Annotated in this window: 71 protein-coding genes; 28 read left to right on the forward strand and 43 right to left on the reverse strand. The window is 43.0% G+C overall.

Going from position 1 to position 82735, the window contains the following annotated elements:
- Window positions 1-315 precede the first annotated feature (315 nt).
- Window positions 316-786 (forward strand): DUF6265 family protein, encoded by a 471-nt coding sequence (locus tag C900_RS01000; protein WP_009577654.1) that lies wholly within the window; start codon window positions 316-318, stop codon window positions 784-786.
- A 39-nt stretch (window positions 787-825) separates the two neighbouring features.
- Here C900_RS01000 and C900_RS01005 read toward each other — a convergent pair whose 3' ends face one another.
- The 6 genes from C900_RS01005 to treZ form a co-directional block, all read right to left on the reverse strand.
- On the reverse strand, window positions 826-2175 hold the full coding sequence (locus C900_RS01005) for an SPFH domain-containing protein (protein WP_083867403.1): 1350 nt from the start codon (window positions 2173-2175) through the stop codon (window positions 826-828).
- Window positions 2176-2777: 602 nt separating this feature from the next.
- Window positions 2778-4235, reverse strand: a complete 1458-nt coding sequence (locus C900_RS01010; protein WP_009577657.1) for a type III PLP-dependent enzyme domain-containing protein — start codon at window positions 4233-4235, stop codon at window positions 2778-2780.
- 1050 nt (window positions 4236-5285) lie between these two features.
- Complete coding sequence (gene malQ, locus C900_RS01015) at window positions 5286-6794, reverse strand: 4-alpha-glucanotransferase (protein WP_009577660.1); 1509 nt, start codon at window positions 6792-6794, stop codon at window positions 5286-5288.
- Window positions 6791-9493, reverse strand: coding sequence for a malto-oligosyltrehalose synthase (gene treY, locus C900_RS01020; protein ID WP_009577661.1), 2703 nt, complete (start codon window positions 9491-9493; stop codon window positions 6791-6793). Before treY ends, malQ begins: the two co-directional genes overlap by 4 nt.
- Before the next feature lie 3 nt (window positions 9494-9496).
- Entirely contained in the window at window positions 9497-11917 is a 2421-nt protein-coding gene (locus tag C900_RS01025; protein ID WP_040495151.1) for a DUF3536 domain-containing protein, read from the reverse strand.
- A gap of 6 nt (window positions 11918-11923) precedes the next feature.
- The gene (gene treZ / locus C900_RS01030) at window positions 11924-13744 is read right to left on the reverse strand and encodes a malto-oligosyltrehalose trehalohydrolase (protein ID WP_009577663.1); all 1821 of its coding nucleotides are present in this window, start codon (window positions 13742-13744) and stop codon (window positions 11924-11926) included.
- A 307-nt stretch (window positions 13745-14051) separates the two neighbouring features.
- Between treZ and C900_RS01035 the strand changes: the two genes are divergently transcribed.
- Genes C900_RS01035 through glgB form a run of 3 tightly spaced genes read left to right on the forward strand, consistent with a single transcriptional unit; the run spans window position 14052 to window position 21410 of the window.
- Window positions 14052-16040 carry an alpha-1,4-glucan--maltose-1-phosphate maltosyltransferase gene (locus tag C900_RS01035; protein WP_009577664.1) on the forward strand — a complete coding sequence of 663 codons (1989 nt, stop codon included), beginning with the start codon at window positions 14052-14054 and terminating at the stop codon, window positions 16038-16040.
- Between the two features lie 32 nt (window positions 16041-16072).
- The gene (treS, locus tag C900_RS01040) at window positions 16073-19396 is read left to right on the forward strand and encodes a maltose alpha-D-glucosyltransferase (RefSeq protein ID WP_009577665.1); all 3324 of its coding nucleotides are present in this window, start codon (window positions 16073-16075) and stop codon (window positions 19394-19396) included.
- On the forward strand, window positions 19386-21410 hold the full coding sequence (glgB, locus tag C900_RS01045; RefSeq protein ID WP_009577666.1) for a 1,4-alpha-glucan branching protein GlgB: 2025 nt from the start codon (window positions 19386-19388) through the stop codon (window positions 21408-21410). Before treS ends, glgB begins: the two co-directional genes overlap by 11 nt.
- Before the next feature lie 11 nt (window positions 21411-21421).
- Here the strand turns inward: glgB and C900_RS01050 are convergent, their stop codons facing one another.
- From C900_RS01050 to C900_RS01065, 5 genes are all read right to left on the reverse strand, one after another.
- Window positions 21422-22003, reverse strand: a complete 582-nt coding sequence (locus tag C900_RS01050) for a hypothetical protein (RefSeq protein WP_040495131.1) — start codon at window positions 22001-22003, stop codon at window positions 21422-21424.
- Window positions 22004-22237: 234 nt separating this feature from the next.
- Complete coding sequence (locus C900_RS29655; RefSeq protein ID WP_185113945.1) at window positions 22238-22486, reverse strand: hypothetical protein; 249 nt, start codon at window positions 22484-22486, stop codon at window positions 22238-22240.
- Window positions 22487-22697: 211 nt separating this feature from the next.
- Entirely contained in the window at window positions 22698-23369 is a 672-nt protein-coding gene (locus C900_RS01055; RefSeq protein ID WP_009577669.1) for an energy transducer TonB, read from the reverse strand.
- Window positions 23356-23670 (reverse strand): hypothetical protein, encoded by a 315-nt coding sequence (locus C900_RS01060; protein ID WP_040495133.1) that lies wholly within the window; start codon window positions 23668-23670, stop codon window positions 23356-23358. Before C900_RS01060 ends, C900_RS01055 begins: the two co-directional genes overlap by 14 nt.
- Window positions 23670-24269: an RNA polymerase sigma factor gene (locus C900_RS01065; protein WP_009577671.1), complete on the reverse strand. Its 600-nt coding sequence runs from the start codon at window positions 24267-24269 to the stop codon at window positions 23670-23672. The genes C900_RS01060 and C900_RS01065 overlap by 1 nt, the downstream gene beginning before the upstream one ends.
- A gap of 140 nt (window positions 24270-24409) precedes the next feature.
- On the opposite strand from C900_RS01065, the gene C900_RS01070 reads away from it, so the two are divergent.
- On the forward strand, window positions 24410-26866 hold the full coding sequence (locus C900_RS01070; protein ID WP_051052746.1) for a zinc-dependent metalloprotease: 2457 nt from the start codon (window positions 24410-24412) through the stop codon (window positions 26864-26866).
- 447 nt (window positions 26867-27313) lie between these two features.
- A complete protein-coding gene (locus C900_RS01075) occupies window positions 27314-28339 on the forward strand; it encodes an RluA family pseudouridine synthase (RefSeq protein WP_009577676.1) in 1026 nt (341 codons plus the stop codon).
- Here C900_RS01075 and C900_RS01080 read toward each other — a convergent pair.
- The 3 genes from C900_RS01080 to C900_RS01090 form a co-directional block, all read right to left on the reverse strand.
- Window positions 28336-28539, reverse strand: a complete 204-nt coding sequence (locus C900_RS01080; RefSeq protein ID WP_009577677.1) for a hypothetical protein — start codon at window positions 28537-28539, stop codon at window positions 28336-28338. The two genes, C900_RS01075 and C900_RS01080, sit on opposite strands and share 4 nt — an antisense overlap.
- A gap of 790 nt (window positions 28540-29329) precedes the next feature.
- A complete protein-coding gene (locus C900_RS01085; RefSeq protein WP_009577679.1) occupies window positions 29330-29788 on the reverse strand; it encodes a DUF4199 domain-containing protein in 459 nt (152 codons plus the stop codon).
- A gap of 60 nt (window positions 29789-29848) precedes the next feature.
- Window positions 29849-30358, reverse strand: coding sequence for a hypothetical protein (locus C900_RS01090; protein WP_009577680.1), 510 nt, complete (start codon window positions 30356-30358; stop codon window positions 29849-29851).
- Window positions 30359-30474: 116 nt separating this feature from the next.
- On the opposite strand from C900_RS01090, the gene C900_RS01095 reads away from it, so the two are divergent.
- Window positions 30475-30747 (forward strand): 2TM domain-containing protein, encoded by a 273-nt coding sequence (locus C900_RS01095; RefSeq protein ID WP_040495135.1) that lies wholly within the window; start codon window positions 30475-30477, stop codon window positions 30745-30747.
- On the opposite strand, the gene C900_RS01100 is transcribed toward C900_RS01095, so the two are convergent.
- Entirely contained in the window at window positions 30737-33118 is a 2382-nt protein-coding gene (locus C900_RS01100; protein ID WP_009577682.1) for a GAF domain-containing protein, read from the reverse strand. The two genes, C900_RS01095 and C900_RS01100, sit on opposite strands and share 11 nt — an antisense overlap.
- A 505-nt stretch (window positions 33119-33623) precedes the next feature.
- Here C900_RS01100 and C900_RS01105 point away from each other — a divergent pair.
- Window positions 33624-34223, forward strand: a complete 600-nt coding sequence (locus tag C900_RS01105; RefSeq protein WP_009577684.1) for a hypothetical protein — start codon at window positions 33624-33626, stop codon at window positions 34221-34223.
- Between the two features lie 37 nt (window positions 34224-34260).
- Here C900_RS01105 and C900_RS01110 read toward each other — a convergent pair whose 3' ends face one another.
- Complete coding sequence (locus C900_RS01110) at window positions 34261-35721, reverse strand: pyridoxal phosphate-dependent decarboxylase family protein (RefSeq protein ID WP_009577685.1); 1461 nt, start codon at window positions 35719-35721, stop codon at window positions 34261-34263.
- A gap of 41 nt (window positions 35722-35762) precedes the next feature.
- Here C900_RS01110 and C900_RS01115 point away from each other — a divergent pair, with 41 nt between their 5' ends.
- From C900_RS01115 to C900_RS01125, 3 genes are read left to right on the forward strand one after another with little or no spacing between them, the layout of a single operon-like run.
- Window positions 35763-35978 carry a hypothetical protein gene (locus C900_RS01115; RefSeq protein WP_009577686.1) on the forward strand — a complete coding sequence of 72 codons (216 nt, stop codon included), beginning with the start codon at window positions 35763-35765 and terminating at the stop codon, window positions 35976-35978.
- Between the two features lie 50 nt (window positions 35979-36028).
- Window positions 36029-36631 carry a hypothetical protein gene (locus tag C900_RS01120; RefSeq protein ID WP_009577687.1) on the forward strand — a complete coding sequence of 201 codons (603 nt, stop codon included), beginning with the start codon at window positions 36029-36031 and terminating at the stop codon, window positions 36629-36631.
- 1 nt (window position 36632) lies between these two features.
- On the forward strand, window positions 36633-37382 hold the full coding sequence (locus C900_RS01125; RefSeq protein WP_009577688.1) for a type III pantothenate kinase: 750 nt from the start codon (window positions 36633-36635) through the stop codon (window positions 37380-37382).
- A 59-nt stretch (window positions 37383-37441) separates the two neighbouring features.
- On the opposite strand, the gene C900_RS01130 is transcribed toward C900_RS01125, so the two are convergent.
- Window positions 37442-38035 carry a YkgJ family cysteine cluster protein gene (locus C900_RS01130; protein WP_009577689.1) on the reverse strand — a complete coding sequence of 198 codons (594 nt, stop codon included), beginning with the start codon at window positions 38033-38035 and terminating at the stop codon, window positions 37442-37444.
- Window positions 38036-38361: 326 nt separating this feature from the next.
- Window positions 38362-38826 (reverse strand): MaoC family dehydratase, encoded by a 465-nt coding sequence (locus C900_RS01135; RefSeq protein ID WP_009577690.1) that lies wholly within the window; start codon window positions 38824-38826, stop codon window positions 38362-38364.
- Between the two features lie 150 nt (window positions 38827-38976).
- Between C900_RS01135 and C900_RS01140 the strand changes: the two genes are divergently transcribed.
- Together C900_RS01140 and C900_RS01145 are read left to right on the forward strand one after the other, a co-directional pair.
- Window positions 38977-39234, forward strand: coding sequence for a pinensin family lanthipeptide (locus tag C900_RS01140; RefSeq protein ID WP_009577691.1), 258 nt, complete (start codon window positions 38977-38979; stop codon window positions 39232-39234).
- Between the two features lie 204 nt (window positions 39235-39438).
- On the forward strand, window positions 39439-39999 hold the full coding sequence (locus C900_RS01145) for a ferritin (protein ID WP_009577692.1): 561 nt from the start codon (window positions 39439-39441) through the stop codon (window positions 39997-39999).
- Between the two features lie 17 nt (window positions 40000-40016).
- On the opposite strand, the gene C900_RS01150 is transcribed toward C900_RS01145, so the two are convergent.
- The 6 genes from C900_RS01150 to C900_RS01175 form a co-directional block, all read right to left on the reverse strand.
- Entirely contained in the window at window positions 40017-40268 is a 252-nt protein-coding gene (locus C900_RS01150; RefSeq protein WP_009577693.1) for a (2Fe-2S) ferredoxin domain-containing protein, read from the reverse strand.
- A gap of 606 nt (window positions 40269-40874) precedes the next feature.
- Window positions 40875-41411 (reverse strand): DsrE family protein, encoded by a 537-nt coding sequence (locus C900_RS01155; RefSeq protein WP_009577695.1) that lies wholly within the window; start codon window positions 41409-41411, stop codon window positions 40875-40877.
- A 577-nt stretch (window positions 41412-41988) separates the two neighbouring features.
- Window positions 41989-42636, reverse strand: a complete 648-nt coding sequence (locus C900_RS01160) for a response regulator transcription factor (protein ID WP_009577698.1) — start codon at window positions 42634-42636, stop codon at window positions 41989-41991.
- Complete coding sequence (locus C900_RS01165) at window positions 42620-43423, reverse strand: sensor histidine kinase (RefSeq protein WP_009577699.1); 804 nt, start codon at window positions 43421-43423, stop codon at window positions 42620-42622. The genes C900_RS01160 and C900_RS01165 overlap by 17 nt, the downstream gene beginning before the upstream one ends.
- Entirely contained in the window at window positions 43420-44022 is a 603-nt protein-coding gene (locus tag C900_RS01170; RefSeq protein WP_040495139.1) for a hypothetical protein, read from the reverse strand. Before C900_RS01170 ends, C900_RS01165 begins: the two co-directional genes overlap by 4 nt.
- Window positions 44023-44088: 66 nt before the next feature.
- Window positions 44089-44565, reverse strand: a complete 477-nt coding sequence (locus tag C900_RS01175; RefSeq protein WP_009577702.1) for a hypothetical protein — start codon at window positions 44563-44565, stop codon at window positions 44089-44091.
- A 186-nt stretch (window positions 44566-44751) separates the two neighbouring features.
- Here C900_RS01175 and C900_RS01180 point away from each other — a divergent pair, with 186 nt between their 5' ends.
- Together C900_RS01180 and C900_RS01185 are read left to right on the forward strand one after the other, a co-directional pair.
- Window positions 44752-45456, forward strand: a complete 705-nt coding sequence (locus tag C900_RS01180; RefSeq protein ID WP_157493839.1) for a hypothetical protein — start codon at window positions 44752-44754, stop codon at window positions 45454-45456.
- Window positions 45457-45598: 142 nt separating this feature from the next.
- A complete protein-coding gene (locus C900_RS01185; RefSeq protein WP_040495140.1) occupies window positions 45599-47494 on the forward strand; it encodes a hypothetical protein in 1896 nt (631 codons plus the stop codon).
- A gap of 736 nt (window positions 47495-48230) precedes the next feature.
- Here C900_RS01185 and C900_RS01190 read toward each other — a convergent pair.
- From C900_RS01190 to C900_RS29100, 4 genes are all read right to left on the reverse strand, one after another.
- Window positions 48231-48656, reverse strand: coding sequence for a DUF6326 family protein (locus C900_RS01190; RefSeq protein ID WP_009577707.1), 426 nt, complete (start codon window positions 48654-48656; stop codon window positions 48231-48233).
- Window positions 48657-48833: 177 nt separating this feature from the next.
- Window positions 48834-50120 carry an eCIS core domain-containing protein gene (locus C900_RS29095; protein ID WP_083867405.1) on the reverse strand — a complete coding sequence of 429 codons (1287 nt, stop codon included), beginning with the start codon at window positions 50118-50120 and terminating at the stop codon, window positions 48834-48836.
- Between the two features lie 362 nt (window positions 50121-50482).
- Window positions 50483-50908, reverse strand: a complete 426-nt coding sequence (locus C900_RS01200) for a hypothetical protein (RefSeq protein ID WP_009577709.1) — start codon at window positions 50906-50908, stop codon at window positions 50483-50485.
- A 507-nt stretch (window positions 50909-51415) separates the two neighbouring features.
- On the reverse strand, window positions 51416-53329 hold the full coding sequence (locus C900_RS29100; RefSeq protein WP_009577710.1) for an eCIS core domain-containing protein: 1914 nt from the start codon (window positions 53327-53329) through the stop codon (window positions 51416-51418).
- A gap of 267 nt (window positions 53330-53596) precedes the next feature.
- On the opposite strand from C900_RS29100, the gene C900_RS01210 reads away from it, so the two are divergent.
- Window positions 53597-54487 carry a hypothetical protein gene (locus C900_RS01210; protein ID WP_009577711.1) on the forward strand — a complete coding sequence of 297 codons (891 nt, stop codon included), beginning with the start codon at window positions 53597-53599 and terminating at the stop codon, window positions 54485-54487.
- Between the two features lie 114 nt (window positions 54488-54601).
- On the opposite strand, the gene C900_RS01215 is transcribed toward C900_RS01210, so the two are convergent.
- On the reverse strand, window positions 54602-55357 hold the full coding sequence (locus tag C900_RS01215; protein ID WP_009577712.1) for a hypothetical protein: 756 nt from the start codon (window positions 55355-55357) through the stop codon (window positions 54602-54604).
- A gap of 465 nt (window positions 55358-55822) precedes the next feature.
- On the opposite strand from C900_RS01215, the gene C900_RS30780 reads away from it, so the two are divergent.
- The 6 genes from C900_RS30780 (at window position 55823) to C900_RS01235 (ending at window position 64168) form a co-directional block, all read left to right on the forward strand.
- A complete protein-coding gene (locus C900_RS30780; RefSeq protein ID WP_009577714.1) occupies window positions 55823-55954 on the forward strand; it encodes a hypothetical protein in 132 nt (43 codons plus the stop codon).
- Window positions 55955-56166: 212 nt separating this feature from the next.
- Window positions 56167-56295 carry a hypothetical protein gene (locus tag C900_RS30785; protein WP_009577715.1) on the forward strand — a complete coding sequence of 43 codons (129 nt, stop codon included), beginning with the start codon at window positions 56167-56169 and terminating at the stop codon, window positions 56293-56295.
- Between the two features lie 154 nt (window positions 56296-56449).
- Window positions 56450-58423, forward strand: a complete 1974-nt coding sequence (locus C900_RS01220) for a prenyltransferase/squalene oxidase repeat-containing protein (RefSeq protein WP_009577716.1) — start codon at window positions 56450-56452, stop codon at window positions 58421-58423.
- Complete coding sequence (locus tag C900_RS27965) at window positions 58395-60479, forward strand: M50 family metallopeptidase (RefSeq protein WP_157493840.1); 2085 nt, start codon at window positions 58395-58397, stop codon at window positions 60477-60479. Before C900_RS01220 ends, C900_RS27965 begins: the two co-directional genes overlap by 29 nt.
- Before the next feature lie 420 nt (window positions 60480-60899).
- On the forward strand, window positions 60900-62174 hold the full coding sequence (locus C900_RS01230; protein ID WP_009577718.1) for a hypothetical protein: 1275 nt from the start codon (window positions 60900-60902) through the stop codon (window positions 62172-62174).
- Window positions 62175-62248: 74 nt separating this feature from the next.
- Entirely contained in the window at window positions 62249-64168 is a 1920-nt protein-coding gene (locus C900_RS01235) for a S9 family peptidase (RefSeq protein ID WP_009577719.1), read from the forward strand.
- A 206-nt stretch (window positions 64169-64374) separates the two neighbouring features.
- Here C900_RS01235 and C900_RS01240 read toward each other — a convergent pair whose 3' ends face one another.
- Window positions 64375-64806 (reverse strand): helix-turn-helix domain-containing protein, encoded by a 432-nt coding sequence (locus C900_RS01240; protein ID WP_009577720.1) that lies wholly within the window; start codon window positions 64804-64806, stop codon window positions 64375-64377.
- 191 nt (window positions 64807-64997) lie between these two features.
- On the opposite strand from C900_RS01240, the gene C900_RS01245 reads away from it, so the two are divergent.
- The gene (locus C900_RS01245; protein ID WP_009577721.1) at window positions 64998-65249 is read left to right on the forward strand and encodes a hypothetical protein; all 252 of its coding nucleotides are present in this window, start codon (window positions 64998-65000) and stop codon (window positions 65247-65249) included.
- Window positions 65250-65425: 176 nt separating this feature from the next.
- Window positions 65426-65674, forward strand: coding sequence for a Rho GTPase-activating protein (locus C900_RS30195; protein ID WP_185113946.1), 249 nt, complete (start codon window positions 65426-65428; stop codon window positions 65672-65674).
- Window positions 65675-65812: 138 nt separating this feature from the next.
- Here C900_RS30195 and C900_RS01255 read toward each other — a convergent pair whose 3' ends face one another.
- From C900_RS01255 to lipB, 6 genes are all read right to left on the reverse strand, one after another.
- Window positions 65813-67165, reverse strand: a complete 1353-nt coding sequence (locus C900_RS01255) for an alkaline phosphatase D family protein (RefSeq protein WP_009577724.1) — start codon at window positions 67163-67165, stop codon at window positions 65813-65815.
- Between the two features lie 10 nt (window positions 67166-67175).
- The gene (locus C900_RS01260; protein WP_009577725.1) at window positions 67176-68153 is read right to left on the reverse strand and encodes a polyprenyl synthetase family protein; all 978 of its coding nucleotides are present in this window, start codon (window positions 68151-68153) and stop codon (window positions 67176-67178) included.
- Window positions 68154-68174: 21 nt separating this feature from the next.
- Window positions 68175-70334 carry a ribonuclease R gene (rnr, locus tag C900_RS01265; protein WP_009577726.1) on the reverse strand — a complete coding sequence of 720 codons (2160 nt, stop codon included), beginning with the start codon at window positions 70332-70334 and terminating at the stop codon, window positions 68175-68177.
- Between the two features lie 259 nt (window positions 70335-70593).
- Window positions 70594-71310, reverse strand: coding sequence for a 3'-5' exonuclease (locus tag C900_RS01270; RefSeq protein ID WP_009577727.1), 717 nt, complete (start codon window positions 71308-71310; stop codon window positions 70594-70596).
- Window positions 71311-71715, reverse strand: a complete 405-nt coding sequence (locus C900_RS01275; protein WP_009577728.1) for a hypothetical protein — start codon at window positions 71713-71715, stop codon at window positions 71311-71313.
- A 2-nt stretch (window positions 71716-71717) separates the two neighbouring features.
- A complete protein-coding gene (gene lipB, locus C900_RS01280; RefSeq protein ID WP_009577729.1) occupies window positions 71718-72434 on the reverse strand; it encodes a lipoyl(octanoyl) transferase LipB in 717 nt (238 codons plus the stop codon).
- A gap of 119 nt (window positions 72435-72553) precedes the next feature.
- Between lipB and C900_RS01285 the strand changes: the two genes are divergently transcribed.
- Window positions 72554-72943: a YraN family protein gene (locus C900_RS01285; RefSeq protein WP_009577730.1), complete on the forward strand. Its 390-nt coding sequence runs from the start codon at window positions 72554-72556 to the stop codon at window positions 72941-72943.
- Window positions 72944-72960: 17 nt separating this feature from the next.
- Here C900_RS01285 and C900_RS01290 read toward each other — a convergent pair whose 3' ends face one another.
- Window positions 72961-73416 carry a DUF2267 domain-containing protein gene (locus C900_RS01290; protein WP_009577731.1) on the reverse strand — a complete coding sequence of 152 codons (456 nt, stop codon included), beginning with the start codon at window positions 73414-73416 and terminating at the stop codon, window positions 72961-72963.
- A 778-nt stretch (window positions 73417-74194) separates the two neighbouring features.
- Between C900_RS01290 and C900_RS01295 the strand changes: the two genes are divergently transcribed.
- From C900_RS01295 to C900_RS01300, 3 genes are all read left to right on the forward strand, one after another.
- Window positions 74195-75070 carry a hypothetical protein gene (locus C900_RS01295; RefSeq protein WP_009577732.1) on the forward strand — a complete coding sequence of 292 codons (876 nt, stop codon included), beginning with the start codon at window positions 74195-74197 and terminating at the stop codon, window positions 75068-75070.
- Window positions 75071-75406: 336 nt separating this feature from the next.
- Window positions 75407-75574 carry a hypothetical protein gene (locus C900_RS29665; RefSeq protein ID WP_157493841.1) on the forward strand — a complete coding sequence of 56 codons (168 nt, stop codon included), beginning with the start codon at window positions 75407-75409 and terminating at the stop codon, window positions 75572-75574.
- Between the two features lie 107 nt (window positions 75575-75681).
- Window positions 75682-76911: a tetratricopeptide repeat protein gene (locus tag C900_RS01300; RefSeq protein ID WP_009577734.1), complete on the forward strand. Its 1230-nt coding sequence runs from the start codon at window positions 75682-75684 to the stop codon at window positions 76909-76911.
- Window positions 76912-77112: 201 nt separating this feature from the next.
- Here the strand turns inward: C900_RS01300 and C900_RS01305 are convergent, their stop codons facing one another.
- The 6 genes from C900_RS01305 to C900_RS01330 form a co-directional block, all read right to left on the reverse strand.
- Window positions 77113-78102 carry a class 1 isoprenoid biosynthesis enzyme gene (locus C900_RS01305; protein WP_009577735.1) on the reverse strand — a complete coding sequence of 330 codons (990 nt, stop codon included), beginning with the start codon at window positions 78100-78102 and terminating at the stop codon, window positions 77113-77115.
- Between the two features lie 455 nt (window positions 78103-78557).
- A complete protein-coding gene (rsgA, locus tag C900_RS01310; RefSeq protein ID WP_009577736.1) occupies window positions 78558-79622 on the reverse strand; it encodes a ribosome small subunit-dependent GTPase A in 1065 nt (354 codons plus the stop codon).
- A 21-nt stretch (window positions 79623-79643) separates the two neighbouring features.
- On the reverse strand, window positions 79644-80498 hold the full coding sequence (locus C900_RS01315; RefSeq protein ID WP_009577737.1) for a CPBP family intramembrane glutamic endopeptidase: 855 nt from the start codon (window positions 80496-80498) through the stop codon (window positions 79644-79646).
- Window positions 80499-80838: 340 nt separating this feature from the next.
- Window positions 80839-81408, reverse strand: coding sequence for a hypothetical protein (locus C900_RS01320; protein WP_040495145.1), 570 nt, complete (start codon window positions 81406-81408; stop codon window positions 80839-80841).
- A 44-nt stretch (window positions 81409-81452) separates the two neighbouring features.
- Window positions 81453-81926 carry a hypothetical protein gene (locus C900_RS01325; RefSeq protein WP_157493842.1) on the reverse strand — a complete coding sequence of 158 codons (474 nt, stop codon included), beginning with the start codon at window positions 81924-81926 and terminating at the stop codon, window positions 81453-81455.
- Between the two features lie 97 nt (window positions 81927-82023).
- Window positions 82024-82563, reverse strand: coding sequence for a hypothetical protein (locus C900_RS01330; protein WP_040495149.1), 540 nt, complete (start codon window positions 82561-82563; stop codon window positions 82024-82026).
- Between the last annotated feature and the right edge of the window lie 172 nt (window positions 82564-82735).

Genomic DNA, 82735 nt, shown 5'->3' on the forward strand with positions numbered 1-82735 from the left:
AATGATAATCGCACCTTGTAGGGATTGAAACCAAGCTTAAGCCTGCGAAGGGGCTAATGCGGCTTGGTTCACGAGAGGTGGTACGGCATGCCTGCGGATGCGAGTAAATATATCGCGTGTAGTATTAATTCTGAGTGATAATCGTACCTTACAGGGATTTGAAATACGCGCTCAGCGCCCGGCGATGAGCTTCCTTGCAGGGATTGAAATACGCGTGCTTGGTACTTAGCCCTCAGCGCCTGCCTGACGCATGTCGGCTTTTTACAATACATAAGACTTCGCATTCTGTTACTTTGAATTTAAAAAGTAAACGCAATGAAAAAACTATTTCTAATTTTGATCACGGTATTTCTTCTTATCGATAAAGACTGCCTTTGTCAGTCCTCTGGCAAAAGCTATGAGTTAAGTGACCTCAACTGGCTTGCAGGCCAATGGGAAAGACAGGGAATGAAGCCCGGAAGAACCGGCCATGAACGGTGGCAACCTGCTTCGGGCAACGCGATGCATGGCTGGGGAGTATCATTCCATGGACAAGACACCTCGTTTGTGGAAAAGCTGCAAATCATAAAAAAGGATAAGGATATATATTATGTAGCGGATGTACCTGAAAACAAAACTCCCGTACTTTTTCTGATGACTGATATCTCCGCTGACGGATTCATATGTGAAAACCCTGATCATGATTTTCCAAAGAAGATCAGCTACAGAAGGGAGGGCGACTTGTTAACAGCGACCATTTCGGGAGATGGTAAAGAGATGAGCTTCAGGTTTATCAGGGAGTGGTGAAAGAAAAAAAGTTGGCTCATATGAGCCAACTAAAGACAGCTATTTTTTGGATTTAATTTTCACGTCCAGGTCTTTGGCCATATTGGCGGTGGCTATGTTGATGAAGTCCATGGCGCTCGGTGTCCCTTTCTGGTCGCTGCCCCCTATGTAGGTGGTAGGAACCAACTGAGTGCCTGCAATGGCCTGAGCATATGCGGAGTGCACTTTTTCGAAGGTTTGCAACTTCATTTCAAGCGCTCCATCCGCCTCCATTACTTTGTGCTTTTTGTAAGCCTCTGCATCCGCTAATACTTTCACCTCTTCTGCTTTCAACCGGGCCGATTGCAATTCTAGCTTGTGTTTCTCCACATTTACCTGCTCCCTTTTCTTCTCAGTTTCCATGGTGATCAGGGCAGTGATCTGCTCTTTCTCCATGTTTACCTTGATCTTAGCCTTCTCAGCCTCACCTTCTGCAATGATCCGCTGCTTTTCATACTCTGCCTGCTTGGCTCTTTCTTTTTCGATAGATGCCTGCGCTGCAGCGTCTCTTTGCTTACCCAGCATTTCTTTGAACCTTTGCTCGGGGTTCACATCCTCTACCGTGGCCTGAGAAACTATTATTCCATATTCAGCAATCGGATGTTTCTTTCTCATGATCGACCCATCGTCATTCCTCCTTTTATTCACGTCATAACGAATAAGTGTGCGGTTTTCAATTATTCGATTGCTTGCTAATGCTGATATCGAATCCGGCAACTCTGGCTTCATCTCTTGTGCATCCAGTATGTACATTCCTTTCTCCAGTTGATCCAGCACAGCGCTCTCCAGTTCGCCACCGCGGCCGGCAATATACTCCTGGGCAGATATCAGTCTGGCTGAGTTTTTGGCTATCTCCATGCAAGATGGAATGAGCGAACCATTGACCAGGTTTTCCTGATTTCGAAATTCCAGGGCCATTTTAAGAAACAGTTCCGGGTCTTCCGGCAATCTGAACCTGGCAGAAAGCGCCAGGTCGGCTTTCACTGCATCGTTGAATCTTACAGGTATGGTGGTGCGGTTACCACTATAGGTTTGGTTATCCTGCTGCTTTTCTTCACTGGATACAAACTTCACCGTTACCACCTTTTTCCATGGTACCACCTCTCCCCACCATTTTAAATGATAACCCGGTCGTAGCTCTGCAATCTGCTTACCGGTAGGGTATTGTACAAGGTAGCAATAACCAGCTTCAGAATAAAAGAACAGACCGTTAATGAATATCAAAAACATACCTCCCGCTATCATCATTACAGAATGCTTGGCTTTCCAGTTGCGGATGAACTGATAATTGATACTCGACCTGCGAAGAATGAGAGTCGCAATAGCTCCGATGATTAGGAGCAGACCGATCGTGATTGTAAGTGCTTTCATAATTGTAAAAATTTAAGGTTAACAAAAAATTATAAGAGTGCACTCTCTTTCCTGAGCAGAGAAACCTGTCGCAAATGTATGTGGTGGGAAGCCATCCCTACAGACCAACAGAAGACACCAAAAACCATAAGCTACCTGATTGCAGGTTCACTCATTGAATTCAGTTATTGCCTTGGTAGCTATTGGCCAATATGGGCACCTGGCCAGATAGGGTAGAAGTGAAATAACAGATCTGAGAAAATTGCATCACAACCCATAATGATTGCAAGCTCTCTTTTCTCAATGAGTCAAGGCTATTAATGATTGATCGCTTTCAATCATTTCTGCGTCAACTTATTTACTTATACGAGGGAGGTATATTTGATGTTGCGAATATTCGGAAAAATATTTTCTATTTAGTATTGTATAACCGTTTATACAAATATTAAAGACAGTTAGTGCTTGCAAGAAAACTCTAAGTGGCTTTAAAGGTTATCCCTTCGGGATTGGTTGGTCCGATGGAAACATCGAATGAAAACCTGAGTTGAAATCTTAAAAGGTAACAAAAATAGCAACTTTTGAGGTTTGTAGAAACAAAACCAGTAGCTATCAACGATGGTGCATTATAAACTTATACCAGATAGAGAATGGTTGATGAATTGGTGTTGTCCATTAGTGACATCACGGCCATTATACCCCAACAATCCGAGTACCTCTTTGTAATGCTGCTGGTTAGAAAAAAGCCGTGTAGTAAGCTGTCCATCATCATCTCGGTCAATGATCACCTTCTTTGGCTTCGGGATCAGGCAATGCTGAATGCCTCCATAGCCGCCAATTGCATCCTGATACGCTCCTGTATTAAAAAAGCCGATATGCAGTGGCTTGGAGCGAGCGAATTTGGGCAGATATATAGCATTATTATGCTGCTCGCAGTTATAGTAATCGTCACTGTCGCACGTGATACCACCCAGAAGCACCTTTTCATATTCTTCGTGCCAGTTGTTAATGGGGAGCATAAGGAACCGCTTTCTGATCGCCCATGTGTCGGGTAGCGTAGTGATAAACGAAGAATTGATCATGTACCACTTCTCTTTATCATTTTGCTGTTTTTGACGAAGTATGGAATATATTATCCCACTGCTTTCGCCCACAGTAAATGATCCGAATTCCGTAAAAATATGCGGCTCCGGTACATTTTCATTGTCACAGCCCGACTTTATCCGTGTCAATATTTCTTCAACTATGCCTTCATAGTCGTAGTCAAAAGCTAAAGAGTCCTTTATCGGAAAGCCTCCTCCTATATTAAGGCTGTCAAGCTCGGGGCATTCTTTACGAAGCGCTATATAGATATCAACGCATTTGGTGAGTTCATTCCAGTAATAAGCGCTATCTCTGATGCCGGTGTTTATAAAAAAGTGCAACATGCGTAGCTTAAACTTTTTATCTGGTTTCACCATTTGCCGGAAAAATGGTATAATATCTCCATGGCCAATACCCAGGCGACTGGTGTAGAAATCGACCTCGGGCACTTCTTCAGAGGCAATTCTCAGCCCCAGGTTCATTGGCTGGTCAATGGCCCGGTCCAGCAGGTCCAGTTCTTCGAAGCTATCGATTACCGGAATAGTATTGCTGTGCCCTTCCCGGATGAGCCGTGCTATATTTTTAACATATTCCTGCTCTTTTAACCCGTTGCAAATAATATAGTTGTCATCATCAATTTTACCCTTTGCTTTTAAATTTTCCACAATATTGATATCAAATGGTGAGGAGGTTTCCAGGTGTACTTTATTCCTGAGCACCTCGTTCAGCACATATGAAAAATGCGAGCTCTTGGTGCAATAGCAATAGTTATACGTTCCCTGATAGTTAAGCCTGTCCATTGCCCGGGCAAACCACCTTCTGGCTTTATTGATGTTGCTTGATATTTGAGGTAAATAGCAAAACTTTAAGGGCGATCCATACTCACCGATCAGTTGCATAAGATCAATATTGTGAAAGAACAATTTGTCTCCTTTGAGTTTAAATTCCTGCTGAGGAAAATCAAAAGTCTGATCAATAAGATCTATGTATCTTGTTTTCATCTATTTACATTTTTAGGATTGGGAGGTATTTTGAGGACCTGCAGGTAAAGCATCAGGTAATGTATGTTGGTTACATAATGCATCATAGTAGCCACTGGTTTTATTTGGCAAAAGCAGAGTTTATATAACAGGTTTTAGGGTGGGTTTTGTTATAAAAAAATACTTTATGCCGGAGGGAGTCCTTGAGAATTTCCACAGGTGATTTTTCATAGCCCAGGTTCTTCCTTTTTGTCTCTTAAGAAACAGGCACATAATTCTGCCAAAAAACAGAAAAGGCAATAGCTGAGGAGATTTCTCGAGGGTCATGCCATTAACTTAAAGTATTCCCTTTGAGTTTATCACCTCACCCCTGAACAGACCGAAGTTTAAGCACAGAAGAACCGGGAGCTGTCTCAAAAGACCAGTCATCCCGCCTGTCCCGAGTTTGACTCCATAGCCGTTAACTTAAGCATCCCGGTAGGGATGCAATATTGGTAGCCCGGGGTGAAGCCCCGGGATAGGATTAGATTTTTTTATGCGCCACATTCAAGCTTGGGAAGATGAGAAGGCTATTTTGGCGCATCCATGCTTACTAAGGTAAATGCTTCGAACTCATTCCTGCCATGTGTGCCAAGGAAGCCTGTGTTCCATGGTTGGGCCTTCCTATGGCACACTCAACTTCTCGTTTAAACCCGGGGCTTCACCCCGGGCTACAAAGATTTACCCCCTCTGGGGGCTCGTTTTTCTCTTAAGTTAACGGCTATGGAGTTTGACTCGGGGAGGTAACGAGGGATCTTACTAAGTTATAAGGCAGGTACTTTCGATCTTAGTAGGATTCTTCCTCCGTCAGAATGACTTTCAGTTTGGAGTTTGGTCTTTTTGAAACAGCCCCAAGCGCAGACTGTAGTAAAAGCACAGGCTGTGTGATGGGTGAGGTGTGAAACTCGAGGGCAACAGGAAAGCTAGAGAAAAAAAGTAACGATAGCCTATTAGAATTAGCGTAGAGCTACAGTGTCTGTGGCTGTATGTTTCCTTTAAAGGAAGCGGCTATTACTGGAATTGCATATATAATCAAGTATTCAGTCTGCCGTAGATATCATTTAATTCCTTCAGTTGACCGGCCAGGGCTTCAGTTAGTAACTCGGGGTTCAACCTCCAACTCCAGTTATCTGTGGAGGTGCCGGGGCGGTTCATAATGGCCTCTTCACCCAGCCCCAGCACATCCTGTACGGGTAAGATGGCAAGATCAGCAACGGAACTCAGCGCCATCCGCTGCATTATTTTGTGTACATTTTTGTAAGTAATTCGTTGATGGCCTGTGTATGATGCCAGCCGCTTCCGGTCATCTTTATCCATATTTCGATACCAGCCTACTACCGTATTATTGTCATGTGTGCCGGTATATACCAGGCTGTTGTGTGGATGATGATGCGGTATGTATTGATTGTTGCCCATACCTTCACCAAATGCAAAGAGCAAAATCTTCATCCCAGGAAGTTTAAATTTATCCCTCAGCCTGAATACGGCTTTGTCAATATCACCCAGATCTTCGGCTATAAACGGCATTGACGGAAATATTTCCCTGATCTTTTTAAAGAAGTCATGTCCCGGGCACTTTGTCCACTTACCATTAATGGCAGTATCTTCATCTGCAGGTACTTCCCAGAAAGCAGAAAAGGCACGAAAATGATCCAGCCTGACTACATCAAAAAGCAAAAGATTTTGTTTGATCCTATCTATCCACCAGCCAAACTGCTTTTCTTTAAGCAAGTCCCAGTCATACACCGGGGTCCCCCATAATTGACCCGTTTCACTAAAATAGTCAGGAGGTACCCCTGATACAACCACTGGCTTTTTTTCTTCATCGAGCTTGAAATACTCCACATTTGCCCAGCAGTCAGCACTGTCGTGGTTGACATAAAATGGGATATCCCCGATTAGCTGGATATTTTGCTGATGGCAATATGTTTTAAGCTCCTGCCACTGCTGAAAGAAGATAAACTGGAGGAATTTTTCCTTTTCCACCTGTTCTTTAAGTTCCTGGTTGGCTTTCTTCAAAGCCGCGGGCTTTCGGTCTCTCAAATCATTTGGCCAGTCTATCCAGCTTTTGTTGTCAAACCGGTCTTTCAGAGAGGTGAACAGGGCATAGTCATCCAGCCAGGCCTTGTTTTCCTGGCAAAAACTGCTAAATCCTTTTCCCGAGTGTTTCTTCTTTAAAAAATTCAGGAAGGCCTTTTCCAGGATAACTGTTTTAAACTCTACCACCTTGTCGAACAACACCTTATCTGTTTTAAATCTTGCGGTATGTCGTAGATCGGCTTTTTGCAAATAACCTTCCTCAGCTAACTTTTCAGGGCTTATCAACAAACTGTTTCCGGCAAATGCAGATGGGCTGCTATATGGGGAGTTGCCATAAAAGGTTTTAGTAGGAGTCAGGGGAAGTAGCTGCCAATATTTTTGACCGGCAAGGTGGAGAAAGTCAGCAAAATCAAAGGCTGAAGAACCCATATCACCAATACCATAGGGTGATGGCAGTGATGTGATATGTAGAAGTAAACCGCTGCTCCTTGAAAATATCATATCGCTACTCCTTTCAACAGGGCCACCGGAAAATGACGCAGTGCTTCCGAAAGGTAAAGCTTTGGGTCGCCCTGTATTTCTTCGTTGGTAAATACATTTACCCAGCGCTGCGGGAATTCGTCAGGAAGCGCTATTGACATATCTTTCCATATGACGTCTCCTACGGGCAACTGGTTATCATTACATATGGCAGTCAACAATTTGGGTACCATTATGATGTACCAGGCTTCATCATTCACTCTGGCATAGCAGAGGGCATTTTCTGCCGATTCCAGTGGAATGTATTCCCCCTCACGAAACACCTTCTCGTTGGCGCGTCTTTCCTGTAGCGCTTTAAAAATAGTGTACATTTTTATCCGTCCATCCTGAAGGTGATTGGTCAGCATATCAATGTATTTCCGGTTTCCTTCCTCCATCTGTTGTAGAAGGGAGGCCCTTAACCCATAATCCACTGGTCTTCTGTTATCCGGATCTACATAGCTAAGATCCCACAACTCTGTGCCCTGGTAAATATCAGGGATTCCGGGGGCTGTAATTTTCACCAGGCATTGTCCTAAAGAGTAAAGGGCACCGAAATGGATGGCTTTATTAACAAAAGGAAGAAAAGATTTAAGAAACGGATCATGCTTTAGAATCGCCTCTGCAAAACCAAGCACCTCTTGTTCATATTGTTCATCAGGCTCTGACCAGCTAGAATGTACTTTCGCCTCCCGCAAAACTTTCAGCAAGTAATCGCTGGTCCGCTCTGTGAACAACTCATCGAGGTCTATATTTGAAGGGATAGCGCCCAGTAAAGCCTGATACATAAAATACTCTTCATTGCTGTCCGGTACCTTCTCACTTTTCTTGAGGGAAGCATTGGTATTCATCCATTCATGAATTTTTGCAAACCATTGTTCCGGCATTTCGCTCACTACGTTTATACGCATGCGGGCATCTTCGCCTCGCTTGGTATCATGTGTGGAAGTGGCATTGATCGAGTGAGGGAAGTGCTTATTACGCAAGAGCATCCTTCTGTGGAAATCTTCGGCACGGATGCCAAATACATGTGGGGAGTCCCCCACTTCGTTATGAGAAATGAGCTGATTGAAAATATAGAAGGAGGTGTCTTCAACGCCCTTTGCCGCCAGGGGGCCGGTAAACTGCTGACATCTTTGTAGGAAATACTGCATGTCGGCAGCTCTCTTTCCCGCTTTACCAAGAAAAACTGAAAGCAGGAAATCAAGCGTCTTCTCATGAGCCGGTAAATTGTCCTTGGCTTTCTGATAAGCATGTTTGATCACCTCTGTTTGTCCGCTGGTTAGTGGATATTCCCGGGGATAGATTCGGTAAACAGGAAAGGCGGCCAAAAAACTACCAAGCGCCTCTTTCAATGGCTGTTTATGGGTTTTCTTATCTGGGACAAGCTGCAGATCCTCCATCAGTAGGAGTAAATTATCAAGCTCACCACTCATTCGTTCCTCAAGAATGAAACGCTTCTTTTCATATACCAGCTCTTCATAATCGGGCAGTTCAGGATATATTTCTCTATAATAGGTGTTAAATGCCTGCTCTTTCGTAAAGTCGGTAAAAAGATGGTTGACGGTAGCGAGAAATCCATAACCACTTGTACCTTGAATTGGCCAGCGGAGAGGTAGTGTCTCCTCCCATTCCAGTATCTTTTCTATGATCAGATATTGCTCCGGGCCTACTGCGGTCCTAAGCATTTGAAGATAACCTTCAGGGTCAAAAAGGCCGTCAATATGATCGATCCGCAAACCCTGCACGAGCCCATCATTGCACAGCCGTCTGATCATTTCGTGATAACGATCAAATACCTCCTGCTTCTCCATATTAAGGCAGATCAGGTCGTTGATTGTGAAAAAACGTCTGTAATTGATCTTGCTTTCTGTGGTTTTCCAGTGTACTAAACAAAAAAACTGCTCATCAAGCAATTCCAGCATCAATTCACGGCTTGTACTTATTGTTTCTGTGGCACTGGTTATAGCCCGATCAAGAGCCTCATCTTTCTGAAAAAGGTCATAGAATTTTTCTTTCAGCGTTTTCCAACGATCCTTATCTTGTTGCGCATTCTCGAATGCAGTAATATTTTCATCAAGTTGCTTAAGCCCTTCACTGTTTTTATCTACCCTCGCTTCCAGAAACTGTCTCACCAGCGATAAAATAAAAAGATATGACCTGCTGCTGGCGGGATATTTGTGGTCATAATATTTGAAATAAAAGCCACGTTTGCTGTAGCTAAGCACTAATTCATTTTTATCCAGTACATTGTTTAGCTCATCACCCAGAAAGGGAGCCATTACTTTTCCCCGGTAAGGGTCCTCGTGATATGTCCAGTTGATATCAAAGAACTGATAGAATTCTGAGGTTGGCCCATGCTCCAGTGCATCCCACAGCCACCGATTGTGGCCATCAAAGGCCATGTGGTTGGGCACAATGTCCTGTAGCCAGTTCATATTCCTTTCTTTCAAGGCGGCAACTACCTCTTCAAACTCCTCCAGAGTCCCGATTTCGGGATTGATGGTTAATGGATTGGTTACATCATAGCCATGTTCACTGCCGGGCCTGGCACTGAAAAACGGAGATGCATATATTGTTGACACTCCCAGCCGGTGCAGGTACGGAACAATACCCCTCAGATCTTTTAGGGTAAATGAGGCTGACAACTGTACCCGATATGTGCTGGCGGGAATGTGCATACTTTATATCACCAGTTTCAGGTTTTTATAAAGCTTATCAAAGAGTTGGCACCAGTTCTCGGCATTCGTATTTCCTATCTTACAACGACTCAGATACGAATCATATATCTCTGTCTTAATCAGAAAGGCTGTATTTTGCGCTGCCCAATATTCAGGTCGCATACGCCCCTTTTTAATCAATGTCAGCAAATTGACGAGATATTCAAGCATGGTGGGACTATGGGGGTCCAGGGCTAATTCCTTCATCAGTTCAGCTACACGTTCATCTGCTATATAGTTGAGTGTAACCAAATCCAGGTCTACTGATACAATTTCTACGGCATCCAATAGCTTGGTGAGTTCTTTCAGGTCTATATGATCACTACTGAGTATATTGATCAATTTTGTGTTGACAGCCAGATCCATAGGTAGCTTCAGTTGCTTCGGCACAGCCATGTTGATCTCGTGCAGTACCTGTAGGATAGGATAGTTGTTTTCATAGAGCTGATAGATCGTTCCCTCAGCGCTTTTCAGGGTGCTATCCATTACCAGCTCCATAATTTTTCGCTGTTCGTCACGGAAAAGGTGCCAGAAGGAGTAGTTATGGCTGCCAAAATATTTGTCCATCAGGTTGAAGATCTCATAGATGTTGCTCTTTCTAAAAGCCTTGGTGATCTCAGTATGCAGCTCCTCCAGCGCTTCGGTACCCATATAGGTTCTGACTCCTCCAAACAGGTTATGCTCGCCCAGATGGATAACTGCATAGGAAATATCGATTTCCTCCCAGGTAATACTTGACTTCAACTGCGTGTGCCCGACCACAAGCTTCTGCTTGCCGGCCTCGTGGTAGTCGCGTGACCTGGAGTTGGCGCTAAAGCTGTAAAGCACAGTTTCTTCCGGAAACTCTTCAAACAGTGACGACACGGCAAAATGTGCTCCAACCCTGATCATATCCACGATCATCGGCTTTACAAATTTGTGGTAAGCCTTAGCGGCATGGCCGAATTCTTCCAGGTTGCTGGGGACTTTCTCCAGCAATTGTACAAATTCACCTTCGTAGTCGTTTCCAGTGAGATTGTTTGCCAACTGAATGGCACGCGCTGCATAAAAAATGTCCTGCATAGACTCAATACCCGTCACCTCATCAAAAAACCACCCGCAACTGGTGTACATCAGCATAGCGTGATACTGCATCTCCAGCAGCTTTAAGAGCTTGATGTGTTGTTCGGTGGAAAGTCCCTCTTCGAAATACTTTTTAAGAAATTTCTCCACATTTTCTTCCGAACGATCAAGGATTACCTCTATATACTTATTTCTGATCTCCCAGGGGTCTACTCCAAAGGCTTTTATTTCCTTTTCATAGATAGCGGTTGTTTGCTCACGAACCCAGTCAAACGACCTCCTTAGCGGGCCGCGCCACTCCTGTGTCCAGCCCGGGCGCCCTCCGGTGTTACATCCGCAATTGCTGTTCCAGCGTTCCACACCATGCGCACAACTCCACGAGGTATTTTCTAATATCTCTACTTCGTGGGTAGGGGGAAATTTTTCCAGATATTCTCCATAGATAGACAGCTTAACCGTTTCATCTTTTTCAATGAAATTAAGTCCGTATGAAAGCGCCATTTCACCGAGGTTATGATGATGGCCATAGCTCTCACCGTCAGTAGCAATATGTACCAGTTGTGGTACATCTTTATTTTCAAATTGGCCTAAAAGCCGGGAGGCAAAAGCTTCCCCATTATTGAGGAGTCCCTCAAAAGCCACTGCCTGAGAGGCAGGAGCATCGTAAAAGAACAGTGTAATAGAATTACCGGATGGCAGGTTGCAGAGATAAGCTTTCCGAGGGTTGATCTTTGCACCGGTACCATCTTTCCATTCTGTATCACCGATCTTTCGGAAGCGCCTGGCCTGATAGGGTGATAAAATGGTAAACTTAATATCATATTTTGCCAGCACTTCCAGTGTTTCGGTATTTGCTGCGGTTTCTCCCAGCCACATCCCTTCCGGGTGTCGCCCAAACCGTGACTTAAAGTCTTCAATGCCCCAGATTACCTGTGTTTCCTTATCGTTTTTGTTAGCGAGGGGCATGATCATGTGGTTATAAACCTGCGCAAGCGCGGATCCATGCCCGGAGAAATGTTCCTGACTCTCCTTATCGGCTTGTAAAATGGCTGCATACGTATCAGGGGCCTCATTTTCCATCCAGGCCAGTAGTGTGGGGCCAATATTGAAGCTCATCCAGGCATAGTTGTTGATAATGTCTACTATTTTCCCTTCTTCATTAAGGATGCGGGATGCAGAATTTCTGGCGTAGCATTCAGCGTTTATCCGATGGTTCCAATCGTGGTATGGATAGGCCGAATCCTGAATTTCTACCTTGTTAAGCCAGGGGTTTTCGCGCGGAGGTTGGTAAAAATGACCGTGTATACACAAAAATTTCTTCATTGTCATCTATTTTTTGTAAAGAACGAAAGATTCGGGATATACCATAACATCCTCATTCTTAATTATTTCTTTAGCATCCGCAGGTCCAGCCCAGCACTGGTCCGATGATGCCATTATTTTGCACCATTGTTGATCACGTTTCGCAAGCTTTACACGGTGTTTCTTTTTGCTGAAATTGAGCACAGCACCAAGTTGCTTTTGATCCTTACTACCTCCGGAATAAATTACCAGCAGTTTATTCTTCTCGTCTATGTCAGTTTTTATGCCAGTATTTTTAAATAAACCGAAGGCGCCATTTTTTCTCAGGTTTATAAGCTGCCTGTAGTAGTTGAGTAGCCTTGTCTGGCGCTCATTTTCATGGTAGTTCCATTGCAGTTTTGACTGATTGTAAGTCTCTTCTGCCTGTGGATCGGGAACCGAGCCTTTCCACTTAAAATATCTGAACTCCCTTTTTCTTCCTTTGCGGACGGCAGCCACCAGGTTGGGGTCTCCATGACTCACAAAGTATAGAAAAGGGTGATCTTCACCATACTCCTCACCCATAAACAGCATGGGCACGAATGGAGCTATCAGCATCACGCCCGCAGCCAGCTTTTGCATCTCGAAAGAAACTAATTGTGACAGGCGTTCCCCCAGCATCCGGTTACCGACCTGATCGTGATTTTGAATACACGCTACAAACTGCTCCGAACGCTGCCCGGCAGGACTGTTTCCTATAGTTCTTTTACGAAATAGCGAGAAGGCGCCATCATATACAAATGCTTGCCTGAACGCCTTTGCCAGATCAGCTACACTCCCATAGTCGGAATAATACCCGTCATTTTCGCCAGTGGCCAGAGTGTGAACGGCATGGTGAAAATCATCCACCCATTGGGCATCCAGGTTGTAGCCCCCGTTGTTGTATGGCTGTATTATTTTCACATCATTCATGTCACTTTCAGCAATCAGGTAGTGCCTTCTGAGTGTTTTAAGTTGAAGTTCGTCAACATTTTGTCTCAACTCCTTTAAAAAATGGCGTGCGCTGTTATCCAGTATGGCGTGTATTGCATCTAGCCTCAGCCCATCGATATGAAACTCATCCAGCCACATGAGGGCATTTTGTAGAAAAAAACTCCTGACATGGTCGGAATAGGGATCATCAAAATTGATGGCTTTGCCCCAGGGGGTGGTATATTTATCTGTAAAAAAAGGGCCAAAATCGGAGAGGTAGTTCCCTTCCGGCCCCATATGATTATACACAACATCGAGTATTACAGCTATTCCTTTCTGGTGGCATACATCCACCAGGCTCTTTAACCCTTCAGGCCCTCCGTAGCTGTATTGAGCGGCATATGGATAAACGCCATCATACCCCCAGTTCCGGCTTCCGGGAAACTGTGAAATGGGCATGATCTCAATGGTATTAACCCCAAGGGCCAGCAAGTGATCAAGTTTATCAATAGCAGCGGTGAAAGTGCCCTCAGCGGTGAAAGTGCCTATGTGAAGTTCATAGATGATCATTTCACTCAAGGCAATGTTTTGCCATTCGGAATCATTCCAGCCAAAATCATGTGACGCCACTACCTCCGACCACTCATGTACGCCACAGGGCTGACAACGGGAGGCAGGGTCGGGCCGCCTGAGCTGACCGTCCAAAATAAATTTGTACCGGGTGCCGGGAGTGATATTCTCGAGAGTGGCAAACCAATAACCATATTGGTCGCTGTTCATGTCTACAGCCCTCTTCCAGCCTTGAATTTCAAGTTGCACTTTTTCAGGAAACGGAGCCCAGACTATAAAGTCACAAGTATTATCAGCCGATATTTTTGCTCCCACTCTCCTTATCATAGGTTGGTAATGCTTAGATAGTTATGTTACGATAATAAAGTCTTTAAAAAAGTTGATTTATTTGAAAAAACTCCGTAAATCAAGTTATCCCAATAACTATTCTGTCAGTGGGGCAGATCCGTTCTTGAATTAAACAATGGGGTGATGCGAATGTTTTGCAGGAGATCCCCACAGTGAGTTAGAATTATGAATAATTCTTTACTCATTACACCTTTCTTAATTCCGGTTGAGTAAACATTATAGTTTCTGGGCTGTTCTAATTTTCCATAGTAATACAACCTTAAAACTTAAAAAACACGACCCCTCTATGAAAGAACTGGAAGGTCAGAAACGAGTGACTATTGAGAATGTTCACCCGCAGATAGATTGTGGGAAATATCCAATTAAAAGAACAGTTGGTGAACGCATAACTGTAACGGCCGACATTTTTGTGGATGGCCATGACAAGGTCAGCGCGGCCTTGCTATACAGGAAAGGCAAGTCTGCCAAAGGCAAGCGTGGGGCGGAGAGCCGGTGGACGGAGATCCCAATGACTTTTCAAAATAATGACCGTTGGGAGGCCTCTTTTATACCGGATAGCCAGGGAGTCTATGAATATACGATCAAGGGATGGATCGACTACTATGGCACCTGGCTCGATGGACTGAAAAAGAAATTCGATGCCGGACAGGATGTGAGTGTTGAGCTGCTCATAGGAGCGGACCTAATGGAGAACTCCAGGGACCGGGTAACTACTGCTCAAAAGAAAAAGCTTAAGATCTGGATCAATGACTTTAGCAATGGCAATCCTGAAAAGGCGGTGTCTGAAGCCCTGAGTGAGGATGCACTCAAGGTAATGTACGATGCGCAGGAACACAGCCTTACCCGCACATATCACCGGACACTTCGTGTGGAGGTTGAAAGGGAAAGGGCGTTGTTCAGCGCCTGGTATGAATTTTTTCCCAGGTCCACTTCACGAGAGCAGGGGAGACATGGCACCTTCAAAGATTGTGAACAGATTATCCCTGAGATCAGCAAAATGGGCTTTGATGTAATATACCTGCCACCCATTCATCCCATAGGCGAAAAATTCCGCAAAGGAAGGAATAATGCCCTGAATGCCGCCAAAGATGATCCCGGATCACCATGGGCGATCGGTGGGAAAGAGGGCGGTCATAAAGCCATTCACCCGCAATTGGGTACCATGGATGACTTTGTTCAACTGGTGAAAACAGCCAACGGGCACGGCATAGAGGTGGCCCTGGATTTCGCCATCCAGTGCTCACCGGACCATCCGTATGTAAAAGATCATCCCGATTGGTTCAAATGGCGGCCGGATGGTACTATCCAATACGCTGAAAACCCTCCCAAAAAGTACCAGGATGTGCTTCCTGTTAATTTTGAAACTGAGGATTGGGAAAACCTGTGGCTGGAGTTAAAAAGTATAATAGAGTTCTGGATAGGTAAAGGAGTGACGATATTTCGTGTTGACAATCCTCACACAAAGCCTTTTTCTTTTTGGGAGTGGATGATTGCGGAGGTGCGGAAGAAATATCCTGACACCATATTTCTGGCTGAAGCTTTTACCAGGCCAAGAATTATGGAACAGTTGGCCAAGATCGGTTTTAACCAATCGTACACCTACTTCACGTGGAGGAATACCCTGGAGGAATTACAGGAATATATGGGGGAACTGACCAAGAGTGATATGCGGGAGTATTTCCGCCCCAATTTCTGGCCCAATACCCCGGACATCCTGCCCATCTCTCTGGAGCATAAAGAGGAGCCGGCCTTCATCACACGGATCGTTCTAGCCGCTACATTATCTTCAAATTATGGTATCTACGGGCCGGTGTTTGAATTTGGTGTCAATGAGCCATATCCTGGTAAAGAAGAGTATATCGACAATGAGAAATATGAGATTAAGCACTGGGACTGGGAGAAAACCACCAAAACAAAAGAGGTAATCACCAGGATCAATAAGATCAGAAAGGAAAATAAGGCGCTACAGAGCACCTGGCACATAGAATTTGCCGAGACGGACAATACGCAACTATTGTGCTATGCGAAAGCTGATCAGAACAAGGAAAGCAAAATGATCATTGTGGTCAATCTGGACCCCGTGTTCGCGCAGTCTGGGTGGGTACGAATACCTTTTGAATACCTTGAGCTCCCCTTGGGGCAGCCGTTTGAGCTTCATGATCTGCTTTCCGGCAGCAAGTATACCTGGCAAAACGAGTGGAACTATGTCGAGCTTCACCCATCATCTATGCCGGCACATGTTTTCCTGATAGAGCCTGGTTCGTCATCAGTTTAGAGCATTCAAAAAAAAATAGGAGGAATAGTAATATGGTCCCCGATAAAACTACAACCGACAATGAAAAGTACTGGTATAAAGATGCAATCATTTATGAACTGCACATCAAGGCTTTTTATGACAGCAATGGAGATGGAATAGGCGATTTTCAAGGATTACTCGAAAAGCTGGATTACCTTGAAAGCCTGGGAGTAACGGCCATATGGTTATTGCCATTTTACCCGTCACCCTTAAGAGATGATGGCTACGACATAGCGGATTATTACAGTATTAATCCATCGTATGGAGATATAAAAATATTTAAGCGTTTCATCAGGGAGGCCCATAAGCGTGGGTTGAAAGTAATTACGGAGCTGGTGATTAACCATACCTCTGATCAGCATCCCTGGTTTCAAAGAGCGCGAAAAGCCAAACCAGGCTCTTCCTATCGTAATTACTACGTCTGGAGCGATGATCCTAATAAGTATAAAGACGCACGGATCATATTTACAGATTATGAACCATCCAATTGGTCGTGGGACCCTGTAGCCAAGTCGTATTACTGGCACAGGTTCTTCTCGCATCAGCCCGATCTGAATTTTGATAACCCCCAGGTTCAAAAGGAGGTGTTTCGTATACTCGACTTCTGGTTTAATATGGGTGTGGACGGCTTTCGGCTTGATGCGGTGCCTTATCTTTTTGAGAGAGAAGGCACCAATTGTGAAAACTTGCCCGAAACACACGTATTCTTAAAGAAGCTAAGAGCACATGTTGATCAGAAGTTTAGCAATAAACTACTGCTAGCCGAAGCCAACATGTGGCCTGAAGATTCCGCTTCCTATTTTGGTGATGGCGATGAGTGTCATATGAACTATCACTTCCCCATTATGCCGCGTATGTTCATGGCGGTAAAAATGGAGGACCGGTACCCGGTAATCGACATCATAGATCAGACGCCTGATATACCCGAGTCGTGTCAATGGGCCATATTTTTAAGAAATCATGACGAATTGACTCTTGAAATGGTGACTGACGAGGAGCGTGATTACATGTACAAGGCCTACACCAAAGATACGCTCGCCAAGATCAACGTGGGCATCAGGCACAGGCTTGCTCCACTGTTAGAAAACAACAGGAGTAAAATAGAGCTGATGAACATCCTCCTTTTTTCACTACCGGGAACACCCGTGATCTACTACGGTGATGAAATAGGCATGGGAGACAATTTCTATCTTGGTGATCGTGATGGTGTACGTACACCTATGCAGTGGAGTGCAGATAGAAATGCCGGCTTCTCCTCAGCCAATCCACAAAGGTTATACCTCCCGGTGATCATCGACCCGGAATACAAATATGAATCGATCAATGTAGAAGCACAGCAAATGAACTCTTCTTCTCTGTTGTGGTGGATGAAGCGGATCATTGCTATGCGTAAGAAATATAAAGCTTTTGGCCGGGGAGATATTCAGTTCCTCTCTCCTGCCAATGCCAAGATCATCGCTTACACGCGTACATATGAAGACGAAACGATACTAGTACTGGCTAACCTTTCTCGGTTTCCCCAAGCGGCCGAACTGGATCTCGAGGAATTTGAAAATTATGTGCCGGTGGAGGTGTTTAGCCACAACAAATTTCCACAGATTTCAGGCGGCCCTTATTTATTCACGATAGGACCATATGGTTATTATTGGTTTCTGCTGGAGAAAGAAAAAGAACTTACTGAAGAGAAGGGGCAAATTCCAGGCTTTAAGATAAAGGAATGGGCGGAGCTGTTTGAAGGAAAGGAATTGCACAGACTGGAAAGCAGGGTACTACCGGTGTATATGCGTGAGTGTCGATGGTTTGGAGGTAAGGGCCGGTTGGTGCAAAACATGAGCATTGTGAAGAAGATCAATATTCCTGTGGACAGCATACCTGCCACTCTTGTAACAATAGAAGTGGTTTATAATGAGGGGCTTCCGGAAACCTACCAGTTGCCACTGGCTTTTATGCCTTACAACAATGAGGAAGATTTTAGAGAGATCAACAAAAAAGGTATTATCACCAACCTGATGATGAATGATAAGGAAGGAGTACTGTTTGATGCTGTTTATAATGAGGAATTCCGAAATGCATTATTTAGCTATATACAAAAAGGGCGTAAGCTGAAAGCGGATGCAGGCAACCTGGTATTCTATACAAGTGCAAAAAACGGATACCTGAAAAACGGAGAATTGCACTCAAAAGTGCTGAATGCCGAGCAAAGCAATACTTCTCTGACATACAACAATAATTATTTTTTAAAGCTGTACAGGAAGCTGGACAATACCATTAATCCTGACCTTGAAATTACCAGGTACCTGACGGAGCGTACCAATTATGCGAATGTGCCAAAATTCGTAGGAGGGATCCAGTATGATGAAGGGAGGAAAACATCTACCATACTGGGTATGATGCAGGAGTTGGTGCCTAATCAGGGTGACGCGTGGGACTATACCAAAGACGTATTGCACCGGTTTTTTGACAGAGTGCAGGTCAGACCAAACGGGCTTAAGGCTGAGGTTCCTGGCAAAGATCTTAGTATGCCGCTTAAATATGGCGAAATACCTGAAAATGTGCGTGAGCTTTTGGGCAGTATGTTTCCTGAGCGTGTAGTACTGCTTGGTAAACGCACCGGAGAAATGCATCTGGCGCTGGCAGCACATCCTGAGGATGTCGATTTTGAGCCTGAAGAATTTTCGTTACATTATCAGCGATCGGTGTATTCTTCATTGCAATCGTTGACCAGGAGCACTTACCAGAACCTCCAGAAGAATGTCGCCCTCCTGCCGAAAGACATCCAGAAAGAAGCTCAGGAAGTATTGCAGATCAAAGGTGATGTGCTCAATTGCTTCAAGAGAATATTTTCTCATAAAATAAACACCATGAAGATCAGGACACATGGAGATTATCATTTGGGGCAGGTGCTGTGGACAGGGAAAGATTTTGTGATCATCGACTTTGAAGGAGAGCCTGCCCGCGCTTATAGCGAAAGGCGGCTGAAACGCTCGCCACTGCGAGATGTGGCTGGTATGATCCGCTCTTTCCATTATGCATCATACAGTACCATTATGCAAGGGGAGTATGCCCAACAGCGAAAAGAGGGGAACCTGGAAAAATGGGCGGAAGTATGGTACCACTATATTACGCGCATGTACCTGCAGGGATATTTCGATACGGTAGGAAACAGTTCTTTCATCCCGGATAATCGAGAGGATATGAAGACGCTGCTGGAGGTGTTCTTGCTGGAGAAAGCAATTTATGAGTTAAACTACGAACTAAATAACCGTCCCGATTGGGTCGTAATACCACTTAGAGGAATAAAATCAATAGTAAGGAGGTCTTCCAATGGCAAATAAAGAAGAAAGTAAAACACCTGTTAAAACCAGGAAAAAGGCAACAACAAAAAAAGCTCCGGTGGAAAAAGCCTCACCGGCTAAAGTTAAAAAAGGGCAGGAAGAAGGTGTGGGTCATGCCACCCTCTTTTCGGAATATGACATTCATTTGTTCAAGGAGGGTAAACACTATCATTTATACAAAAAGCTTGGTTCACATCCTATGGAATATAAAGGTGTTCAAGGCACCTACTTTGCTCTATGGGCTCCCAACGCAGAAAGTGTATCGGTGATCGGTAATTTTAATGAATGGAATCGTGCCAATCATAAAATGGATGTGCGACATGATGGCTCCGGTATTTGGGAGTTGTTTATTCCTGAGGTGAAACAGGGAGCGCTATATAAATATTACATTAAGTCGCACCATGGACAATATGCCGTTGAAAAGGGCGACCCCTTTGCATTTAGATGGGAAACGCCCCCCAACACCGCTTCTATGGTGTGGAACATTGACCATACCTGGAAAGACAGCGGCTGGATGACTAAAAGAAAAAAGCAAGCTGGTAAACCACAGGCTTACTCAGTATACGAACTGCATATTGGCTCGTGGAGACGTGTTCCTGAAGATAATAACCGCTCTCTTACCTATCTCGAACTGGCCCAGCAACTGCCGGCTTATGTAAAGAACCTGGGGTTTACTCACGTGGAATTCATGCCGGTGATGGAGCATCCGTTTTATGGCTCATGGGGATATCAGATCACGGGTTATTTTGCGCCTTCTAGCCGCTATGGTACTCCACAGGAGTTTATGATGCTGATTGAGGCTTTGCATAACGAGGGCATAGGTGTTATCCTGGATTGGGTTCCGTCACATTTCCCTTCGGATCAGCATGGGCTTCATTACTTTGATGGCACCTATCTGTTTGAACATGCTGACTGGCGCAAGGGCTACCACCCTGACTGGAAGAGTTATATTTTTAACTATGGGCGCAATGAAGTTCGTGCGTTTTTGATCAGCAATGCATTGTACTGGCTTGACCTCTATCATGTGGATGGCCTCAGAGTGGATGCTGTGGCTTCCATGTTGTACCTTGATTATTCACGAAAAGATGGAGAATGGGAGCCCAATGAATACGGTGGCAATGAAAATCTTGATGCCATCAGCTTCCTGAAGGAATTTAACGAGGTGGTATACCACGAATATCCCGATGTGCAAACCATAGCAGAAGAGTCCACTTCTTGGCCTATGGTGTCTCGGCCCACTTATATCGGTGGCCTGGGTTTTGGTATGAAATGGATGATGGGCTGGATGCATGATACCCTCGAATATTTTAAGAAGGATCCGGTTCACCGTACCCATCATCAAAATGAAATTACTTTCAGCATTTACTATGCATTCACTGAAAGTTTTATGCTACCGCTTTCTCACGATGAGGTGGTATATGGCAAGCAGGCGTTACTTTATAAAATGTCAGGTGATGAGTGGCAGAAATTTGCCAACCTGCGCAATTTATACGCCTACATGTATGCACATCCGGGCACAAAATTGCTTTTCATGGGGGGAGAATTCGGCCAGACATCGGAATGGAACCATGATATGAGTCTGGACTGGCACCTTACTGAATATTACCTGCATCAAGGCATACAAAAAGTGCTGACCCGGTTAAATGAGATCTACCGTTCGGAGCCGGCTCTATATGAATGTCAATTTGCCGAAGGGGGTTTTGAATGGATAGATATTCATGACGCTCAAAACAGTGTTATTACTTTTGTTAGAAAGGGTAAAAAGCCCGGACAGATGATATTAGTGGCATGTAATTTTACCCCTGTACCACGTGAAAATTATCGAATAGGAGTGCCTGAAAAAGGTACTTATACGGAAATTTTTAATAGTGACGATCAGCTATACGGAGGAAGTAATGTAAAGAATGAAGCGCCCCTGGGTTCTACTGACCTTCAGGCTCACGGAAGGGCGCATTCCATAACGTTAACACTACCTCCACTGGGCATTACCTATTTAAAATATAGCAAGAAATAAGATCGTACGCCCTATTTCGAAGGAGGAGAGATCATAATATGCGCCCTGTGCGTGCCGGGATCCATTATCCATGGTCCTCCCGGTACCAGGGGCCGTATCGGTAATCCCGTAGACTCAGCCGTGGCGAAGGGGATGTACACCACATATCGAAGAGAGGCATTAACGACTTTACCCGTAGCAGGATCATATTTGCCATCAGGCCCGGAAAGCACATGAAGGGTTGCGGGGTTTTTCGGCATGATCAAAGTGCCTGCTTTGGCCTCTTTTTCCCTGATATCAAAGACTTCACCATGAGACTTACCCTGAGCATACAATTCCCTACCTCGCGCCATAAACGGCTCAAGGTCTTTATGGTAGCACGCCACACTAAAACCCTCCTTGTTAGGGTCATCTGCGAGGCAGATCATTTCATTTGTACCTTCCTTGAGTTTCACAAGTTTTCCACTACTGTCATAGCCAAGTACAGTCGCTTCTGCCTGCTTTTCTTCAGGAGCAGCCTGTATGGCAGCTTTTATCTGGTCTTCTTTTGAAGGTATTTGAGCATAGCCCGTAAGTGTGCAGGCTATCATTAGGAGCGGTAGAAATGATTTCATGGGTTTGCTGGTTTCGTTCTGCCTTAAAGATAGGAAAAAAGAAGGAGATGAACTTAGCCACTAGTATTGAGTCGTTAGTCATGAGTAAAAGAACACGTTCACCAATCTCCTTCCGGGAGGAGACGCCATGCTTTAAGTTAAGAATGTCATCCCGACTTCGGAGGAATCCATGCACAAGTTACTACTTCGAAAATGCATATATCTTTCCCTTGGGGTACCAATGACAAGTTTTCACTACACATGGATAATGAACAGATTATTACATCCCCTCACTATCGTCATCCCGGACGTAACGCAGTGAAGATCCGGGATCTCCTCACTACTGCCTGTAACTGAATTTCGGCCTCTGCCACTGATCAGGGGGATCCTGAATATTTTCTCCGCTATGCTGCGAAAATTCCAGGATGACGTGGTAGTTGATAATCTCTGTTCTTCCTCTGCTTCTTCTGTGGTTAATGATGGCATAAAGTCATTAGCCTTCAAAATCAACTGAAAGTTGTTATTCCCCTCGAGATTACTGTGCTTCTGAGAAGAGATTTTTCTTTAGCTTAATAGCATTGGGAGAAGACAGAGATGGGTTCGGAAGTCGTAAATTGAAGTATGTGGGATCAAAACATCAAAAAACTAAAAAGGAGTGGCGCAGATAGATCTCTGTTTCCTCTGCGCCTCCTCAGTGCTCTCTGTGGTTAAAATTTTAGTTGTTCAATTGAAACGTAATAGGAATTACCATTCTCACTTTTACTTTCCTACCCCCCTGTCTTCCCGGTATCCAGTTTGGAGCTGCTGACAATACTCTTTCAGCTTCTTCATCTAAACCTGCCCCTGCCCCTTTGATCGTTTTTACATCTGTTATTTTGCCGTTTTCATCAATGATAAACTGCACGAAAACTTTACCTTCTATGCCTAACTTCCTTGCTTTGGAAGGATACTTCATATTTTTACCTATAAATTTATAGAAGGCTTCGTAACCTCCATCCGGAGAGGGCATTTGTTCAACATAATCATGAAATTCAGGAGCTTTTTCTTCAGGTAACGGCTCTGGCTCGATTTCAGGCTCAAAATCTTCCCAAATTTGTGGGTCTACCTGTAGGTCTGGTTCTTCCTCCAGCTCCTCATCATTAGGTACTTCAACAGGTTTTGCTAGAATAGGTTTTGGTGGCTTGGGTGGTGGATCTGGAAATGTGATTGGAATAATTGGCAACTCATCTATTCCTGAGCCATCCAAATCGTCTACCGTAGGTTCAATTTTCACCGCCCTGTACTCAAAAGCCGACACGGCCAGCATCATCGCGGCCAACAGACCGATCTGAAAGAAAAGTCCTGACTGTTTGCGCAGGTCCTTTTCCGGATTCTTACGTTTTTCCATTGTTCTTGGTGTTTAATCTAACATTTATTAATACACCCGGCCGGGATGTTTTATTTTTCATACCTTGCTGCAACTGCTCCGGTCTGACTTTCTTCTCCTCCATCTTTTCCAGTCTTTGTAAGCCCAAATACCCGATGAAGATGATCCCCAGCAGAATAATGATGTAAAGGATCATTTTCAGTATCCTCTTCCACATACCGCTGCGCTCATGTTTTTTTAACACGTCATAGTAGTTCTTGTGGCTTTCGATCCTCCTCGAAGTCATCTTTTTTCTGCGCAATCTGATCTCGTGTCTTCCCATTATTCGTTCCAGTTGACCTTAAAGTGTTCTTTTAGCTTTTCCACCGCTCTGTAGAGTCGCATCTTAGCGCCACTTTCACCAATATTCAATATAAATGCAATTTCTTTGAAGCTGCGATCCTCAAAAAATCTTAATTCTAATACTTCAATTGTTTCCGTAGGCAATTCTTTTAATGTCTTGATCAATAGCTGCACCTGCTCCTGGCTGAATTCCTTTTCGTCTGTTTCAAACAGCTCCAGCACGCGTTCTTCTTCAATACTAAATACCCTGTTCTTCTTTTTCTTATTGTAAAACTTATTGACCTCGTTGCTGGCTATGCGAAACAACCATGCTGAAAAGGGCAACCCTCTAAACTCATACTTTTTCAAATTCTGCAGAGCTTTCAAAAAAGTCTGTGAGCAAAGGTCAGCAGTCAACTCTTCATCATCCGTTCTGCGGTAAACAAAGTGAAAGATGCCTTCATAATACCTGTCATATAACCTGCCGAAAACCTGAGGCTCTTTTTTTGATGCCTCAATTATCCGTTGCTCATCAGCAATCTCTTCTTCGGTCATATGTCTGCCCGCATTCAAGCTTCTTAGATCAATTGTTTTGTACATATAACCGCGCTTTTTGAAAAGGTCACACAAAAAATACAAAATTTTCAGTTCATGCACACGGCCCGCCATCTGTCACAAAAATTTTGCGTCCACATTTAAATATTAATACATTTAAGACAAGACCATAACTCTTACTTCCCATGAGCAAACTTTACTTGTTGGGTGCACTTCTGTTTATAGGATGCACCGCTACCTCAAATTCCACAACATCAGCGCAAAGAACAGCCACTCCTTCTTCCGGCATAGCTGGAAAAACTGCGGGCATGCAGAAATTTGAAGGGTTCTTTGAATATTATTATGACGATAAAACAGATAAGATCTACCTGGTGGTGGATAAATTCGATCAGGAGTTTTTGTATGTAAATTCCTTAGCCGCAGGAGTAGGCTCCAATGATATCGGCCTGGACCGTAATCAATTGGGAAACAGCCGTGTGGTGAAATTCGAAAGACGGGGGCCGAAAATATTGTTGGTAGAGCCTAATTATGCTTACCGGGCCATCAGCGATAATGCAGACGAACAAAATGCAGTACGCGATGCCTTTGCTCAATCGGTACTATGGGGTTTTACTCTTGTGACCGAGGAGGAAGGAAAGGTATTGGTTGATGCCTCGGATTTCTTTTTGAATGATGCCCATGATGTAACGGGTAGACTTAAGAGCATGAGCCAGGGCAATTATTCGCTAGATAAATCCCGGTCTGCCTTCTACCTGCCGAAGACAAAAAATTTTCCAAAAAACTCAGAAGTGGAGGTGACCCTGACTTTTACAGGAACGCCCTCTGGCCGGTATATCAGAAGTGTGGTGCCTACCCCTTCTAATGTGACCGTGCGTCAGCATCATTCCTTTGTAGAGTTGCCCGATAATAATTTCGAGCCACGAAAATATGATCCGCGGGCAGGTTATTTTGGTATTTCTTACTACGACTACGCTACACCTATCAATGAGAATATAGAAAAACGTTTCATCTCCAAACACCGATTACAGAAAAAAGATCCGAATGCTGCTGTCAGCGAAGCGGTTAAGCCCATCATTTATTATTTAGATAGGGGCACGCCTGAGCCTATCAGGTCGGCCTTGCTTGATGGGGCGCGCTGGTGGGACCAAGCCTTTGAAGCAGCGGGGTATAAAGATGCATTCCAGGTGAAACTGCTACCCGAAGATGCAGATCCTATGGATGTTCGATACAATGTCATTAACTGGGTGCATCGCTCTACCCGCGGATGGTCGTATGGATCATCAGTTACAGACCCACGTACAGGCGAGATCATTAAGGGGCACGTACTGTTGGGCTCATTGCGCGTCAGGCAAGACTTTCTGATAGCCGAAGGGCTGCTGGCTCCCTATGAAGACGGCAAAACAGTGCCGAAGGAGATGCAGGAAATGGCTTTGGCCAGACTTCGTCAACTGTCTGCCCATGAGGTAGGCCATACGCTGGGACTGGCCCACAGCTATTCCTCCAGTGCTGAAGGATTGGCGTCTGTAATGGATTATCCCCACCCATTAGCAGAGATCAAAGACGGAAAAATTGATCTTTCTAATGCTTATGACGATAAGATCGGTGCCTGGGATAAAGTGTCCATTGCCTATGGTTACCAGGACTTTCCCAACAATGTAAATGAAGAAGAGGCTTTGGATCAAATCATACAGAAATCATTTGCCGCAGGCCTTACATTTCTATCCGACCAGGACGCGCGGCCCCGGGGTGGCGCTCATCCCTATGCACACCTTTGGGACAACGGCAAAAATGCTGCCGATGAGTTGGAACGGGTGCTAGAGGTGAGAAAAATAGCAATAAAAAACTTCGGAGAGAAGAATATTCGTGACCACGAGCCATACGCTAAACTTGAGGAAGTGCTGGTGCCTATTTATTTCTTTCACCGTTACCAAACCGAGGCTGCTGTTAAGTTGATCGGAGGTCTGAACTATCGCTATGCGTTACGTGGAGATGGCCAATTAATTACTGAAATGGTTGACCCTCAGGCTCAGAAAGCAGGCCTACAGGCACTGCTAAGCACACTATCGGCCGAGAATCTGGCGCTGCCTGAAAAGTTAATTGCGATGATCCCCCCTAGACCGATCAGCTATGACCGCACTCGCGAAGTGATCAATATCAGGACGGGCCTTACCTTCGACCCTCTGGGAGCTGCGGAGAGTGCGGCAAATATGACGCTGCAGTTGCTGTTTCACCCCGCGCGCGCTCAGCGACTGGTGGAGTACCATTCCAGGAACTCAGATCAGCCTGGTTTAGGGCAGGTAATCGATCAGGTAATCACTTCCACATGGAAAAAGTCTCACAACAATGGATATGAAGGGGAAATAGAGCGTACCGTGGATGATATGGTACTTGTCAACCTTATGGGGCTGGCGGTGGATAAAGACGCGAGCGAGCAGGTAAAGGCTATTGCTTATCTCAAAATCGATCAGTTGAAGAATTGGTTACAATCTCGGCTTAATTCACAGCAGGGTGATGCACAAAAAGCCCATTATACCTTTGCTATCCGAAAAATCGAGCAGTTCCAGGACGACCCTGAGAAATTTGAATTAGTGAAACCGCTGGACCCCCCGGCGGGCTCTCCGATAGGGATGGGGTGTGATTAATATTGTTGAAATGGTCAGTGTGGAGAAACACTGAAATTATAATTTATTGTTAAATTCATCTAGTGTTGAGTTAAGTGTACTGTGCCGTATAAGTTGCAGTTATTTTTGTTCCAGGCAACGCAAAAAATATGAGCATAGCCATAGCTACGTAAGTATTTTTTAAGGCAGCATGGGACAAAAAGAACAAAGCTTGGTATGGCTAAAGTATGCTTAACTTAACACTAGTACCCAAAGGATGATTTAAGGACGTTGCTATCCCAAAAGCCACCCCAAAAGATCATTAGGGAATAAATGTTATTTTTGACAAGCGTTCTATAGGCGATGGTGAAATAGTTTTTGAGCATGACCGGAAGTTTTAATGTGCTAAAGACAGTTGTTTCATAAAAAGGATGCATAATATTGCAAAAAGGAATACTCCGGAATTTCAAACAGGTTACAACCAAAGGCATGTCTGACAAAGAATTAATTGAGGAAGATGATGAGCTTTTTGAGCATCATCGGATAGTAGCAGACCCGAAGCAGCAGTTGCTGAGGATCGATAGATTTCTGATGGACAGATTACCCAATGTAACCCGTAATAAGCTGCAGAATGCCATAAAAGACGGCTTTGTAAAGGTGAATGAAGTAGAGGTGAAACCGAACTACAAGGTACGCCCGGCAGATGTGATCACCATAGCGCTGCCAGAGCCGCCGAGAGATACGGAGGTTGTGCCGGAGGATATTCCGCTCAATATCATTTATGAAGATGAAGACTTGCTGGTCGTGAATAAAGAAGCGGGAATGGTGGTGCATCCGGCCTATCAAAACTGGTCCGGGACTTTGGTAAATGCACTGGCTTATCATTTCCAAAACCTCCCCGAGATGAAAGGCAATGAAGGCCGGCCGGGATTGGTTCACCGGATAGATAAGGATACCTCAGGATTATTGGTAATCGCCAAGTCTGAAGCCGGTATGAACGGATTGGCCAAACAGTTTTATGACCATTCCATAGAAAGAACATACTATGCCCTTGTATGGGGCGTTCCCGAACCCGAAAAAGGCACTATCAATATCAACTTGGGTAGAAGCTTAAAAGACAGAAGAGTGACTGTAGCGTATGAAGATGAATCTATCGGAAGGAATGCTATCACCCATTACGAAGTCGTTGAAGATCTGCGGTATGTGTCATTGGTAAAATGCAACCTGGAGACAGGTAGAACGCACCAGATCAGGGCACATATGAAGCATCTGGGACATCCCTTGTTTAACGATGCCACCTATGGTGGAGATAAAGTGCTAAAGGGAACTCAATTTTCCAAGTACAAAAGCTTTGTCGACAACTGTTTCAAGATCATACCAAGGCAGGCGCTGCATGCCAAATCACTCGGGTTTGTTCACCCGGTGAAAAAAGAATTCATGCAGTTTGACAGTGAACTGCCGGCAGACTTTGAAGCCGTGCTGGAAAAATGGAGACATTATGTGCAGTATACCTAAACTGCCAGATTCATATCGTCATTTTTCTTGAGCGCTTTTTCGATTTCCTTCATCGCTTTCTGCTTAAACTGCTGATAGTTCTCATCATGATGAGGATCGTACAGCAAGTCCTTGATATAATCAAGCACCTTCTCCATTTCAGAAGCGTTCATAGCCTCCAGCGATTGCAGGATGGCCTGCTTTTTTGTTAACGTTTTCATTTTTGTAGTGGTGTAGTGGTTGTATAGTAAAGTTAACGCAATTCCATGGTTCCAGTTGGCGAATTACCAAAGCTTAACGGAATGAAAACATACAGTTAATCCTTGGCTGTCAACCGGTTACTAATGATTAATCCTGCTTTAAGGTGAATAGTAACTACGGAGTATTCAACGGTGGAATAAAGTAGACGTCAGACAGCTCAAAGCCGTAAGTATTCCAAATACCAGCACTCATAAAGATCAAACCTCCATACCAACCAAAACCGCTAATCAAAAAGGACAATTGTTCGATGATCAGTGATCAAAAATTGCCCCCGGAAGCTATGGTGATGCGGAGGGAGGAATGCCGTTTCTGCTAATTTGGAGCGGCCTTTCGGTTGATATCCGTCAGACGGCTTTGAGCCGTGCTGACGGGGTACCCGTGGTTTTCTAAAGCAAGAGCTGAAATTTTGTGGTGGTCAGACAAACTTCTTGTACCAAATACCAAACTGCTGTGAGCAACCCGGCGTCAGACGGTTTTGAGCCACCAGACGCCTGTATAGCACGCCCGAAGCTTAAATCTCCAGGCGAACCAAGCCCGTAAATCAGAAAAAGGCGATTGTCTGATGAACTCGGTTTCTGCTAATTTGGAGCGGCCTTTCGGTTGATAATCTGTCTGACGGCTTTGAGCCGTGCTGACGGGGTACCCGTGCTTTTCTAAAGCAAGAGTCAGACAAATTCCATATTTCAAAGGACCAAACTGCTGTGAGTCGTCAGACGCCTGTGTTATAGCTTGCAGCTATATTTTATCCCACTACACCGTGTCATCAGCATGGCTGCGCTTGAAATACTGCATTAATACATAAGCTGTGAAAGCGCCTGACATAGACCCTTCAAGGAAAATGAGTGCTCCTGCAATATATGGGTTTAGATACTGACCAAACATTTCATCTCTTTGGATCTGCTGCATAAATTCAGGGTCTATTATTCCCAAATAAAAAGCTATAAAAACAGCAAATATGGCCGTGGAAATAACAGAGGTCATTATTCCTACACCTATGCCATTCATATAGGCAAAAGTGCTGACATGCTTGGCTTTATATTCCCTGATAGCCAGGAAAATGCCGGCAAAAAGGAAGATATAATTTAAAGCCCGTAGCCAGTAAAAATGTGCCAGGCCTACCAACTGCATCAAAAAGAAAAACAGAATGTAAGCTATAGCGGAAAGAATACCATACTTGATACCAATGCCTTCAATCGACTGCTTTTGCATAACTATTAGGGTTTGATGGTATATTAAAAACAACCGTCAATCCCTATTGTTTCCGTCAGGCTAAAAGTCGTCTACTATATCCTCGACAACCTGCTTTTTTTCCTCTTTCCTCTTTTTATTCATCACATAAGAGGTGTAGACCATCTCGATCTTATTGTTTGAATAAGAACCATAAGCAAGTCCCAGTTGCTCGCCAGTCCAGTGGTAGTATCCCGTGCGATAGCCAAACTTGGGTTCGCCGAAAGCTTTTTTGAGGCCCTTATACAGGTTAGGGTCTTTCTCAGTGATCACCCGGATTTCAAAGATCGAGTCATTATATACCTTTACTTCCAGATCATAGATCTTCAGGGTTCCTATGCTTTCGTAGTGCCCTTTCTTTGCTATGTACAGCTTCGCATCGGGAAACGTGTCATCATCAATGTCTTTCTTGAACTCAAGCCCCTCATAAGCCGACACATTGGAGGCCATCTTGATGTCTTTAAACCCATTCCTTTTATCCAACTCACTAGCATCCTGGGCTACGGTGATGTGATTGACAAAAATTAATGCAAGTAAGAAACGTAAAGCCATTTTTCTTATCCGGGTTGTAAGATACTACATAGTTAATTACAACTAAGATACAAGGATTGACCTTAAAACCCGGAGCCCGAAATAACATTTTTGTAAGCCTCTGTGTTTATGAGGGTATGAAAACCGAAAACCAACACAGCACAGCCAGGGAGTCCCTGCGTCAGCTCAATTATTTTATAGGTCATGTAGTTGCCTATTTTATGATCAACCTGGCGCTGTTGTTCTTTATTTTCACCAATATGGAAAGCCGCTGGTGGGTGATTTCACCTGCTATTTTATGGGCATTGGTGCTGTTATATCATGCCATAAAATTCTGTGGAATTAGCTTTAGAAGGCCAAAAAAGCAAGGTGGCGACACACCAGTATTGCAAGTGACTGTTAAGCATTGATAGCAGCAATTACATCTTTTAGCAATTCATTGCCATATTCTCGCTGATTTGATTTCAGATTGACCTGTATTCTCAATGCTTTTAGTCCGTTAGCCCCCTGAAGCTCCTCCAACTCGAGTAACTCCACATCCCCGTACACGTAGTCTATTGACTTGAGGTATTCAATATATCTCAGGTACTCCTCCGCCTCTTTTTGTTGAGTATAAACTATCGCTATCTTACCAGGCTGAGTTAATCGCTCGTTAGTGCCTTTAACATTAGCCTTGTCAATACGCTTTTTTACGATTTCATACCGTATGTTATAGGCGCCATCTACATCAAAATGTTTTTCATCCCTTCGAAATTTGATGGATAGTGGCTCACCATGCACCAGGATCAGTTGGGTGATGTCTAATTGCCTTGACAGTTGTGGTTTTAGTTTTTCAATATTTACAGCGATTTCACATTGTGTAAGCAGTTGCCATAGCCGGAAATTGCTCAGCAAGAGCTTGCTGAACCTTCTGTCCTGCACAAGGGAATCGCCTAAATAGATATTATATTCCACACCATCGGTCTTATACTTTTCAAAATAATGAGGAAATATCTGCTGAGCCTGCTCTTCTACCTGATCGAGGTATAAGGAAATGGTTTCATTTATTTTAGTCAGGCTTTCTTCAAAGTCTTTACGTTTATCATAAATAACACCGAGCTTGGGGTCTAACATCTTTTCATAATCCTCGATAACAGGTCTCAGCAGCTCCTCAGTCTCCTTGAAATAATTGAATGTAGGCACTACCTCATTGCGCAGGAAGTCCAGCACACTTGACTCGTCACCGGAATCCAGGCCTTTCGATATTTTCCTGATCTCCAGATCAACCCTGTAGTTGATCTCATCGAGAATCGGCATTTTCTTATACTCAAGTACAGTGGAAATCACCTTTTTCACTTGCCGCAGATTATTTCTCAGGTCAAGTTGTATGGCCCTTGCTCTTTCCAATGAAGAATTTCTGATATCCGAAAGGCCATAAATGGGATAAACATGGTTAAAAACTATATCTCCCAATTCGGCTTTTGCCCCTTTCCTTCTCTGGTTCATGAGCTCATATCCTCTTTCGAGGAATTTCCACTCTACAGTGGGGTGGATAGAAGTACATTCCTCCTGGATAAGCGCTCTCACCTCCATCCTCATTTCACCCAATACCCTGCGAACGGCCGCGGTGAACATGGGTAGCAAGCTGTCAAGTTTGCTGGCGCTTACCGGGTTGAAGTGCCCCGCTTTTGGGGAGCCTAACTCCAGCATTCCAATTACTTCATCATCTACCACCAGTGGAGCCACCACCACACTTTTTATGCCTTTTTTGATCAGCGCCTTCTCAATGTGCCCTATGGTTTCCAGGTCTTCGAGATCCTCTACGATCACCGGACGCTGCTTTTGATAAGCTTTGTCATAAATAGAACCGATGAAATAATCGCAGTTCATGGCTTCCTCATCGTTGGGCATCATAAAGCTGCTCCAATCGCTGGCGCCATAGTTAGAGATCATGTTGTTGTTCGGATCAAAATATGTTAACCCAAGGGCCATATCAGGAAGTCTGAATATCGCCCGGATCTTCTGCTGTATAGCCTTGAAGCTATTGCTACAGGTAACAGCATCTTTTTTCAGCAGATCATATTTTACAGACGATAGCATCTCCTCTGTGGTAACATCTGTGAGTTTCATTATAGAAAATCCTTCGAAATGGAATTTTTCAGGTTTAATGTGTTTAAGCCACAGATCCACATCATAAAGATTGTCAAGAAGCATCCTTATGGTTTTCTTGTCAATCGGGTCAAGCTCTCCATTACATATTACATCTGCAAACTGTGTATTAAGGTCCACTTTAAATACCTGCTTAAGGCCTGTTTCCTCATCAGGAATAGTCACTAACATCGGCTGGTCCGCCATCAGGCCTGCATTATAAAACCTGTTGAGGATAAAAATACATGCCTTCATTATCTTTCCGGCCAGCATGTTGTTGCCCGGGATATTAACTTCGATGTCTTCCCTGACCCGGTCGAATGGTAGCAGTTTGCGGTACCTGGGAGTGGCATAAAAACCGTGAAAATTAAACGGCAATATGGCTGCCGCTAGCTCTGAGCTTATCAGAGCAGGAGGGAAAACAGCGCTCATCAGCAGGCCTACCAGCTCCTTGTGTTTATTAAGTACTTCAAGATCTTTTATAGGCTGTCGCAGTTCAGGAGCCCCTGCAATTAATTTTTTTATCCTTTTAGCCGGATAACCGGAAAAGATATTATTGCTCTCCAGGTTAACCTCCCAGTAGGATACCAGCGATGACAAATTTAGGACTGTCCTAAAAGGAAAGTTTTCCAGGTATTTATTAGATGCCGTCATCAGAAAATATTTTTATAGGTGGATACAATAAATGAACGAAAAAGAGTCACGGAGGTTCTCCCTTTTTAGATCAAAAGCATAATTGAGTGATCCGAAATCATATTCATGCTTTAATTTAAAGTCGTATGAACGGGAAAAATATTTTATTTAGCGCCTCTAAGAAAACGCCAATGCCTGCGTTACGCTCGCCCCAAAAATGCTCACGTACCTCAGTACGCTCCGCTTTTTGGCACTTCATTTCTTAAAGCCACTTAGAGTTTTCTTACAAACACTATTTAAAATAATACTTGTGTGAAAAAAACTTCATTGTGATCTGCTTTAGGGGAAAAATATAGAAACTTTACAGATTTCTGTGTCTGTGGCCCTATGCAGTTGAATGATGCATATTAGCATTCGCCGCTCATAATCTAAAATTTGCCGCTTATCACAATGAGGGTCAGAAATGTAACCACAGCGCCTCTAAAACACGTCTTAGCAGTAGGTCAACAACAAAAAATAAATAGTCATGAAAACTTTAACAACAATGGCAGCACTGCTCATTGCAGGTGCTTCTGTCTACGCAAATGTCAATGGAATTACTACTGTAGATCCTAAAAAATCAGTAGCCATTATTCAAAACGTGCAAGCGAAATACAAGCTTGTTTATCTCAAAGAAAGCAAAGGTACGGTAAGGATTGATATCCTCAATGAGGCTGGCAAGCAGGTACATTCTCAGTCCGTTTCGAATGATGGCGGCTTTGCGCAACAGTTTGATTTCTCGTCTCTGCCTTATGGCATGTATACTTTTGAAGTAACTCACCCAGATGGTACGAAGATAGCAGAAGTGGTTAATCACTTAAAACCTGAAAAGGCGGTGAGTACCGGCCTGAGAGCGGGGGTACTTGACATCAATGACAATAATAAATTCAGACTGGCGGTTTTAAAAAGCAACAGTGATCCCATCAATGTAAAAATTTACGATGAGCAAAATCGCTTGCTTCATGAAGATGTAATTGCTGGTGATGAGGGCTTTAGGAAAACTTATGATCTTAAAAATGTAAAAGCGTCTTCTTTCAGATTTGAGGTTAGTGATAACAATAGTACTGTTACCATGTTTTCAAAATAACAAATATTGTTTTGTTTAGGTTAAGAGGCTGATTCGGTTAATCCCGGACAGCCTCATTTTTTGTTTCTTCCATCTTTTCTTTTATAATCTGTAGCGCCAGATCAATAGTATCCAGGTGTGCACGAAAAGCCAGTATGGCCAACCTTAATGTGAAAACGCCTTTAATAGTAGTAGAAGAGATAAAAACCCTGCTATCCTCGTGAATTTTTCCGATGATCCGCTCATTAAATTGATTGGCATTGCCGTTTTCCGGTAAAAATCGGAATATTACCACAGATAGCTCGGGTTCCGGTCCCAGTTCTATGTTCTCAAATTTCCGAAGCTCTTGCCATGCATACTTCGCAAGCAATAGTTTTTCTTCCAGTGCCGCCCGAAATGGCGCCAACCCGTGGACCATTAATGGCAACCACATGCGCAAACCCCTGAAAGGACGGGTAAGCTCCGGAGAAATGTCAGCAGGGGATATTTCATTTGCCAAAGCAGTGGCATCCTGCATATAGTTGGCATGATACGCAAAGCTTTTTTGCAACTGCACTCCGTCTCTTACCAACGCCACACCAAGTCCATGTGGCAGGAATAGCCCTTTATGCGGGTCTATAATAATGGAATGGGACCGTTCTATGCCCTTAAACTTATTACTCCCATACTCTGTAAGCATAAAAAAGCCACCATATGCAGCGTCTATGTGAAACCATAGTTGATATTCCTCTGCGATGTCGGCCATGTCTTCGAAAGGATCAACAGCACCGGTGTCTGTAGTGCCTGCCGAGCCGATCAGCAGCCAGGGTTTTAGTCCCTGTCGGATATCTTCAATAATGGCCTGTCGCAGTTTGCCGGTATCCATCCGATATTGACTATCGAGGCTGATGTACCGTAATTGGCATTCTCTTAACCCTGCAATATTTATCGCTTTATGTATGCAATGATGGGCCTGTTCGGAAAGGTAAATTACTTGTTGTGGTATATCAGCAGCATTAATTCCCGCAGCATCGCGGGCTGCTACTATGGCTATCAAATTAGCAATACTACCCCCTGAGGCAAGGTTGCCCAAAGCGGAGGCAGGGTAGCCTACCATTTCCTTCATCCAGTTGATCAGGTGGTTTTCCATTCTGACAGCACCGGGACTGGCAAAAAATACGCCTGAATAGCGATTGGTGATGTCAGCCCAATAATCGCCCAGAGAAGCACTATAAATACCGCCACCGGGGATATAACCCAGATGACCTCCCGAAGCAGCATTGATACCACCGTTATCCACATGTTCGCTGATTATTTGAAATACCTCATCCGGATTGTAGCCTTCATTCGTTATAGCATATTGCATGAGGCCTTGTCCATGGTCTTTGGCCTGATAAGCCGGACTCTCCTCCGGATTATTTACACTATTGAGAAAATTTTCCGTGTACCTGACAACTGCCTCTCGTAGTGTTTTTCTCTGCTCGTCATTGGGTTCCAGGTTTCGGGATTTTTGATGATATTCGTTAATTAGATTGCGCATATTCAAAATTGTGATATATTTCCTAACTTTTAAAAAAGTTAATGATGGAATGGTTAATCGTATTTGTAGGCCTGGTTCTGTTGTTTCAGATTGCCGTTTTTTTCATGATACGGGCAAAGCGAAAAAAGGACAAGCGGGAAAATGTGATTGAAAAATATAACATTAGGACTCCTGCAGATGCATTTCGATTGCTTCAGGATCATTCCCTTCCTGATAATGATCGCAAAAAAATCGAACGGCTTTATCGTGGAGAATAGGAGTAACGTTGTGTTGCTGAACTTCAATACACTTTGTCTGTTACTATACTATGCTTTCAACAACAGAAATTCGCTGGTTCTTTGAAGAGGCTCTGCCTGAGGAAATGCAGGAGTGGTTTGAACACTTCAGCCCTGAGGACCTGCCGCCCCGTACAGACTACTACCTGAATATGGAGGAAAGTGCCGGTGTGGGCATAAAACTCAGAGAGGGCAATATACAGATCAAACCCATAAAGGCTGAGCGAGGCGCCCGCCAATTCCTGGAAAATGTGGAGGGCAATGTATCGCAATACGAAAAATGGAGCTTTCCGGTAACCAGCAATGAAGAATGGCCGGAGATGATCAGGAAACCGGATGTCTGGATACCCGCCATAAAGATAAGGAAGCTCCTCAGGTTTACGCTGGGAGGTGGATACCCTAATAAAATTGGAATGGAAGAGCTGGTGGATGAAGGTTGTGAGGTGGAGTTATCGAAGGTAGAGGTGGTAGATCGTACCTTCTGGTCATTGGCTTTTGAAGCGCATGGTTCCACCGCACAGGCTAACCTGGAAAAGACGGTAGATGAAATTTTTAGAAATAAAGCATGCCCCATTCGGCTGGTTAAGGAAAAATCTTTTGGATATACCCACCTGATCCGCGATATTCAGGTTTAATATGTTATTAGCAGTTGATATAGGCAATACAAATGTCGTTTTTGGCATTTATGGCGGGGGTTCAGGATGGCCCACCGTCTGGAGAATAGAAACAAGGGACGAAGCGCAGGATAAACTTTCCCGGTCCCTGAACAAGCATATCGGAGACAAGGAAATAACAGGTATCGTCATTTCCAGCGTAGTACCCTTTTTCACCCATATTATTGCCAGGCAGTTGCAGCAGAAATACCATATTGCACCTTATGTGATAGGCCCATCGAGCTATCCGGCTATCCCTGTCGAAATACTTAGCCCTGAGCAAATTGGCACGGACCTGGTAGCTAATGCGACTGCCGCATTTGACATGTTTAACAGCGACTGTATGGTGGTAGATTTTGGCACGGCCCTCACGTTCACAGTAATTGCTGATCAGAGAATACACGGGGTAAACATTGCTCCGGGGTTGAAAACTGCCATGAAAGCTCTTGCCGGTAATGCAGTTAAGCTATCGGAAATACCACTGGCGTTGCCTGAATCTGTTATCGGGAAGGATACAACCACGGCCATCCAATCCGGGATTTTGTGGGGATATGTAGGGTTGGTGGAAAAAATGATCGAACGCATCGAAAAAGAGCTTAACAAGGAGTTTAAAGTAGTAGCTACGGGCGGCTTATCAAAGGTGTTGAAACCCCTTCATGATCAATTCGATGCTGTGGAACCGCTTTTAACATTAGAGGGTATGCGCCTGATTTATGAAATGAACAAGAAGTAGGCTCTAGACAAATACAATAAGGACAGTTTACCTACTGCTTCTGCCTATTGCCAACTCAACTACGCTCTTCTTCTTTGCCGGTAGGCATAATAGCTCAACACTACCTTCAGAGCTTCCAAAATCGCCTGGTTAACAGGCATCAGCCGCTGGCCCAGTTCGGCATCAATAGCACGGAGCTGAAAATAGAAATTCCGCATCACAGGTACTGATTTGCCCTCGGCAATATGCTTCACGCCATTTTGGTAGGCTTCTGAAAATTCTGTTTTGATCGTTTTACAGGTGACCAACTGTGGAGTTCCCTGCTTATCAAGCATGGCTGAAAATCCAAAGAGCCGACAGATCAGTCCCCGGTCTTCATATTGGCCGCAGAAGCCCTTGTCGCCTTCACTGACAAGTGGCCGGAAAGCTTTGCAAGTAGGGCTATCACTTTCAGCCTGAAGCTCCTCAAGCCATTCATAGGCTTTCCCATCTTTAAATAGCTGGTATGCCAGAGGTAAGAATTCGAGTGGTGTGGCGGCAATGTCAGGTTTTTTACAGCACAACCCGCAGCCGCTGAGGCATTTCATCCCGGTAGCCTTTTGAAAGGTTGCCACCTCCCTCTCCAGATTGCTGAACACCCGCTCAACAGCCTGGACTTTACGATAAATCGACATTAATGCTAAAAAAGCAGATGCGAATTTAACATAAATTCGGAATAAAATATTCCACCGGTAATTGCTTTTTTTCTAATTGAAAAACAGGCAGTAGTGTGTTCCATGTAAGCATGCAAATGGAACCATTAACCCCTTACTTCAGAGTCCAAAAACACTTATTAAGTCAATTCTCTTCATCATAATCCTCTTGGATACTTAGAATCAGGTTTGTTTCAAATAATTAATAATGTAATAGAGATTAGTAAGGAGTCACCAGCCTGAAGACTGGAATTGATGTAAAGGCACAAGTGACGCTATCGCTTAACACTTGCGCCAGGATAGGCCACTTATTCAAAATGATAAAGAAATACCAGTGTAGCAGTAAAGGCAGGCTTGGGGTTGTCTTTAATTTCCAGCGTAACATTCAGTTGCGCTTTTGTGATGCCCCTTAAATCTGCCAGTGAATGTAGTTGAGCCTTCAGTCGCACTTCACTATCTACCAATACCGGCTGATTGAATTTGAGTTTTTCAATACCATAATTGATCATCATCTTCAGGTTCCGGATCTCTGCAATTTGTTTCCAAAGATAAGGAGCTACCGAAAGGGTAAGGTAGCCATGTGCTATGGTATGTTTAAAGGGACCTTCTGTAGCAGCGCGCTCAGGATCTGTATGTATCCATTGATGATCCAGGGTGGCATCTGCAAACTTGTTGATCTGCTCCTGTGTAATTTTCAAATAGTCAGAAACCCCAAGCTCTTGCCCCAGGTGTTGTTCAAATTCTTTAAAGCTGCCGATTATTAGTTTGCTCATATTTTTCTGTGGTTCGGATTGCCGGTGAAGATAATTAAAAAAAATTTTTCCGTGCAGTAACCTTTCCAAAACTAAACCCACTAAAGGCAACAATGCGATAACCCGAAAAGCATAAACAGAGTAGGGAGTAAGATCTAAACCTGAACTACAATGAAAAAGAAAAAACTAAACCTCAATGATTTCAAAGTACAGAGCTTTGTGACGTCTGTAGAAGGACAAGCTGAAGAAACTGTTAAGGGAGGATTCCATACGTTAGAGATCCTTTGTGGCGCACCTGTAGGCACCATTGTCTGTGGAACCAATAACACCACCTGCTGCCTGGAAACCAAAGTGCAACTGATATGTGATGGCTACTACACCACCCCTGGGGGAGGTTGCCCTGTGATAACCTTTAACGGCTGTTTCTAAAAAAGTTGTTCCGGAGGGGGTTTTTATTTTTCTAAGTAAGTATAAGCCAGCCAATACCTCCGGGACCTCTCTGCCCTCCGCTCATCATCACTTTATCATTCCAGGCACAATTACAGCCCTCAGCGCCAACAAGTTTTCCATTTTATTGTTCATGATTAAATATCGGATTCATTATATTTATCGAAATATTAAAAGCATACAGTAATGGCAAAACAGTTCATAACTCCGAAAAGATCTTTATCGGACGATACAGAAGAGAAGTTAAATAAGCAGATCATGATGGAAGGCCTCTCTTCGGCCAGATACCTTTCCATGGCTTCCTGGTGCGATACCAGGGGTTATATCAAATCGGCCCAGTTTTTATATAAGCATTCTGAAGAGGAGCGCCAGCATATGCTAAAGCTGTTTGCCTATATCAACAATGCCGGTGGGCATGCATTGCAGCCACAGATCACCGATATTAAGCATGAATTTAATTCACTCAGAGAAGTGTTTGAAGAAATACTGGATCATGAAATAGAAGTAACACGCTCGATTAATGATCTGGTGGAGCACTGCTTTAAAAATAAGGATTTTACGACATTTAATTTTCTTCAGTGGTTTGTAACAGAGCAACGGGAAGAAGAAACACTTGCCAGAAGGGCGGTGGAGCTTTTTGAGATCATTGGCGAGGAAGGCATCGGGCTTTGGACGATCGATCAGGAAATTGCGAAGCTGGAAAGCGAGGGCAGCGAAACAGGCCTGGGTGAGTCACAGACCATTTAATTGCTTGCTTTTTACTTTTATTTAAATTTATTGAGAAGGGCTTCCAGTTCCTTCTCTTTTACTTTATGGTAGAGGCAATTTTCAACAATTACATTCGGCCCCTTTTTGCAATGGTTCATACATTTTGTTTTTACTACCACCACTGATGATTTTAAGGCAGCCTTTTTGATTTCTGTCGATAAAGATCTTGTCAACAGCTTGCTTCCGTTCTTCTTACAATCTTTGCTGGTGCAGATAAATATATATTTCTTGTTTTCCGGGCTTTCCATTTTTGAATTAACACATTTTAGATAAATAAATTTCCGTTTTCCCGGAATTATAAATACCTCTGGGAGGTTATTTGACTGTCTTTAAATCAACTGAAGACATTAAAATAACCCCAGTTCGATATAAAATGCCTAAAAAAGGGCAGTCATCCTGCCTGTCCCGAACTTGCCTCGGGGAGGTAGCTAACAACTTTTTAGTTGATTTTGTTGATAATGACATTACACCATTAACCACAGAGGAAGCAGAGGAGGAACAGAACTCATAAACCACCACGTCATCCTGGAATTTTCGTAGAGCAACGGAGAAAATATTCAGGATCCCCCAGATCAATGGCAGAGGCTGAAGTTCAGTCACAGCCAGTAGCGAGGAGATCCCGGATCTTCACTGCGTTACGTCCGGGATGACGGTAGTAGGAGAATTGAATAATTCATTGACTATCAGAACGTAATGAAAACTTGTCATGGGTATGTGAGGAAGGGTCTTACTAAGTTGTGAATGGTACCCTTGAAGTAAGTAAGATTCTTCATGCCTCCCCGAGGTGTGGCTTTAGCTTGACAGCATCTATCTGTACATCTGGAACCGGGGTGAATTAAAGACTCGCCGTTTATCTAAAATTTCAATAATACATACCCGTTGAGTTGATAGGTAGTGACTGTGGTAAGCATGGAGGTAGCAATTTCAATACCTTCAAGAACCTGATCGGGTGATATTTGTCGAGCTATCAAAGACTGTCCGCAAATAGTTATTTTTACGCCAGCTTCACCAAGAGCCTTGTAGAGGTCGGTGTGCGGATTATCAACGCCAAATTTCTGCTTATAAGCGTCATTGTTCATGACCGTAAGCGCCATGGGACCGTGTATGGCCAAAACGACTTTTATATTCTTTGGATCCACGCCACCTACAGCATGTAAATTGATCAGCCGTGCCACATTCACCAAAGAATAAGACAGCTCTGACGGTCCTTCTTCCCTGCTAACCACATCAACTACTATTTTATATGGCCCCTCGTGATCGGGCTTTACAGTGGCAGAAGGCATATCATAAATGCCTCCGTAATTTTTTATGACAGGGAAAACCTGTTCCTGAGCCAAAGTATATGTGCATGTTAAAAGTATCGCACTGAAGAGCAAGGTATATTTTTTCATTATTCCCGGGGTTTATTCAATTCTGGCGTATCTGGTAAATATTCAACTCATTATGGTCTCCACCTGACCTACATCCTTCCACAATATCCCGTTTTTTACTGAAAGGCTAAAGAGATAGTAAACAATTTGCTGAAGCAAGGGAATTAGATGTGAGTCAGGAGTCGGCAGTCCGAAGTCGGAAGTAGGTAACTTTAGCGACAGCATTAGGAGCCTGGCAGGTTTATGGAAGCAGGCAATTTTTTAGTCCTTAGTATTGGGTCGTGAGTATTGAGTGAAGGGCGAATCTTCATCCCAAAACACGCAAACTACTCTCCTTCTGGGAGGAGATACAGAGGTGGGTAAGTGGGGTTACCTCTCTGCGCTTCGAACATCTCCCCAGGTCGGGGAGACTTTAGTGATGACGTTCGGTGCTTTGTATATGATCTTCAATAAAAACAGCGTCATGGTGTGGAATCTGAGCCATCTGCAAATCCGTAGTGGGTACCAGCGGCTGGCAGACAAAGTCCAGACATACTTGATTTTAGATGAAAGACCATAAAAAAAGAACGCATCAGCACAAAAATGCCATTTGCCCTCCTCAATACTCGACCAACCCGTTTTTGATGGCATATAGCACAAGTCCGACCCGGCTTTTCACATTAAGTTTTTCAAAGAGTGACATACGATAGCCATCAATGGTTTTAGGGCTGAGGCACATTTGGTCAGCTATTTGGTTGTACGTCATTTCCGAGCAGGCGAGTTGGAGAAACTCTTTTTCTCTTTCATTAATATCATATAAATCCTGTCCGTCATCACTTTGTAGCGCATTGATCAGCTTACCCGTTACAAAGTCGGTATAATAGTAGCCTTTGTCGTAGATCGAAGATAACGCCTCTTTAAATTCGCCAGGTTCGGCATCTTTACACAGATAGCCCTTAACCCCCAGTTTGAGCATTTTAACAATGGTCTCCTCTTTTTCGATCATACTCAAAACAAGGATATGGATGCCTGGAAATTGAGCCGTGAGCCACTCCACGGTCTGAAAGCCATCCATTTCGGGCATGTTAACGTCCATTAATATAATATCGGGAGTGTTATCCTCATTGAGCTTACGCTGCAGGTCTAACCCGTTATCGGCTTCAAACACGATAGTGTATTTATCGGAAATTGACTCGATCAGGCTACGGAGGCCACCACGAAACAGCTTATGATCGTCTACCAGTGCAAGTTTAATTGTTGAATTCATTGGTTAGGGGCATGTTAATTAAAATCTCGGTTCCCGCATGGGTAGTGCTGCTTATTTTGAGGTCCGCATGTATCACCTTTGCCCGTGTCCTCAGGTTTAAAAGACCAGAACCTCCACGTTTGATGACTTCATCTATGTCAAAACCCACACCATTATCTTTAAATGTTAATTTAAGAAAACCAGCATACACTTCGGCATTTACAGATATATGATTGGCATTGCTATGCTTTAGGATATTGTTCAGGATCTCCTGCGACATCCGAAAAAGAATAATTGCTTTACTCGGGTCCAGTTTTATATTTTTGTTTACGCAGTGAAATTCCACCTGATACAGCCCTAGCTTTTTTATCTGGTCCAGTTCATTCTTCAATCCTTCGCATAATCCTGTGCTAACGATGCGGTCGCTATTCAGCGAAACACTTAGCCCCTTGATATCAGATATCAGTTTTCGAAGTAAGCTTCTTGTCTCATCAAGTTTCTCTTCGGCCTTTTCTCTGGCCCCTAAATCAATGATATTCAGGTTAATCTTTATCAAACTTGCTATTTGCCCGATATTATCGTGCAACTCATATCCGATATGCTTCAAAGTTTGTTCACGGATCTCAAGCTGCGCTTCCAGCAGGTTTTTTGAAAACAGATCTTTGATCTGCTGCTTTTCGATTTTATGCTGCTGGCGCTTCCTTACAAATACAAGGGTAAATGCTACGATAAACGCGCATAACAGAAAGAACAGCAGCGAGCCGGCAGTAATGGCAACAACTATATCTGATATGGGGTAGTCGCTCATAGTGGCACTGATTTTTTCTGCCCTCTGTAGTCGTGGTAAAAGCCAATAAAAAAGACCAGGTACATAATGGTGTTAAACACATCGTGTATAATCCACAGGTTTTTTAGCAGGCTATCTCTCGTAGCCATAATGTAATGCCACAATCCAAAGATCAGCATCGTACAGGAGGTATACAGGAACAACCCCAAAAGGAAAAACAGATACGACCTTTTGGTGTGTAGCAGGCGATCGTCATTTTCATAGATGTCAAGTACACTCAGCAATATCCAGGAGGTATAAACGAGATTATTAAGGCATAGCCATTCGGTCAGGAATTTGTCCTCTATTCCCCAGTAGAGGATTGAAATAAGCCCGAACAGCATGCAAAATATACCGGATACTTTAAAGATCTGCTCTTTGCGGGGTGTGCTATAGCTGTTATTGAAAAAGAAGTACAAGATCACAAGCTCTATTCCGACATTGATATTATAAAAGATATTTAAGACAGCAACCCGGCCCAAAATGGCTCTCGCCAGTTGAGGAACACACGCCAGCAAGACCAACAGCAGTATCAGCCTGGACTTGTCTGAAAGCCGGGGATAAAAGAAGCATCCTGCCACTGCCGGTAGCAGGATGCTCCAAATCGATATTTTATTTATCAGGTCCTGGATACATAAATTTATTATTTATTCTTCAACAATAAATAGTAAATTCTCATGGATGTTATCAAGCGTAGACCTTACCAGCTTGGGGGGATACTCTGTAGCAGGTTCGTTTAGTGGCAGGGAGCTGTAAGTTGTTCCTCCACCATGTTTACAGCCAGCCGCTACAATCGTAAAAGATCCTTTCTTGAAGTCTTCATCTTGTGAAACTTCCTTTTCAGAATGAGCTCCTAGAATTATCATTAGGTGAGTTGCTCCTAATTCTTTGTCAAAAAAACGCAGGATATCATCTTTTTCAAATACAAAAGCATTGAACTTCGCCTTGTGATCTCTGAATCTATCAACCATCTCTTGCTCCTCATCTGAAGCCGGTTTGCGCCTAAGGTAACGCCTGATATTTCCATTCAACTTGCAATATGTGCCAATGATCTCATTCGCTTTCTTCTTGTCAATAGGTTGGCTATCGATCCCAAGTGCGCTGTTGTTATTTTTGTCGTTCATGATAAAAAAGTGTTTAGTGTAACAATTTCATCAAGTTAAGCTCAACAGTACCATTAACCTAGCCGGTGTGGAAGAAACAGGATAATTATAATTATTCTCAGGCTTTTTCCTATTCGATATTCAGGGGTTCTCCTGTGGAAGGCAAGCTGTTTTGGAAGTACCTTTATCATTTAAAAAACAAATACTATGAAAAAGCAATTAACCCTCCTGACGATTTTATTCTCAAGCTTTACTTGTTTTAGTCAAACAAAAGACGCTTACATGCTCAGCGACTATTCAAAAAACCACCAGCTTGACCATGTAATAGAGGTTGAATCAAATAAAGACACTTTAACTTTATCTGGATATAATAAAAGTAATGACTCCCTACTCTTGAGAATAAAGGTTAAATTAAAAAGATATGACGTGCTGGCAATAAACGAGTGGCATTCAATATTTAATAAAGGACATTTTAAACCCCTGCCTATTTCAATAACTACTGTACCCTTTAAAGTAAGACCTGAGTTGGATGAATTTAGAACAAATGCTACTTCCGGAATAACTAATGTGGGGTTAAATCTTGATTTAGGTAGATGGAAAACAGAAAGATATTTTGCTTCCGGAAAGAAATCAACACACAAATTTTATGGAGGGATATGGCTCGCACCATCAGTTGAGGAGTTGGATTCTCTGCAAACTAGAGGTTTTTTAGCTAAGGGAACTGCAAGTAAGCAACTCTTTATCTCCACTGCGCTGACGCTTAATTATACTTACAACAACTTTACCTTCACATTTGTGCCCGTTGGGTTTGATATAGCGACTTCTTCTGTTGGAAAAGAATGGATCTATAATAGAGAAAGGTGGTGGGGATTTGGAATAGGATTAGAGCCTAAATTTTTTAAGTCCAATTAGTAAAGAAGTAAAAAATAACTATCGAAAAAAGAACTATGGAACGACAAGTCTTGCCGCAAGAGTGTAGTGCACTTGCACCATGACGCTATATTGCAACAGTTCTGTAGTTAGAAAAAATTTCTTAAACATAATCAATCAACCGATGAAACGACTTTTACAGATATCCATTCTCACTACTCTGGCAACATTCTCAGGGTGTAAGCCTCTAGTCAGACTTATCAATCAATACTTCCCACCTCTGACTACCACGGACCAGCAAATTGCCTCTATTAAACAAAATCTCGCTTTAATAGATAATATTACACCACACATAGGGGCTTTTATCGGCCGTGATGTGTTGGACAAGTACCTGCCTGATGAGATCAAAAAGGCTGCCGAAGAATATTCCGATGGCACACTGGAGATTCTTTCATTTGAACCGGAATTAGACTTTAGCCATCAGACGATTGTAACCAAAGCCAATTTCAAACTGGTGCTAAACGAATATCATGCCGTTGTGAAGGGCAAAATGCTTGGCCTTACTTCAGTTTCAAGCGCTAGCGATTCACTGCATTTCAGGAGCGCTTTTCAAACTTTGAACATTACAGACATTGATTTTACAGAGAAACCTGGTTTACCAGAGAAGGCTCTGTCGAAATTGATCAGACCTATAGTGGCCAATTTCATAGAAAACATTAATGGACTATTGCTCAAAAAACCATCCTCTGTTCACGTGGCCTGGAAAGAACCTTTGAAAGTGGACCCGAAGGAGTTGTTTCAGAGCGCTTCAACTGAAGTAGTTTCTCCCGTGTCGATTATAGATCGAAAGCTGAAAAGCAGTTGCATGCTTATCGATAAAAATGGGATTTTGCTACTCGTTGAGCTGGGAACATCGGACCTCCCACCTCAAGACTTATCCGTTGTGACAACAACCTCCAGCTCAGACGTGAAAACGCTCTTTAAGATTTTCAAAGGTAAATTTGAAAATCAGTGGTCGTCAGCCTTTGAAAGTGCAGCACCAAACAAGGGTATGGTGGTCAATATAAAAAAATCAGAGCTAGCCAGCATTCTGAACGAATCCCTTTCTCAGGTGATAAAAATCAAAAGCAAAATCAGCTCCAACAGACAACCATTTAGCTCGACAGTTGAGGTGGAGAAAAGTAAAATTGATTGCCAAAAAGTAAGAAAACCATTTACCTACAAAAGGTATAAACGTGATAAGTGCGATTGGTCTTGTTTAAGGACAATTACGGTAGGCATATGCCCGCTATGTAAAGTAGTAAGTACTGATGATCCGGTTTGCTTAACCAACCGAGCTGCCTGCAATACCGCTGAAGAGGCAAAAGTAGCAGCGGATAACATCAAATATGAATTGGCGAAGACTGCTCACAATGTTTTACAAGAATCGGAAATAGCAGCGTGTAATGTTTGGCGTGAAGCCAACAATTTTGCCGCTCTCGGGAAGTTTAGTGGCTATACAGAAGGCAATGGTGATGCCAGGCTACAATTTAACAAGTTCACCTTCTCACCTGATCTGTCAGCTATTGATTTAGATTATTCTGGTAATATTGGATATAAATTAAAGTCAGAAATTAACATCCAGCCCATGGATCTGGGCTACGTTTTCTTATGCCAAATTGAATATAGTAAAGCCACAAATAGCGAGATTAACATAGAAGTTCCGAAGCAGCAATCGAGACTTTCAGTAGTAGCTGAGAATAAAGGTGAGAATTTACTGATAAAGGCCAATTTATCTCCAATTAAGTATAACGCGTCTATCAATGCAAGTCCTCTACATGAGATGTATAAAGATCCCAAATTTTTGACGGGCTGTAGCTTTTTCTATACCATAATCGGACCTTCAATTGCCGCAGGCTCCCTATCAGGAATTATTGATCTGAAGCCAGAAGAAGAATTAATTCTCTTCGGGAAAGCAAAAGGGGAGTATCAGGCCGAAGAAATGACTTTGACTATAGAGCCAATTCTCTTTAAAATAAATGGCGTTCAGAACAAATCGGTGGTCAAGTGGGCTGGCAAGGGAATTCAGTTTTCAATTTAGAAATAGAAGAAACTTCAGCAGGCTTACATTGCAAATGCACCTCCGCTGGCGCGCGGTGTGCCGAGAAGAGAAAGACTCGGAATATATTTATTTATATTTAGTTCTTTCACATGCTGTATATAAGATGGTGGAAAGGTCCTGAGAAGCAGTTCAGGGCGCATTGGCTCACCGGAGGCAAGCTTTCAGGAGCAGCCTTCAAACCACCTTACGGTGCTGGATGAGTAATCATCTGGTATTGAGCGGTTAAGGAAAAGGCTCTGATTAGGAGTCAGGTAAGTTAAAAAGAGACGAATGAGAATGAACCTCTGATGAAGTGTCGAAAAAGCGAATCACAGTCAAAACCGAAAGGTCTCGCGCGACCAAGGGAAAAGTATAGCAGTTACCTGATTACCGGCTATGCGGCTGTCGTCATGAAGGAGGCGTGACTTTTATACAGGCTTATATACGGAACTCGGGAAACCCTTCTGTAATGCTGGTTGTTTGTGGCCATCCTCCGGAGGAGCATGGGAGCAACAAAGGAGAATACTCTGATGTACAGAGGGGAAATCCAACCTTTTATCACTGGGGAAAAGGTTTTGTAACTTTATGATCTGTATAACAAGAGCCGTATGACGGGAGACTGTCACGTACGGTTCTGTGAGAGGTTTAGGGTGAAATTCCCCTTACCTACTCGGCTTTTTTTAACGCGTGCCCCCTTCAATCATCCGTAAATTACAGCCGGCAAAGGCAGGCCTGTTTAACTTATTGCCACTTTTGGCCACCTCCAGGCAGAATAAATAATTATTCCCAAAACAACAAGTTCTACTACCTGGTAAAGGCCATAAAACAGGTACCAAGGGTCAAAGTTGGTCAGGTTGCCGGTTAAAATAAGAAGTGAAATACAGGACAAAGCAGTAGCAACAGCAATGTTCAGCCATTTGTTGAGCTTTGGCCGGAGCAGGGCGGAAAGGCAGATCATAAGCGTAGGCACGATCATGATTAGGGAAAAGATCACTAAAAGCTTTGGCGTTGCTTCCCCAACAGGGGTGTGCAGGTTAATAAGCGACTCAATTTTGCCCGGAGTTTTTAGCTCAAAATAATCACAGTAAATGTAAAGGAACATCAGCGATGTCCATAGTGCCGCTAATTTTAGCTTCACATTAATTTTGTAGTCGGTAAGCATCTAGGTCTTTTTGTGATTATGATTTTCAGCTATGACGATTGCCCATATCTTTTGTTACAAACAATAGCGTTTAATTGCGAAAATATAAGGCTAACCTGCTTTACTAAGCCTTCAAGGACTTTCTGGCAGCCTGCAATTTCTATAATAGAAATATTAAGATGGAAAATTTTCAATGCTTTAACCGGGAATAACAGAGTAATACACCTTTGAGGTAGGCATACCAAAATCCGTAGCCTCACCGCCCTTTTCTGAAATATACCTACTCACAAGTCTGCGCATTTTGTCTATCTGGACCTCACCAGACACAACAAGTGTCATAGTAACACCACCCGAGCCCACCGCACTTGCGCTTACTCCGACTCTTGCCAGTAAGTCATCAATAACCCGGTATCCGCCCGCGTCCATGGTAGGAGTATCTCCACCTGTATAATGTTTATCCAATAAATGCGTAGCGGCTACCTGAATAGTACTGCCACTATTTTTTTCCAAAATGATGCCGACACAGCCTATCAAGCCGCTTATTTCAAGATGGTGTGAACCGGTCGTGCTGTCAGCAAAGACAATCTCATCTCCTGCCACGTATGTAATAGTGTCCACAGCAGGTTTGCTTGTTGAAATACTGCTTGTAGCTTTTGGTCCTTCCTCAACTTTGGCTTCTTCTTCTTTTTCCGGCTCCATTATAGTTAATGTGTAACTTCCAGGTTTTCCTCTGAACCAGAATGTATGCTTACTGGCAAAGGCCCCTTCAAGGGTGGTTACGCCATCCTGTCCATTAAGTAATGCTAAAAGCTCCGGCCTATTCTCTTCGGGTATGTCATTTATTGAGTTTAATGGTTTAAACCCCAGGCGTACCTTACGTTGCGCAACGTATGCCGAGTTGCCACCGGCAGATAGGCGTGCATTTTCATTTTCCTGAGTGGGGGCATTTAATGCCCTGCGGCCCATCACATCTGCCTCTTTCTCCAATCCGGCATCATCATTGACATTGATCTTTCCCTGTAGCTGTGTAGTAGGTTTCACCCTGCCCTGCTTTTGCTGTACGACATGCCAGGCTTCGTGCGGCAGGTGCTTTTCCTGACCGGGAGCAATATGGATCTCTGTTCCCTGTGCATAGGCATGAGCCTGCAGTTGTGACGGCTTATCCGAATTGTAATGGACTTTTACATCGTCCATAGCGTAACCAGACAGGCTTTCGATACCTGATTTTAACTGGTCGGGCAGCCCGGTATTGTTTTCTTTCTTCTGTAAGGTGGGCTTTTGTTGATCATGCATCACCGCCTGCAGTTGGGCAACCTGCTTTACCTGCTGGCTATTGTTAGCTAATGCCTGAAGCTTTCTTTGGACGGCAGCCTCAGGCCGGTTATCAATAAACTGAGAAGTAGCGATACCACTTTTATGTTGAGAACTGTTATTGGCAACGGATTGGCTTTTGTTCTTTTGTGTATTGTCAGCACGAGCTTTCATTGCTTCCTCTTTGTGTAGATCATTATTTGCCTCTTCAAACAACTTCGTCCTATCCCGTTCCTCCTCTGATGTAAGTTAATAAACCCGCTGCATTTTTCAAGAATTATACTTATGAATCCTTAGTCTTTAGTATTGAGTGGGAGTGCTAACGAAGGCCTGCTTTACTAAGCCTTTAAGGATTGGTAAAGCTTTCCAGGCATAGAAGAGAAGCTTTACCAAACTTTGGAAGTTTAGTAAAGCCACAGGGTCCGGTCGTGTGTTTAATCTTTTAGTATTGAATTGGAGTGGTAAGATGGGGTGTGGGTGTGGCTGTGGTTTCGTTGGTGAAAACATTAAGAAAGAAGACCACCAAAGTCACAGTTTCAGATCATCCTGAGTACACCTTCCAGATACTCCCGGACTACCGGCTGGCTGTCAGAACCTTTTTTTAAGAAATCTTTCTTTTTCTTGCCTCTACAAGTAATGGTAATGATATGCTTATTGCCATTTGAGATGGATCTTAAATTAAATGTAGCTTTTTCCTCGCCAAGTCCCGGAATTAAAATGTTGTAAAAAAAGAGGTCGCGATTAGTGCCGTCATTTACCGTATAGCTGCCCTTTTTGGCAAAATCTTTCTGCAGATGACTGATCAACTGTTCAATATCGCCATTTAAATTGACCATCAAAGCGTGCGATGCACCAGTCTTGGAATTGGATGAAAAACCTTCATTGATTTTGAAGGTAGTCTCTGTTTGTGCTAGCAATGGAAGGCCGAATAAATTGAGGAATAGAAAAAAACCCAGTTTCATTAGAATATATTTTTGTCAAAAATATGCATTTTGATTGATTTAATTAAATGTTTATGTAAAATTACGTTGGACAAATCCATGGCTTGACAGCATGGGGTAGAAGCTCCAAATTGCCTTCGTTTCTCGAAATTTCTTATTTTGACAATGAAGGGAAGCTGATGATCTGACATGCTAGTACGGGGTAAGTCTTTTTGTGAATATGATTCCAGAGGTGACAATTACCCATATCTTTTGTTACAAACAATAGCATTTAATTGCAGAAAATATAAGGCTAACCTGCTTTACTAAGCCTTTAAGGACTAGTAAAGCTTTCTTACCATCGAAATTCAAGTGGTCACAGAATCAGGGCAACGTTGGTAAACAATTGGTACATTCATTAAAACTGTAAAAGTTTGGAACAGGTATCTTGTCAAAAAAGATGCTTAAACCGATCGCATGTCTTGCTAGGCACTCAAAGAAGGAAGGTTTTGTCCGGTCAATTATTCTAAAGAGAGAGGTTGATAGCATCTAGTTTAAAGCAGGAATAAAGTGTCCAAGCCCGTTGATAGGGTCATAAACCAACCCTAAGCGGAATGTATTGGCTCCATCTCCGATAACAGTAGTAGGGCCTCCGGGTTTACCATCATAACCAAAGGTATTCAACTCTAACCTCAAACTATATCCATTGGCATTTAGATAACCCACAATTGCCCTAAGCTGATCAACATCTACGTAACCTCCATACCCAACCCCGTCAATATTAGCGGCAGCATTTTGTAAGTGCGCCCGTGCGACACCAAAGAGCTCCAGGGTATCCCACAAACACTGTCCGTCATGTGCTATCCTCGGATCCGCAATATTGTAGAATACCCCATTAATCTTGAATATATTTTTTGGGTCAATTTTCTCTTTGCGCGCCTTCTCTCCATGTTCACCCCAGGCACGCCCGTGCTTAAAATCCTTCTCTTTGATGTCCCTCAAATCATCATCACTATCCACATCTCCATGATGTAATGGAGACATGGCACCAAGAATCGCCTGATCCTCCTCGTCAAGTGACCCTACAGATAGCTTTCCTGATAAAACCTGGTGGATGCGCGCTACCTGCTCCCGACCTTTTTTGGCACTGCTTACAAACTCGAATACCCTTGGAATATCGCTCAAGGTAAGCTTACCTGACACAATCAGTCTTAGAATGGCTCTGAATATTTTAGCGGCACCCTGCTTTCGCCATTCTTCTGCCAGGTATACCACTGCTATAAGCATGGCAGCCGCCCGAATAGCGTTTGGATTGGTTAAACCATCTTCTTTTGCCATCAATAAAATTTCCGCAATCTCACTGTCACCTATACCTTCCTTTCTTAGCGCGGTTACAATGTCTTTATAATCTACACGTACGGAAGTATCAGGATACTGGGTAGTATTGGTGGTTATATAAGGTGCCTTTCTGTTATGCCGCACGTTTATCGGCCCGAATGGTGTTGATACCTCATGATGTGTCATCTCAGGCGTCCAGCCAGTATACTCTTGCTGCATCGAAGGGTATGGTTTGGATGGATTGGAAGTTGAAGACTCCTCTAGATCCATTCCGGAAGGTGACGTAAAACCTACAGTGGGCCTTATCCTTTCATGTTCGTCATGGGGGATTACCACCGGTACCCCTTCCCGTGTTGTAAATTGAAAACCACCCGTACTAATGCCGTCCAAAGTGCCCACCGTCCACCCTGACGATGTTTGGATCTGAAACTGCTGACCCACTTCCTCCTGACCCGGTTGGTAGAACTGTACGACCTTACCCGATAGTTGAGCTATTCCAGTCCTTATCGTCCACGAACGATTTTGAGCAACGTTACTTTGATCATTAGTGTCTAACTCCAAACTCTCTCCATGAGCTACATTAAAAGCTGAAGCTTTCGCTCCCATCACATCCGCCTCTTTCTCCAATCCGGCATCATCATTGACATTGATCTTTCCCTGTAGCTGTGTAGTAGGTTTCACCCTGCCCTGCTTTTGCTGTACGACATGCCAGGCTTCGTGCGGCAGGTGCTTTTCCTGACCGGGAGCAATATGGATCTCTGTTCCCTGTGCATAGGCATGAGCCTGCAGTTGTGACGGCTTATCCGAATTGTAATGGACTTTTACATCGTCCATAGCGTAACCAGACAGGCTTTCGATACCTGATTTTAACTGGTCGGGCAGCCCGGTATTGTTTTCTTTCTTCTGTAAGGTGGGCTTTTGTTGATCATGCATCACCGCCTGCAGTTGGGCAACTTGTTTTACTTGTGGGCTGTTATTGGCCGACTGCTGAAGTTTTCTTTGAGCAATGGCTTCTGGCCGGTTGTCTACAAATGAAGAAGTACCGCCTGGACGCTGGTCCGGGGAGGTTCTATTGGCGGCAGGTTGGCTTTTGATCACCTGACTCTTCTTAGTTTGAATATTCATATTGCTCTTATTGTTTTTGACTGTATTCAGCCCAACTGCCAACTGCTACCCACTTACCTATTGGTCTCATGTAAGTTAATAAACCTACAGTATTTTTTCACTATCAGACCGGATTCACCATCATCTTTCAGGGTTTCTCACCGAAATTGGGGATGAAACCTGTTACTTGTTTCCGGCCAATTATTAAAATTTTTGACGCACTGATACTTCATTAATTCCGCTTATTAGATAACGTTGGGGTATGATAAACATTAAATGAACAATTAAATGAAAACCAACAAAAACAAATTCTTAGGCCACTCGGGATGGCTATTTATTCTGAGTGTTGCCATTTTTTCATCCTGTGCTCAGGAGGAGGATCTTATGAGCACCGATCATCAAGGTGATGAAGTAGTCTCCATCATAGAATCTAATATCGAAGAATCCGGACAAAGTCAGGATCCCGATGAACTATTAGCAAAAATGAAGGCTTTGTCAGATGAACTCTACCTGGTTAGTACGGGAAAAAAATCCAGTGGCAATACTGATGCTTCCATCCAGGAGTTTTCCGTTCCACCACCATATTATTCCAGCAATGAGGGAAGTGTATATAAAAATTGGAACTACTCAGGAAATACAAGTACAACCAGCAGCCTGAATTTTGGGAACAGGGCTCCTGAACATACTACTCAGTGGGTGTCGGTGAATCTTTCGGATATGATCAGAGTGACTGACGTTGGTGCAAATGCTCCTAATAATGTAGGACACGGGAGAGTTACTTATCGCTTATCTGGTGTGGGTCAAAGTGTGACGTTACATTATCAGATAAATCCTCCATCTAACGGAAATCCGAGATCTGTGACGGTAACAGCAAGCTCGTCTGCTTCGTTTTTGAGAAATAATGTAGCTCCTTCGCCTATTTTAATCGGATATGGTGGAGGACCCATTCAGCTAACCATACATGCTAATGAGTTTGGATGGCTGTGGCTCAGGCTTGAAAAAGATGGCCTTGTCAAATTTGACCAACACTACCTTTTTGATTACTCCCCAACTTTGGATAGCAGGAATGGCGGCAGTGTACAATTGAGTGGCTATGACAGGATCGGGTATTATATTCCATATACGGTATTTTCTGCTTATCATAGTTATTCGGGTTATTGTGGATGGTTTAAAGAGTAGGGCACTAATGCCTGAATGGCACGCATTTTTACGCGTGCCTTTCCCATGCCACCGCACCTTAAGTGAAGCAACAAATGGCATACTCATCTGATGAGTTTCCTAGATAGAACAAATCTACTTCAACGTAACCCTGATTTCCGACTTTTCGTCACCTTCAAGGGCTTTTAGCATATCAAACTTCAGTATAATGGACCTTTCCGATCGTTCTACAACTTTATAATGCACCAGGTCCACTTTGTCGATCTTTTTTGGAAAGTTAAGCACAGTGAGCATACTCATGTCCTGCAACATCATGCGAGCCAATGCTGTGGATTCGTCATCATTGTCAGGCCTGTCAGTATATGCAACGGTTCTTACATATGAGTTCGGAGTAACTATTAATTCCGTTTTTGTCTTGCCCAGTGGATTTTTCTGCTCTTCTTCCTGACTCTTATCTTCGATCATTTTCATGAAAGACAGAAACTCTTCACTGTTATCAAAGTCAAATTTTACTCCTGTTTTGATAAAGCCTTCCTGTCTGCTTCCTTTCATATAAGCAGTGGTTTTGTTGAACAGCGCCATCACTTCCGGGTCGTTGCGCATATCGGGGGTAAGGTCAGACTCGAGGGATATAACAGAGTCTATTTTATCAGGAAAATCCTTCCAAACCATCTCCTCAACTTTGGCAGCCATGGCGACACTGTCCATGGTTTCTCCTTCCGGGGCAGTCATTTGCACAGTCGCCTCCATCATTTGCCGCATCATCGGTATGGTGTTGGCTGAAACATCATAGGTTCCACTCCCATCTTTGTGGAAGGTGATCTCTTCACGTACTTCACCACATGAGCATAGTAAGAGCAGACAGGCAAAAATGGATAATGGTAATTTCATAGCTGTATTCATTAAATCATATAGCAATATAGATTTATTAAGTTTTAAAAGCTATAGTCAATTTGGCCTCAGTTGTGAGTATCGTGTAGGAAAATCCCCTCACCACAATCTGTGACTGATCATAACCGTCAAATTAAGCTCCACAGTAGGAGGTGCGATCAGTTTTCACCTGGGGATTCGCTTTTGCACTAAATTTAACGGCTGCATCTGCCTTGGTCGAACGTGTGCTTGCTGCTCACAGGCAGACACGCACCTAATGAGTTGCTTTTTCTCTCCCGGAACTGTCACTTTCACAACTTCTGAAGTCACGCCAACTTGCCCCCTTCGCCTTTCCGGTAGTTAAAAATAACGGAATCTAAGCATTTTTTTTTATCCATGTTTTCAGTGATTTCTGTAGCCTCCGAAAACAATAACTTTGATGTTGGCAGGTAAAAACATGCTGATCTGCTTCTAAACTTTTAAGCTATGGAAAATCAACAAATCAAAGAATTTAAAATTGAAGAACTAGAGCAAAGGCTGGAAATGGCCTCATGGGCACAAACAAAATGTAACCTGGCAGGCCCCGGCTCACCTGAGTGTGAGATGCTGGAAAGATAATCTAATTAGTGTCTCTAAGAAAACGCCAATGTCTGCGTTACGCTCGCCCCAAAAATGCTCACGTACCTCAGTACGCTCCACTTTTTGGCACTTTGTCCCGCCCTTTGGCGGAAATGTTTTCTTAAAGCCATTAGAGTTTTCTTACAAACACTAATTAAAGGCGGATTCCGAAAAGCCTTAAAAGAGTAGGAGAAATTATTAAATGATCAAATATGAAAAAGCAAAACAACGACAAAAAGGAATTTAAAGTTGAGGAATTAGAGCAAAGACTGGAAATGGGAAGATGGGCTGTAGGTGGAGAATGCGAAAGCGGAGGAATCTGCTATATCCAAGAATTCTAAGTCTATTATTCGGGTCCCGGCATTCTACCTTGCCGGGATTTTGTATCAATACCCTGCTGTGGTTTTCTTTTAGAACAGGTATCATTTATACCGCGGAATGCCCTGCATCAGAAGCTGTTGCGGATATAAAAATACTGAAACCAACTCCCAATCCATGTTAAGTACTAAAATATTCACCAGAAATCATCTTAAGCTTAAAGAAGATTTTGTCCGTCTACTAAAAGACTATGTCGAAAAGGAGGAATTTCCGAAACAAATTGCCGGAGGTATTCTTGACATGGCCTTCATTGATGAAAACCCTGTTTATTATACATATTATCCCTACCTGTTTAGCGAGCAGTTTAATATTCATGATAAGCAAACGTTGGACCTATTATCTCTTGCAGGCTTTTTGTACTTTAAGTCCATAGTCAATATAGACGTCATATTTGATAGTCAGGAAGCACAAAGTCCATTTCAAAACTACATTTTGGCCAATATATGTCAGGAGGAGACGGTAAAATTGCTCTCCGAATTGTTTGATTCTAATCATCCATTTTGGAAAGCCTGGAACAAGCGGAAGTTTGAATATGTAAAAGCCTACCAGATTGACCAGGAGTCGCATAACATACGAACCTACGAGGAGTTTGAAACCCTGGCCGACTTTAAATGTGCTTTTGGAAAAATAGCCATCGACAGCCTCTTCTTTTTGTCCGGGTGCCAAAACAAAGCATCATACGAAAAGGTACTGAACTCACATAAATGCTTTTATGCTGCCTTTCAGATATTAGATGATATAGCTGATTTCAAAGAAGATATGGAAAATGGTCAATTCAATATTGTGGGCTTTGAGCTTAGAAAACAGCTAACAGAAACTGAGATAAAGGAGAGCACAATAAGAGACTTAAAGACAAAATTATACTTAAATGGAACCATCCGGAAGCTACAAGATCAGGCACTGTCATATATTGAGCAGGCCGAGAAATCTGTAGATATGCTGAATGCTGAACAGTGGAAGTTTGAAATGCAAAAGATGCGAAATACCATCATTTCAGACCAACTAAACCTGGATGGTTTTATAAAAGTCTTTGATACAAAGAATAACCTTTCCGGTGTCAAACGTTCTTCGGTTTCACCAAATGAGCAGATAAATTCAGCGCTGAAGTTTATCATCAATGCTCAAAATAAGGATGGGAGCTGGAACGATCATTTTAATGAAGCAGGGGTTAGTGATACATGGGCTACAGCGTTCATACTATCAGCATTTCCGAAAGAATATTATGAAGTGTACAGAAGCCATCTTGACAGGGCATCGAATTTTCTGCTGCAAGCGATGAGCAATAACAACCTGTGGGGCTACAACAGCCGCTGGGTTGCTGATGCTGATTCCACTACATTTGCAATGCTATCTCAACTTTGCTTAGGGAATGGAGTTGCTGAAAACAGCTTGCATCAATGGTTGGAATTTCAAAATTCCGATGGAGGCTTCAGAACTTATTTGAACAAAGAGATTATTCTGGCTTCCTTAAATAATGATGCAATGAATGATGTTGAAGGTTGGCTAAGGTCACATTTCTGTGTCAGTGCTACGGCTTATTATTATCTATGCCGGGCCGGCATTTTCAATGATCACTTTTTCAGGCTAAAAGACTATTTATCTGATAACCTTAAGCATGCAGAGCACCACCACTCATATTGGTGGACAGATTTTATTTATACGTTATCATTTCTGATCAAAGGGGCCACATTGATCAATGACGATGAGGTCCTGAAGCTGTGCAATCCGATTTTGGATCGATATGTTAAAACCGGACTAACAGGCAAGTCGGCATCCAACTACTTTTACATGGGAGTATTGTTGGACTGCGTCTTTGATTCAAAAATTGAAAAGGATGAATGGAAAGAGCCCATTCAAAAATTGGCGTCCACACTTTTGGAAAACCAAATGGAAGATGGATCATGGCCTGGTAATTATTCCCTGAGGATACCACATCCCGGAATTAAATTTCCTCAAGATCCATCACATAGATGGATGAAGTCTGATCGCGGAACCAATATTGTTGTTGAGGATTTTCATCGGTTATTCACCTCCGTTGTTTGTACGGCATCATTAGTTAAACATGAAGGGGCAAGTAGCAATGTTAGGTGAAATCCCTGTCAAATCGCCTTACCTGAGTATTACTCCATTCGATAACGGCGGTTATATAGTAGAACATAAAGCCTTAAATCATAGGATAAGTATTAATAAGCAGACATATAATCTGTTGAATTTGGTGGATGGCAAAAGTACGATTGCGGATATTTCCACTCGCTATTCAAAGAACTATGATACAGAAGTAGAGCCCGAAAACGTATATGATATCCTGTACCAAAAACTTGGCAAATATCATATTATCGAAAACGAGCAGTTTGAATATAAAATAAAAGGAAAGCCTGCCTACCTTAAGCTAAGTTTTGAACTGCTGAGAAAGGAATGGATTGACCCCATTACGAACCTGTTAGCCCCATTGTTCTCAAAAAATTTGTTTTACTATATTTTTTTAAGTGCTCTTATATTCATTTCAATAGTGGGAATTGCATATTACGACACCATTGAAACGGTAATAGGTACATTGAGTATTAGCCAGTGGATTCCTTATGTAGTTATTTCGGCGCTAACGGTTTTTTTTCATGAATTTGGACATGCGGCCGCCTGCAAGCGGTTCGGTGCAGAACACGGAAGCATTGGATTCGGTTTTTACCTTTTTTCTCCGGTGATGTATGCCGATGTCTCTGCTATTTGGAAGTTGAAGAAAGGGGAAAGAATAATAGTTAACCTGGCTGGAATATACATGCAGGTGATCACTGCATTCATTTTTGCCGTATTATACCTTAGTACCCATCGGATTGACTTCCTGGTTCTTATGTATCTTCTTGGATTGTACAGCCTGTTGATCAATCTCAACCCTTTCTTCAGAACGGATGGATATTGGGTGCTTTCCGATCTTACCGGTATAGCCAATCTTAGAAGTAATTCTAACCTGTCATTTAAAAGGCTGCTGGAAAAACTACTTAAAGGGACAGCATATCAGTTGTCATTAAAGGGGCTGTTATTGGCCTTGTACGCAGCGATAAGTATGTCAATCATAGTTGTCTTTCTTGGAGCCATTTTGATCTACTCACCAAATTCCATCCTTAATTTTCCTTTGGATGCATTTTACTTCATTAAGTATAATATATTAACACAACAGGATTTTGATCTCCTAAAGCTGCAAACCCTCTTACTCCCATTCCTGTTTTATGTGCTGCTGATACGGCTGGCCGTAAGTACTATAAAAAGAACTATTCCTCCGATACAAAAAGACCGGAAGAGGGAATTGCTGAGCCTTGCCGCCAGTATGCTCCTGGCTACAGTCTATTTATTGTCTGCAGCGGGAAAAGCGCTGAGTTTTGAATCATTTACCAGAAAAATAGCGCTGTACCAACTGCCCTTTGAATTCATACCCTATTTAATTCTTATCACCGAATTTGCATTGGCCGTTGGCTTTATGCTGTTGCTGAAACGGAAGTGGATTGCGCGAGTGTCTGTTGTTTTCATAGCCCTCATGTCTGTAGCTTATACCATTGGTTATTTTTTCCTGGGGATAGAAACTTGTAGCTGTTTTGGTGCTTTTGATGTTCTCAATTCAGATAACTACTATCTATCGTTTGCTAAGAATTTAATACTGGTTGTGTTATCAGTTTACGTTATGCGCCATGCCTACATAAAACTGCAACTGGTAAAAGAACTGGCGCTCTCTGTGGTGGTGGTAATTTCTTTGTCATATCTGGTTTATAGAATCAACGGACAACATGTACGCAATTTTGCACTACAAAACGAAGGAAAGGCCATAACTGAGTTGCCGGTTGCCGATCACAGCGCATTGGCCGGTTATGACTATTTATTTCTTTTTTCACCATCCTGTCCGCACTGTGAAGAGGCCATTCCTCGTATGAATGAGTTGCAAAAAAAGGGACCGGCCAAGGTGCTGGGAGTTACCATTACAGGAATGACGAATGATCTCAGCAGGTTAAAAGCAAAAAATCCTATTGACTTTGCAACACTCGAAATAGCTCAGGATGAATTTTTAAGACTAACCAAAACAGTACCTAAAGTTTTCGCCATAGAACAGGATACGGTGATGAGGGTGTATGGGATTGATGATTTAATAAAGGATAGTTATTAACTGATCCGAGCATAAATCCGCCTGCATGGTGTATCTCATGCTCTCAGGCACCTCCTTCATGCTGTTAAACCATGGCCTGTGTGCTCATAGGCCATCATCGCGAATTACTTGCGATACTTTTTGCCAACAACTATGCGCGGTGTTAAAAGGAGAGTTATCAACGTGAAATGGGTCTGTTTTCGGGGTTGGTCTGCGGGGACACAGACCATGGAGGGAGCTCCGGAAGCGTGCATTCAATATCATCTCGTTTATTCCATATAATCTATTTTATATTTTTATCTTAGGCTTTACTATTTTTAAAATAAGTCTGTTTTTGCAAATCTGAACTGCTAAAACTTCTGGTATTCACAAAGCTTATGCTGCCAGGCTTCGTAGTTTAAAAGTATATTACCAGGCCAGGTGGACACAAAACATTGTACAATGAAGGCATACAAAGACAAAAAAGAAACTTCTCCCAGCCACTCCAGAGCAATAAGTGCCGGAATTAGACAAATCAAAAATGGCCACTGTACAATACCCACGGGACCCGAAGTCGCACAAATGAAGAAGCTGCAGGAACTCGCCGAACACAGCAGTGAAGTGCGGCAGTTGAAAGCCGCCCGGAAATTAGCAGACGACTACTCCGAATCTATGGAACTTGCACAATTAACAAAAATAGCTAACCTTCATCCAACAAAACATCGGGCATCAACAGTCGGCAACAGCCAAAGCGCAGCCACCGTACAGCTTTTCAAGGATAAAAAGAGTGGCCAGACATCACCAATTATTTGGAACAACATAAGGGAAATTGACCTGATGAATATCTACAACATGGTGATTAGTGGGAATTATGAATTTGAAGATAAGGAGGAGCTGGAGTTTTATAAAAAGATGGATGAGTTGGGCATGAGTTTTGACAAAAAAGATGATGACAAGTTCTCAGAATTTGACGGGAACCAGTTGGATCCTAACCAGCAAGAGCTGTTCGACTATATGAACGAAACACTTTCTAATAAGGTAAACCAGCGTGATGGCAAGAAACTTCCAGGACGCACTGTACAAGGAGATATGCTTGAATGGACTACCTCAACCTTTACAAACGACATTGACATCAATGAGGTTAACGCCAATGAATATGCTATGAATATGGCCGGAATTGACCATCTTCAGGATAACCACAAATTTTCATTTATACAGGATAAGCTTCACCTCTCTCCTCATACGGCTAATACCGACACCTACCGCAAGCACTATGAAAATCGCCACAAAATGTCTGCAAAACTATTGGCAGAAATAGACAAAAATGGTCTTAAGGCACAAAAGATCATGAGCATGTTTCAAGATGCTATAAGTAACAATGCATGGCTACACAAAGACTATCTTCAGAAATTGGTCAACATCGTTGATAACCATCGGGAAGAGTATAAAAAGGCGCTCAATAGTTTTACCACAAATACCTTACCCAGCCTTGTTGACGATGATAATTTGATCCGGGAGCTAGGGGATAGAATTGCTTTTACCGTGCCCTCTGACATTTGGGAAGCACTTTATCAGCTTTACGAAAAAGGAGTGGTCCCAAAGGAGGAAATGTACTCTTACATCCGCCTCGACATGAGTACATCAGATTTTATTAAAGTGTTTGATTTGCTCAGTGATTACGCCAACCCATACAATGAACAAAGGACGAAAGATGAAGATGAAGACTGGAGCGAGTAATTACCACTGAAATGATTTAACTTCCCTTTTTTCGGGAATAATTGTATAATACCGCCAAACCAATAATTATAACAATGAGATCACTTTATTTTTTCGTGGTGCCGGCAGTTTTATTTGCCTGTGCATCACAGCAAAAGGAAGAATTTGAGAATGAGAAAGTTAAGAAGTATACCATCGAGCAGTTCATGGACAATGAAAGTGTATTTGGCGGGAGTTTTTCTGCTGATAAGTCCAACGTGCTGGTAACTAGCAATCGCTCAGGTATTTTCAATATGTATACTGTCCCCACCGATAGTGGAGCTTTTAATCCGGTGAGTCAGTCGGACAGCTCCTCGATATATGCCATTTCTTACTTCCCTGAAGACGATCGTATTTTATTCAGAATGGACAACAATGGCGATGAGATCTTCCATATTTATATGCGCGATCAGGAGGGGCAGGTGACTGAACTTACGCCCGATAAAGGTGCAAGAGCAGTTTTTTACGCTTGGGCCCATGATGGAAAAAGCTTTTTTTACGGGTACAACAAACGCGACAAGCGATTGATGGATGTGTATGAAATGGATATTGAGACAATGAAGCCTGAGCTCATTTACGAAATGGAGAGTGGATATAATTTCGGTGGTATCTCCGATGATAAAAAATATATGGCGCTGACCTATGCCATTAACACTAATGACTCTGACCTATATCTTTACAACTTCGAAACGAAGGAGAAAAAGAAGATCAACCAGACGCAGAGTGGTAATAGTGCGGCTGATTTTGGGGTGAACAGCGACTTCCTGTATTATCTCACAGATGCAGGATCTGAGTTTTCGCACCTGATGAAATACGACATGAAGAGTGGAAGTATCGAGAAAGCCTTTGAAGCAGACTGGGATGTTTCCTTTGCGTATTTTTCTCATGGTGGAAAATATCAATTAATGTTGATCAATGCTGATGGTAAGAATGAGATAAGAATATTGAATACGGAAACGAATGAGGTTGTTGAGTTTCCCACATTTGAGAGTGGCGATATTACCAGCGTGAATATCTCCAGGGATGAATCAATGATGAGTTTTTATGTTGGCAGCTCCAGCACTCCCTCTAATCTTTATGTCTACGATATCGGATCCGGTGCTTACCGGCAATTAATCAACACGCTCAACAGTGAAATCGATAAAGATGACCTTGTAACCGCTGAAGTAGTAAGGTATGAATCTTTTGATGGAGTGAAGATCCCCGCCATTTATTACAAACCCAAGCAGGCGTCTGCAGATGCCAAAGTGCCAGCGTTGGTGTGGGTACATGGTGGTCCGGGTGGCCAGTCAAGGCAGGGGTATTCAGGACTTATCCAGTACCTGGTCAACCATGGTTATGCCGTGCTGGCAGTAAATAATCGTGGCAGCAGTGGCTATGGCAAGACATTCTACCAAATGGACGATCAGCGGCATGGTGAAGAAGATCTTAAAGATTGTGTCGAGGGTAAAAACTGGCTGGCTGAACAAGAAAGTATAGACGGTGAAAGGATCGGCATTATAGGCGGGTCGTATGGAGGCTTTATGGTAATGGCAGCATTGACACGTACTCCCGAAGCCTTCGATGTGGGTGTGAATATTTTCGGTGTGACTAACTGGCTTCGAACCCTGAGAAGTATTCCACCCTGGTGGGAGTCTTTTAAGGATGCATTATACAAGGAGATGGGTGATCCGAATACTGCAGATTCCGTACGACTATATGAGATATCCCCACTATTCCATACTGAAAATGTCACCAAGCCATTAATGGTCCTTCAGGGGTCACAAGATCCACGTGTGTTGCAGGTGGAATCAGATGAGATTGTGGCTGAGGTTAAAAAGAATAATGTGCCGGTTGAATATGTACTGTTTCAAGACGAAGGCCATGGTTTTGCCAAAAAGGATAACCAGATCGAAGCTTACGGAAAAATACTGGAGTTTTTAGATCAATACCTGAAGGAGGGCAAGGGCCAACCTGTTGACAGGTCAGAAATGTGATCATTGCTTGAAATATCCCTGCCGGTAATTTCGGCAGGGTATTAATTTCTTTTGTCCGGGTGCCTTCTATAGCTGAGATGTCACGCGTTACAAGTGCGCGCCAGCGGATATGGGTGGTATCGGATTTTGAGATTGGTCTGTGGGGACACAGACCAAGGGGGGACACAGACCAAGGGGGCCATGGATATGATTTTCGGACGAGGAGCCTACTTCTTCATGTCGATCAGTTGCTTGAGTATTTCGGCAGAGGCCATTAGTTTGCCTTCCATTTTTTGTTTCTCGGCTTTCAGTTCCTCATTAGCTTTGGCAAGTGCAATGTAGGCTTCAACCAGCTCATTAAAGGCTTCCTGGGGGTCATCCTGAAATATTCTTTTGAACAAACCTACGTTAACTGGGCTTCCGTAGGTGTCGAGGGGTTCTTCAACCGAAGCTTTACCATTAGTGTTTCCTTGAACAATGTCTTCATTCTCTTCATCTGTAAAAAGGTAGGAAACAGGTGTCTCCAAAATTTGGGCAATAACAGGCAATAGATCACCTGTAGGTGATGACTGACCATTCTCCCAGGAAGAGAGGGTCGCATTCCTAAAACTGATCCCCGCAACCTCATTCACTTTTTCAATGAACTCCGATTGCGTCATTTTAAGTTTTTTATGATAAAAAGCAATTTTATTGCCTAGAAGAATTTTATTATTCAAGATAACCGTATATATTTATTTCAAATTTACGATAATTAGTAAATAATAATAGTAAAATTTTTTCTGAAACTTCAAATTAACGAAAAATCAACGAATGAATGCAGCGATAATGCATTCCTAAACTTAAAACTTTTATGGTATTTACGGAAAAGAAAACTTACCCGCAACTGGAGATGGATACTGAAAGCAAGTATAGCTTTGCAGTACAATTATTTTTTGATGAGATCAAAGAGTTTTCATTGTTCTGGTTGGCTTTAGAAGAATTAGAGCTTCGTTATCCTGATGCAGCTATTAACAAGGATCTTGTTTACCGGCAAATAGGTAACAACATTGAAGTACTGGAAAGGGAGACCGGCAGCAGTGTAGCACAGATACGTTTTAATTAATACTACTACTGTGGGCCTTCAGGAAATATTATCCAGATTTAATCGTCTTAAACAACTCATTCAGGACCAACAGACTGGCAGCCCGGATGATTTGGCAGAAGAGCTGGGTCTATCTAAAAGACAGCTTTTGAATTATGTGAACGCGCTAAAGAATGAAAGTGAAGACCAAATCATTTATGACAGAACGATTAAGAGTTATCGATTCCTCAATGGAGATGAGGAAAAAACGGCACATCTCTAGGTCTATAGCCTCCCTTTACAAATTAAAGGAGCAGATGAACAAGAATATTGACCTTATCTCGCTTATCAATGAAACTGAAAGCTGGGATGAGATACATCATGTTGCTCACTGCCTGAAAAATTGTGAAGAAGCAATAGATGCCATAAAGGAGAAAATAAAGGAAATTGAGTTGGCGCTCAGATAACCCAGCCTCTTCTGCCAGGCCATCCGGGGGTTTTTTAAAATTTAATCAGGACCAGAGGGTTTAATAACATTTTAGAAATATGCCATTCTGCCACTCTGGCCTGCTCTCGCCCTTCGTCAGGCGTTCTGATATGCGCCTTTAATATATTTTCTTACAAAATTCATAGGTCATGGGTGCCCCGGAATTATTCGTGAGCACCCGGCCGTACTGATTGAGCCCGGTCCATCGAATACAGACCTGATCACCACCTGTATCTGATACTTCCATCAGACCAAACTGGTGCGTCTCCGCACTGTAACCATGACTATACGGCCCGCCTTTATGAATATTGTAATTATCCAAAGGCGCTGCATGAAATATTGGGATGGGAGCGCCACCACCATCCGCATAGTCACTGTTCGAACCATCATCAATAGCCAGAATATGGGTATCGCCAGCCAGGATAAACACCGGGATCTCATAATACCTGATGAAATTGGCGATCTCCCTCCTTTCTTTTTCATAGCCACCCCAATCATCGTTTTCATCACATTCATAAAAACGGCTGCGCTCATCGCTGATCCACGGGATACCTGAGACCCACGCCACCACCATAGAATCGTACTTTGCTTCCAAGAGTTGCTCTTTAAACCAGCTTAGATGCTTGTCACTGCCGAAATTGGTCCCTTCTTTTGTCTGTTCACAGCCGTTGTATTCGGGCCTCACCTTTTGGGACCTTAGATCAGTAAGAATATATTTCACTCTGCCCGCATTAAATACCTGAGAAACAGGGTCTTGCTCGTCACCAAAAGCCAGGGGGTAATGCGGCACAAAATTTTTATAGGCATCAATAGCTTCATTGCGACAATTTGAGTCTTTAGCACTGTTGTTTGGTCCGAAGTCATGGTCGTCCCAGATGTAGGCTATCGGGACGCTGCGATATAATTGGGATTGAGTAGCAGATTCCTGAACATCAAAAAAGGCGTTGGCATACGCATATTCGCAGTTGCTGCTAATATTGGCATAGTGAAGGTCGCCTGTATTTAGGAAAAACAAAGGGTCCTGCTCTCTGATAGTTTCAAAAACCTGGCTGCTTGACCCGGTCTCAGCACATGAAGCGAAGATCATTTTATAGGAAAAAGGTCCGGAGGCGAAGGTTCGGAATTTTCCCGTCAGCCGCGGTTCTGAAGTAAGGTCCCCGTCTATTTCCAGCTTGTAAAAGTAATCCGTATCGGGCGAAAGGCTGTCGAGGCTGGCCTTTGCGGTAAAGAAATTCTCTTCCCTTACCTCTACCTCATCAGAATACATGAGGTTTTTCGTGAAGTCTTCGGCAGTGCTGGCTACCAGCCGGACGGCTGCCTCCTGAGTGAGTTTGAAAGCAAAAGCTGCAGACGTATCGGTAACTGCTCCCGACCATACATAAACTAAAAATTCATTCGGTATCCTGTCAGGAGTGTTATTGCAGGAAAGTATCGCTATACTTCCAAGGAGTATAAATATCTTTACCTTCAAAATGTGTCATCTATACCTCCCGGTCGATAAGGCCTTCTGCAAACCGCCTGAGCATCGCTTTGCGAGGTAGCGGAGCTTCTACTTTCCTTAACGACTGGAATCCTTTTTCGAAGAAATAATTCATTTTTCCCTCGGTAAGCGTCTTTATCTCCAGTTGGTTGTAGATGGCAGTAACGGCCTCAACTTTCTCTGCGGCCTGGTACTGCTTTTTTGATAACCAACCCTCCAGTTCTTTCTTTTGCTTACCTTTTGCATTCTCTAATGCTTTTATAAGCAAAAATGTTTTCTTATTAGATAAAATATCTCCACCCACCTGTTTTCCAAATTTTGCCTGATCTGCATATACGTCCAGCAAGTCGTCCTTCAACTGGAAACCGATACCAATATTGATACCGAAATCGTTCAGCGCCCGGCAACTTTTCTCATCTGCACCAGCTAGAAGTCCTCCAAGTTTTAAGCTAAAGCCCAGCAAAACCGCTGTTTTCAGCCTGATCATTTCAATGTACCCGGCTTCACTTACCGTCTTCCTTTTTTCGAAAAGCATATCCAATTGCTGACCCTCACATACCTCGGAAGCACATTTGTTGAAGGCCTTCAATATGGCCAATGTAAGATCGCTGTTATTGGTGATCAACATCTCATATGCCTTCACAAGCATCACATCTCCTGAAAGTATCGCAGTGTTATGATCCCACTTTTCATGTACAGTGTCATTCCCTCTTCGCAAAGGGGCCTTGTCCATGATGTCATCATGCATCAGAGTGAAGTTATGAAACACCTCAACCGCCACCGCCTGACGCATTATGGTGGCCACATCATCTCTATACAATGAATAGGCGAGGGCGGTGAGCAACGGGCGCAGACGTTTACCTCCAAGCGACATAATATATTTTATCGGCTCATATAGCTCCACCGGAGTCTTGCCAAATGCCGTTTTCTTTATCTCTGCCGAGATCATCGAAGCAAGTTGGTCGGTTGTTTTGATCATGTTGTAGTAAAAAAGGCGAAACTATGATTTACTGTCCTTTTCAGCAAATTCAAGATCGATAGTTCTCCGGTCGATATCGGTATTTTTAACCGTTACCACTACTTTGTCGCCAAGGGTGTACATTTTTTTATTTCTGCGACCAATAATGCGATAGTTGTCTTCATCAAATTCGTAGTAGTCATCCTTCAGGTCAACCATACGCACCATACCTTCACATTTTGTCTCCACTATTTCCACATATATCCCCCATTCTGTAACGCCTGAGATAATACCATCGAATGGCCTGTCCTCCACCGACTGCATAAACTCTACCTGCTTGTATTTGATGGAAGCACGCTCCGCATCTGCAGCTCTTTTCTCGCGCTCGGAAGAATGAATACATTTTTCCTCATAATCATTTTTATCTGCGGATTTTCCTTTACTCAGGTAGTGCTGCAGCAGCCTGTGCACCATCATATCGGGGTACCTTCTGATCGGTGAGGTAAAATGCGTATAGTGGGGAAAAGCCAGCCCAAAATGTCCTGTTGCTTCAGTTGTATACTTCGCTTTTGCCATAGAGCGAATGGCGAGTTGCTGAAGGACGTTTTCTTCCGGTTTACCCTCAATACTGGTCATCAATTTGTTAAGAGATTGTGAAATGGCTCCCTGATCTGTCTTCAGCTCATGACCAAATCTTTTGGCAAACTGCGCAAAAGTGCCCACTTTTTCCGGGTCTGGAAAATCATGTGTACGGTATACGAAAGTGTTTTTGTCCTCTCCTTTTTTCATACCAAACACGAAAGTGGCCACCTTCTTATTGGCCAAAAGCATAAACTCTTCAATGAGCTTGTGTGCATCCTTTCTTACTTTCGGAATGACTCCGAGAGGCTTGCCTTTCTCATCAAGCTTAAACTTCACTTCTGTAGTTTCAAAATTGACCGCTCCTCTGTTAAAGCGCTCTTTTCTGAGTTTTTTTGCCAGATCGTTCAGCTTTTGCAGCTCTTTGGCATAGTCTCCAACGCCCGTTTCTATTCCGCCCTGTGCTTCCTCATAGGTAAATCTTCTGTCAGAGTGAATGATAGTTCGTCCAAACCATTCTTTTATTACATTAGCTTCTTCATCCATTTCAAAAACGGCAGCAAATGTGAGCTTATCTTCCTTGGGGCGCAGTGAACAAAGACCATTGGATAGTCGCTCCGGAAGCATAGGCACAGTGCGATCCACCAGGTATACGGATGTAGCCCGGTCAAATGCCTCCTGCTCCAGAATAGTACCTGGTTGCACGTAATGGGTAACATCGGCAATATGTACCCCTATTTCAAAATTTCCATTTTCAAGATTCTTGAAAGACAGTGCATCATCGAAATCCTTGGCATCTTCGGGATCAATCGTAAAGGTGAGCACATCTCTGAAATCTTTTCTCTTCTCAATCTCCTGTTTGGTGATCTTTTCCGAGATCTTTTCTGCCTCTTTCTCCACATGCTGCGGAAACTCAAATGGCAGATCAAATTCGGCCATGATGGAATGGATCTCCGCTTCGTTGTCGCCCGCAGGACCCAATACATTGATCACCTCCCCTTCCGGACTTCTGTCGGGGCCGGGCCATTCAGTAATTTTTACAATTACCTTGTCATTATGGGCAGCTCCTTTGGTGGCGTCTAGTTTCACAAAAATATCCTGATAGATCTTTCGGTTGTCAGCTATTACGAATGCAAACCGGGGTGAAAACTCTATCCGCCCTACAAACTGATCCTTTGCCCGCTCAATGATCTCTATCACCTTCCCTTCCGGCTTTCTGCCTTTTACCGGTCCCTGGGCCTTCACTTTCACCAGGTCGCCATCCATGGCATAGTTCAGGTCTGTAGTTTTTATGTAAATATCTTCCCTGTCGTCAGGGGTGAGCAGGTAGGCAAACCGTGGGTTAACATGATCGATCTTCCCAATGAGGACTTCAGCCGCATGGGAGCTGCTGTATTTCTCGCTCCCCAGGTGAACGATCTTGCCAGACTCTTGCAAGAGCATCAGCACGTAGGGGATCTCCCGGTTATAATCTTTTCTCCTGAAACCTAACTTCTTGGTAATCTGCTTTATTGAAAAGGCCGTGCCCGGATTGCTATTCAAAAGTGAGAGTATTTTAGCTCTTAAGCGCTCCTGGATTCCTCCTGACTTGCCTGACTTCTTCTTTTTTCTTTTTTGACTCATAAAATCTTGTCTGTCATGCACCTGTAAAGATGCAACTATTATTACTGCTAATGCAGCTATATTAATTATTAAATGTTTAAAATCTAAACAGTAGAAATGCTTTTTGGTTAGTGTCTCTAAGAAAATGCCTATGTCTGCGTTACGCTCGTCCCAAAAATGCTCACGTACCGCAGTACGCTCCGCTTTTTGGAACTTCGTCCCGCTCTTTAGCGGGAACGTTTTATAGTTTCTTTACAAAGACTAGTTAGTGAAAAGCGTTTCAGTTGGGAGGGGTGGTAATTACCTCCAGCTCATTCAGGGATATATTTTTTAGTTTCAGGAAAACCCGGGCTGTAACAATAACATCCCTAACGCAATATGAGGCAATCTTTTCCAGGTCCTCAGTGTGATAATACACCTTGTTCACATCGCCTCCATTCATATCCGATTTGCTGGAATCGATGTTGAATATGGCTGCCAGGAGATCAAGTGAGGTATAATGCTTCCAATCACCAAACTTCCACATATCCATTGTATCCAGGTGGTTCACCTCCCACGGTTTCTTACCGGAAAGATCAAGCGCTGAGGGAAGTGAAATACCATGGATCAACATCCTCCGGCTCAGGTAGGGAAAATCAAACTCACGCCCGTTATGGGCACAAAGTCTTAGATTTTCCGATCCCATTTTTATCAAAATAGTATTGAACTTCTCCAGCAACGCCTTTTCATCATGATCATACAGCGCTTTCACACGAAAAGACGGCTTTCCTTCTTCTACATGAAAGTATCCCAGCCCGATGGTCACCACCTTACCAAATTCCGCATAAATTCCTGCGCGTTGAAAGTAAAGCTCTTCTTCCGTAATATCTTCGCCTTTCTTTAAAAATGAAGCCTTCCTGCTCCACAAAGTTTTGAGCCTTTCGTCAAGATCAGTATAGGATCCTGTCGCGCTTACTGTTTCTATATCTAAAAATAATATGTCTTTCAGGGCTTCCATTTATGAGTGAAGCACTCCTTTCGTATCTAGTTCTTTAATGTATATCAGGTTCTCTTCCTTGATAGTGTCGGGAAGGAAAATGAACTTCTTGTCGTAGATCCTCCCATCTACATAGTAGCTCACCCAAAATTCGTTATTCAGGTGAAAAATATCAGCCGTGATAGGCTCGATAAGTATAGAACTACGGGCAGGCACCGTTTCGAGAAAATGCCTTAGCGTAGAGGTTTTTTGCTGTTCTCCGTCCTGCTCTCCATAGCCGGTGGAAGATACCAGCGTGTTCTCGATGTCATATTCATTTCTATTGATCAGGTGTACTGACCATTCCTCCTGGTTGAGCTTATTGATAGTACAGGCAACTGCCAAAGTCACATTTTCTACCTTAGGTATTTTAATGTCTTTCTTCATCTTCAATAGAGCTCCATTTCAAATAGATGTGCTATTTTTTCTTTTAATATTTGGCGGACTTCAGCGATATTTTGCTCCTTGCCCAACTCCTGCTGTAGAGAAGTCACGGCCTTGTCATCTATTCCACAGGGGACAATATAATTGAAATAATCTAAATTCGTATTAACATTAAAAGCAAATCCATGCATAGTTACCCATCGGCTGGACTTGACACCCATGGCACATATTTTTCTGGGATTGAGTTGCTTTTCATGATCCAGCCATACACCCGTCAACCCTTCGATACGTCCGGCACTTATACCATATTCTGTGAGCGTTTGGATAATAGCCTCCTCGAGCAACCTCAGGTATTTATGAATATCGGTAAAAAAATTATCCAGGTCCAGGATAGGGTAGCCAACGATCTGCCCCGGCCCGTGGTATGTAATATCACCACCACGGTTGATCTTGTAGTAGGTGGCCTGCTTTGCCTTCAACCCCTCGGCATTGATCAGCAGATGCTCTTCTGAGCCACTCTTACCAAGCGTGTAAACATGTGGGTGCTCGCAAAATATCAGGTGATTCGGTGTAGCTTCCTGAAACTCTTCAGGCTGTTTTCTGTTGTTGATCTTCATGTTCAAAATCTGATCAAACAACGTAGTCTGGTAGTCCCATGCTTCCTTATAATCTATCTCTCCAAGATCAAGAAATTGTACCTTTTTATTGATAATTGAGTTCACCGCTAATAGAATAGAACTTATATTTAACGCTGCAAAGGTAAAGAATTTGTATAAGAAGCATGGGATTCGGAAAATGGAAGAGGAGAATGGTAACGCAAAAATTACGAAAAAGTTAACAAGTGCCTAAAGATAAGAAAACAAAGACCAGTAGCCGGAAACAAGAGGCCAGTCACCAGAAAACGGGCCGTGAGGGGGAAGCGGCAGCTTGTGATTTCCTGATCAAGAAGGGCTATGAGATACTGGAAACAAATTATCGCTACAAAAAGTCAGAGATTGACATCATCGCCAAAAAAGAGCAGCTATTGGTGTTTATAGAGGTAAAAACAAAAAGTTATTCTTCCTTTGGCTACCCTGAAGAGGCTGTGAACACCAGAAAGGCACAAAAGGTAATTGAAGGGGCGGAAAATTACATCTATGAACTGAACTGGGAGAAGAATATCCGGTTCGATATTATTGCCATAGACAATTCCACCAATGAGATCCTCCATCTGGAAGATGCCTTTTACTAACCCAATCACTGTGCTACCTAAGCCGCTGTTTCCAGCATAGTCTCCTGAAGCTCTCTTTTGAATGAGTAGCAAAAACTGGAGAAGTTCAGTAGGTTAGCATGCTGGTCGAGCACTTTCATGATGGTAATGACTGCTGCCAGCGCATCTACCTCCTTGTGAAAAACCCTGTGTCCGCTCTGGCTGTCGAGCGTAATCACCTCCTCAGTAAACTCATCTAGGTGCTTCAAAAGGATCCTCTTTTCGGATGGCTCCCACTCAGTGACGTACAATATCTTCAGATAATCAGGAAGCCTGCTGATAAATTCGGCGGATTCTTTTTTTGTAAGGCTACGTCTGATCGTATGCAACACACGGCTCACCACCAGACCAGCTCTTTTGGTATCAACGATAAATAATGCTCTTTTTATCTCTCTGATCAGGCCACAATCCCTCTTGGCCAGCTCTATATAATTGATTTCAAAATTGTTTTCCATTACAAAGTTATTTCTCCAACCGAAAATATATTTTAACTACTTTTTCAGAGAGAAGGGAATAACCGTGCCAATATCTTCTGTTTATTAGTACATTGATTTTTTAATGTATTGGGCGATCGCTACAACGCATATTTAACACTAACTGTAGAAGTTATTCAATAACTGGTGTGGTGGGTTCTGGTCATTGGTCCGGTGAATATGAGTCGTGAGTCTTGAGTGGAAGACGAATCTTCATCCAAAACATGCGAACACTCTCCTCCCGGGAAGAGATTCAATGCTCTTAAGTTAAGGACTGGCTTCAATAACAGGAGTTGTCATGCCGACTTTGGAGGCATCTTACTAAGCCGTTTCGTCTATGCTTCTTAGTAAGTTCCCTCTTTCATCGGGATGGCGCCTTAACTTAAGAGCATTGGGAGGAGATACAGAGGTGGGTAAGTGGGGTTACCCCTCTGTTCTTCGGACATCTGCCCAGGTCGGGGAGACTTTAGGGATGAGGTTCGGTGCTTCAGTTTGTCCACCTCCGGCCTTTGGCCACCTCCGCCAGCGGAGGACAGTTCTAATAAGGTTCACGATAATTTGATTTAGCCATGAATCTGGGTTAGCACCTTCTTTCGGCTTCAGTTTTATGACTTACTCAATAAAAAATATATTTTCAATGCAATTAACATGAATAAATATTAGCTTAACTTTGTATTATATTTGCATTGGTCTCAGTGCCCACTCTTGCGGCCTAATGCGGACTTTAAACGATAAGTACAAAAACTCAGCTAAGAAACGAATGATCAGGAACAGTTATTGGTGGATTTTCTTTTGTATAGTGGCCTGTGGGGCGAGCTCCGACAAGGTAGGGGGCTCTGCTAAATTTCATGCAGCAGAGTTGAGGGGGGAGGTAGAAAACCCATTGATCAACGAGGCTTCGGGACTGGTGGAAGGATACAATAACCCCGGGTATCTGTGGACGCATAATGACAGTGGAGACGAGGCCAGGATCTTCCTTTTAGATGAATTTGGCAGAGACAATGGCATCTTTACCCTCAAAGGAATAGCCAACCGCGACTGGGAAGACATCTCCAGCGGACCGGGACCGGAAGAGGGTGCGAACTACCTGTATATTGCCGAAATGGGCGACAACCTTGCCGTTCACGATTATAAATATATATACCGCTTTATCGAGCCTCGTGCTGATGACCCGCGTGTGATCGAGCGTTTTGATACCCTTACTTTTCAATATCCTGATGGCAAAAGAGATGCCGAATGCCTGATGGTGGACCCGCTGACCGGGGACATCTACATCATATCTAAGCGGGAAGCACAGGTGGGAGTGTACAAAGCGCCATTCCCGCAGCCTGTGAAAGATACCATTATACTTGAAAAACTGGGAAATATACCGTATCATAACGTGGTTGGAGGAGATATTTCGTCAGATGGTCGGGAAATCCTTGTAAAAACCTATGACAAAGTGCTTTATTGGGAACGTGATCTTTCCCTTAGCCTGATGGAAACACTCCGGACAGCACCCTTGGAAATACCATATATTGTGGAGCCTCAGGGTGAAGCCATTGCCTGGAAAAAAGACGGCAGCGGGTTCTTTACCTTGAGTGAAGAAAGGGATAGTATTGAGGCAATTCTCTACTTTTATCCTAAAAACCTGTGATGGTCAACGAAATAAGCATGACAGGTTTTTGGCCAAAAGTGACTTTTTAGTACGTAAAACTTACATATTCGACTAAAGATTACAAGATTTTCAATGGTAAAAACCTGATAAAAAGCAGCTTTTTACGATGAGGAATTTTTCAAAAACAGCGCTGAAGCGCTCCACAAGCACATCCGCATATTGCGCCAGTCCCACCTAATTGACGTTAGAATACACAAGTTATTTTTAACCCTGACAGGTGTCAAAAAATAGCAAACACTACCTGTTTTGCTGTGTTATTAATGTATAATTTTCGCTCTATAATACTGATTTTTAAACACTTAAATTTATATTACTATGAAAAAGGTTTTAGCATACTTTTTTGCCCTTATGATGATGGCCGCTGTTTCGTCTTGCACTGATCCTAACGCTGATGAACTATATGATTTGAAAAAGACCAATAATACCGGAGGAAATGGTGAAGTGGGAGCTGATGATAAGGATAACGATGCCCCAGGTAATTAAGATTGCCTGGCAAGTATATATGTAAGTTTTTGACGTAAAAGGTCCGCAATTAAGTCGGGCCTTTTTCTTTTATTTACATACCCATACTATATGAAGAGAATTTTGATATGAACAAGTTATTGGTAATCATCCTGCTTACCACCCCCCTCGTGTGCTTTGGTCAATCGGACCTGCAAGCCCTATATGATTCGGCCCGGGTAAATTGTGATATTGAATTGGCCAAGCAAGTTAATGAGTTGGCCAAAAGAGAGAAAAATAGTCGTGTTGAAGCAAACAGCCTTTTTTTGATAGCGCTTTGTCAGAAAAGAAATGATAATCTATATGAGGCGGTATTAAACTACATGAGTGCCCTGAAAATATATAGAAAAGAGGAGCACATAAAAGAGGTTGCAGATATTCTTGAAAACCTTGGCAATATTTATAATCTGAGTGGGTATAAGGATATGGCTATGGAATACTACTCAGAAGCGCTTACTCTCCGCCACCAACTTGAAGATTCTGCTGACATCGCAAAAGCTCATAATTATCTAGCTAATGCATACCTTGACATAAAGGATTTTGATAATGCCGCAAAACATTGTGAATTGGCACTCGACATTGCTCAAAAAGTCAATGCAAAGGAGATGTTGACAAGCATCTATGATACAAAAGGCATCGTTCACAGGAATAAAGGAGAATTTGACCTTGCATTGGCATCATATCAACAATCTTTGAACCATGCAACAAAAAAAGCAGACATAGCAAGGATACATAACAACCGGGGCTATGCCCTTTGGCAAATGGGGGATTTAAAGGGAGGTCAACAAGATTTTAATGCTGTGTTGCATATGATTTCTAACGATCCTAATAACAGTACCGCTGCTTTTGCATTGGGAAACCTAGCAGCCACCTATGAAAGCTATAGACCCGACTCTGCTAAGATATTTTATAAAGAAAGCCTAAAGTATTTTAATAAGCATCAGCTAATTCAAAGCACTCCTTACTTTAACTCTGTTAAAGCCTTAAAGGACATTGCTAAAACCGAAGGCAATTTGGACGAATATGTATACTACAGTGATAAAATTGACCAACTGACAGAACAGCTATTGGCAGTTCGTTCAGACCTCAAAAACCTCTACCAGCAATACCAAGTGGAAGCTGCGACCTACAAATACGATAGCCACCAAAAAGCCCAGGCCCTGGAAAGGCAGCTCATCATCGACAGGTACATTACTATAGCGCTCGTAGTGCTCGTACTCGTAATGGCCGTTATGATGGTGATGCTCTACAGAAAGAACAGGAAGATCACTTTTGCACAAGAAACTGCCAGGAAGATCTATCAGGTGATTAATTCTTAGGAGGTTAATATCCGATATCGTTATTGCTCGAGCGCGTTTGTAACGCGTTCGCACCCTGCTCAAGTCACAACTTCGCCTTACCCTTCTTCCTCCATTTTTGAGGTCTCGGTTCCCTGTTAATAAATTTAAACTGATGCTTCCAGTCTATCAACGGGCGCTTTTTTAGCCTGGAACATTTATCAAGCCTTTGTGTAACGCTCGTTAAAGAAGATATCTATCATACAATTGCACGCTCATCTTCATATAGTCAAGCCGGTTGCTCCATCTTTCCATATCGCAAACAAGCTGCTTTCGGGTATAGGCAGCGGGTGTGAAGTCTCCGCCACTTCCCTCCTGGCAGCCCTTTAATTGTTCAAGGCATACTTTTCCCAAAGCTCCCATGACCAATAGTTTGCCTACTGTCTTCCTGATATGCTTTTTTTCATAGGCCAGTGATGAGAAATGCTGCACAATTTCCTCCAGGCAGTGGTCATAATTCTGTTGCAGCGGTGCTATATCCGAGGTATTGGTAAAGCAGGTTTGCTGTCCATTTTGTACATCTTTATACACGTCAAACATGTCGTTCGTGAGTTGGATAAGTTCACCAAAAGCTTCAACCGCTTCTCTTTCACCCGTTTTGAGCGCGTGATCTAGCATCAACCGGAATAGCAAAGTCCAAAGACTGCCTTTGTTACAGGTGATCCGGAATAATGCTTCAGCGCCAAGCCCGGAGTCGCCAAGCTGCTGCAGACTGTCATCCTGAGAAAGTAGCGCTTCGCTGAAAGTGCCGGCAAATAGCTCCTGTTTGTTCTCTTTCCTGATATGGTTGTACAAGTAAGCTGCCAGCCGGAACTGCCGGGGGTGCCCATCGCCCTCCTGATCAAGTTGTTCCAGGATCTGTGCTGACGAGAGCTGGTAGTTGTCAGTCAGGTCATCCAGCAGGGGGGTTAAAAGGCTTAGATATAGCGTGTTCTCTATTTCTTTTCCAGTCATTTTCCGGCCTCTGAGCGTTGCAAGGCAGTCATTCACATAGAGCCCTACATAGCTATAAAGATCTATTCTTTTCTGCTGATGAGGGGTAAACTGTTGCTGATCCAGGCCTGGCCGTCCTACCAGTTCATTCATCACTTTCTCTCCATATTTTCTCCTGATTTGATAAAAATGGTAGAGGTAGCTTATGTAAGCCCCAACAAACCGAAAGTACTGCCTCATATTTTTTTAGCCATCAACATTAAATTGGATAGTCAAGACAGGTACTATTGCTTGATATTTACCTTTGCTTAACGTTCGAGCGCGTTTGCAACGCGTTCGCCCCTCGCTCAAGGCGCAACTTCGTCTTACCTTTTCGCCCGCTTAATTCCTGACTGAACTATACTGTAATTTATCAACTTTCCGAATAAATAAAGTACTCAGATTACCAATGTCACCAATTAGACGGGCACGATCATTCAATTTTTAGTAGTCGGACGCGTTGCAAACGCGCCCGAGCGGTGGTATGTGTGGCATTGAAATTCTTACGGCCTCCGCTAAAGGCTTCGGCCGCCAGCGGAACGCCATTTTCTCAAGGCCGATCAATAGTTATGTCATTATTCTCAAAATCAACTGAAACTAAAGAGCATTGCGGGGCTGAACGGGTTATTAACGGTTCGAGCTTCTTTCTTAAAACTTCATTTTTTCCTATTGATGTCCTTTTTGTAATTCTTCATCATTTTTCCGAATTCTTTATCTCTTTTCCGTCTTTCAGCAACCGAAGACTCAAAATGAGCTTTCTCTCTTTCTAATTTCAGGTAATTTTCATACGAAGCGTGGTCTAATTCTCCCTTTTCAACAGCTTCAATAACAGCGCAACCTATCTCATTGGTGTGGGTACAATCTTTGAACTTACAGTTCTGAGAAAGTCTGCCAATCACATCAAATGTCATTTCTAATCCGCTTGTTGGATCGGCAATACCTACTTCCCTCATTCCCGGATTATCAATCAATATTCCCCCATTTTCAAGAATAACTAATTCCCTGTGGCTTGTAACGTGTTTCCCCTTCTTTGTACTCTGGCTGATGGTACCTGTTTGCATGACAGGTTTGCCGGAAAGATTATTTAATAGAGTGGATTTTCCAACACCTGAAGAGCCCAGCATGCAATATGTTTTTCCCTTTTCAATAACCGCCTTTATTTTGTCGTATCCATCCTGAGATTCGTTACTAATGGCAATAACCGGAACATTCTTAATTCGAGTTTTTATCTTCTCCAATATCTCCAGCGTCTGATGTTCATCAATTAAATCTATCTTGGTGAGCACTATAATCGGGTCAACCTTTGATGCATTACAAATGGTCAGATACCTTTCAAGCCTGTTCATATTGAAATCCCTGTCAACGGCTTGCACCAATAACGCGTAATCAATATTTGTTGCTATGATTTGTATCTCTCCGAATTTACCAACGTCCTGTCTGGAAATAGCAGAGGATCTCGGTAATATGCTGTGAATGATGCAAAAATCCGAATCATAAATGGTTATGGCCACCCAGTCGCCAACGGCTGGAAAATCTTCACGGCTTTTTGATGAAAATCGTAAATGCCCTGTTATCTCGGCTTCAAATTCTCCCTTGTCATTCTTTACAACATACCTTTCCTTGTGTTCCGATATCACTCTTCCAATGTCAAACGCTTTAAGGTTATTCTCATTCCTTAATTTTTCAAGTTGATCATTATATCCTAAATCTTCCAGTGTCATTTCAGTATAGTGTTAGTGTCTTTAACTTGTTTTTTGCGAGGCATGTGATCTGCTGATGATAAAAATCAGCGCTATGATCACGCATAAGACTATCCCTAGCGTTAGATTCCATACAAAGGCAATTTCCCCGGACGAAGATGGTTGGAATATTATCGTGCCGGCAGAAAGAAAAGCGTGCATCAGCATGATGACAGGGAGGCTGCCGGTCCGGTCATAAACCCATACCAACAGTACCCTGTAGGCTGGTAATGCCAGCAGATAAAAAGCCAGGAAGCTCGCCACGAACATTATTTTGGAATCCTCGCCTGCCAAATAATTACTGGCCCAAAATGCGATCATAAAATGCCATATTCCCCAAAGAACTCCCACTATGAGTCCTGTGGTTATAATGCTGTATCTCTTGCGTAGCCGGGGTACTGCAAAACCAGTCCAACCGGTTTCCTCCAGCAGTCCTCCACCGATCAATCCCCAGCCGACACCGAAGATCACCGAGCCAATCTTGTCTTCCGCTGTGATAATACCCGGAAGAAAGTCCTGATTGAAGAGCGAAAGCCCCAATAATACGGCAACAACAATAACAGGCCCGGTCAAAATGGCAATCGCATACCAGCGTCCTGCAGTTCGCCAATGAAGATACTTTGAAAATAGGTGCTGAAGGCCCTCCTTACCATCCACCAGAAAATTCATCAGGATACCGGAAATGAAGGGTCCGGCAAACATGATCAGGAGTGCAGGTATAAATAGCTTTTCACCTTGTTCTTTAGTACCGGGTATGTTGCCAGGTCCACCGATAAGCAAGAGTATACCTCCCCATGAAATGGCGAATACTAAAATATAGTAGCACAAAACCGGGTGTTGTTGGATAAACTTTTTCATGGTGTTTATACTTTAAAAACACACCAAATGCCATTTCTTTTAATCGTGTTCGAGCGGGTTTGACCGCGTTCGCACCCGGCTCAAGGTAACAACTTCGCCTTACCTTTTTTGGCTGCTTAGTTCCTGGCTGAACTATACCTTAATTTAGTCAACTTTTGAGATAAAAAGCAGAATAGCGGGGTTACAAATTAGAGATTGGCGGCGGCATTTGGTTTTTCTTTTCGGGTAGGGAGGCAATAGGGTGGAAGGAGAATGGAAGGTTTGTTAACTTTTGGGCAACGCAGGGGACTATGTTCGGCCCTACAGGCTACACATGTGTGCTTAGTTTTGGCACCCTTTTTTATTCGATATAAATTGCTAATCTGATTTTTCGATAATTTGTTTTGTTGTTGCCGAGCATGAAAAGATAAGCTTTAGGATTATTGTTTTCAGTCCATTTTATTCCGTCTAGAAAAGTAGTTTCTGAATTTGGAGAATTGATTTCAACATCTGAAGGAGTTCCCAATTTATCAGTTAGTTTGTTTTGCAGATACCGAAATTTCTCGTTAAATAATTGCTTATTTATGTTGTTGTTATCGCAATCAACCCATTCATAGAGAATCACTTTTACCGAATTATCCTCAGAATTATAAAAGTATTCGACTTCATGTAAAAGGTCTCCTTCTAACCGCTGGTACGTTCTCGGTGTAGAAAGATTAAATTGTTTAGCATTAGGATAAATTCCTTCTCCAATTCTTATAAGATGGCCTGGTGTTGTGTCTTTAGATTTTATTTGTTTTTCATACTGGACTGCCTCCTGTAACGATAATCTTTCGAATTCTTCAAAGCGATTCTTTTTGAAAATGTATCTACTTGGATTGCAAGAAGATAAAATTACTAGGATTAATATGGTTTTTGCAAGGTTTTTCATTAAATGGCATCAATAGCCCCGACTAAGAAATGCTCCGATGGGGGCTACTCTTTTAAGGTGTCTAATTTAATTTCCAGCATTTCGGTCAGGATGTTCTCTGCGTCTATCTGTTCCAGTGTTTCTCCGTTTACTTTTATTGAATCAAATTCCTGAATGGCGAGTTCGTCTATTTGATAATCAAATAAGAATATACAATTACATTCGGCAACTTCTAGCAATTCAACCTCATTGCCATCTTCGTCTGTTAGTGTGGTCGGCTTAGTCCAAAATTTTAAATTCAAAACTCTCCCTTTCAGTTCGACTCCAGCATCAAAATTGCCGTTACACGGTCCATACGTCCGCAATTGGATTTCTGTGAGTCCCTTTAGCTGGTCTATCTTGATAACCCTGGAACTGTCATTGAAGTGTTCTTCAAGGCATCGTGAGTAAGTAAAAGAGGATATAGTCTGTCCGAATGAACTTAACGTAAATGCCAGACAAAGTAGAATAAAGCTTATTTTAGTAACTGATGTTCTCATGTGTTGTCTGCAAGCCACTATCGATCTTTGTTCTTCAGGAATATTTACAACGCCACACCCATCCACAACCTGTTTGTTGGGTTGTAGGTCGTTTACTTTATTTTACCTCTTTATAGAATCTAATATTACCTAATTTTTCGTCATAAAAGGAGAAGGATACTCCCAAAGAATCATAAGACATATAAGTTTCTTTAGAGCCCGGAAATTCACCATATTCTGAAACCGTTGATACTGATGTATAGCTTGGTAAACCAAAAGCTTTTGCAATATCGTCTATAGTAGTTTTTTCATTAGCAACATCTATCTTGCCAGAAAATGGACTAAATTCGGATGACTTATAGTATAAAAAAACAGTCACCACTTTACCATTTTTTGTAGATATCTGAATCCCTTTATCATAATAGTTAAAGTATTTTTCACCGTCTGATTGTTCCCACGCCTTATCTACTTCATCTGGTTGTCCTAAATTTATGGTTATTTCCTTCTCATCCGTTCCCCGTCCAATTTTGTTCAGTCCTGAATACAAGTCAAACCGTAAATCGTTGTCAACCCCCGTATGCTTACTTGTACCGCAGCTGTAAAGGAGAAAAAATATTAATCCTCCAATCAGAAATATTTTAGATTTAGAGTTCTCCATAATGACCTACAACGGTCGAGTGTATGAGCAGTAGCGGATTTTAACCCACTAAACTGTCAGATAGCACCGACCTTTGATTTATAGTTTTACGTTTCAAAATAGCACTGAACCCGCTATTGCTTATACACAATGTTGAACCGAACACCTACGGTGGAGGGCACAACGGATTACA

Origin of the sequence: Fulvivirga imtechensis AK7 (genome assembly GCF_000331535.1) — a bacterium.
GTDB classification, from domain to species: Bacteria; Bacteroidota; Bacteroidia; order Cytophagales; family Cyclobacteriaceae; genus Fulvivirga; species Fulvivirga imtechensis.

What these genes read in the sequence shown, in the direction of transcription:
- C900_RS01000 (WP_009577654.1), top strand. Translation starts at nt 316, where the DNA reads ATGAAAAAACTATTTCTAATTTTGATCACGGTATTTCTTCTTATCGAT.
- C900_RS01005 (WP_083867403.1), bottom strand. Translation starts at nt 2,175, where the DNA reads ATGAAAGCACTTACAATCACGATCGGTCTGCTCCTAATCATCGGAGCT.
- C900_RS01010 (WP_009577657.1), bottom strand. Translation starts at nt 4,235, where the DNA reads ATGAAAACAAGATACATAGATCTTATTGATCAGACTTTTGATTTTCCT.
- malQ (WP_009577660.1), bottom strand. Translation starts at nt 6,794, where the DNA reads ATGATATTTTCAAGGAGCAGCGGTTTACTTCTACATATCACATCACTG.
- treY (WP_009577661.1), bottom strand. Translation starts at nt 9,493, where the DNA reads ATGCACATTCCCGCCAGCACATATCGGGTACAGTTGTCAGCCTCATTT.
- C900_RS01025 (WP_040495151.1), bottom strand. Translation starts at nt 11,917, where the DNA reads ATGAAGAAATTTTTGTGTATACACGGTCATTTTTACCAACCTCCGCGC.
- treZ (WP_009577663.1), bottom strand. Translation starts at nt 13,744, where the DNA reads ATGATAAGGAGAGTGGGAGCAAAAATATCGGCTGATAATACTTGTGAC.
- C900_RS01035 (WP_009577664.1), top strand. Translation starts at nt 14,052, where the DNA reads ATGAAAGAACTGGAAGGTCAGAAACGAGTGACTATTGAGAATGTTCAC.
- treS (WP_009577665.1), top strand. Translation starts at nt 16,073, where the DNA reads ATGGTCCCCGATAAAACTACAACCGACAATGAAAAGTACTGGTATAAA.
- glgB (WP_009577666.1), top strand. Translation starts at nt 19,386, where the DNA reads ATGGCAAATAAAGAAGAAAGTAAAACACCTGTTAAAACCAGGAAAAAG.
- C900_RS01050 (WP_040495131.1), bottom strand. Translation starts at nt 22,003, where the DNA reads ATGAAATCATTTCTACCGCTCCTAATGATAGCCTGCACACTTACGGGC.
- C900_RS01055 (WP_009577669.1), bottom strand. Translation starts at nt 23,369, where the DNA reads ATGGAAAAACGTAAGAATCCGGAAAAGGACCTGCGCAAACAGTCAGGA.
- C900_RS01060 (WP_040495133.1), bottom strand. Translation starts at nt 23,670, where the DNA reads ATGGGAAGACACGAGATCAGATTGCGCAGAAAAAAGATGACTTCGAGG.
- C900_RS01065 (WP_009577671.1), bottom strand. Translation starts at nt 24,269, where the DNA reads ATGTACAAAACAATTGATCTAAGAAGCTTGAATGCGGGCAGACATATG.
- C900_RS01070 (WP_051052746.1), top strand. Translation starts at nt 24,410, where the DNA reads ATGAGCAAACTTTACTTGTTGGGTGCACTTCTGTTTATAGGATGCACC.
- C900_RS01075 (WP_009577676.1), top strand. Translation starts at nt 27,314, where the DNA reads ATGTCTGACAAAGAATTAATTGAGGAAGATGATGAGCTTTTTGAGCAT.
- C900_RS01080 (WP_009577677.1), bottom strand. Translation starts at nt 28,539, where the DNA reads ATGAAAACGTTAACAAAAAAGCAGGCCATCCTGCAATCGCTGGAGGCT.
- C900_RS01085 (WP_009577679.1), bottom strand. Translation starts at nt 29,788, where the DNA reads ATGCAAAAGCAGTCGATTGAAGGCATTGGTATCAAGTATGGTATTCTT.
- C900_RS01090 (WP_009577680.1), bottom strand. Translation starts at nt 30,358, where the DNA reads ATGGCTTTACGTTTCTTACTTGCATTAATTTTTGTCAATCACATCACC.
- C900_RS01095 (WP_040495135.1), top strand. Translation starts at nt 30,475, where the DNA reads ATGAAAACCGAAAACCAACACAGCACAGCCAGGGAGTCCCTGCGTCAG.
- C900_RS01100 (WP_009577682.1), bottom strand. Translation starts at nt 33,118, where the DNA reads ATGACGGCATCTAATAAATACCTGGAAAACTTTCCTTTTAGGACAGTC.
- C900_RS01105 (WP_009577684.1), top strand. Translation starts at nt 33,624, where the DNA reads ATGAAAACTTTAACAACAATGGCAGCACTGCTCATTGCAGGTGCTTCT.
- C900_RS01110 (WP_009577685.1), bottom strand. Translation starts at nt 35,721, where the DNA reads ATGCGCAATCTAATTAACGAATATCATCAAAAATCCCGAAACCTGGAA.
- C900_RS01115 (WP_009577686.1), top strand. Translation starts at nt 35,763, where the DNA reads ATGATGGAATGGTTAATCGTATTTGTAGGCCTGGTTCTGTTGTTTCAG.
- C900_RS01120 (WP_009577687.1), top strand. Translation starts at nt 36,029, where the DNA reads ATGCTTTCAACAACAGAAATTCGCTGGTTCTTTGAAGAGGCTCTGCCT.
- C900_RS01125 (WP_009577688.1), top strand. Translation starts at nt 36,633, where the DNA reads ATGTTATTAGCAGTTGATATAGGCAATACAAATGTCGTTTTTGGCATT.
- C900_RS01130 (WP_009577689.1), bottom strand. Translation starts at nt 38,035, where the DNA reads ATGTCGATTTATCGTAAAGTCCAGGCTGTTGAGCGGGTGTTCAGCAAT.
- C900_RS01135 (WP_009577690.1), bottom strand. Translation starts at nt 38,826, where the DNA reads ATGAGCAAACTAATAATCGGCAGCTTTAAAGAATTTGAACAACACCTG.
- C900_RS01140 (WP_009577691.1), top strand. Translation starts at nt 38,977, where the DNA reads ATGAAAAAGAAAAAACTAAACCTCAATGATTTCAAAGTACAGAGCTTT.
- C900_RS01145 (WP_009577692.1), top strand. Translation starts at nt 39,439, where the DNA reads ATGGCAAAACAGTTCATAACTCCGAAAAGATCTTTATCGGACGATACA.
- C900_RS01150 (WP_009577693.1), bottom strand. Translation starts at nt 40,268, where the DNA reads ATGGAAAGCCCGGAAAACAAGAAATATATATTTATCTGCACCAGCAAA.
- C900_RS01155 (WP_009577695.1), bottom strand. Translation starts at nt 41,411, where the DNA reads ATGAAAAAATATACCTTGCTCTTCAGTGCGATACTTTTAACATGCACA.
- C900_RS01160 (WP_009577698.1), bottom strand. Translation starts at nt 42,636, where the DNA reads ATGAATTCAACAATTAAACTTGCACTGGTAGACGATCATAAGCTGTTT.
- C900_RS01165 (WP_009577699.1), bottom strand. Translation starts at nt 43,423, where the DNA reads ATGAGCGACTACCCCATATCAGATATAGTTGTTGCCATTACTGCCGGC.
- C900_RS01175 (WP_009577702.1), bottom strand. Translation starts at nt 44,565, where the DNA reads ATGAACGACAAAAATAACAACAGCGCACTTGGGATCGATAGCCAACCT.
- C900_RS01180 (WP_157493839.1), top strand. Translation starts at nt 44,752, where the DNA reads ATGAAAAAGCAATTAACCCTCCTGACGATTTTATTCTCAAGCTTTACT.
- C900_RS01185 (WP_040495140.1), top strand. Translation starts at nt 45,599, where the DNA reads ATGAAACGACTTTTACAGATATCCATTCTCACTACTCTGGCAACATTC.
- C900_RS01190 (WP_009577707.1), bottom strand. Translation starts at nt 48,656, where the DNA reads ATGCTTACCGACTACAAAATTAATGTGAAGCTAAAATTAGCGGCACTA.
- C900_RS29095 (WP_083867405.1), bottom strand. Translation starts at nt 50,120, where the DNA reads ATGAAAGCTCGTGCTGACAATACACAAAAGAACAAAAGCCAATCCGTT.
- C900_RS01200 (WP_009577709.1), bottom strand. Translation starts at nt 50,908, where the DNA reads ATGAAACTGGGTTTTTTTCTATTCCTCAATTTATTCGGCCTTCCATTG.
- C900_RS29100 (WP_009577710.1), bottom strand. Translation starts at nt 53,329, where the DNA reads ATGAATATTCAAACTAAGAAGAGTCAGGTGATCAAAAGCCAACCTGCC.
- C900_RS01210 (WP_009577711.1), top strand. Translation starts at nt 53,597, where the DNA reads ATGAAAACCAACAAAAACAAATTCTTAGGCCACTCGGGATGGCTATTT.
- C900_RS01215 (WP_009577712.1), bottom strand. Translation starts at nt 55,357, where the DNA reads ATGAAATTACCATTATCCATTTTTGCCTGTCTGCTCTTACTATGCTCA.
- C900_RS30780 (WP_009577714.1), top strand. Translation starts at nt 55,823, where the DNA reads ATGGAAAATCAACAAATCAAAGAATTTAAAATTGAAGAACTAGAGCAA.
- C900_RS30785 (WP_009577715.1), top strand. Translation starts at nt 56,167, where the DNA reads ATGAAAAAGCAAAACAACGACAAAAAGGAATTTAAAGTTGAGGAATTA.
- C900_RS01220 (WP_009577716.1), top strand. Translation starts at nt 56,450, where the DNA reads ATGTTAAGTACTAAAATATTCACCAGAAATCATCTTAAGCTTAAAGAA.
- C900_RS27965 (WP_157493840.1), top strand. Translation starts at nt 58,395, where the DNA reads ATGAAGGGGCAAGTAGCAATGTTAGGTGAAATCCCTGTCAAATCGCCT.
- C900_RS01230 (WP_009577718.1), top strand. Translation starts at nt 60,900, where the DNA reads ATGAAGGCATACAAAGACAAAAAAGAAACTTCTCCCAGCCACTCCAGA.
- C900_RS01235 (WP_009577719.1), top strand. Translation starts at nt 62,249, where the DNA reads ATGAGATCACTTTATTTTTTCGTGGTGCCGGCAGTTTTATTTGCCTGT.
- C900_RS01240 (WP_009577720.1), bottom strand. Translation starts at nt 64,806, where the DNA reads ATGACGCAATCGGAGTTCATTGAAAAAGTGAATGAGGTTGCGGGGATC.
- C900_RS01245 (WP_009577721.1), top strand. Translation starts at nt 64,998, where the DNA reads ATGGTATTTACGGAAAAGAAAACTTACCCGCAACTGGAGATGGATACT.
- C900_RS30195 (WP_185113946.1), top strand. Translation starts at nt 65,426, where the DNA reads ATGACAGAACGATTAAGAGTTATCGATTCCTCAATGGAGATGAGGAAA.
- C900_RS01260 (WP_009577725.1), bottom strand. Translation starts at nt 68,153, where the DNA reads ATGATCAAAACAACCGACCAACTTGCTTCGATGATCTCGGCAGAGATA.
- rnr (WP_009577726.1), bottom strand. Translation starts at nt 70,334, where the DNA reads ATGAGTCAAAAAAGAAAAAAGAAGAAGTCAGGCAAGTCAGGAGGAATC.
- C900_RS01270 (WP_009577727.1), bottom strand. Translation starts at nt 71,310, where the DNA reads ATGGAAGCCCTGAAAGACATATTATTTTTAGATATAGAAACAGTAAGC.
- C900_RS01275 (WP_009577728.1), bottom strand. Translation starts at nt 71,715, where the DNA reads ATGAAGAAAGACATTAAAATACCTAAGGTAGAAAATGTGACTTTGGCA.
- C900_RS01290 (WP_009577731.1), bottom strand. Translation starts at nt 73,416, where the DNA reads ATGGAAAACAATTTTGAAATCAATTATATAGAGCTGGCCAAGAGGGAT.
- C900_RS01295 (WP_009577732.1), top strand. Translation starts at nt 74,195, where the DNA reads ATGATCAGGAACAGTTATTGGTGGATTTTCTTTTGTATAGTGGCCTGT.
- C900_RS29665 (WP_157493841.1), top strand. Translation starts at nt 75,407, where the DNA reads ATGAAAAAGGTTTTAGCATACTTTTTTGCCCTTATGATGATGGCCGCT.
- C900_RS01300 (WP_009577734.1), top strand. Translation starts at nt 75,682, where the DNA reads ATGAACAAGTTATTGGTAATCATCCTGCTTACCACCCCCCTCGTGTGC.
- C900_RS01305 (WP_009577735.1), bottom strand. Translation starts at nt 78,102, where the DNA reads ATGAGGCAGTACTTTCGGTTTGTTGGGGCTTACATAAGCTACCTCTAC.
- rsgA (WP_009577736.1), bottom strand. Translation starts at nt 79,622, where the DNA reads ATGACACTGGAAGATTTAGGATATAATGATCAACTTGAAAAATTAAGG.
- C900_RS01315 (WP_009577737.1), bottom strand. Translation starts at nt 80,498, where the DNA reads ATGAAAAAGTTTATCCAACAACACCCGGTTTTGTGCTACTATATTTTA.
- C900_RS01320 (WP_040495145.1), bottom strand. Translation starts at nt 81,408, where the DNA reads ATGAAAAACCTTGCAAAAACCATATTAATCCTAGTAATTTTATCTTCT.
- C900_RS01325 (WP_157493842.1), bottom strand. Translation starts at nt 81,926, where the DNA reads ATGAGAACATCAGTTACTAAAATAAGCTTTATTCTACTTTGTCTGGCA.
- C900_RS01330 (WP_040495149.1), bottom strand. Translation starts at nt 82,563, where the DNA reads ATGGAGAACTCTAAATCTAAAATATTTCTGATTGGAGGATTAATATTT.